The organism is Nonomuraea sp. NPDC049758 (genome assembly GCF_040674635.1).
In the GTDB taxonomy this organism is placed as follows: domain Bacteria; phylum Actinomycetota; class Actinomycetes; order Streptosporangiales; family Streptosporangiaceae; genus Nonomuraea.
Window position 1 is genome coordinate 470739 of sequence record NZ_JBFAMZ010000003.1, and the last position, 113921, is coordinate 584659.

Annotated in this window: 98 protein-coding genes (1 of these 98 only partly in view); 57 read left to right on the plus strand and 41 right to left on the minus strand. The window is 72.0% G+C overall.

The annotated features are described in order from the left end of the window. Positions 1-519 precede the first annotated feature (519 nt). The 3 genes from aceE (at position 520) to AB0J46_RS10330 (ending at position 5760) form a co-directional block, all read left to right on the plus strand. Positions 520-3318 carry a pyruvate dehydrogenase (acetyl-transferring), homodimeric type gene (gene aceE, locus AB0J46_RS10320; RefSeq protein ID WP_364329113.1) on the plus strand — a complete coding sequence of 933 codons (2799 nt, stop codon included), beginning with the start codon at positions 520-522 and terminating at the stop codon, positions 3316-3318. A 185-nt stretch (positions 3319-3503) separates the two neighbouring features. Beyond that, entirely contained in the window at positions 3504-5003 is a 1500-nt protein-coding gene (locus tag AB0J46_RS10325; protein WP_364329116.1) for an alpha/beta fold hydrolase, read from the plus strand. A 10-nt stretch (positions 5004-5013) separates the two neighbouring features. Continuing rightward, positions 5014-5760 carry a maleylpyruvate isomerase family mycothiol-dependent enzyme gene (locus AB0J46_RS10330; protein WP_364329119.1) on the plus strand — a complete coding sequence of 249 codons (747 nt, stop codon included), beginning with the start codon at positions 5014-5016 and terminating at the stop codon, positions 5758-5760. A 194-nt stretch (positions 5761-5954) separates the two neighbouring features. On the opposite strand, the gene AB0J46_RS10335 is transcribed toward AB0J46_RS10330, so the two are convergent. From AB0J46_RS10335 to AB0J46_RS10345, 3 genes are all read right to left on the minus strand, one after another. Continuing rightward, on the minus strand, positions 5955-6317 hold the full coding sequence (locus tag AB0J46_RS10335) for a VOC family protein (protein WP_364329122.1): 363 nt from the start codon (positions 6315-6317) through the stop codon (positions 5955-5957). 73 nt (positions 6318-6390) lie between these two features. Beyond that, positions 6391-7119: a YafY family protein gene (locus AB0J46_RS10340; RefSeq protein WP_352357678.1), complete on the minus strand. Its 729-nt coding sequence runs from the start codon at positions 7117-7119 to the stop codon at positions 6391-6393. 86 nt (positions 7120-7205) lie between these two features. After that, on the minus strand, positions 7206-8228 hold the full coding sequence (locus AB0J46_RS10345) for a PHP domain-containing protein (protein ID WP_364329125.1): 1023 nt from the start codon (positions 8226-8228) through the stop codon (positions 7206-7208). Between the two features lie 90 nt (positions 8229-8318). Between AB0J46_RS10345 and AB0J46_RS10350 the strand changes: the two genes are divergently transcribed. From AB0J46_RS10350 to AB0J46_RS10390, 9 genes are all read left to right on the plus strand, one after another. Beyond that, positions 8319-8717, plus strand: coding sequence for a hypothetical protein (locus tag AB0J46_RS10350; RefSeq protein ID WP_364329128.1), 399 nt, complete (start codon positions 8319-8321; stop codon positions 8715-8717). 1 nt (position 8718) lies between these two features. After that, complete coding sequence (locus tag AB0J46_RS10355) at positions 8719-9864, plus strand: glutathionylspermidine synthase family protein (RefSeq protein WP_364329131.1); 1146 nt, start codon at positions 8719-8721, stop codon at positions 9862-9864. A 24-nt stretch (positions 9865-9888) separates the two neighbouring features. After that, a complete protein-coding gene (locus tag AB0J46_RS10360) occupies positions 9889-10320 on the plus strand; it encodes a DUF350 domain-containing protein (RefSeq protein ID WP_364329134.1) in 432 nt (143 codons plus the stop codon). Positions 10321-10415: 95 nt separating this feature from the next. Further along, a complete protein-coding gene (locus tag AB0J46_RS10365; RefSeq protein ID WP_352358034.1) occupies positions 10416-11540 on the plus strand; it encodes a helix-turn-helix domain-containing protein in 1125 nt (374 codons plus the stop codon). A gap of 103 nt (positions 11541-11643) precedes the next feature. Continuing rightward, the gene (locus AB0J46_RS10370; RefSeq protein ID WP_364329137.1) at positions 11644-12540 is read left to right on the plus strand and encodes an ACP S-malonyltransferase; all 897 of its coding nucleotides are present in this window, start codon (positions 11644-11646) and stop codon (positions 12538-12540) included. Then, entirely contained in the window at positions 12537-13490 is a 954-nt protein-coding gene (locus AB0J46_RS10375) for a beta-ketoacyl-ACP synthase III (RefSeq protein WP_364329140.1), read from the plus strand. The genes AB0J46_RS10370 and AB0J46_RS10375 overlap by 4 nt, the downstream gene beginning before the upstream one ends. An 81-nt stretch (positions 13491-13571) precedes the next feature. Next, positions 13572-13811, plus strand: a complete 240-nt coding sequence (locus AB0J46_RS10380) for an acyl carrier protein (RefSeq protein WP_125639869.1) — start codon at positions 13572-13574, stop codon at positions 13809-13811. A 36-nt stretch (positions 13812-13847) separates the two neighbouring features. Continuing rightward, positions 13848-15080 carry a beta-ketoacyl-ACP synthase II gene (gene fabF, locus AB0J46_RS10385; RefSeq protein ID WP_358284293.1) on the plus strand — a complete coding sequence of 411 codons (1233 nt, stop codon included), beginning with the start codon at positions 13848-13850 and terminating at the stop codon, positions 15078-15080. Then, a complete protein-coding gene (locus AB0J46_RS10390) occupies positions 15080-16504 on the plus strand; it encodes a carboxyl transferase domain-containing protein (RefSeq protein WP_364329144.1) in 1425 nt (474 codons plus the stop codon). The genes fabF and AB0J46_RS10390 overlap by 1 nt, the downstream gene beginning before the upstream one ends. 139 nt (positions 16505-16643) lie before the next feature. Here the strand turns inward: AB0J46_RS10390 and AB0J46_RS10395 are convergent, their stop codons facing one another. Then, on the minus strand, positions 16644-17138 hold the full coding sequence (locus AB0J46_RS10395) for a DUF3145 domain-containing protein (RefSeq protein WP_352323642.1): 495 nt from the start codon (positions 17136-17138) through the stop codon (positions 16644-16646). Positions 17139-17313: 175 nt separating this feature from the next. Between AB0J46_RS10395 and AB0J46_RS10400 the strand changes: the two genes are divergently transcribed. The 4 genes from AB0J46_RS10400 to AB0J46_RS10415 all read left to right on the plus strand — a co-directional run bounded on the left by AB0J46_RS10400 (position 17314) and on the right by AB0J46_RS10415 (position 22025). Further along, the gene (locus tag AB0J46_RS10400; protein ID WP_364329147.1) at positions 17314-18327 is read left to right on the plus strand and encodes a S8 family serine peptidase; all 1014 of its coding nucleotides are present in this window, start codon (positions 17314-17316) and stop codon (positions 18325-18327) included. 72 nt (positions 18328-18399) lie between these two features. Next, positions 18400-18960 carry a sigma-70 family RNA polymerase sigma factor gene (locus AB0J46_RS10405; protein WP_352357697.1) on the plus strand — a complete coding sequence of 187 codons (561 nt, stop codon included), beginning with the start codon at positions 18400-18402 and terminating at the stop codon, positions 18958-18960. Continuing rightward, positions 18957-19418, plus strand: coding sequence for a hypothetical protein (locus tag AB0J46_RS10410; protein ID WP_352323638.1), 462 nt, complete (start codon positions 18957-18959; stop codon positions 19416-19418). Before AB0J46_RS10405 ends, AB0J46_RS10410 begins: the two co-directional genes overlap by 4 nt. A gap of 54 nt (positions 19419-19472) precedes the next feature. After that, on the plus strand, positions 19473-22025 hold the full coding sequence (locus tag AB0J46_RS10415; protein WP_364329151.1) for a CHAT domain-containing tetratricopeptide repeat protein: 2553 nt from the start codon (positions 19473-19475) through the stop codon (positions 22023-22025). Positions 22026-22038: 13 nt separating this feature from the next. Here AB0J46_RS10415 and AB0J46_RS10420 read toward each other — a convergent pair whose 3' ends face one another. The 4 genes from AB0J46_RS10420 to AB0J46_RS10435 form a co-directional block, all read right to left on the minus strand. Then, on the minus strand, positions 22039-22851 hold the full coding sequence (locus AB0J46_RS10420) for a sulfurtransferase (RefSeq protein ID WP_364329154.1): 813 nt from the start codon (positions 22849-22851) through the stop codon (positions 22039-22041). After that, the gene (locus tag AB0J46_RS10425; protein WP_364329157.1) at positions 22848-23960 is read right to left on the minus strand and encodes a nucleotide pyrophosphatase/phosphodiesterase family protein; all 1113 of its coding nucleotides are present in this window, start codon (positions 23958-23960) and stop codon (positions 22848-22850) included. Before AB0J46_RS10425 ends, AB0J46_RS10420 begins: the two co-directional genes overlap by 4 nt. A 92-nt stretch (positions 23961-24052) precedes the next feature. Next, entirely contained in the window at positions 24053-24643 is a 591-nt protein-coding gene (locus AB0J46_RS10430) for a DUF5998 family protein (RefSeq protein WP_352323634.1), read from the minus strand. Positions 24644-24739: 96 nt separating this feature from the next. Then, positions 24740-27409: a GNAT family N-acetyltransferase gene (locus tag AB0J46_RS10435; protein WP_358284279.1), complete on the minus strand. Its 2670-nt coding sequence runs from the start codon at positions 27407-27409 to the stop codon at positions 24740-24742. Positions 27410-27576: 167 nt separating this feature from the next. Here AB0J46_RS10435 and AB0J46_RS10440 point away from each other — a divergent pair, with 167 nt between their 5' ends. Beyond that, positions 27577-28470: a sugar kinase gene (locus AB0J46_RS10440; RefSeq protein WP_352323632.1), complete on the plus strand. Its 894-nt coding sequence runs from the start codon at positions 27577-27579 to the stop codon at positions 28468-28470. A 51-nt stretch (positions 28471-28521) separates the two neighbouring features. On the opposite strand, the gene AB0J46_RS10445 is transcribed toward AB0J46_RS10440, so the two are convergent. After that, positions 28522-30609, minus strand: a complete 2088-nt coding sequence (locus tag AB0J46_RS10445) for a RecQ family ATP-dependent DNA helicase (RefSeq protein ID WP_364329161.1) — start codon at positions 30607-30609, stop codon at positions 28522-28524. A 79-nt stretch (positions 30610-30688) separates the two neighbouring features. Here AB0J46_RS10445 and AB0J46_RS10450 point away from each other — a divergent pair, with 79 nt between their 5' ends. Further along, complete coding sequence (locus AB0J46_RS10450; protein WP_364329164.1) at positions 30689-30865, plus strand: hypothetical protein; 177 nt, start codon at positions 30689-30691, stop codon at positions 30863-30865. Here the strand turns inward: AB0J46_RS10450 and AB0J46_RS10455 are convergent. After that, on the minus strand, positions 30819-31655 hold the full coding sequence (locus AB0J46_RS10455) for a TauD/TfdA family dioxygenase (RefSeq protein WP_364329167.1): 837 nt from the start codon (positions 31653-31655) through the stop codon (positions 30819-30821). The genes AB0J46_RS10450 and AB0J46_RS10455 overlap by 47 nt on opposite strands. 123 nt (positions 31656-31778) lie before the next feature. On the opposite strand from AB0J46_RS10455, the gene AB0J46_RS10460 reads away from it, so the two are divergent. After that, positions 31779-34280: a DNA topoisomerase IV subunit A gene (locus AB0J46_RS10460; protein ID WP_364329170.1), complete on the plus strand. Its 2502-nt coding sequence runs from the start codon at positions 31779-31781 to the stop codon at positions 34278-34280. A 71-nt stretch (positions 34281-34351) separates the two neighbouring features. On the opposite strand, the gene AB0J46_RS10465 is transcribed toward AB0J46_RS10460, so the two are convergent. Then, entirely contained in the window at positions 34352-34726 is a 375-nt protein-coding gene (locus tag AB0J46_RS10465; protein ID WP_364329173.1) for a VOC family protein, read from the minus strand. A 51-nt stretch (positions 34727-34777) separates the two neighbouring features. Here AB0J46_RS10465 and AB0J46_RS10470 point away from each other — a divergent pair, with 51 nt between their 5' ends. After that, positions 34778-35344, plus strand: a complete 567-nt coding sequence (locus AB0J46_RS10470) for a thioredoxin family protein (RefSeq protein WP_364329176.1) — start codon at positions 34778-34780, stop codon at positions 35342-35344. Between the two features lie 39 nt (positions 35345-35383). Here the strand turns inward: AB0J46_RS10470 and AB0J46_RS10475 are convergent, their stop codons facing one another. Further along, positions 35384-35704, minus strand: coding sequence for a hypothetical protein (locus AB0J46_RS10475; RefSeq protein ID WP_352357718.1), 321 nt, complete (start codon positions 35702-35704; stop codon positions 35384-35386). A gap of 139 nt (positions 35705-35843) precedes the next feature. Here AB0J46_RS10475 and AB0J46_RS10480 point away from each other — a divergent pair, with 139 nt between their 5' ends. After that, positions 35844-36338, plus strand: coding sequence for a carbonic anhydrase (locus tag AB0J46_RS10480; RefSeq protein ID WP_364329179.1), 495 nt, complete (start codon positions 35844-35846; stop codon positions 36336-36338). Here AB0J46_RS10480 and AB0J46_RS10485 read toward each other — a convergent pair. The 3 genes from AB0J46_RS10485 to AB0J46_RS10495 all read right to left on the minus strand — a co-directional run bounded on the left by AB0J46_RS10485 (position 36319) and on the right by AB0J46_RS10495 (position 42406). After that, complete coding sequence (locus AB0J46_RS10485) at positions 36319-37335, minus strand: cytochrome d ubiquinol oxidase subunit II (RefSeq protein WP_364329182.1); 1017 nt, start codon at positions 37333-37335, stop codon at positions 36319-36321. The two genes, AB0J46_RS10480 and AB0J46_RS10485, sit on opposite strands and share 20 nt — an antisense overlap. Before the next feature lie 2 nt (positions 37336-37337). Beyond that, on the minus strand, positions 37338-38693 hold the full coding sequence (locus AB0J46_RS10490; RefSeq protein ID WP_364329185.1) for a cytochrome ubiquinol oxidase subunit I: 1356 nt from the start codon (positions 38691-38693) through the stop codon (positions 37338-37340). 1646 nt (positions 38694-40339) lie between these two features. Next, positions 40340-42406, minus strand: a complete 2067-nt coding sequence (locus tag AB0J46_RS10495) for a DNA topoisomerase IV subunit B (RefSeq protein ID WP_352327648.1) — start codon at positions 42404-42406, stop codon at positions 40340-40342. Between the two features lie 247 nt (positions 42407-42653). Here AB0J46_RS10495 and AB0J46_RS10500 point away from each other — a divergent pair, with 247 nt between their 5' ends. Continuing rightward, positions 42654-42884 (plus strand): hypothetical protein, encoded by a 231-nt coding sequence (locus AB0J46_RS10500; RefSeq protein WP_125639804.1) that lies wholly within the window; start codon positions 42654-42656, stop codon positions 42882-42884. 512 nt (positions 42885-43396) lie between these two features. Here AB0J46_RS10500 and AB0J46_RS10505 read toward each other — a convergent pair. Continuing rightward, positions 43397-44098, minus strand: coding sequence for a GNAT family N-acetyltransferase (locus AB0J46_RS10505; RefSeq protein ID WP_364329188.1), 702 nt, complete (start codon positions 44096-44098; stop codon positions 43397-43399). Positions 44099-44158: 60 nt separating this feature from the next. Here AB0J46_RS10505 and AB0J46_RS10510 point away from each other — a divergent pair, with 60 nt between their 5' ends. After that, on the plus strand, positions 44159-44905 hold the full coding sequence (locus AB0J46_RS10510) for a peroxide stress protein YaaA (protein ID WP_364329191.1): 747 nt from the start codon (positions 44159-44161) through the stop codon (positions 44903-44905). A 65-nt stretch (positions 44906-44970) separates the two neighbouring features. On the opposite strand, the gene AB0J46_RS10515 is transcribed toward AB0J46_RS10510, so the two are convergent. From AB0J46_RS10515 to AB0J46_RS10525, 3 genes are all read right to left on the minus strand, one after another. Next, entirely contained in the window at positions 44971-46632 is a 1662-nt protein-coding gene (locus AB0J46_RS10515) for an RNA polymerase sigma factor (RefSeq protein ID WP_358285936.1), read from the minus strand. A 242-nt stretch (positions 46633-46874) separates the two neighbouring features. Further along, positions 46875-48965 (minus strand): SpoIIE family protein phosphatase, encoded by a 2091-nt coding sequence (locus AB0J46_RS10520; protein ID WP_364329194.1) that lies wholly within the window; start codon positions 48963-48965, stop codon positions 46875-46877. A gap of 206 nt (positions 48966-49171) precedes the next feature. Next, a complete protein-coding gene (locus AB0J46_RS10525; RefSeq protein ID WP_352329753.1) occupies positions 49172-49741 on the minus strand; it encodes an HhH-GPD-type base excision DNA repair protein in 570 nt (189 codons plus the stop codon). Between the two features lie 141 nt (positions 49742-49882). Between AB0J46_RS10525 and AB0J46_RS10530 the strand changes: the two genes are divergently transcribed. The 6 genes from AB0J46_RS10530 to AB0J46_RS10555 all read left to right on the plus strand — a co-directional run bounded on the left by AB0J46_RS10530 (position 49883) and on the right by AB0J46_RS10555 (position 54740). After that, positions 49883-50107 (plus strand): hypothetical protein, encoded by a 225-nt coding sequence (locus AB0J46_RS10530; RefSeq protein WP_364329197.1) that lies wholly within the window; start codon positions 49883-49885, stop codon positions 50105-50107. 141 nt (positions 50108-50248) lie between these two features. Further along, positions 50249-51739, plus strand: a complete 1491-nt coding sequence (locus tag AB0J46_RS10535; protein ID WP_364329613.1) for a hypothetical protein — start codon at positions 50249-50251, stop codon at positions 51737-51739. A gap of 10 nt (positions 51740-51749) precedes the next feature. After that, positions 51750-52520, plus strand: coding sequence for a thioesterase family protein (locus tag AB0J46_RS10540; protein WP_364329200.1), 771 nt, complete (start codon positions 51750-51752; stop codon positions 52518-52520). Positions 52521-52540: 20 nt separating this feature from the next. Further along, on the plus strand, positions 52541-53296 hold the full coding sequence (locus tag AB0J46_RS10545) for a 5-oxoprolinase subunit PxpA (RefSeq protein ID WP_364329203.1): 756 nt from the start codon (positions 52541-52543) through the stop codon (positions 53294-53296). Further along, positions 53293-53910, plus strand: a complete 618-nt coding sequence (locus AB0J46_RS10550) for an allophanate hydrolase subunit 1 (RefSeq protein WP_364329206.1) — start codon at positions 53293-53295, stop codon at positions 53908-53910. The genes AB0J46_RS10545 and AB0J46_RS10550 overlap by 4 nt, the downstream gene beginning before the upstream one ends. Beyond that, a complete protein-coding gene (locus tag AB0J46_RS10555) occupies positions 53907-54740 on the plus strand; it encodes a biotin-dependent carboxyltransferase family protein (RefSeq protein WP_364329209.1) in 834 nt (277 codons plus the stop codon). Before AB0J46_RS10550 ends, AB0J46_RS10555 begins: the two co-directional genes overlap by 4 nt. Here the strand turns inward: AB0J46_RS10555 and AB0J46_RS10560 are convergent. Then, entirely contained in the window at positions 54718-55209 is a 492-nt protein-coding gene (locus AB0J46_RS10560) for a PhzF family phenazine biosynthesis protein (protein ID WP_364329212.1), read from the minus strand. The genes AB0J46_RS10555 and AB0J46_RS10560 overlap by 23 nt on opposite strands. A gap of 5 nt (positions 55210-55214) precedes the next feature. Beyond that, entirely contained in the window at positions 55215-55532 is a 318-nt protein-coding gene (locus tag AB0J46_RS10565; RefSeq protein WP_364329215.1) for a PhzF family phenazine biosynthesis isomerase, read from the minus strand. Positions 55533-55591: 59 nt separating this feature from the next. On the opposite strand from AB0J46_RS10565, the gene sthA reads away from it, so the two are divergent. Further along, entirely contained in the window at positions 55592-56995 is a 1404-nt protein-coding gene (gene sthA, locus AB0J46_RS10570) for a Si-specific NAD(P)(+) transhydrogenase (RefSeq protein ID WP_358284239.1), read from the plus strand. 38 nt (positions 56996-57033) lie between these two features. After that, positions 57034-57972, plus strand: coding sequence for a DMT family transporter (locus AB0J46_RS10575; RefSeq protein ID WP_364329219.1), 939 nt, complete (start codon positions 57034-57036; stop codon positions 57970-57972). Here AB0J46_RS10575 and AB0J46_RS10580 read toward each other — a convergent pair. Together AB0J46_RS10580 and AB0J46_RS10585 are read right to left on the minus strand one after the other, a co-directional pair. Further along, a complete protein-coding gene (locus tag AB0J46_RS10580) occupies positions 57958-58698 on the minus strand; it encodes a DoxX family membrane protein (protein WP_364329222.1) in 741 nt (246 codons plus the stop codon). The genes AB0J46_RS10575 and AB0J46_RS10580 overlap by 15 nt on opposite strands. 35 nt (positions 58699-58733) lie before the next feature. Beyond that, positions 58734-60263, minus strand: coding sequence for an MFS transporter (locus AB0J46_RS10585; RefSeq protein ID WP_358284233.1), 1530 nt, complete (start codon positions 60261-60263; stop codon positions 58734-58736). A gap of 255 nt (positions 60264-60518) precedes the next feature. Between AB0J46_RS10585 and AB0J46_RS10590 the strand changes: the two genes are divergently transcribed. The 7 genes from AB0J46_RS10590 to AB0J46_RS10620 all read left to right on the plus strand — a co-directional run bounded on the left by AB0J46_RS10590 (position 60519) and on the right by AB0J46_RS10620 (position 71281). Continuing rightward, on the plus strand, positions 60519-62249 hold the full coding sequence (locus AB0J46_RS10590) for a hypothetical protein (protein WP_364329226.1): 1731 nt from the start codon (positions 60519-60521) through the stop codon (positions 62247-62249). Positions 62250-62264: 15 nt separating this feature from the next. After that, positions 62265-63161, plus strand: coding sequence for a haloalkane dehalogenase (locus tag AB0J46_RS10595; RefSeq protein WP_364329229.1), 897 nt, complete (start codon positions 62265-62267; stop codon positions 63159-63161). A 64-nt stretch (positions 63162-63225) separates the two neighbouring features. Continuing rightward, positions 63226-65574, plus strand: a complete 2349-nt coding sequence (locus tag AB0J46_RS10600) for an AAA family ATPase (RefSeq protein ID WP_364329232.1) — start codon at positions 63226-63228, stop codon at positions 65572-65574. An 83-nt stretch (positions 65575-65657) separates the two neighbouring features. Beyond that, positions 65658-66641 carry an ABC transporter permease gene (locus AB0J46_RS10605; RefSeq protein ID WP_364329235.1) on the plus strand — a complete coding sequence of 328 codons (984 nt, stop codon included), beginning with the start codon at positions 65658-65660 and terminating at the stop codon, positions 66639-66641. Continuing rightward, positions 66641-67540 carry an ABC transporter permease gene (locus AB0J46_RS10610; protein ID WP_364329238.1) on the plus strand — a complete coding sequence of 300 codons (900 nt, stop codon included), beginning with the start codon at positions 66641-66643 and terminating at the stop codon, positions 67538-67540. The genes AB0J46_RS10605 and AB0J46_RS10610 overlap by 1 nt, the downstream gene beginning before the upstream one ends. Next, positions 67537-69567, plus strand: coding sequence for an ABC transporter ATP-binding protein (locus tag AB0J46_RS10615; protein WP_364329241.1), 2031 nt, complete (start codon positions 67537-67539; stop codon positions 69565-69567). Before AB0J46_RS10610 ends, AB0J46_RS10615 begins: the two co-directional genes overlap by 4 nt. Positions 69568-69586: 19 nt before the next feature. Continuing rightward, positions 69587-71281: an ABC transporter family substrate-binding protein gene (locus AB0J46_RS10620; RefSeq protein ID WP_364329244.1), complete on the plus strand. Its 1695-nt coding sequence runs from the start codon at positions 69587-69589 to the stop codon at positions 71279-71281. A 7-nt stretch (positions 71282-71288) separates the two neighbouring features. On the opposite strand, the gene AB0J46_RS10625 is transcribed toward AB0J46_RS10620, so the two are convergent. Further along, complete coding sequence (locus tag AB0J46_RS10625; RefSeq protein ID WP_364329247.1) at positions 71289-71921, minus strand: LysE family translocator; 633 nt, start codon at positions 71919-71921, stop codon at positions 71289-71291. Positions 71922-71992: 71 nt separating this feature from the next. Between AB0J46_RS10625 and AB0J46_RS10630 the strand changes: the two genes are divergently transcribed. Then, positions 71993-73090, plus strand: coding sequence for a winged helix DNA-binding domain-containing protein (locus tag AB0J46_RS10630; RefSeq protein WP_364329250.1), 1098 nt, complete (start codon positions 71993-71995; stop codon positions 73088-73090). Positions 73091-73100: 10 nt separating this feature from the next. Here AB0J46_RS10630 and AB0J46_RS10635 read toward each other — a convergent pair whose 3' ends face one another. After that, the gene (locus AB0J46_RS10635) at positions 73101-73352 is read right to left on the minus strand and encodes a hypothetical protein (protein ID WP_352326656.1); all 252 of its coding nucleotides are present in this window, start codon (positions 73350-73352) and stop codon (positions 73101-73103) included. 79 nt (positions 73353-73431) lie between these two features. Next, positions 73432-74538: an MFS transporter gene (locus AB0J46_RS10640; RefSeq protein ID WP_364329253.1), complete on the minus strand. Its 1107-nt coding sequence runs from the start codon at positions 74536-74538 to the stop codon at positions 73432-73434. 79 nt (positions 74539-74617) lie between these two features. On the opposite strand from AB0J46_RS10640, the gene AB0J46_RS10645 reads away from it, so the two are divergent. The 3 genes from AB0J46_RS10645 to AB0J46_RS10655 all read left to right on the plus strand — a co-directional run bounded on the left by AB0J46_RS10645 (position 74618) and on the right by AB0J46_RS10655 (position 76089). Further along, on the plus strand, positions 74618-75067 hold the full coding sequence (locus AB0J46_RS10645; RefSeq protein ID WP_364329256.1) for a hypothetical protein: 450 nt from the start codon (positions 74618-74620) through the stop codon (positions 75065-75067). Between the two features lie 91 nt (positions 75068-75158). Then, positions 75159-75605, plus strand: a complete 447-nt coding sequence (locus AB0J46_RS10650; RefSeq protein WP_364329259.1) for a carboxymuconolactone decarboxylase family protein — start codon at positions 75159-75161, stop codon at positions 75603-75605. 310 nt (positions 75606-75915) lie between these two features. Further along, positions 75916-76089 (plus strand): hypothetical protein, encoded by a 174-nt coding sequence (locus AB0J46_RS10655; protein ID WP_352357779.1) that lies wholly within the window; start codon positions 75916-75918, stop codon positions 76087-76089. Between the two features lie 65 nt (positions 76090-76154). Here AB0J46_RS10655 and AB0J46_RS10660 read toward each other — a convergent pair whose 3' ends face one another. Beyond that, positions 76155-76775, minus strand: a complete 621-nt coding sequence (locus AB0J46_RS10660) for a pyridoxamine 5'-phosphate oxidase family protein (RefSeq protein WP_364329263.1) — start codon at positions 76773-76775, stop codon at positions 76155-76157. Between the two features lie 34 nt (positions 76776-76809). Continuing rightward, positions 76810-77328, minus strand: a complete 519-nt coding sequence (locus AB0J46_RS10665) for a helix-turn-helix domain-containing protein (protein WP_364329266.1) — start codon at positions 77326-77328, stop codon at positions 76810-76812. A gap of 46 nt (positions 77329-77374) precedes the next feature. On the opposite strand from AB0J46_RS10665, the gene AB0J46_RS10670 reads away from it, so the two are divergent. Beyond that, a complete protein-coding gene (locus tag AB0J46_RS10670) occupies positions 77375-78718 on the plus strand; it encodes an MFS transporter (protein WP_364329269.1) in 1344 nt (447 codons plus the stop codon). Positions 78719-78742: 24 nt separating this feature from the next. Here the strand turns inward: AB0J46_RS10670 and AB0J46_RS10675 are convergent, their stop codons facing one another. Together AB0J46_RS10675 and AB0J46_RS10680 are read right to left on the minus strand one after the other, a co-directional pair. Further along, entirely contained in the window at positions 78743-79828 is a 1086-nt protein-coding gene (locus AB0J46_RS10675) for a PrsW family intramembrane metalloprotease (RefSeq protein ID WP_364329272.1), read from the minus strand. A gap of 75 nt (positions 79829-79903) precedes the next feature. After that, complete coding sequence (locus AB0J46_RS10680) at positions 79904-81109, minus strand: amidohydrolase (RefSeq protein WP_364329275.1); 1206 nt, start codon at positions 81107-81109, stop codon at positions 79904-79906. Between the two features lie 117 nt (positions 81110-81226). Between AB0J46_RS10680 and AB0J46_RS10685 the strand changes: the two genes are divergently transcribed. The 3 genes from AB0J46_RS10685 to AB0J46_RS10695 are packed head-to-tail and all read left to right on the plus strand — an operon-like array spanning position 81227 to position 82625. Next, positions 81227-81691, plus strand: coding sequence for a hypothetical protein (locus tag AB0J46_RS10685; RefSeq protein WP_364329278.1), 465 nt, complete (start codon positions 81227-81229; stop codon positions 81689-81691). Positions 81692-81720: 29 nt separating this feature from the next. Then, a complete protein-coding gene (locus AB0J46_RS10690; RefSeq protein WP_364329281.1) occupies positions 81721-82119 on the plus strand; it encodes an ester cyclase in 399 nt (132 codons plus the stop codon). Between the two features lie 53 nt (positions 82120-82172). Next, complete coding sequence (locus AB0J46_RS10695) at positions 82173-82625, plus strand: pyridoxamine 5'-phosphate oxidase family protein (protein WP_364329284.1); 453 nt, start codon at positions 82173-82175, stop codon at positions 82623-82625. Here AB0J46_RS10695 and AB0J46_RS10700 read toward each other — a convergent pair. Then, positions 82573-83976 carry an MFS transporter gene (locus tag AB0J46_RS10700; RefSeq protein ID WP_364329287.1) on the minus strand — a complete coding sequence of 468 codons (1404 nt, stop codon included), beginning with the start codon at positions 83974-83976 and terminating at the stop codon, positions 82573-82575. The two genes, AB0J46_RS10695 and AB0J46_RS10700, sit on opposite strands and share 53 nt — an antisense overlap. Before the next feature lie 99 nt (positions 83977-84075). Here AB0J46_RS10700 and AB0J46_RS10705 point away from each other — a divergent pair, with 99 nt between their 5' ends. Both AB0J46_RS10705 and AB0J46_RS10710 read left to right on the plus strand, forming a co-directional pair. Then, the gene (locus AB0J46_RS10705) at positions 84076-86637 is read left to right on the plus strand and encodes a glycosyl hydrolase family 18 protein (protein WP_364329290.1); all 2562 of its coding nucleotides are present in this window, start codon (positions 84076-84078) and stop codon (positions 86635-86637) included. Positions 86638-86809: 172 nt separating this feature from the next. Further along, entirely contained in the window at positions 86810-87637 is an 828-nt protein-coding gene (locus AB0J46_RS10710) for a glycerophosphodiester phosphodiesterase family protein (protein ID WP_364329293.1), read from the plus strand. Positions 87638-87724: 87 nt separating this feature from the next. Here the strand turns inward: AB0J46_RS10710 and AB0J46_RS10715 are convergent, their stop codons facing one another. The 3 genes from AB0J46_RS10715 to AB0J46_RS10725 all read right to left on the minus strand — a co-directional run bounded on the left by AB0J46_RS10715 (position 87725) and on the right by AB0J46_RS10725 (position 92448). Next, positions 87725-90547, minus strand: coding sequence for a vitamin B12-dependent ribonucleotide reductase (locus tag AB0J46_RS10715; protein ID WP_364329296.1), 2823 nt, complete (start codon positions 90545-90547; stop codon positions 87725-87727). Beyond that, on the minus strand, positions 90544-90999 hold the full coding sequence (gene nrdR / locus AB0J46_RS10720; RefSeq protein WP_103955744.1) for a transcriptional regulator NrdR: 456 nt from the start codon (positions 90997-90999) through the stop codon (positions 90544-90546). Before nrdR ends, AB0J46_RS10715 begins: the two co-directional genes overlap by 4 nt. A 990-nt stretch (positions 91000-91989) precedes the next feature. Further along, positions 91990-92448, minus strand: a complete 459-nt coding sequence (locus AB0J46_RS10725) for a hypothetical protein (protein ID WP_364329299.1) — start codon at positions 92446-92448, stop codon at positions 91990-91992. 1984 nt (positions 92449-94432) lie between these two features. On the opposite strand from AB0J46_RS10725, the gene lexA reads away from it, so the two are divergent. Both lexA and AB0J46_RS10735 read left to right on the plus strand, forming a co-directional pair. Then, positions 94433-95140 carry a transcriptional repressor LexA gene (lexA, locus tag AB0J46_RS10730; RefSeq protein ID WP_352357808.1) on the plus strand — a complete coding sequence of 236 codons (708 nt, stop codon included), beginning with the start codon at positions 94433-94435 and terminating at the stop codon, positions 95138-95140. 334 nt (positions 95141-95474) lie between these two features. Beyond that, complete coding sequence (locus AB0J46_RS10735; RefSeq protein ID WP_364329303.1) at positions 95475-96602, plus strand: aminotransferase class I/II-fold pyridoxal phosphate-dependent enzyme; 1128 nt, start codon at positions 95475-95477, stop codon at positions 96600-96602. Positions 96603-96714: 112 nt separating this feature from the next. Here the strand turns inward: AB0J46_RS10735 and AB0J46_RS10740 are convergent, their stop codons facing one another. After that, a complete protein-coding gene (locus tag AB0J46_RS10740) occupies positions 96715-99861 on the minus strand; it encodes a PDZ domain-containing protein (protein ID WP_364329306.1) in 3147 nt (1048 codons plus the stop codon). 156 nt (positions 99862-100017) lie between these two features. Here AB0J46_RS10740 and AB0J46_RS10745 point away from each other — a divergent pair, with 156 nt between their 5' ends. Both AB0J46_RS10745 and AB0J46_RS10750 read left to right on the plus strand, forming a co-directional pair. Continuing rightward, positions 100018-100440, plus strand: coding sequence for a hypothetical protein (locus AB0J46_RS10745; RefSeq protein WP_364329309.1), 423 nt, complete (start codon positions 100018-100020; stop codon positions 100438-100440). 49 nt (positions 100441-100489) lie between these two features. Then, the gene (locus AB0J46_RS10750) at positions 100490-101458 is read left to right on the plus strand and encodes a TIGR03557 family F420-dependent LLM class oxidoreductase (protein WP_364329312.1); all 969 of its coding nucleotides are present in this window, start codon (positions 100490-100492) and stop codon (positions 101456-101458) included. 4 nt (positions 101459-101462) lie between these two features. Here AB0J46_RS10750 and leuS read toward each other — a convergent pair whose 3' ends face one another. Then, positions 101463-103910 carry a leucine--tRNA ligase gene (gene leuS / locus AB0J46_RS10755; protein ID WP_364329315.1) on the minus strand — a complete coding sequence of 816 codons (2448 nt, stop codon included), beginning with the start codon at positions 103908-103910 and terminating at the stop codon, positions 101463-101465. Positions 103911-104449: 539 nt separating this feature from the next. Between leuS and AB0J46_RS10760 the strand changes: the two genes are divergently transcribed. Next, the gene (locus AB0J46_RS10760; protein WP_364329318.1) at positions 104450-106123 is read left to right on the plus strand and encodes a hypothetical protein; all 1674 of its coding nucleotides are present in this window, start codon (positions 104450-104452) and stop codon (positions 106121-106123) included. Positions 106124-106147: 24 nt separating this feature from the next. Here the strand turns inward: AB0J46_RS10760 and AB0J46_RS10765 are convergent, their stop codons facing one another. Then, positions 106148-107389: a cytochrome P450 gene (locus AB0J46_RS10765; protein ID WP_364329321.1), complete on the minus strand. Its 1242-nt coding sequence runs from the start codon at positions 107387-107389 to the stop codon at positions 106148-106150. 229 nt (positions 107390-107618) lie between these two features. Here AB0J46_RS10765 and AB0J46_RS10770 point away from each other — a divergent pair, with 229 nt between their 5' ends. Continuing rightward, positions 107619-108827: an RNA methyltransferase gene (locus AB0J46_RS10770; protein WP_364329324.1), complete on the plus strand. Its 1209-nt coding sequence runs from the start codon at positions 107619-107621 to the stop codon at positions 108825-108827. Between the two features lie 87 nt (positions 108828-108914). On the opposite strand, the gene AB0J46_RS10775 is transcribed toward AB0J46_RS10770, so the two are convergent. Further along, positions 108915-109754: an alpha/beta hydrolase gene (locus tag AB0J46_RS10775; RefSeq protein ID WP_364329327.1), complete on the minus strand. Its 840-nt coding sequence runs from the start codon at positions 109752-109754 to the stop codon at positions 108915-108917. A gap of 86 nt (positions 109755-109840) precedes the next feature. On the opposite strand from AB0J46_RS10775, the gene AB0J46_RS10780 reads away from it, so the two are divergent. Both AB0J46_RS10780 and AB0J46_RS10785 read left to right on the plus strand, forming a co-directional pair. After that, the gene (locus AB0J46_RS10780; RefSeq protein WP_364329330.1) at positions 109841-110092 is read left to right on the plus strand and encodes an MFS transporter; all 252 of its coding nucleotides are present in this window, start codon (positions 109841-109843) and stop codon (positions 110090-110092) included. Between the two features lie 354 nt (positions 110093-110446). After that, positions 110447-110716, plus strand: a complete 270-nt coding sequence (locus tag AB0J46_RS10785) for a hypothetical protein (protein WP_364329333.1) — start codon at positions 110447-110449, stop codon at positions 110714-110716. On the opposite strand, the gene AB0J46_RS10790 is transcribed toward AB0J46_RS10785, so the two are convergent. Further along, entirely contained in the window at positions 110658-111062 is a 405-nt protein-coding gene (locus AB0J46_RS10790) for an ester cyclase (RefSeq protein WP_364329336.1), read from the minus strand. The two genes, AB0J46_RS10785 and AB0J46_RS10790, sit on opposite strands and share 59 nt — an antisense overlap. 49 nt (positions 111063-111111) lie before the next feature. On the opposite strand from AB0J46_RS10790, the gene AB0J46_RS10795 reads away from it, so the two are divergent. Continuing rightward, positions 111112-111723 carry a TetR/AcrR family transcriptional regulator C-terminal domain-containing protein gene (locus AB0J46_RS10795; protein ID WP_364329339.1) on the plus strand — a complete coding sequence of 204 codons (612 nt, stop codon included), beginning with the start codon at positions 111112-111114 and terminating at the stop codon, positions 111721-111723. A 158-nt stretch (positions 111724-111881) separates the two neighbouring features. Here the strand turns inward: AB0J46_RS10795 and AB0J46_RS10800 are convergent, their stop codons facing one another. Next, on the minus strand, positions 111882-113135 hold the full coding sequence (locus tag AB0J46_RS10800) for a cytochrome P450 (RefSeq protein ID WP_364329341.1): 1254 nt from the start codon (positions 113133-113135) through the stop codon (positions 111882-111884). Positions 113136-113189: 54 nt separating this feature from the next. Beyond that, a protein-coding gene (locus tag AB0J46_RS10805) for a GMC family oxidoreductase N-terminal domain-containing protein (protein WP_364329345.1) crosses the window boundary here: on the minus strand, positions 113190-113921 show its final stretch. Its footprint extends 813 nt past the window's final position; 732 of the gene's 1545 nt are visible here — the last part of the coding sequence; its start codon lies beyond the right edge, outside the window; the stop codon is at positions 113190-113192.

Here is a 113921-nt window from a genome sequence, read left to right on the forward strand (position 1 = left end):
GGGCCCGGCTTCGCGACGGCCCGACGCCCCCTGAGTTGCCAGGAGGCCACCCTCCGCGTTCTCCAACGGGATACACCCGAGACAGGCCGCACACCCCGAGGCCCGCCTAAGACCGCCGCCCGCCCGCGATGGCGATGGCCCCGCGAGGCGGGTCCGAAGCGCGTACAGAAGCAAGGAGAAGAGGTGTACGCCTCGGCCCTCCCGGCGGACGCCGCCCCGCCCGCCCCCACCGCAAAGACGGTGGCTAGACTCGCGCGGCGCAACGCGGCCGCCCCCTCCGGGTGAGGACCGCCCGGTTCGGGGGAGGGTTGAGGGCGGAGGCCGACCCACCGGGCCAGCCCCCTAGGATTGGGGGGAAATTTCGTCCGTTTTCTAGTCTTGTTAAATTGCTCCACCGATGTAACCTTTGGTGGCGATTCGTCCTACCATCGGTGGTCTAGGCCACCAACATGGCCCTGCCAGCAGGGACGCTCTGGTTACCCGTCAGTAGAGATGCGTTTTCTACGACTAGCGACCAGGATGGAAGGCGACCCAGACCAGACTTCAGTCATTCTCGGAAGGCGAGACCCAGTGGCTTCCGGACGCCAGCGATTCTCGATCATCAGCGACGGCCTACCCAGCCAACTGCCTGATGTCGACCCCAGTGAGACCAACGAGTGGCTCGAGTCTCTCGACAATGTCGTCAAGACCGAAGGCCGCACCAGAGCCCGCTACCTCATGCTCCGCATGCTGGAACGGGCCCGCGAGCACCAGGTCGGCGTGCCGGGCCTGCGCAGCACCGACTACATCAACACGATCCCGCCGGAGCGCGAGCCCTGGTTCCCGGGCGACGAGCACGTCGAGCGGCGCATCCGCGCCTACATCCGGTGGAACGCCGCGGTCATGGTGTCGCGGGCCAACGCCCGCACGAACGTGGGCGGCCACATCGCCACCTACGCCTCGGCGGCCTCGCTCTACGAGGTGGGCTTCAATCACTTCTTCCGCGGCAAGGACCACGGCGAGTCGGGCGACCAGGTGTTCTTCCAGGGCCACGCCGCGCCGGGCATCTACGCCCGCGCCTTCCTGGAGGGCCGCCTCAACGAGGCCCAGCTCGACGCGTTCCGGCAGGAGCTGTCGCACGGCTTCCGGGGCCTGCCCTCCTACCCGCACCCGCGGCTCATGCCCGACTTCTGGGAGTTCCCGACGGTCTCCATGGGCCTCGGCCCGATCGGCGCGATCTACCAGGCGCGGTTCAACCGCTACCTGCTCAACCGCGAGCTCAAGGACACCTCGCGCAGCCACGTGTGGGCCTTCCTCGGCGACGGCGAGATGGACGAGCCCGAGTCGCTCGGCGCGATCGGCCTGGCCGCCCGCGAGGAGCTGGACAACCTCACGTTCGTCATCAACTGCAACCTGCAGCGGCTCGACGGCCCGGTACGCGGCAACGGCAAGATCATCCAGGAGCTGGAGTCGTACTTCCGCGGCGCCGGCTGGAACGTGATCAAGGTCGTGTGGGGCCGCGACTGGGACCCGCTGCTCGCGGCCGACGTCGACGGCGTGCTGGTCAACCAGATGAACACGACGCCCGACGGCCAGTTCCAGACCTACTCGGTCGAGACCGGCGGCTACATCCGCGACCACTTCTTCGGCGGCGACCCGCGCCTGCGCAAGATGGTCGAGCACCTGTCCGACGACGACATCCGCAAGCTGTCGCGCGGCGGCCACGACTACCGCAAGGTCTACGCGGCCTTCAAGGCGGCCCGTGAGCACGTCGGCCAGCCGACGGTGATCCTCGCCCAGACCATCAAGGGCTGGACGCTGGGCAAGGACTTCGAGGCGCGCAACGCCACCCACCAGATGAAGAAGCTCACCAAGGCCGAGCTGAAGGAGTTCCGCGACCGGCTCTACCTGCCGATCCCGGACTCGGCCCTGGAGGGCGAGCTGCCCCCGTACTTCCACCCGGGCGAGAACGACCCCGAGATCCAGTACATGAAGGAGCGCCGCGCGGCGCTCGGCGGTGTGCTGCCCAAGCGGGTCATGCGCGCCAAGCCGGTCAAGCTGCCCGGCGACGACGTCTACAGCCAGTTCCGCAAGGGCTCGGGCAAGCAGCAGGTCGCCACGACCATGGCGTTCGTTCGCCTGCTGAAGGACCTCATGCGCGACAAGGAGATCGGCCACCGGTTCGTGCCGATCATCCCCGACGAGGCCCGCACGTTCGGTCTCGACGCCATGTTCCCGACGGCCAAGATCTACTCGCCCCACGGGCAGACGTACGAGGCGGTCGACAGGGAGCTGCTGCTGTCGTACAAGGAGGCCGTGCAGGGGCAGATCCTGCACGAGGGCATCAGCGAGTCGGGCTCGATGGCCTCGACCATCGCGGCCGGCACCTCCTACGCCACGCACGGCGAGCACATGATCCCGGTCTACATCTTCTACTCGATGTTCGGGTGGCAGCGCACCGGCGACCAGATGTGGCAGATGGGCGACCAGATGGGCCGCGGCTTCCTGCTCGGCGCCACCGCCGGCCGCACCACGCTCAACGGCGAGGGCCTGCAGCACGAAGACGGCCACACGCCGCTCATCGCCTCGACGAACCCGGCCGCGGTCTCCTACGACCCGTCCTGGGCCTTCGAGGTCGCCCACATCGTCAAGGACGGCCTGCGCCGCATGTACGGCGAGCAGCCCGAGGACGTCTTCTACTACCTGACCGTCTACAACGAGCCCTACCTGCAGCCCGCGCAGCCGGCCGACCTCGACGTCGAGGGCCTGCTCAAGGGCCTGTACAGGTTCGCCGAGGGCCCGCAGACGCAGGGGCCGAAGGCCAACATCCTGGCCTCGGGCGTGGCGGGTCCGTGGGCCATGGAGGCCCAGCGCCTGCTGGCCGAGGAGTGGGGCGTGTCCGCCGACGTGTGGTCGGCGACGTCGTGGTCGGAGCTGCGGCGCGACGCGCTGGCGTGCGAGGAGCACAACCTGCTCAACCCCGACGCCGAGCAGCGCGTCCCGTACGTGACGCAGGCGCTCTCGCAGGCCGGCGGCCCGTTCGTGGGCGTCAGCGACTACATGAAGGCGGTCCAGGACCAGATCGCGCAGTGGGTGCCGGGTGACTGGTCCTCGCTGGGCACCGACGGGTTCGGCCTGTCCGACACCCGCTCGGCGCTGCGTCGCCACTTCCACGTGGACGCCGCCTCGATCACGCTGGCCGTGCTCACCCGGCTGGTCAAGCGGGGCGAGCTCGACGGCGAGGTGCTGCGCGAGGCCATCGCCCGCTACCACCTGAAGAACGGCGTCACCGAAGCCGGCGGCGCGGAGAGCAACGACACCCAGTCGATGGGCGTCTGAGTCATCCGGAAGGCGCGCTCCCGCGAACTGTTTCTCGCGGGAGCGCCGTCATGTCCGGGCCTCCGCTCCGTCCGACGGATGAGGCGGCACGTCCAGGAGGGGTACGTGCCGCCTCACCCAGGTTCGACGCGAGGTCCCGTATCGTGGGCACTACTTCCCCCGAAGACACGAAGGGGAATGTTCGTATGCGACGCGTCCTAGCCGCCGCCCTGCTCGTAACGGCCGCGGGCTGCGCGAGTGCACCCGCAGAGCCCGCCACCGACGGGCCCGCCGCCGACACCGACAAGATCGCGTGGGGGCCGTGCACCGACATCAAGCGCCCGGACGGCGAGCCACCGGCACAGCAGGACGCCTCGGTGCGCTGCGGGAAGCTGGCGGTGCCCCTCGACTACTCCCGCCCCGACGGCGACAAGCTGGAGCTGGCGCTCATCAAGCTGTCGGCCACCGATCCCAAGAAGCGGCTCGGCTCGATGGTGTTCAACTTCGGCGGGCCGGGCGCCTCCGGCGTGGACACCCTCGACCAGGCCGCCAAGGTGCTCACCACTCTGCGCGCCCACTACGACCTGGTCAGCTTCGACCCGCGCGGCGTCGAGCGCAGCGCGGGCGTGCGCTGCGGCGACAGCGCGCAGATGGACCGGTTCGTCTCCCTGGACACGCTGCCCACCAACGCGCAGACCCGCCAGGAGAGCCAGGACGCCAACAAGGAGTTCGCCCAGCTCTGCCAGCAGCACTCCGGCAAGGTCCTCCCCTACGTCGGCACCGTCAACGCCGCCCGTGACATGGACCGCATCCGCGCCGCCGTCGGCGACCCCAAGCTCAACTACGTCGGCATGTCGTACGGCACCCAGCTCGGCGCCGTCTACGCCACCCAGTTCCCCAAGAACGTGGGCCGGATGCTGCTCGACGCGCCGCTCGACCCGACGGTCACCTTCGAGCAGCGCACGCTGACCCAGACCCGCGGCTTCCAGCAGGCGTACGAGAGCTTCCTGCGCAGCTGCGTCAAGGGCGGCTGCGAGGTCGGCAAGGACGTGACCGCCGCGAACGCCAACGTCGAGAACCTGATGAACCAGCTCACCACCAAGCCGCTGAAGGTGGACGGCCGCCAGCTCACCCAGGGCCTGGCCTCCACCGGCGTGGCCGCCGCCCTGTACTCCGAGCTGACCTGGCCGTTCCTGGAGAAGGCGCTCGGCGAGGCGCTGAAGGGCCACGGCGAGGCGCTGATGTACCTGGCCGACTCCTACACCGGACGCTCGGAGGACGGCACCTACTCCACGCAGATGACCAGCTTCCCGGCCATCACCTGCGTGGACACCGCCGAGCGGCCCAGCGAGGCCGAGCTGCGGCGCACCGAGGCGGCGGCGCTGCGGATCTCGCCGCTGTTCGGCAGCGAGGGCTCGGGCGGGCTGTGCCGGGTGTGGCCGGCCATGGGCAGCAACGAGGCGCGGCACGTCAACGCCACCGGGTCGGCGCCGATCCTGGTCGTGGGCGGCAAGGGCGACCCCGCCACGCCGTACCAGTGGGCGCCGCGGCTGACGGCCCAGCTCAGGACCGCGCGGCTGGTGACGTACGAGGGCGAGGGGCACGGGGCGTACCTGTCGGGCAGCAAGTGCGTGCAGGGGCTGGTGGACGCGTACCTGGTGGAGGGCAAGCTGCCCGCCAAGGGCGCGACCTGCCCGGCGGCCTAGTGTGTGACGGGTGACCGACAACGACACCTTCATCGCCCGGATCGAGGGCGAAGCCGCGCGGCTGGCGGCGCTGGCGACCGATCTGTCCGTCCCGGTGCCGACATGCCCGGGATGGACGATCGGCGATCTCGTCACGCATGTCGGCCGGACCCACCGCTGGGCGGCGTACGTGCTGCGCGACCGGGTCCAGGAGCGCGTCTGGTCGCGTGAGGTGCCCAGCGGCCTGGCCGAGGGCGCGCACGGCGACGCCGCCTGGCTCATGGAGGGCGCCGCCGCCCTCCTGGACGTGCTGCGCACCACCGACCCGGACCTCGCGGTGTGGACGTGGGGCCCGGACCGGCGGGCCGGATGGTGGGCGCCCAGGATGCTCTTCGAGCTGGTGATCCACCGGGCCGACGCCGAGCTCGCACTCGGCCTCGACCCGGAGATCCCGGCGGCGACCGCCGTGGACGGCATCGAGGAGTTCCTGCACAACCTGCCGTACGCGACCTGGGTGACCGGGTCGCTGGCCGGGCTCGGCGCGGAAGGGGCCACGATCCACCTCCACGCGAGCGACCTCGACGGCGAGTGGACCATCACGCAGGGCCCCGACGGGGCGGTCAGCTGCGCACGCGGCCACACCAAGGGCGACGCCGCCGTACGCGGCCCGGCGAGCGAGCTGCTCCTGCTGCTCTACGGTCGGCGGCCCCCGCGGTCGCCGGCCGTCTTCGGCGACCACGACCTGCTGACCCGCTGGCTGGCGACCGCCGCCTTCTGACGCGAGCCCCTGCCGGGGGAAGGGGCCCTGGACGCGCCGCCGCTCGGCGATCGGCGGCGTGTCCAGGGCGGGTGAACCGCTTCCAGGCGGGACGTCCCGCGTCGCGCGCCCCGGTTCGGCGGGGAAGGTGCTTCCCCGGGGGCGCGATCGCGGCGAGGTCCCGCGAGCTCCGGCGGCGTCCGCCGCCGGAGGGCTCACCTGCGGTGGAAGACTCCGAACAGGCTCCCCGAGACGTCACGCAGATAGGCGAAGTCGGTGCCCGCGCCGTCGTCGATCACCTTCATCTCGACCTTGCCGCCGAGCGCCTCGCTCTTGGCGCACGCGGCCTCGACGTCGGCGACCTGCACGTGGAAGACCGCGTGGGCGGGGAAGTCGCCCTTGTTGTTGAACAGCCCGCCGCCGGGCCGCTCGCCGCCCGGGTAGCCGATCATGCGGTAGTCGAGCGGGCCGTCGTCGTCGCGGCCGAACGACCAGCCGAACAGCTCGCCGTAGAACCGTTCGGCGCCTTCGGGGTCGTCGGTCGCGATCTCGAACCAGGTCACCGTGTTGTCCATCATCGTCTCCTCGTCTTTCGAACAAGACAACGATGTATCGCTATGGCGACAACCCTATGTCGGTGTTTTCGCATGATTAATCGAGCATGGTTCCGCGGACCACCATCTCCGGCACGTCGGGGGCGAACCCTTCGAGCGGCCGCTCGGGGCAGCGCTCGACGGTGACGACGGCCGCGGCGATACGGTCGAGCCGGAAGACGCGGACGTCCTCCCGCAACCGGCACCACGCCACGAGGTACCAGAAGCCGCCGCGCCCGCCCAGGAACACCCCCGGCTCGACGTCGCGCGAGGTGAGCGCGCCCTTGGCGTCGGCGTAGTCGAGCCTGAGCACGCGGCGCCGCAGCAGCGCCTCCTCGATGGCCCTGGAGATGCCCTCGGCGCCGAGCGGCCGGCTCGGCGAGCCGGGCTCGGGCGGCTCGCTGACGAGCTGCACCCGCCGCGCCAGCTCCCTGGCCAGATCGCCCTCGGGCCCCGGCATGGCCGAGACCACCTTGCGTAACGCGCTGCGGGCCTGGCGGCCGAACGGCTGGTCGCCGGCCTGGCTGAGGGCCACCGCGATGGCCACCGCCTCGGCCGGGGTGAAGTTGAGCGGGGGCAGCGACATCTTTTTGTCGAGGGCGTAGCCGCCCCTGCGACCGGGCTCGGCGTAGATCGGCACCCCGGACCCCTGCAACGCGGTGATGTCGCGCTCGATGGTCCGCACGCTGACCTCGAACCGCTCGGCGAGCTCGCGGGCGGAGCGGCAGCGTGGCGCGATGGCGCGCAGGTCCTCGACGAGCGCATAGAGCCGGTCGGTACGGTTCACAGCCGGAACGCTACGCGCCGCCACCGACAATCACCGGCCCCGCGCGGCCCCCGCGACAACGACCTGGCTCGGCCGCCACCCAGGGCTCACCCCGCCGTCCACTCCAGCAGCCGGTCCAGGGGCCAGGTGTTGACGATCCGTGCGGCCTCGATCCCGCACCGGGCCGCCCGCTCGCAGCCGAAGCGCTGCCAGTCGAGCTGCCCGGGCGCGTGCGCGTCGGAGTCGATCGAGAACACGCACCCCGTCTCGTACGCCAGCCGCATCAGCCGCTTGGGCGGGTCGAGCCGGTCGGGCCTGGAGTTGATCTCCACGGCGACCCCGAACCGCCGGCACGCCTCGAAGACCAGCTCGGCGTCGAACTCCGACTCCGGCCTCTTGACCCCGCGCTCGCCGCCCGCCCGCACGACCCGCCCCGTGCAGTGGCCGAGGACGTCGACCAGGGGGTTCGCGACGGCGGTGACCATGCGGCGGGTCATCTCCTCGCGGTCCATGCGCAGCTTGGAGTGGACGCTGGCCACGACCACGTCGAGCCGTGCGAGCAGCGCCGGGTCCTGGTCGAGCGAGCCGTCGAGGTGGACGTCGACCTCGATGCCGGTCAGGATCCGGAAGGGCGCCAGCCGCTCGTTGAGCCCGGCCACCACGTCGAGCTGCCGCTCCAGCCGCTCGGCCGACAGTCCCTTGGCCACGGTCAGGCGCGGCGAGTGGTCGGTCAGCGCCCAGTACTCGTGCCCGAGCCCCCTGGCGGCCTCGGCCATCTCCTCGATCGGCGAGCCGCCGTCGGACCAGTCGGAGTGGCTGTGCAGGTCGCCCTTCAGCGCCTCGCGCAGGGCCGCGGTCTCGGCGTCGAGCTCGACGCCCTCGGTGGCCCGCAACCTACGCAAATACGTCGGAACCTGACCGTCGAGCGCTTCGTTGATCACGAGGGCGGTGACCTTGCCGATGCCGGGGAGGTCGCCCAGCCCGCCGGCTCCGGCCAGCCGCGCGAGCTCGCCTTCCGGCAGGTCGTCCACGACCGCGGCCGCGCGGCGGAACGCGCGGACCCGATAGGTGGGCTCACCTGCGCGTTCGAGCAGGAAGGCGATCTCGCGCAGGGCCTGGACCGGTTCCATGAGTCATACATACCCGAGCGGACGACGACCGGCATTGAACAGGGGCGAAGCGCACCGATAGGCTGATTCGCCCAGGAAAGCAGGAACCACATGGCACAACCGCCGCGCATGCCGGCTCCCCCACCCCCGCGCAAGTCGTCCAAGGCCGTCCCACTGACCATTCTCGGGGTCCTGTCGGTGATGCTGGTGGGCTACTGCGCGGCGACCCAGGACGACGACGACGTCACCGCCGACTGCGTGGTGCAGCTGGAGGACGGCACGTACGAGGTCGTCGACGACGACTACTGCGACGACGACGGCGGCAGCGGCGGGTCCCACTACTACGCCGGTTCGCGCGGCGCGTACATGTGGTACTACGGCGGCCGCCGGGTCGGCAACCGCATGCAGGGCGGCACCACGTACCGGCCGTCCGACGTGAACATCTCCAGCCGCAGCGGCAAGTCGATCCAGCGCGGCGGCTTCGGCAACAGCTGGGGCGGCGGGAGCTGACGTGCGCCGCGAGCATGGCATCGCCCGTCCTGGCTGGGAGAAGACGATCGAGAGCCAGGGCCTGGCCTACCACCGGGTGGCCCACCCCGAGGGCCTGAGCAGGCCCTACTGGGACGAGTCGGTCCACTACGTCCTGTCCCTGGAGGAGGTGGAGTCGTTGGAGGAGCAGGTCGAGGAGCTGCACGGCATGTGCCTGCGGGCCGTCGAGCACGTCGTCTCGACCGGCCGCTACGCCGACTTCGCCGTCCCCGAGTGGGCCAGGGACGCCGTGGCCCGCTCCTGGGAGCGCCGCGACCCCCACCTGTACGGCCGCTTCGACCTGCGCTACGACGGCACCGGCCCGGCCCGGCTGCTGGAGTACAACGCCGACACGCCGACGTCGCTGGTGGAGTCGTCGGTGATCCAGTGGTTCTGGCTGCAGGACGTCCACCCCGGCGACGACCAGTGGAACTCCCTGCACGAGCGGCTCATCGAGCGCTGGCGCGAGCTGCCGCTGCCGCCCGGCCCCACGCACTTCGCCTTCACCAACGCCGACGAGACGGGCGAGGAGGCCATGACGGTCGCCTACCTGCAGGAGACCGCCGAGCAGGCGGGCCGGCGGACGGTCGCCGTCGCCATGGAGGACATCGGCTGGGACGAGCTCAACCGCCGTTTCGTCGACGCGGGGGAGGAGGTGATCCGCTCGGCGTTCAAGCTCTACCCCTGGGAGTGGATGCTCGCCGACGACTTCGGCCGGCACGCGGTGCGCCACTCCACCTGGATCGAGCCGCTGTGGAAGGCGCTGCTGTCGAACAAGGCGCTGCTCGCCGTGTTGTGGGAGCTCTACCCCGGCCATCCCAACCTGCTGCCCGCCTACCTCGACGGGCCGCGCGAGCTGACCTCCTACATCGCCAAGCCGCTGCTGGGCAGGGAGGGCGCCTCGATGCGCATCGTCACCCCCGACGGCACCCAGGAGACCCCGGGCCGTTACGGCCGGGAAGGCTACGTCTTCCAGGGGTTCGAGGCCCTGCCCGCGTTCGAGGGCCAGCGGCCGGTGCTCGGCGCCTGGATGGTCGCCGACGAGGCCGCCGGGCTCGGCATCAGGGAGACCACCGGCCTGATCACCGACGACACCTCCTCTTTCGTCCCTCATCGCATCGCGAACTGAAGCACCCCCGTGATTGGAAATGACGTGACCCTTCTCGAAGTCCTGGCCCGCGGCGCCGGCGCGATCGCCGCGTACGCGGCCGTCGGCGTGATCCTGTTGATCGTCGGCTTCTACGTGATCGACTGGGCCACGCCCGGCAAGCTGAGCGAGATCATCCGCAACCAGCGCAACGCGAACGCGACGCTGCTCACCACGTCCGCGCTGGCGGCGATCGGGCTCATCGTGGCCGCGTCCATCTGGTCCTCCGGCGGCCGGCTGATCGAAGGGCTCGCGGGCACGGCCGTGTTCGGGCTGGTCGGCATCGTGGTGCAGACGGTGGCGATGCTGGTGTTCGACAAGGTCGTCGGGATCTCCGTACGCGAGCTGGTGAAGGAGCCGGAGCTGCAGCCCGGCGCGCGCCTGCTGGCGGTCACCCACGTGGCGATCGGCCTGATCACGGCGGTTGCGGTCATCTGAAACACCACCGTTCCGGTCATCGGAACCGACCTGGCACTCTAGGAGGCGTGACAGACCGGACCCGGGAGGACACCACGCGAAGGCTCGAGCGCGCCATGGGCGCGCTCGGCACGGCGGCGATGGCCCGCATGGACGATCAGCTCCCCTGGTTCCGGGCGCTCAGCGCCGAGGACCGCTCGTGGGTGGGCCTGGTCGCCCAGGCCGGCATCGCCGCGTTCGTGGAGTGGTTCCAGCACGCCGGCGAGAACCGGCCGACGCCCAGCATCGAGTTCTTCGGCACGGCCCCGCGTGAGCTCAAGCGCTCGATCTCGCTCCAGCAGACGGTCGACATCGTCCGGATCGTGGTCGAGGTGGTCGAGGCCCAGACCGACGAGCTGGCCGCGCCGGGCGGCGAGGACCAGCTCCAGCAGGCCATGCTGCGCTACACCCGCGACGTGGCCTTCGCCGCCGCGCACGTCTACGCCCGCGAGGCCGAGGCCCGCGGCTCCTGGGACGCCAGGCTGGAGGCGCTGATCGTCGACGCGCTGGTGCGCGGCGAGGTCGACGACGGCCTCCACTCCTGGGCCGCCGCCCTCGGCTGGACCTCCTCCCCCGTCGTCGTGATCGCCGGGCACGCCCCCGACGACGACCCGCGCGCGGTCATCGACGGCCTGCGCGACAAGGGCCGCCGCATCGGCATGGACCTGCTGGCCGGCGTGCAGGCCGACCGGCTGATCGTGATCGTGGGCGGCGCCGACAGCGTCCACGACGCGGCCCGGCAGGTCGTGGCGCGCTTCGGCGTGGGCCCGATCGTCATCGGTCCGGAGGTGCCCGACCTGCACGCCGCCGCGCGGTCGGCGCGGGCCGCGCTGGCCGGGCTGAAGGCGTCCGCGGGCTGGCCGGACGCCCCCAGGCCGGTGCACGCCGAGGACCTGCTGGCCGAACGCGCCCTCGACGGCGACGCCGACGCCAGGGAGCAGCTCATCGAGAACGTCTACCTGCCGTTGGCCGGCACACCCCTGCTCGATACGCTGGCCACCTACCTCGAACAGGGCACCTCCCTGGAGGCGACGGCGCGGCTGCTGTTCGTGCACCCGAACACGGTCCGCTACCGTCTGAAGAAGATCACCGAGCTCACGGGCTACCAGCCCACCGAGGGCAGGTCGGCCTTCACGCTGCAGGTCGGTCTCATCCTGGGCCGGCTTTCCGAAGGCGCCGCGGCATGGCGGGCCCTAACGTAACATTCCCGAAATCTTCACTGTAGGGTTCCTACAAAGCACCCGGGACAAAGTTCGTACGGATCTCCATCCGCGTGTCGAAGTTCTACAGGGCATGGTGGTTTTTGTGCTTGTACTCGTCGCTCCGGGCCAAGGCGCCCAAACCCCAGGCTTCCTGACCCCCTGGCTTGAGTTGCCCGGTCTGGCCGACAGACTCGGCGCCTGGTCGGAGGTCGCCGGGATCGACCTGGTGGCCTACGGCACCACCGCCGACGCCGACGAGATCCGCGACACCGCCGTGGCCCAGCCGCTGCTGGTGGCCGCCGCGCTGGCCGCCGCCGAGGCGCTGGGGGCCTCCCCCGACGTGCTGGCCGGCCACAGCGTGGGCGAGTTCGCCGCGGCCGCGCTGGCCGGGGTGCTCACCTCCGAGCAGGCCCTGGGCCTGGTCCGCGAGCGCGCCCAGGCCATGGCCAAGGCCGCCGCCGTCACCGAGACCGGCATGACCGCCGTGCTCGGCGGCGTGGAGGCCGACGTGCTGGCCGCGATCGAGCGTCACGGGCTGACCCCGGCCAACATCAACGGCGCCGGCCAGATCGTGGCGGGCGGCACGCTGGAGCAGCTCGCCGCCTTCAAGGACGACGCGCCCGCCCGTGCCAGGCTCATCCCGCTCAAGGTGGCCGGCGCGTTCCACACCGGTCACATGGCCCCCGCCGTCGACGCCCTGCGCGAGGCGGCCTGGAACGTCGTGCCCGGCGACCCGCAGGTCACGCTGCTGTCCAACGCCGACGGCCGGCCCGCCGCCGGCGGCGCCGAGTTCGTCCAGCGGCTCATCTCGCAGATCAGCAGCCCCGTCCGCTGGGACCTGTGCATGGCGACGATGGCCGAGCTGGGCGTGACCAAGATGATCGAGCTGCTGCCCGGCGGCACGCTGACGGGGCTCGCCAAGCGCGGCCTGCGCGGCGTCGAGACCGTGGCGCTGAAGACACCCGACGACCTCGACGCGGCCAGGGAGCTGATCAAGTGAGGATCCCCGACATCGCCCCCGGCGCCCGGATTCTGGCCCTCGGCCATTACCAGCCGGACAACGTCGTCACCAACGACGACCTGGCCAAGACCATGGACACCAACGACGAGTGGATCCAGTCCCGCGTCGGGATCAAGGAGCGCCGGGTCGCCTCGGCCACCGAGTCCGTCGAGGACATGGCGGTCCAGGCCGGCGGCAAGGCGCTGGCCGCCAGCGGCCTGACCCCCGACGAGATCGACCTGGTGATCGTGGCCACCTGCACGCTGGAGACGCAGATCCCCAACGCCGCGGCCGTCGTGGCCCACCGGCTGGGCATCAAGTCCCCGGGCGCCTTCGACGTCAACGCCGCCTGCGCCGGCTTCTGCTACGCGCTGGCCACCGCCAGCGCCGCCGTCCGCGGCGGCGCGGCCAGGAATGTGCTGGTCGTCGGCTCGGAGAAGCTGTCGCACTGGGTCGACTGGACCGACCGGTCCACGGCCGTGATCTTCGCCGACGGCGCCGGCGCCGCGGTGGTCGGCCCGACCGACACGCCCGGCATCGGCCCGGTCGTCTGGGGCAGCGCCGGCGACAAGTCCGAGGCCATCTCCATCGCCGACCGGACGAAGTTCCTCTCCCAGGAGGGCCAGACGGTCTTCCGCTGGGCCACCGCGCTGCACCCGGTGGCCCTGGAGGCGTGCGCCCGCGCCGGGGTCGACCCCTCGGAGCTTGCGGCGTTCGTCCCCCACCAGGCCAACCTGCGCATCATCGAGGCCATCGCGCGCAAGCTCGGTGCCGACAAGGCCGTCATCGGCCGCGACATCGTCACCGCGGGCAACACGTCGGCGGCCTCCATCCCGCTCGCGCTCTCGCGGATGCTGGAGCGCGGCGAGGTCCGCTCAGGCGACCTCGCGCTCATCCTCGGCTTCGGCGCCGGTCTGACCTATGCGGGCCAAGTGATCGAGATTCCGTAGGATCCGGTACGGCTCCCGCCGTACCTCAGCTCGTACGGCGGACGCCGTACAGAAACCAGAAAATGAAGGAGAAGTAGCGACATGGCTGCCACCGAGCAGGAGATCCTCGCGGGCCTCGGCAAGATCATCAACGAGATCACCGGCATTCCGGCCGGCGAGGTGACCCCCGAGAAGAGCTTCGTCGACGACCTCGACATCGACTCCCTGTCCATGGTCGAGATCGCCGTGGCCGCTCAGGACGAGTTCGGCGTCGAGATCCCCGACGACCAGCTGAAGAACCTGAAGACGGTCAAGGACGTCCTCAACTTCATCCAGGCCTGACACCCAGCAGTTCTGACCAGTAAGGAGCGCGAAAACGTGAGTGCGAACCGGGTACGTGTCGTCGTCACCGGGCTCGGCGCGACGACGCCCGTCGGTGGAGACGTCACCTCGACCTGGACGGCGCTCCTCGCCGGTCAGTCGGGTGTGGAGACCCTCACCACGGAGTGGATCGACTCCGTCCCCGTGCGGTTCGCGGGGACGGCGGCGGTCGACCCCACCGAGGTGCTGCCCCGCCCCGAGTCCCGCCGTCTCGACCGCAGCGAGCAGTTCGCCCTGGTCGCCGCCAGGGAGGCCTGGCAGGACGCCGGCGCCCCCGAGGTGGCCCCCGAGCGGCTGGGCGTCGTGGTCTCCAGCGGCATCGGCGGCATCAGCACCACCCTGACCGCCTACGACACGTGGAAGGAGCGCGGCTGGAACCGGCTGTCGCCCTTCACCGTGCCGATGCTCATGCCCAACGGCCCGGCCGCCTGGATCGGCATCGACCTGGGCGCCCAGGCGGGCGTGCACGCCACCGTCTCCGCCTGCGCCTCCGGCGCCGAGGCGATCGGCTACGCCATGGACATGATCCGGCTCGGCCGCGCCGACGTGGTGGTCGCCGGCGGCACCGAGGCCGCCATCCACGGCCTCAACATCGCCGCCTTCGCCGCCGCGCGGGCGATGTCCACCCGCAACGACGACCCGCAGGGCGCCTCCCGGCCGTGGGACCGCGACCGTGACGGGTTCGTGCTCGGCGAGGGCGCCGGCATCGTGGTGCTGGAGTCCGAGGAGCACGCCAAGGCGCGCGGCGCGCGCATCTACGCCTACGCCTCCGGCGTCGGCTACTCGGCCGACGCCCACCACATCACCCAGCCCGAGCCCGAGGGCCGCGGCATCATCATGGCGATGACGCAGGCGCTGACCGACGCCGAGATCACCGGCCTCGACGTCAAGCACGTCAACGCGCACGCCACCTCCACCCCGGCGGGCGACGTCGGCGAGGTGCAGGCCGTGGCCAAGGCCATCGGCACCCACCCGCTGGTCACCTCGACCAAGTCCATGACCGGTCACCTGCTCGGCGGCGCCGGCGGCATCGAGTCCGTCTTCACGATCAAGGCGCTGCAGGAGCGGATCGTCCCGGCCACCATCAACCTCGACAACCTCGACGACGGCATCGAGGTCGACATCGTCCACGGCGCGAACCGCTCGCTGCCGCAGGGCGACATCGCCGCGGTCAACAACTCCTTCGGGTTCGGCGGGCACAACGTGACCGTCGTCTTCAAGGGGGCTTGATGACCGTACTGGACAGCCGGGTGGTGGGTGAAGGCTCCGGCCAGGAGCCCGCCGACCCCCGCGATCCAGTCGTCCGCCTGGCAGCGCTGCTCGACGAGGGCTCGCTGCGGCTCATCACCCCGCAGGACAACAGCGGCGTCCTGGCCGCCATGGGCAGGATCGAGGGCGTGCCCGTCGCCGCCTTCTGCAGCGACGCGCGCTTCCAGGGCGGCGCGATGGGCAGCGAGGGCTGCGAGCACATCGTGCACGCCTACGACGTGGCCGTCCGCGAGCGGGTGCCGGTCATCGGCATCTGGCACTCCGGCGGCGCCCGGCTCGCCGAAGGCGTCGAGTCGCTGCACGCCGTCGGCCGGGTGTTCGCGGCCATGACCAAGGCGTCGGGCGTCGTGCCGCAGATCTCGGTGGTCGTCGGCCCGGCGGCCGGCGGCGCCGCCTACGGCCCCGCGCTCACCGACCTGGTGATCCTGGCCGACACCGGCCGCATCTTCGTGACCGGCCCCGACGTCGTGCGCAGCGTCACCGGCGAGAACGTCGACAGCGAGGCGCTGGGCGGCCCCGAGCCGCACAGCAGGCGCAGCGGCGTCGTGCACGTCGTCACCAGGACCGAGGCCGAGGCCTACCTCCAGGCGCGCCGGCTCGCCACGCTGCTGGGCCACCAGGGCCGGGTGCGGCCCGGCGCGGTCGAGGAGGTCGACTTCTCCTCGCTGCTGCCGGAGTCCGCGCGCCGGGCCTACGACGTCAAGCCGCTGGTCAACGGCCTGCTCGACGAGGCCGGCGTCGAACTGCACGCCAAATGGGCGCCCAACGTCGTCACGTCCCTGGGCCGTCTCGGCGGCCGGACGGTCGGCGTCGTCGCCAACAACCCGTTGCGGCTGGGCGGCTGCCTCGACGCCACGTCCGCCGAGAAAGCCGCCCGCTTCGTACGTATGTGTGACGCCTTCGGAGTGCCGTTGGTTGTCCTCGTGGACGTACCCGGTTACCTGCCGGGCGTCGGCCAGGAGCACGACGGCGTGGTCCGGCGCGGCGCCAAGCTGCTGCACGCCTTCGCCGAGGCGTCGGTGCCCCGGGTCACCGTGGTCACGCGCAAGGCGTACGGCGGGGCGTACATCGCGATGAACTCGCGGGCGCTGGGCGCCACCAAGGTGTTCGCCTGGCCGACCACCCAGGTGGCGGTCATGGGAGCGGTGGCGGCGGTGCGCGTGCTCAAGCGGCGCGAGCTCGCCGCCGCGCCCGAGGAGGAGCGGCCGGCGCTGGAGCAGCGGCTCGCCGAGGAGCACGAGCAGCTCGCCGGCGGCCTGGCCCGCGCCCAGGAGCTGGGCGTCATCGACGAGGTGATCAAGCCCGCCGAGACGCGCGGCGCCATCGCCAAGGTGCTCGCCCAGGCCACCCCGGCCAGGGGCGCCCACGGCAACATCCCGCTGTAGAGACCAGTTCCACGCGAAAGGCCCCGCACCGCGACCCGGTGCGGGGCCTTTCCGTTGTTCGAGAAGCCGGACGGCTCCCGGGCATGACGTGCCTGCCGCGGGCCGCGCCCGGCAGGCGCTCGGCGGGAGGTGGGACGGGTCAGACGGCGGCGTGCAGCCAGCGGACGGGAGCGCCGTCGCCGGCGTACCTGAAGGGCTCCAGCTCTTCGTCCCACGGCCGGCCGAGCAGCTTGTCGAGCTCGTCCTCCAGCACGCACCGGCCCTGGGCGGCCATCATCATGGCGGCACGCAGGCGGTCTTCGGGGATCATGATGTCCCCGGCCGCGCCGATGACCGCCGTGAAGGCGCCGAGCGTCGGCGTGTAGGCGTGTCTGGAGCCGTCGACGCCGGGCGAGGGATCCTCGGTGATCTCGAATCTCAGGCGCTGCCAGCCCATGAGGGAAGAGGCGATGGCCGCCGCGATGCCGGCGCGGCCCTCCCACTCCGCCTGCGCGCGCACGACGTTCGGCGCGGCTGGTTGCGGTGTCCACGTCAGATCAACGGGCACGCCGAGGACACCCGCGACTGCCCATTCGATGTGAGGGCACAGCGCGGGCTGAGCCGAGTGGACGTAAAGCACGCCACGAGCAGACACCGGACCTCCCGTTTCGGTACGAGGTGCGCCTTCCCCAACGGCCTCGCCCCGGGATGATCACAAGTGACTAGGGGAAGACTACCGTCGGTCGCCATCGGACACCAGAGGGGGGCCATACCAAGTTGGTGCGGGCGTGTCACGTGACAGTTGTGGCGGGCGGGGAAACAACCGGCTCATGGACATGCAATCTGTCGGCGAGGCGTTCATCCGGCCAGGTCAGGTGCTGGTCGACCGGGGCGCGGTGTCGGCCGCCGCCCGCTGGACGCAGGCGGTCTCCGAGGCCGACGGGGTCACCGTCCTGCACCTGTCGGCCCGGGTGGACCCGTGCGAGATCACCGCCGAGCTTCGTGACCGGGGCTTCCGGGCCTCGCCCAACCACGTGCTCACCGGCCAGCCGCTGTTCTTCGGCGGACCGGCGTCCCGGCCGTTCCCCACGCCGCCCATATCCTTCAGGCCGGCCAGGTCGCGTTCGGACGTGGTCGTGGCCCTGCTCGACACCGGCGTGGCCAAGCACCCGTGGTGGTCGGGCAGCGACTGGTACGCCAGGCTCGGCCCGGAGAGCGCCGACGCGGCCCAGGGGGCGCAGGCCGGGCACGGCACGTTCGTCGCCGGCCTGCTGGCCCGCCGGGCACCGGGCGCCAGGCTGCGGGTCCGCCGGGTGCTCGACGGCGACGGCCTGGGCGACGAGGCGACCGTGGTGCGCACCCTCCACCGCATGCGCGAGGACCCGCCCCAGGTGCTCAACCTCTCCTTCGGCTGCCACTCCTTCGACGACCGGCCGCCGCCCCTGCTGGCCGACGCCATCGGCGCGCTGAAGGACACGGTGACGGTGGCCTGCGCCGGCAACACCGCCTCCGACCGGCCGTTCTGGCCCGCCGCCCTGCCGTGCGCGGTCGGCGTGGCGGCCCTCGACGCCGCCCAGGAGCGTCGCGCGCCCTTCTCCGGGTACGGCACCTGGGTCGACGCCTGCGCCCGCGGCGACTGGCTGACCAGCAGTTTCCTGGACACCGGCGAGTTCGGCGGCTACGCGGCCTGGAGCGGCACGTCGTTCGCCACCGCGCTGGTGTCGGGGGCCGTGGCCGACGCCGCCCGGCGCGAACCGGCCAAGGAAGCGGTCGAACGACTGCTCGACCCCCGGCAGTCCCGGCAAATTCCCGATCTGGGAGTTCTCGTACCCACGAGTCTGTAGAGTTTACGCTCAGTCCTCGGCCAATCACGGGGAGGCAGGATGACCTCCCCGTGCGGGACGAAAGGAGGCCGCATGAGCGACTTGCGCGATCCGGCGGAGCTGCTCCGCGACGCGGCCGACGGCGACCGATCCGCCTGGGACGAGATGGAGTCCCGGTTCGGCCCGCGCATGTGGGCGCTGGCCCGCTCGTGCGGGCTGGGCGAGGCCGACGCCGCCGACGCGGTCCAGGGCGCCTGGCTGCGGCTGCTCCAGCACATGCACGACATCCGCGACCCCTCGCGGGTGGGCGGCTGGCTGATGACCACCACCCGCCGCGAGGCGCTCCTGCTGCTCCGGAAGGAGCCGTCGGGCCTGCTGGTCGCCGATCCGGAGGGCAGGCCCACCTTCGGGGCCGTCGAGGAGCCCGATCCCGCGTCCGCCGTGCTGGAGGCCGACGGCAGGCGGCTGCTGTGGAAGTCGGTCTCCGCCCTGCAGGAACCCTGCCGCACTCTGCTGCAGCTGGTCGCGACCGATCTGGGAAACCAGCAGATGGCGATGCGGCTCGGGTTGCCCGTGGGCAGCGTGGGGCCGACCAGGGCCCGCTGCCTGGAGAAACTGCGCACTCTGCTCTCACTACAGGAGACAGCGCAATGATCAACGACGAGTACTTCCTGGCGGCGCTCCGGCTGGCCGCCGGCATGGATCCGATGCCCGGGCACGTGTCGGCCGCCGCGCGTGACATCTACGGGCTGCGCGTCCCCCAGGCGGTGACCGCCAACCCCGCCGACCACGGCGGTGGCCGCGCGGCGCGGTCCGGTGCGCCCGACCGCGACGACGGCTCGCATCTGGTGCGGTTCGTCACCGACGGTCTCACCTTCGACCTGGAGGTGACCGTGGGCGACGGACTGATCGACGTCGCCGGGCAGATCTTTCCCGATCCCGGGGAGGGCGCCGCCATCGACGTGCGTACCCCCCACCTGACGCTCACCCGGCAGGTCGCCCAGGACGGCCGGTTCGCCGCCACCGGGCTGCCGCCCGGGTGGCTGAGCATCGTGTGCCACCGTCCCGGTCATGCCCCCGTCCAGACCAGGTGGGTGCGCATCCGGCCGTGACGCCGCCGCCCACGCAGTACGCCCCCACCCCTCCTCCCCGCCGGTCAGCCCCCCATGAGCGTCACTTCTCCCCCACCAGGATCAGCACCCGACCACGGCCCGCTCGTCGAGGCGGCCGAGGCCGCCGTGCTGCGCGCGCACGTCGATCCCGAGCAGGCCCTTTACGCCGGCCGCACCGTCCTGGCCGCCGCCCGCCGCGCCGAGGCGCCCGAGGCCGAGGCGATCGCGCTGCGCGCCATGGCGCTGGCCGCCCGCGAGCTGGGCGACCTCCTCAGCGCCGAACACTGCCTGCGGCAGGCCATCGCCACTCCGGGCGCCCCGGCCGAGCGCCAGGCCCAGGCGCGGCTGTCGCTGGTCACCGTGCGCACCGAGCGCGGGCACCCGCTCCAGGCCCTGCGCGTGGCCGCCCTGGCCTGGGCCTACCTGTCGCCCCTCGACCGCGCCAAGCTCGACACGCAGCGCGCGGTCGCCCTGGCCCACCTGGGCCGCCACCAGGAGGCCATCGCCGCCTGCGACCGGTCGCTGCGGGCCCTCGTGGCCGCGCCCGGCACGGTCGACGACCGGCGCTTCCTGGCCGGCGGCCTGCTCAACCGCGGCCTGATCCACGCCTACCGCGGCGACTGGGACGCCGCCATGCGCGACATCGCGGCCTGCCTGCAGATCGCCCAGTACGCGGGCCTGCGCCACCTGGCCCGGCTGTCGGCCGCCAACCTGCCGTTCCTCGCCGTGCGGCGGGGGGACATCGCGGGCGCGTTCGAGCACTACCGGGAGGCCGAGGACACCCTGTTCGGCTTCCCCGAGCGGCTGGCCACGATGCGGGCCGACTTCGCCGGCGCGCTGCTGGCGGCGCACCTGCCCGGCGAGGCCAGGGCGATGCTGAGCCTGGCCGTGCCCGATCTGGAGTCCTCCGGCGCGCAGGTGGCGCTGGCCGAGGCGCGGCTGAAGCTGGCCCAGGTCGAGCTGCTCACCGGCGACCCCCACCGGGCCCGGCAGGTGGCCGAGCAGGCGGCTCGCGAGCTGGCCGAGCAGGAGCGGCTGTCGTGGCTGCCGCTGGCCGGCGAGGTCGTCCTGCGGGCCCGGCTGGCGGTCGGGCCGGTCACGTCCGAGCTGGTCGCCGATCTGATCAAGTGCGCCGACGAGCTGGAGGACGTCTCCTCGCACGTGGCCGCCGCCGCGGCGCTGCGGCTGAGCGCGGCCGAGGCGGCGCTGGCCGTCGACGACCATCCGGTGGCCTCGGCGCAGCTGCGCAGGCTCACCCGGCACGCCGAGCGCGCCGAGCGGTGGATGCCGGCCGGCACCCGCCTGACCTCACTGGCCCCCGAGCCGCAGACCACCCAGCTCGCGCAGATCCCGGCGACCGTCCGCCAGCACGCCCTGGCTCTGGAGGCGGCGCTGCGGGAGGACGTCACGGGGGCGCTGCGGGCGGTCCGCGACGGGCTGGCCGAGGTGAGCGGGCAGGTGGAGACGTTCGAGGATCCGGCGCTGCGGGCGCACGCGGCCCGGTCCGGTGAGCGGCTGGCCGCCTTCGGGCTGGGCCTGGCGGTGCGCGACGGGTACGCGGGCGAGGTGTTCGAGTGGGCCGAGCGGTGGCGTGCGGTCGCGGCGCCGGAACACGCGTGCGGCCTGGTGGAGATCGATCGGGTCCGGGCGGCGCTCGACGGCGCGGCGCTGGTGGAGTTCGTGGCCGAGGAGGAGACGCTGCTGGCGGTGCTGATCACCGCCGACCGGCTGGTCCTGCGGCGGCTGGGCGGCGTGCGGCAGGCGCGTGAGGCGATCATGCGGCTGCGCCACGCCCTGCGTCAGTGGGGTGCGGGGCTCGACGTGGCCGGTCCCGCGCAGGCGCTCACCGAGCTGACCGGCGCCGGCGCGGAGCTGGAGCGGCTGCTGCTGGGGCCGCTCGCGGCCGAGCTGGGCGACCGGCCGCTGGTGGTGGTGCCGGTGGGGCCGTTGCACACCCTGCCCTGGGGCGCGCTGCCGGGGCTGCGCGAGCGTCCCGTGAGCGTGGCGGCGAGCGCGGCGGCGTGGGTGGGCGCGCGGCGGCGGGCCCGCGTGCGGGAGGGAGCGCCGGTGGTGCTGGCGGCGGCCGGGCCCGAGCTGGCCCACGCGGAGGAGGAGGTGGCCCGCGTGCTGGCCTGCCATCCGGGCGCGCGGGCGGTGCCCGGCCGCCGGGACGCCGTGCTGGCGGCGCTCGGCGAGGCCGACGTCCTTCATCTGGCCGCGCACGGCGCCTTCCACGCCCGCAGCCCGCTGCTGTCCGGCATCACCCTCGGCGACGGGCAGCTCATGGCCTACGACCTGCTGGGCCTGCACCGCGCGCCGGAGCTGGTCGTGTTGTCGGCGTGCAACTCGGGCATGGCCCGTACACCGGCGGAGGGGGCGCCGCTGGGGCTGCCGGGCACGTTCCTGGCGCGCGGGAGCTCGTGCGTGGTGGCGGGGATGGTGCCCATCGGGGACGAGGCCGCGATGGCCATGATGGGCGCCTTCCACGAGCTGCTGGCCGACGGGCAGGCGCCGGACGCGGCTCTGGCCTGCGCGTCGGCCAAGACCGGCCTGCTGGGGTTCGTCTGTTTCGGGGCGGGCGACCGGCCGGTCCGTCCGGCCGGCTGACCGCGTTCCGGCGTCAGCCGGTGGCCACCGGGCGGGCGGGGTCGGCGACCCAGTTCGACCAGGAGCCGACGTAGAGGGCCGCGGGCACGCCGGCCAGCTCCAGGGCCAGCACCTCGTGGGCGGCGGTGACCCCCGACCCGCAGTAGGCGCCCACCGGGACGCCCTCGCGCACGCCCAGCCCGGCGAAGCGGTCGCGCAGGACGGCGGGGGCGAGGAACCTGCCGCCCGCGTCGACGTTTCCGGTCGTGGGGGCGCTCACCGCGCCGGGCACGTGTCCGGCCACCGGATCGACGGGCTCGACCTCGCCCCGGTACCGTTCGGCGGCGCGGGCGTCGAGCAGCACGCCCTCGGCGGCCACCGCGGCGGCCTCGTCGGCGGTCAGCGTCGGCATGCCGCCGGGCCTGGCGGTGAAGTCGCCCGGCGCGACCTCGGGCTCGTCCTTCGTGATCGGCAGGCCGGCCTCGGCCCAGGCCGCCAGGCCGCCGTCGAGCACGCGTACGGACCGGTGGCCGAAGTAGCGCAGGGCCCACCAGGCGCGGGCGGCGGTCGTGGAGCCGGCGTCGTCGTAGACCACGACCGGGCGCCCGTCGGACACGCCGAGCGCGCGCATGGCCCGCTGGAACTCGTCGGCGCCGGGCAGCGGGTGGCGGCCGGCGGGGCCGGGCGGCGCGGCGAGGTCGGCGTCGACGTCACAGAAGACGGCGCCCGCGAGGTGCCCCTCGCGATAGAGCTGCACGCCGGGCGGGCCGCCGAGCCGCCAGCGCACGTCGAGCACGGACACGTCGGGCAGCGCGGCGAGCTCGGCGGGCGTGATCAGCGCACTCATCGGGTGGATACCTCCAGCAGCGGGACGTTGAGCTCGGCGGCGGTCAGCGAGCCGTGGTAGCCGGTGAACAGCGCCTCGATCGGATGACGGGTGGGGGCGGTGAGGGCCAGACCGGCGCGGGGCACGGCGACGACGTCGCCGATGCGGCCCAGCCACGCCTCGCGCACCCGGGGCCCGAACCAGCCGGACTCGACCGCCTCCTGCCTGGACACTACCCAGGCGCGGTCGCCGAGCGTCGCGCGCCACGCCTCCAGGACGTGCCCGGCGGCTCCGGGCTCGGCGTAGACGTGCCTGGCCCGGGCCTCGCCGCCGAGCAGCGCCACGCCCTCGGTCAGCGCGGGCACGCGCTCGGCGTCGAGCTTCTCGGTGGCGTTGACCATGCCGTGGTCGGCGGTGACGTAGAGGGCCGAACCGGGCGGCAGTGACTCGGCCAGCCGCCGGGCCAGGCCGTCGACGACGGCCAGCTCGCCCAGCCACTCCTCGCCACCCCATCCGGACATGTGGCCGACGGCGTCGAGCTTGCCGTAGTAGGCGGTGACGTGGGCGCGGGGCGCGGCGCGCAGTACCTCGCCGACGCGGGCGACGATGTCGTCGACGCCGTCGGCGGGCACGTGGCGCACGCCGCGGTAGACGGCCCTGGTCAGGCCGGAGCCCTCGAACTCGGCGGGGGCGACGTAGACGGCGTCGACGCCCTGGGCCGCGGCTCGCTGGTAGACGGTGGGGGCGGGCTGCCACTCGTCGGGGTCCATCGTCCGGCCGCCGGGGAGGGTCCAGCGCAGGCAGTTGAACAGGTGGCCGGTGCCCGGGACGGCCAGCGTCAGGCCGACCATGCCGTGCTCGCCCGGGGTCAGACCGGTGCCGAGCGAGCACAGGCTGGTGACGGTGGTGGCGGGGAAACCGGCGGTGAGGGTGCGGGCGGGCAGGGCAGACAGGAAGGGGGCGGTCTCGGGATGGGCGCGGAGCAGCTCGGCCCCCAGGCCGTCGACCAGGAGCAGGCAGACGCGCGCCGCGGGGTCGAGGGCCAGCGGGTTGGGCTCGGTCAGGCCGAGGGCGGCCAGCAGCGAACCGGGGAGGTCCGCCAGCGACCCGGCGCCGTAGTCCGGCAGCATCCCCACATCCTAGTGGCCGGGGGTGGTCAGGCGGCGGCTCGGGCGGTGACCGGCGGTGGCGGAGCGATGCGCCGAACGGCGGGCCGTCGTGGTCAGGCGGCGGCTCGGGCGGTGGCCTCGGACAGGGCCTTGGCGAAGGCCAGCACGTGGGTGACCGCCTCGGGGCCGTCGGCCGCCTCGCTGACCCGCAGCGACAGGTCGTCGGCCGTGATCGCGCCGGTGTAGCCGTGGTCGGCGTCGCAGTTCTCGTCGCCGCAGGTGGCCGGCTCCAGGTCGACGTGGGAGATCGCGCCCCAGCCGATGGTGAGGGTGACCTCCGTGGGCGGGACGCCCGGCACGTAGGAGGCCGGGTCGGGCACCACGCGGGTGACGGCCACCGACTGCACGCGGCTCAGCCGGACCGCCTCGGTGGTCGTGGACGCGTGGGAGGCCGAGACGCCCTCGACCGCCGGGTGCTCGTCGGTGTGGCAGACCAGCAGCCTCGTCGTGGACAGCACCAGGACGGTGACGTGCCTGCGGACCTCCATCGCGGGATCGAAGGTGGCCTCGTGGTGGACCACGAACGCGGTCACGGCCTCCTTGCCCAGCGCGGATTCGACCGCATCGGTGACGAGGTCGGGGTAGTAGCCGCTGCGCTCGATCGCTTCACGCAGGCCCGCGGCTGAGACTCGGGTTTCCCTCATGCCTCCATCCTGCCAGGGCCGCGCAGTGCACTCACCCGCCAGACATAACGCTCTATGAACGTCTTTGTCTAGACATGAGCGACATTGTGCGCGCGGTCAGGAGAGCCTTCTCGGGCCGCCGTCCAGGCGTGGTCCGGCCGGGGTGCGCAGGGTGGCGCGGGCGCCCAGGATGAGCACCTCCGACTCGCCCACCAGCACCTGGTCGAGGTCGAGCCGGGCCACCTGCGGCAGGTCGTTGGCCAGGCGGCCCACGCGGACGAGCAGCTCCTCCAGGGCGGGGACGGCGACGGGCGGGTAGCCGTACTCGCCGAACAGCAGCGGGGCGGCGCGTACGGAGCGCACCAGGGCGGCGGCGTCCTCGCCGGTCAGCGGCGCCAGCCGGAAGCCCTGGTCGAGCAGCAGCCGGGCGGTCACCTCACCGAGCCCGAACGAGACCACCGGCCCGAACGCGCGGTCCTCGACGACCCCCACGACGGTGGGCACGGCCGGCTGCGGCGCCATGCGCTGCACGGCCAGCTCGACCCGCTCGCCGAGCTGGTCGGCGAACTCGGCGTAGGCGTGGCGCACCATCTCGGGACCGGTGAGCCCCAGGCGTACGGTGCCCGCGCGGCGCGAGGCCCCCGGGTCGGCCACCTTGAGCACCACGGGCCAGCCGAGCCGTTCGGCGGCGGCCACGGCCTCCTCCGGCGAGCGGACGACCTCGGCGGGCCACACGGTCAGCCCGTAGGACGACAGCAGCTCGGTGGCGTCGATCTCGACCGGCGGGCCGGGCTCGGCGAACCCGCCCGGCTCCTCCCCCGCCGGGGCCGGGGCTCCGGACAGCGCGGCCAGCACCAGCTCGCGGGCGCGGGCGGTGTCGAGGCCGTCGAGCTCGGGCGGCGGCACGGCCGGATGCGCCCGCCAGGTGGCGTACCGCACCACGTGGGCCAGGGCCCTGACCGCCTCCTCCGGAGCCGCGTACGACGGGATGGAGCCCCGAGCGGGCGTGCCGCCGGAGCCGCTGGGCACGCGCAGCGACGGATGCATGCCGAGATGCCCGCGGAACGTGGCCAGCACCGGCTTGGCGGACCCCTGCGAGACGCGCAGCAGCTCGGCCGCCACCTCGTCCGACTCGCCGGGGATCGGCGGCATGTAGATCACGACGGCCGCGTCGACCTCGTCGGCGGCCAGCTCGCCGGCGAGCGCCGCGCCGAACTCGGCTGGCCCGGCCGCGGCGCCCAGGTTGACCGGCGGGCGCGGTTCGAGGCCGGCCGCCAGGCAGGAGTCGGCGGCCAGCAGGCCGAGGGCGTCGGAGTTGGTCACGAGGGCGACCCTGGGCCCGGCGGGCAGCGGCTGGTAGGCCAGGAGCTGGCCCACGTCGAAGAGCTGGATGAGGTCGTCGACCCTGATCAGGCCGGCCTGGGCGAACAGGGAGCTGATCGCGGAGTCGGGCAGCCCGAGCTCCTCGGCCGAGTGGCCGGCCGGGGTGCCGCCGCTCTTGACCACCACGATCGGCTTGTTGCGCGCGATGCGCCTGGCCAGCCGGGTGAACTTGCGCGGGTTTCCCAGCGACTCCAGGTAGAGCAGGATGACCTCGGTCGCGGCGTCCTCCTCCCAGTACTGCAGGAGGTCGTTGCCCGAGACGTCGGCGCGGTTGCCGGCCGAGACGAACGACGAGATGCCCATGCCGCGCTGGGCCACGCGCTGGAGCAGCGCGGTGCCGAGCGCGCCCGACTGGCTGAAGAAGCCCACCCGGCCGCGGCCCGGCACGGTGGCGGCCAGCGTGGCGTTGAGCTTGACGGCCGGGTCGGTGTTGGCGATGCCCAGGCAGTTGGGGCCGACCACGCGCAGGCCGTAGGAGCGGGCGATGCGGGCCAGCTCGTCCTGCCGGGCGCGGCCGGACGCGCCGGTCTCGCCGAACCCGGAGGAGACCACGACCAGCCCGTGCACGCCCTTCTCGGCGCACTCCTTGACCACGTCGAGGACGCCCTCGGCGGGCACGGCCACGACCGCCAGGTCGACCTCGCCGTCGATCTCGGTCACGCTGGGATAGGCCCGCACGCCCGCGACGGCCCGCACCTGCCGGTGGACGGGGTAGACCGGGCCGGTGAAGTCGGCCGCCAGCAGGTTGCGCAGGACGGTCTGGCCGACGCCGCCGGGCTCGCGCGAGGCGCCGATGACCGCGACCGAGCCGGGGGCCAGCAGGCGCGCGATCGACCGCGACTCGGCCCGGTGCTCGCGCGAGGTCGTCACCTCGGCCGAGGTCTCGGTCGGGGTCAGGTCGAGCGTCATGCGGACGACGCCGTCGGCGAACTGGCTCTGCGCGGTGTAGCCGGCCTGCCGCAGGACGCCCATCATCTTCATGTTGGCGGGCAGCACGTCGGCGACGAACCGCTCGATGCCGCGCTCGCGGGCCGTGGCCGCCAGGTGCTCCAGCAGGACGGAGGCCACGCCCCTGCCCTGGTGGGCGTCCTCGACCAGGAAGGCGACCTCGGCCTCGCCCGGCTCGGTGCGGTCGTAGCGGATGACCGCGACCATCTCGGCGCCGATGGTGGCGATGAGGGCCACGCGGTTGACGTAGTCGACGTTGGTGAAGCGCTCGACGTCGCGGTCGGACAGCCGGGGCCGGGGGCCGAAGAACCGGAAATAGATCGACTCGGCCGACAGACGGGAGTAGAAAGCACGGAGACGGTCGGCGTCGGCGGGCCTGATGGGGCGTACGTGCGCGGTGCCCCCGTCGGCCAGGACGACGTCGGCCTCCCAGTGAGCCGGATACTGTGCCTCCACGCCACGAGCGTAAACCCGCATCCCACATGCCAAGACCGGCGGGCCTCTTGGGCAACGCTTGTGCATCGACTGCTGCCCGGTGTCCGGGGTCAGCCCCACGAACAGCCCGGAAGCTGTTAGTTTTGCCGTGGCCAGGGTCGTTCTGAAGGCAGCAAGGTGGTGGCATCATGACGCGGGTCGTCGTGGTGGGCGATCTCATGACCGACGCGGTCGCGCGCGCCCGTTACGCGCTCGCCAGGGCAAGTGACACGCCCGCGATCGTGACGATGCACGGTGGCGGCTCCGGCGCCAACATCGCCTCGTGGCTCGCCGTCGAGGGCGCGGAGGTGGCCTTCATCGGCCGCCGGGGCGCCGACATCACCGGCCGCAACCGCGACATGGAGCTGATGGGCTACGGCGTCGACGCCCGGCTCGTCATGGATCCCGAGCGGCCCACCGGCACCTGCGTGGTGCTCGTCACGCACAAGGGCGAGCGCACCATGCTCTCCGACCCGGGCGCCAACGCCGCCCTGTCCCCCGAGGACCTGCCGCGCGACCTGTTCGCCTCGGGCGCCCACCTGCACCTGTCGGGCTACACGCTGGTCAACGAGGGCTCGCGCGACGCCGGTCTGGCGGCGCTCGACATGGCGCGCCGCACGGGCATGTCGATCTCGGTCGACTGCGCCTCCTCGGCGCCGCTGGAGCGCACGGGCGCCGAGCCGTTCCTCGAATGGACCAACGGCGCGAAGCTGCTGTTCGCCAACATCGACCAGGCCAAGGTGCTGACCGGCCGCGACGACGCCGAGGCCGCCGCCAAGGTGCTCACCGCGTGGTTCCCGCAGGTCGTCATCAAGATGAACGCCGAGGGCGCGCTGTGGTTCAGCAACGGCCGCCCCGACCCGGTCCGGGTGGCCGCCGAGCCGGTCGACAAGATCGTCGACGGCACGGGCGCGGGTGACGCGTTCTCGGCCGGGTTCCTGCCGCCGTGGCTGGCCGGCAAGCCGCCGGCCGAGTCGCTGGCCGCCGGGTGCCGGCTCGCCGCCAAGGCCATCATGCACCTGGGCGCGCGGCCGCCGTTCTGACCCGCTCCCCGGCCGGGCCTCCCCTGCCCCGGCCGGGCCTCCTTCCGCCGGTCAGGACGTGGTGGCCAGCGCGAGCGGCAGCACCGCCGGCGCGCCCGCGTGCCGGATCAGCGCCGCCGCCAGGGTCATCGTCCAGCCCGTGTCCACGCGGTCGTCGATCAGCAGCACCGGGCCGCCGCACTGGGCGATCGCGGCGCCGAGTTCTTTCGGCATCGCCAGCGTGCCCCTGATCGCCTGGACGCGCTTGGCGCTGTTGAACTGCCGGCCGGGCGACCCCGCCCGGTAGCCCAGCTCACCCAGGTAGGTCAGCCGGCCCACCTGCGCCAGCCGTTCGGCGAAGCCGCGCACGAGCTGCGGGCGCGTCGCCGACGGCACGTTGACCACGGCCACCGGCCGCTCCTTCCAGTCCCACGCCGACAACACCTGGACGACGGCCTTGAACATGTCGTCGGCCATCGGCCCGTCGGCTCCGGCGAGCAGCTCGCGCAGCCGGTTGCCCCAGCCGATGTCGGTCAGCCGGCCGAGCGCGCGGCCCGGCTCGGCGCCGAGCTCGGGCTTGATCCTGCCGGACAGGTCGGCCAGGCCGGTGGGCCACTGCCGGCGCGCCTCGATCTCGACGCCGGGCCTGCTCAGGCGTTCGCGGGCGGTCTCGACGGCCTGGGCGGCGATCTCCGGCGAGCGGTGGCGGCCGGTGCAGTTGTCGCAGCGGCCGCAGGGCGTGGCGGTGTCGTCGTCGAGGTGCCTGCGCAGGTACTGCTCGCGGCACTCCTCGGTGGTCAGGTAGCGCAGCATGGCGTCCTGCTCGGCCTTGCGCTCGGCGGCGATGCGGGCATAGCGCTCGGCGTCGTAGGCCCAGGGCTCGCCGGTCGACTCCCAGCCGCCCTTGACCCGGCGCACGGCTCCGTCGACGTCGAGGACCTTGAGCATCATCTCCAGGCGGCTGCGGCTCAGGTCGACCGCGGTCTCCAGGGCCTGGGTGGACATCACGCCGCCCTGTTCGAGCGCCTGGAGCGTGGCGCGCACGACGGGCTCGGGCGGGAAGGCCAGGGAGGTGAAGTAGGCCCAGATCTCGCGGTCTTCCGTGCCGGGCAGCAGGATGACCTCGGCCCGTTCGACGCCGCGCCCGGCCCGGCCGACCTGCTGGTAGTAGGCGACGGGCGACTGCGGCGCGCCGACGTGCACGACGAAGCCCAGGTCGGGCTTGTCGAACCCCATGCCGAGCGCGCTCGTGGCGACCAGCGCCTTGATCTTGTTGTTGAGCAGCGCCTCCTCCGCGGCCAGCCGCTCGGCCGGATCGGTCTGGCCGGAGTAGGCGGCCACCTCGTGGCCCTGCTCGCGCAGGTAGCCGGCGATCTCGTGGGCGGCGGCGACGGTGAGCGTGTAGACGATGCCGGAGCCCGGCAGCTCGCGCAGGGTCTGGGCCAGCCAGGCCAGGCGCTGCTCGGCCGAGGGCAGCTTGACGACGCTCAGGTGGAGGCTCTCGCGCTCCAGCGGACCGCGCAGCACGAACGTGCCCTCGCCCATCTGCTCGGCGACGTCGCGGGTGACGCGGGCGTTGGCCGTGGCGGTGGTGGCCAGCACCGGGATGCCGGGCGGCAGCTCGTCGAACAGCGTGGCGAGCCGGCGGTAGTCGGGCCGGAAGTCGTGGCCCCAGTCGGAGATGCAGTGGGCCTCGTCGACGACCACGAGCCCGGCGCTCTCGGCCAGCTCGGGCAGCACGTTGTCGCGGAAGTCGGGGTTGTTGAGCCGCTCGGGGCTGACCAGCAGCACGTCGACCATGCCCTCGGCGACCTGGCCGTAGATCTCCTCCCACGCCTCGGGGTTGGCGGAGTTGATGGTGACGGCCCTGATGCCGGCGCGCTCGGCGGCGGCGATCTGGTTGCGCATGAGGGCGAGCAGCGGCGAGACGATGACCGTGGGGCCCTCGCCGAGCTCGCGCAGCAGGGCGGTGGCCACGAAGTAGACGGCGGACTTGCCCCAGCCGGTGCGCTGCACGACGAGGACCCTGCGCCGGTCGAGCACGAGCGCCTCGATGGCGGACCACTGGTCGTCTCGCAGCCGGGCGTGGTCGCCGGCCAGGGCCCGCAGCCGCTCCTCGGCCTCTTCGCGCAGCATCGCCGCGTCGGGGGCTTCAATCATGCCCCCCTTATTACCAGCTTCCACCGACGGAACAGGCCCACCGCGCGTCCCCGGCCCGGACGAAGGTGCGGGGTCCGCCGTGCGGAACCGGCCCGTGCGCCTCGCGCCGGCGATCGTGCTCGGGGTGGTGGACGTGCTCCTCGTGGTCGGGTGCACGCTCGCCGCCGTGGCGTACGTGCTGTTCTTCGCCCTGCCGGGCCGGGCCTCGCTCAAGCTGTGCGGCGCTCCACGTCCGCGTGCTCGGGGAAGGCGTTGATCGTGACGCGGTGCATGCGGCGGCGTTCGGTGTAGTCGGCGACCGCGTAGTGCTGGGTGGGGCGGTTGTCCCAGAAGGCCAGCGTGCCGGGACGCCAGTTCAGCCTGCACTGGTACTCCGGCGAGCGGATGTGGTCGATGAGCAGCGGCAGCAGGGCCTCGTTCTCCCGGTCGCTCAGCCCCACCAGGCGGGTGGTGGAGGCGCGGTTGACGAACAGGGCCTTGCGCCCGGTCTCGGCGTGCACGCGGACCACCGGGCGCTCGATCGGCGGCCATTTGGCCTGGATCTCGGCCAGGTCGAACGGGTGCCCCTTGGAGATCGCCTTCTTCATCGACATCGTGATGTCGTGCACGGCGGTCAGCTCGTCGCACAGCCGCTGGATCGACGGCGACAGCGTCTCGTAGGCCAGGTAGGTGTTGGCCCAGCAGGTGTCGCCGCCCACGCTCGGCAGCTGCACGCAGCGCAGCAGCGAGCCCATCGGCGGCGTGGGCTCGAAGGTGTTGTCGCTGTGCCATTCGTCCCCGCCCTCGCCCTTCGGGGAGGTCTGGTCGAGGATGTGGATCGGGCTGCCGGAGTCCTTCTTGAACGCCGGATGGTTGATCGTGCCGAAGTTGAGGGCGAACTGCAGGTGCTGCTCGTCGTCGATGTGCTGGTCGCGGAAGAACAGCACCAGGTGCCGCAGCCACCCCTCGCGCAGGATCGCGACGTCTTCCGGGGAGAGGGGTTTGCGCAGATCGACCCCGGTGACCTCGGCGCCGATGTGCTTGGTCACGGGATGGAACTCGATCATGGCGAAGCCTCCGGAGGCGGGTGGGCGGGGTCCTCGCCTCCGACGGTAAGACCCAAGCAATTGCTTGGTCAAGGCCGGGGCGGCGCGCCGACGAGTCGCGGGCACCCGAGTCTCTTCGGCACAATGTTCGACATGGCCCGACGTACGACTGCACCCCCGCCTGAGGACTTCGAGGAGCGGATCGTCGACATCGACGTCTCCTCCGAGATGCGCAAGAGCTATCTCGAGTACGCGTACTCGGTGATCTACCAGCGGGCTCTCCCCGACGCTCGCGACGGCCTCAAACCGGTGCAGCGGCGCATCCTCTACTCCATGAGCGAGATGGGCCTGCGTCCAGAGCGCGGCCACGTCAAGTCCTCGCGCGTCGTCGGCGACGTCATGGGCAAGCTCCACCCCCATGGCGACAGCGCCATCTACGACGCCCTCGTGCGCCTGGCGCAGCCGTTCTCGATGCGCCTGCCGCTGGTCGACGGCCACGGCAACTTCGGCTCCCCCGACGACCTGCCGGCCGCCATGCGGTACACCGAGGCCAGGCTGGCCCCGGCGGCGATGCTCATGGTGGAGTCGCTCGACGAGGACACCGTCAACTTCAAGCCCAACTACGACGGCCAGGAGACCGAGCCCACGGTCATGCCGTCGGCGTTCCCCAACCTGCTGGTCAACGGCACCACCGGCATCGCGGTCGGCATGGCGACCAACATGGCGCCGCACAACCTCGCCGAGGTCGTGGCCGCCGCCCGCCACCTGATCAAGAAGCCCGACGCCACGCTCGACGAGCTGATGAAGTTCGTGCCCGGCCCCGACCTGCCGACCGGCGGCTCGATCATCGGGCTGCAGGGCGTGCGCGACGCCTACGAGACCGGGCGCGGCACGTTCCGCATGCGGGCCAGGTGCGCGGTCGAGCAGATCACGCCGCGGCGCAAGGGCATCATCGTCACCGAGCTGCCCTACAACGTCGGCCCCGAGCGCGTGGTCACCAAGATCAAGGAGCTGGTGACCAGCAAGAAGCTCCAGGGCATCGCCGACCTGAAGGACCTCACCGACCGGCACAAGGGCCTGCGCCTGGTCATCGAGATCAAGAACGGCTTCATCCCCGAGGCCGTCCTGGAGGAGCTCTACCGGCTCACGCCGATGGAGGAGACCTTCGGCATCAACAACGTCGCCCTGGTCGACGGCGAGCCGCGCACGCTCGGCCTGCGCGAGCTGCTGCAGGTCTACGTCGACCACCGGCTGGAGGTCGTGCGGCGCAGGTCCGAGTACCGCCGGCGCAAGCGCGAGGAGCGCCTGCACCTGGTCGACGGCCTGATCATCGCACTGCTCAACATCGACGAGGTCATCCAGGTCATCCGTTCCTCCGACGACTCGGCGCAGGCCCGCGCCCGGTTGATGGAGGTCTTCGACCTGACCGAGATCCAGGCCGCCTACATCCTCGACACGCCGCTGCGCCGGCTGACCAGGTTCGACAAGCTGGAGCTCGACCAGGAGAAGCAGACGCTGAGCGAGGAGATCGCGGCGCTCACCGAGATCCTGTCCTCGGAGGCGAAGCTGCGGCAGGTGGTCTCCGGCGAGCTGGCCGAGGTCGCCAAGAAGTACGCCACGCCGCGCCGTACCGTGCTGCTGGAGGCGCCGGGCGTGGCCCGCACGCCGGTGGCCTCGCTCCAGGTGGCCGACGACCCGTGCTGGGCGCTGCTGTCCTCCACGGGGCTGCTGGCCCGCACCTCCGACGCGGCTCCGCTGGCGGGTGAGGGCGACCGCTCGGCGCACGACGTGCTGGTGTCGGTGGCCCGCACGTCCGTACGCGGCGAGGTGGGCGTGGTGACGTCGTTGGGCCGGTTGATCCGGGTCCAGGTCGTCGACCTGCCGACGCTGCCGCCCTCGGCCAATCCGCCGACGCTGTCGGGCGGCCATCCGGTCTCCGAGTTCGTCTCGCTGCAGCCCGACGAGAAGGTCGTGGGCCTCGGCTCGCTCGACCCCGACAGCCCCGGGCTGGCGCTCGGCACGGCCCAGGGCGTGGTCAAGCGGGTGGTGCCCGACTACCCGGCCAACCGCGACGACTTCGAAGTGATCACTCTCAAGGACGGCGACACCGTGGTGGGCGCCGCCGAGCTCGACTCCGAGGACCACGACCTGGTCTTCATCTCCTCCGACGCCCAGCTCCTGCGTTACCCGGCCTCGCTGGTGCGTCCCCAGGGGCGTCCGGCCGGCGGCATGGCCGGCATCCGGCTCGACGGCGGCGCCCGGGTGATCTGGTTCGGCGTGGTCGACCCCTCGCGTCCGGCGCAGGTGGTCACCGTGGCCGGGTCCTCGACGGCGCTGCCGGGCACGCAGGTCGGGGGCGGCAAGGTCTCCGACTACGCCGAGTTCCCGGCCAAGGGCCGGGCCACCGGCGGCGTGCGGGCCCAGCGGTTCCTGAAGGGCGAGGACGAGCTGCTGCTCGCCTGGGCCGGCCCCGCGCCCGCCAAGGCCGTCTCGGCGGTGGGCAAGCCGGTGCCGCTGCCGGAGGAGATCGGTCGCCGCGACGGCTCAGGCGTGCGGCTGACCCACACCATCGGCGCCGTCGGCGGCGCCCTTGCCGCGGGGCCGGAGGCGGACGCGCCGGCGCCCCCGGTGACCGAGGAGGAGTGATCCCCGGCCGGCGGAGGGCGGCCCCGGCCCCCCTCCGTCGGCCCGGGGAGACCTGAGCGGCGGGCGTCCGGTCAGTCGCGGCAGAGGCAGAACGTGTGACCGGCGGGGTCGAGGAAGACCCGGAAGCTGTCGTCCTCGCTCGGCTGCCGCTCGTGCTTGGTCGCGCCGATCTCCAGCACCTGACGCTCGGCCTTGTCCATGTCGGTGACGGTGACGTCGATGTGGAGCTGCTGCGGCCGGTCGCCCTCCGGCCAGGTCGGCGGCCGGTGGCCGGGCACGCGCTGGAAGGCCAGGCGCTTGGGCGAGCCGCCGTCCTCGACGACCACCCAGCTGTCGTCCTCGTACGTGACGGGCCAGCCGAGCAGGCGCGAGTAGAACTCGGCGAGCGACCGCGGCTCCGGGCAGTCGAGGACCGTCGTGCGGAACTCCGCGATGCCGGCCATCATTCACCTCCTGGACTTGTTTCGCCGGCGTCCCGGCCGACGAGAATGAAGGTCATGGCTGCCAATTCGTTCATGGTTTCCCTGGGCACTCCCGCGCCTGCCTTCGACCTCACCGCCATCGGCGGCGGCAGCGTCTCGCTCGCGGACCTCAAGGGCTCCCCCGCCACGCTCGTGGTCTTCCTGTCCAACCACTGCCCCTACGTACGGCACATCGAGACGGGCCTCGGCACGCTGGCCGCGGGCTACGGCTCCAGGCTGTCGGTGGTGGGCATCTGCAGCAACGACAGCGTGAACTACCCCGACGATGATCCCACACACCTGGCCGGACAGGCCCGGCGCGCGGGGTTCCCGTTCCCGTACCTGCTGGACGACACCCAGGACGTCGCCAAGGCCTACCGCGCGGCCTGCACCCCCGACTTCTTCCTCTACGACGGCGACCTGCGGCTCGTCTACCGGGGAGAGTTCGACGGGTCGCGCCCGGGCAACTCGGTCCCGGTGACCGGCTCCTCGCTGCGCGCGGCGGTCGACGCGCTGCTCGCGGGCGATCCCGTCCCGGCCGAGCAGCGCGCCTCGATCGGCTGCGGCATCAAATGGCGGCCGGGGAACGAGCCCACGACCTGACCGCAGCCTGAACGCGGCCTGAACGCGGCCTGAACGCGGTCAGGCGGAGGCGGCGGCCTCGATGGCGGCGGGCAGGGCGAGCAGGAGCTCGTGGGGCTCGCCGCCGGTCCAGGACCGGATCAGCCGGACGCCGGCCTCCCCCGGGTCGAACTCCTCGCAGCCGAGCGGCCCGTAGCAGCCGGCCTGGTCGAGCATGAGGATGATGGGGTCGTCCTCGGGCAGGCCGGCGGCGTACGCGGCGGTGTCGAGCAGGGCCAGCGCGCATCTGGCGTTGCGCCCGTCGTCGTTGGACTCCACACGGTCGAGGCGGCGCCGGGCCTGAGCGCGGAGATACGCGGCGAGCGATTCGGACCTACTCACGACTGACCTTCTTCGACGACGTACAGATGGTGACGACATCATCACGCAAGGTGAGTGATTTTCGTGGGACCTTCGGGAACTCGCGCCAGTCGCCACCCCGGAAAGCATCATCTTTGGGACGTAAGGGAAGATCTGAGGCATGACTGCGTTCGACGACCTGTATGCCGCCAACGCGAAGTACGCCAAGGACTTCGGCGACTCCGGGCTCACCGGCCGGGCAGCCCGCGGGCTTGCCGTGGTGACCTGCATGGACTCCCGCATCGACCCGCTGGGCCTGCTGGGCCTGCAGCCCGGCGACGCCAAGATCCTGCGCAACGCGGGTGCGCGGGTCACGGACGACGTGCTGCGCACGCTGGTCCTCGCCGTGTACCTGCTGGGCGTCGAGCGCGTCCTGGTCATGCCGCACACCGACTGCGGGATGACCAAGGTGACGGACGCCGACGTGCATAACCTGACCAGCGCCCGCGGGGTGGACACCCGCAGCCTGGAGTTCCACACCGTCCCCGACCAGGGCGAGGCGCTGCGCCACGACCTCACCCGCATCCGCACGACCCCGTTCCTGCCCGCCGACATGCCGGTCACGGGCGCGATCTACGACGTGCGCACGGGCCTGCTCACGCCGGTCGGCGACTGATCTCGCCGCGCTCGCGCTGGAAGGTGGCGTACAACCACCACAACGACGGGACCAGCAGGACCGCGCCGACGGCCAGCGAGCCCAGGCTGGCCCCCAGCACCGCGTCGGTGGCCGCGGCCTGGTCGAGGGTGAGGCCGGGGAGCAGCACGGGGTACTGCCCCACGCCCCAGCCCCACAGCAGCCCGGTCACGGCCAGCGCGGCGCTGAGGCGTACCGCCAGATAGGACCGCCGCCACAGCAGCACCAGCGAGGCCAGCCCGGCCAGCGCCGACAGCACCAGCAGCGGCAGGGCGCGGCCGGTGGTCAGCTCGGCGAACAGGGCGGGCGCGTCGGCGCGCAGCACGAGCAGGCTCACCGCCGCCAGCACGCCGACCACCGCCCCGCAGCCCAGCGCCCGCCGCCGGAACTCCTCGGCCAGGTCGTCCTGGCCGCCGCGCTGGGCGTCGCGGGTCAGGTAGACGGCGGCCAGGTACGCGGCCGTGCCGACGCCCAGCGCGCCGACCGCCATCGACGTGGGGTTGACCCAGCTCCCGACCAGGTCGCCCTTGGCGACACCGGGCGGCACCCGGCCGGAGGCGATGCCGCCCGCCGCGGCGCCGAGGAAGAACGGGGTCACCACCGAGGAGAAGGCGAAGGTGGCGCCGAACAGCCGTCGTTGCCAGAGCCGCGCGGAGACCTTGCGGAACGCGAACGCCGCGCCGCGCCCGATCACGCCCAGCGCCACCAGCGTGAGCGGGATGTAGAGGGTGGAGGCGACCGAGGCGAACACCGACGGCACGCCGGTCCAGGCCAGCACGATCACGAAGATCAACCAGACGTGGTTGGCCTCCCAGACCGGGCCGATGGAGTGCTCCACCAGGTCCCGCCGCCGCCGGCCGCGCTCGGCGCTGCCCGCCAGCAGGTCCCACACGCCGCCGCCGAAGTCGGCGCCCCCGAACAGGACGTACGCCGTCAGCCCGATCCACAGGACGGCCAGCATGATCTGCGGCAGCGGCATCGTCACACGACCTTGTAGCCGGTGACGTCGGGCTCCTGCGGCGCCAGCGGCACCGGCACGTCGCGGGACAGTCGGCGCATCACGTACACGGTGGCCACGGTCAACACCACGTAGACGGCCGTGACCAGCGCGAACCCGTACACCAGGCCCGGCGCGGGGTTGACCGCCTCCGCCGTGCGCATCACCCGGAACACGATCCACGGCTGGCGTCCGACCTCGGTGACCACCCAGCCGCTCTCCAGCGCCAGCACGGCGGCCACGCCCGACAGCGCGGCGGCGCGCAGGAACCACGGAGACTCCGGCAGGTCACGCCGCCGTTTCCAGGACAGCGCGAGGCAGGCCCCGAGCAGCAGCAGCCCGAAGCCCACCAGCACCATGATCTGGAACGCCCAGTGCACCATGTTGACCGGCGGCCGGTCGGCGAGCGGCACCTGCTCCAGGCCGGTGATCTCGGCGTGCGGGTTCCAGTGGGCCAGCAGGGACAGGCCGTAGGGGATCTCCAGGGCGTACTTCAGCTCGCCGTCCACCGCGATCCCGCCCAGGTGCAGCGGCACGCCCCGGCCCGTACGGAACACGCCCTCCATGGCGGCCAGCTTGACCGGCTGGTACTCGGCCACGAAGTGCGCGGCCCAGTCGCCGACGCCGATCTGCACGGGCGTGACGGCCGCCGCGACCGTGAGCGGCAGCAGCAGGCCGAGCCGGTGGTAGCGGTCGCGCCGGCCGCGCAGCATGGCGACCGCGTACACGCCGGCCATCAGGAACCCGGCCACCATGAACGCCGCCAGGATCATGTGCACGGTCTGGGGCGGCGTGGCCCGGTTGAACATCGCCGCCCATGGATCGACGGCCACGATCCGGCCGCCCTCGACCTCGTACCCGGTGGGCTGCTGCATCCAGGCGTTGGCGGCGACCACGAAGAACGCGCTGGCCACCCCCGCCAGCACGATCGGGATCCCGGTCAGCAGGTGCGGGACGGGACGCAGGCGGTCCCAGGCGTACAGGTAGATGCCGAGGAAGATGGCCTCGACGAAGAACGCGATGCCCTCCAGCGAGAACGGCAGGCCGATGACCTCGCCGTACACGCCCATCATGCCCGGCCACAGGAGGCCCATCTCGAACGACAGGATCGTCCCCGAGACCGCGCCGACCGCGAACAGCACCCCGAGCGCCCTGGCCCAGCGTCGTGCCAGCAGCCGGTAGTTGTTGTCCCCGGTGCGATGCCCGCGCCACTCGGCCAGCAGGGTGATGGCGGGCATGCCGACGCCGAGACAGGCGATGATGATGTGCCAGCCGAGGGACAACGCCATCTGCATGCGCGCCGCCCCCAGATCCACCGCCGCCCCCGCGGTCACCCCCATCGCCGTTCCTCTCCCCCCGCCCATCGGGGCCGTGAACTTCGTGGGGGATCTGGCAGGGCTCGTCCCAGGAGGTAACCCGCGAAACGGCCGCGTCCCGCCCGTACCCCGCCGACTCATGGATGACACTACGTAACGGACGCTTACCCTCTGCAAAAGGCGCGGATGTATGAAGCAGGACCGAAACCAACCAGGCGAACCCCACCCACCACAGGAGCCCACCAAGACCCCAGAACCGGTCCTGGTACCAGGGAATTGCGAGTCCCTTGAAGCAGCCACCCCCACCAGCAGGGCCCCATGCGCCATGAGCGCCCACGCCCCACGTGCAATCCCGATGCAGGGCACCAGGCCCAGGCTCCTACCTCGTTCCCCGACTCGCCGCCCTCCCCCTCACGCCTCCTCGGACCCTCACACCGGGCCCCACCGTGTATCCCGCCGTACACAACGCCAAGAGCCCGCCAAGCGCACCCACCAACGCCATCACAGGGCCCCAGGAGCCTCCAGAACGCCCTAGGAGCGCCCTGGCCCCAACCGTTGGCCTCAGAAGCCCTACCTGAGGCCCTGAGAGCCTTGGGGCCAGAACCGGTCCGGTGCGACGCCGGTCAACGAAGCTGGTGCACGGCCCTCGATGTCCCAAGCGCGACATGCTCCTACCAGCGGCCGCCGTGATGACCGGCTCCCACGCCCTGCGCGGGCACACCGAAGCGGCGCAGGTTCCGGTGACGACCCAAGCCGACACGCCGACAACCCGGGGCGATGCTCTAGGCGTAGCCATGAACGGGCCCGAGCGGCCCGCACCTGCTGCGCCTCTCTGCAGCGGACACAGAACCTAAGGCGCGCTGCGCTGCAAACGAGGCCCATCCCAGCCGGTCGAACCGTCGGTGGCGGGCGAGACCGAGTTGCCTGAGAAAGACCACGTGCGACAGAGAGCTCATCACCGCAAACGCCCCCTGAACGCCCTGTGACCGGCGTGCCGCCAGGGCGGGCCGTCTGGCGGCGGGAGCGACGGGCCCTTTGCGACCGGGGCAGAACCCTTCGAGACCTGGTCGCCGGGGATGCCAAGCAGCCCCTCGCCTTACCGAACGTGTAGCGCCCGCGCATTGGCCGGGAACTCCGCGCCGACCTCCGATGAGGACTTCCTCAAGCCAGCCCGCGCCATCCGCCGGCAACGCCGCACCCCTTTGGGCCAGAAACCCTGACGCCGGGGGTCGTCCCCAGGCCCTGAATGTCCCCCTGAGCCCGATGCCGGCTGCATTCGGCGTCCTCCTGAGCCCGGCGTCGCCCTGGCCCGATGACGCCCGAATCCGGCGTCCTCCCGTACCCAACATCGCCTGGCCCGATGACGCCGACATCACCTTGCCCAGGGGGCAAATTGAGGCGCGGCGACATGACATTCGGCGGTCCGCCGAAGCCCGGCCAGGGCGCAGCCCGATGACACGGGGCCCGTTTCACGGTCGGGGCCACATGGGAGGCCATTGCGGAAGCCCGGTATCGCGTTGCGGGCCGGTGGTGTCCTGTCAGCGAGGTTGCAGCACGGTAAGCGCCGCGGACATGGGCGCGGGGCCCTCTGAAATCCGGGCCCTTGCTTGAGCGCCGGTGTCGTCGTCACCCGGGGTCAGATACGTGACCCCGGGTGGACGTCTCCAGGCTCAGGCGTCGATGTGGTCGCGGTCGACCTCGGCCGCGCTGCTGACGATGAACTCCCGTCGCGGCGCCACGTCGCTCCCCATGAGCAGGCTGAAGATGGCCTCGGCCCCCTCGGCGTCCTCGATGCGCACCCGGCGCAGCACCCGGTGCCGCGGGTCCATCGTGGTCTCGGCGAGCTGGTCGGCGTCCATCTCCCCCAGGCCCTTGTACCGCTGCACCGGGTCCTTCCAGCGCTTGCCCCGCCGTTCCAGGTCGCGCAGGACCTTCTGCAGCTCGGCGTCGGAGTAGCAGTAGATGTACTTCTCCTTGCCGCGCCCGGGGTTGGTGAGCTCGATGCGGTGCAGCGGCGGCACGGCCGCGAACACCCGGCCGGCCTCCACCATCGGCCGCATGTAGCGGTGGAACAGGGTGAGCAGCAGGCAGCGGATGTGCGCGCCGTCGACGTCGGCGTCGGCCATGAGGATGACCTTGCCGTAGCGGGCCGCCTCGATGTCGAACGAACGCCCCGACCCGGCCCCCACCACCTGGATGATCGCGGCACACTCGGCGTTCTTGAGCATGTCGCTCACGGACGCCTTCTGCACGTTGAGGATCTTGCCGCGGATCGGCAGCAGCGCCTGGAACTCGGAGTCGCGGGCCAGCTTGGCCGTGCCGAGCGCGGAGTCGCCCTCGACGATGAACAGCTCGCTGCGGTCGACGGCGTCGCTGCGGCAGTCGACCAGCTTGGCGGGCAGCGCGGAGTTCTCCAGAGCGCTCTTGCGCCGCTGGTTGTCGCGGTGCTCGCGGGCCGCGATGCGGGCCTTGGCAGCGGCGACGATCTTCTCCAGCACGGCCCGCAGCGGCTGCTTGAACCCGCGCGGCGGGTTGGCGAACAGCTCCTTGAGCTCGCGCGAGACCACGTGGGAGACGATGCGGGTGGCCGCGGAGGTGCCGAGGACCTCCTTGGTCTGCCCCTCGAACTGCGGCTCGGGCACCCGGACGGTGACCACGCCGGTCAGCCCCTCGGAGATGTCCTCCTTGTTGACCGGGTCGTCGCCGCTCTTCAGCAGCCGGGTCTCGCGCAGCAGCTCGTTGATCGTGCGGACCAGGCCGCGCTCGAAACCGGTCAGGTGGGTGCCGCCCTTGGGCGTGGCGATCACGTTGACGAACGAGCGCACGGTCGACTCGTAACCCTTGCCCCACCGGACCGCCACGTCGACGGTGAGCTCGCGCTGCACCTCGGTGGGCGTCATGTGGCCCTGGTCGTCGAGGACCGGCACGGTCTCGTGGAAGTGGCCCACGCCCTGCAGCCGCAGCACCTCGCAGACGGGCTCGTCGCGGGCCAGGAACTCGGTGAACTCGGAGATGCCGCCGTCGAAGCGGAACTCCTCGCCGGTACGCTCCTCGCCCCTGCTGTCGAAGACCGCCAGGGTGAGGCCGGGCACCAGGAACGCGGTCTGCCGCAGGCGCACGTGGATCTCGTCGAGCGAGACCTCGGCGTCGGGCAGGAAGATCTGCTTGTCGGCCCAGAAGCGCACGCGGGTGCCCGTGACGTTCTTGGGCAGGTTGCCGCCGATCCGCAGCCCGGACTTCTTCTTGAACTTGGCCGTGGGCCCGTCGCCGTCGAAGACGCCGGGCACGCCGCGCCTGAAGCTGATCTCGTGGACCCGCCCGTCGAGGTCGACCTCGACGTCGAGCCGGGAGGACAGGGCGTTGACCACGGAGGCGCCCACGCCGTGGAGGCCGCCGGAGGCGCCGTAGGAGCCGCTGCCGAACTTGCCGCCGGCATGAAGCTTGGTGTAGACGAGCTCGACGCCGGCCAGGCCGGTCTTGGGGTGGATGTCAACGGGGATGCCGCGGCCGTTGTCCCGCACCTCGATGGAGCCGTCGGCGTAGAGCTCGACCTCGATGCGGTCGCAGTGGCCGGCCAGGGCCTCGTCGACCCCGTTGTCCACGATCTCCCAGAGGCAGTGCATGAGCCCGCGACTGTCGGTGGACCCGATGTACATGCCCGGCCGCTTGCGTACGGCCTCGAGGCCCTCAAGCACCGACAGGTGACGAGCTGTGTAACCCGCCTCCACTACCGTCACTCTTGCTCCCCTGGTCTAAGCATCGAACACGTGTGCGTAGCCTACCGTTCTTCCCTCAGGCGCGCGTACAAGCTTGCCATGGCGACACGTTTGCCGTTACCAACCGGCTGATCACCATTACTTTCGGACACATTCTGCTCTGGGCGTAGCGAGGCGGAGGTTGGGAACGTCCACGTCCGGTTAGATGTTGTCTCAAGTGACTGACGCCAGATCCTCGCTTCGGCGGGGGTGACCCGAAAGGCGATACGTGACTGGAGCTCTCGCCCCCGTTAAGCCGCTGACGGCCCTCGACCGCTGCGACCGCTGCGGCGCCCAGGCCTACATTCGCGCGACCCTGCCTGTTGGTGGGGAGCTGCTGTTCTGCGCCCACCATGGGCGTCAGCACGTCGCAGCGCTGCGCGAAAAGGGCGCCGACATCCTGGACGAGTCGGCTCGCCTCAGCGAAACCCCGTCAATGAACCCCAACGACGACCGCTGACGCGTTCGTTGTGATCACATAACCACATATTGCACGACCAGTTCGGCGATCCCGGCACACCACGCCGGGATCGCCGTTCTGCGTTCAGCCCCTGCCCAGACGGTGGTCCAGAGGCCCTCCAGCGGGGCTTCAGGTCACACGCACGTAGTGGTCCAGGCCGCGCACGGGCGGGGCTTGGTGCGCGAAGGCGGTGACTGGGTTGCGCGAAGGCGAAGGTCCAGGGCACACGCAGGCGGCAGCTCAGGCCGCACGCACGGTTAGTCCAGGCTGCGCACAAGCGACGCCTGGGTCGCACACAGGCGGTGTCCGGGACACGCACAGGCGGGGGCTCTGGACACATGTGCACGCGGGTCCAGGGCGCGTCCAGGCGAGGTTCAGGCCGTGCCTGCCGTGTGCCAGGCCCTCCGCACGGTGGTCAGAGGGCCGCACGGCGCTGGCGTCTCAATCCTCCGCACGCGGCGTGGTTCGGGCCGTACACGCGCCTTTGGTTCAGGCCGTTCGTACGGCTTGGGTCACGGTGTTCGCACACGGTAGTGGTAGCGGCCGACGGTCTGGAAACCCTCGCTGCGGTACAAAGCCTGAGCGCCGTGGTTGGGCTCGGTGGTGACCAGGTACGCGCTCTTCGCCCCGGCCTGCCTGGTCAGGGCGCGCAGCACCGTACGGGCCAGCCCGCGCCGCCGGGCCCCCGGCAACGTCGCCATGCAGAAGATCCCCGCCGTGTCCCCCTGCGGCACGACCCGGCCGACCGCGACCGGCACGCCGTGCTCCTCGACGGCCCCGTACCAGGCGGGCACGCCGGTGCAGATGCGGGCGGCATCCTCCAGGCCGGCGCCGTACCGGCCGTCCACGGACCACCAGGTCTCCAGCCATTCCGGCCACGGATGATCCTCGATCCGCACCGGGCCGCGCGGCTCGGCCGACGGCGATCCGGCCATGACGACCGTCGGATCGACCAGCTCGTACCCTCTGCGGGCCAGCTCGGCGTCCAGGCCGGGCCAGGTGCCGGGGCCGACGGAGAAGGCGCAGCTCTGTCCCCGCTCGCCGTAGAACGCCTCGGCGGCGCCGATCGCGGCGTCCAGGTCGGCGGGGGCGTTCAGGGCGAGCACCGAGTTCGCCCGTTTGGTCACGCCACCGGCGGAACGCAGCACCCAGCCGTCGTGGACACGCTGCTCGTAGGCCGGCCACGCCTGGTGCACCAGCAGGTCGACGTTCATCCGCGCAGCCTAGCCGACCAGGGCGAACACCCTCTGACCGGCCCGTTAGGGTGTGGGGTTGTGCTGATTCTGCTGCCGCCGTCCGAAGGAAAGGCCGCCGAGGGGAGCGGTCCGCCGCTCGGCGAGCTGTCCTTCCCCAAGCTCGACCGTGCCCGCAAGCGGGTCGTGACCGCGCTCATCCGGGCCTCCAAGCGCCGCGACGCCGCGCAGGTGCTCGGGCTGACGCCCGGTCTGGCGGGCGAGGCGGCCAAGAACACGGCGCTGAAGACCGCGCCCACCCTTCCCGCCGCCGACCTCTACACCGGCGTCCTGTACGACAACCTCGGCCTGAACACCCTGGACGACGCCGCCAGGGCCAGGGCGGAGGAGTCCGTGCTGATCTTCTCCGGCCTGTGGGGCGTGTTGCGCGTCTCCGACCGGGTGCCGCCGTACCGCCTGTCGATGGGCGTCAGCCTGCCACCGCTGGGCGGCCTGGCCGCCTACTGGCGCACCCACCTGGCCAAGGAGCTGGACCGGATGCCGGGGCTGGTGGTGGACCTGCGCTCGGCCACGTACGCGGGGGCCTGGCAGCCCGGCGACCGGTCGGTGTCGGTACGCGTCTTCCGCGACGGCAAGGTCGTCAGCCACATGGCCAAGGCCACCCGGGGCGAGATCGCCCGCGTCCTGCTCCAGCAGGAGGAGGCCCCCAGCACGCCCGGCGAGCTGGCCAAGACCCTCGGCAACCTGGGCTGGACGGTCGACCTCGCCGAGCCCGCGCGGTCGAACCGCCCCTGGCTGCTCGACGTGCACGTCACCGACCCGGCCTGACGCCCCCGGAAACGGCGATCGCCCCGCCCGGAGGGTTCCGGACGGGGCGATCGACGAGGTGGCTCCTAGTCCAGGTAGTCGCGCAGAACCTGGGACCGGGACGGGTGACGCAGCTTGGACATGGTCTTCGACTCGATCTGGCGGATGCGCTCACGGGTGACCCCGTAAACCTTGCCGATCTCGTCGAGCGTCTTCGGCTGCCCGTCGGTGAGGCCGAACCGCATGGACACGACACCCGCCTCCCGCTCCGACAGCGTGTCGAGAACGGAGTGCAGCTGCTCCTGCAGCAGCGTGAAGCTGACGGCGTCGGCCGGCACGATGGCCTCGGAGTCCTCGATGAGGTCACCGAACTCGCTGTCGCCCTCCTCACCCAGCGGGGTGTGGAGGGAGATGGGCTCGCGGCCGTACTTCTGGACCTCGACGACCTTCTCGGGCGTCATGTCCAGCTCGCGGGCCAGCTCTTCCGGCGTGGGCTCGCGGCCGAGATCCTGCAGCATCTGCCGCTGGACCCGGGCCAGCTTGTTGATCACTTCGACCATGTGGACCGGGATGCGGATGGTCCGCGCCTGGTCGGCCATGGCACGCGTGATCGCCTGCCGGATCCACCACGTGGCGTAGGTGGAGAACTTGTAGCCCTTGGTGTAGTCGAACTTCTCCACGGCCCTGATCAGACCGAGGTTGCCCTCCTGGATCAGGTCGAGGAACAGCATGCCGCGCCCGGTGTAGCGCTTGGCCAGCGAGACCACGAGCCGGAGGTTGGCCTCCAGCAGGTGGTTCTTGGCCCGGCGGCCGTCTTCGGCGATCCATTCGAGCTCGGCCCGGACGTCGACCGGCAGGCTGTCGGTCTCGCCGCCGCCGAGCTGCTCCTCGGCGAACAGACCGGCCTCGATGCGCTTGGCCAGCTCGACCTCCTGCTCAGCGTTGAGCAGGGGGACCTTGCCGATCTGCTTGAGGTAGTCCTTCACCGGGTCGGCGGTGGCGCCGGCGGCGGCCACCTGGGCGACCGGGGCGTCGTCGTCGTCGTCGGACAGGATGAGGACCTCGTCCTCGGTCTTGTCCGCGGTGGCGGCGGCGACGTCGGCGGCCTTGGGCTCGTCGTCGGAGTCGTCGTCGGAGTCGGAGTCACCCTCGGAGTCGGAGTCGTCCTCGGCCACGATGTCGTCGACCTCGATGTCCTCGAGGTCCTCGAGCTCCACGTCGCCGTCGAGCTCGAGATCGTCGTCGTCGGAGTCGGTCGCCTTGAGGCCCTCGGGTGCCTTCGGCTTGGTCTCGGCAGGCCCAGCGCTGACTTCTGGCTTGGCCTTCTTGGCGGCGGCCGGAGCCGCCTTCTTCGGAGCGGGAGCGGCCTTCTTGGCCGGAGCCGGCTTCTTGGCGGCCGGCTCGGCCTCAGCGGCGCCCACGACCGCGGTCACGGTCTCGGGCTGCTGCTCTTTGGCGGCCGCTGCCGTCTTGGTCTTGACGGGGGCAGCGGTGCGGCGCTTTGCTGGACCACGAGACTTCTTCGGCGCAGCCGAATCCGCGGCGGTCACCACCACGGTCACGCCCTCTTTGCTGAGGTTCCGCAAGAACGCGGCGGCGTGCGACATGGGGATGTCCGCCTCCTCGAAGGCCTGACGGACATCCTCAGACTCGAGGAAACCCTGCGAGCGCCCACGCTCGAGCAGTCGCTGAATGACGGGCTCGTTCAGCTCTTGTGGCTTCGAGCGAGTCGAACTTGCAGGCGACACGAACACCTCTCGAACGAACGCGTGGCGACAATGGACCCAGATGCCCGCTGGGGGCTGTTGCCTCTCTCGGAGATCGGTGAGGCCGTGCGAAGCGCGACGGACCTGACACAGCATTGTGGCACGACCCCGCACTCCATACGGCCACCTCCCGGCGGTTGTCCTCCACCCTAGGCCGACCAAGACAGTAGTGCGTACGTAAGCGGGGCACTGATACCCGAAAGCAACCGTTATGACTGTTTCATTCAGTCACTCTTCGTGGCCGGCGGGACGTGAATTGCGAGCGCGGTAACGTCATCATCCTGTTCATATCCAGACAACATCCGGTCAACCAGGAAGTCCAGCAACATGTGCGGACTGCTGACCACCTCAGGCGGCGCTTCGGTCACAACACTGCAAATCTCTGCGAGGCCGGCGTCAAGCCCTCGCTTCCTGTTCTCCACGAGACCGTCTGAGTAGAGCACCGCGGTGTGTCCCGGCGGCACCACGAACCGGAACTGCCGGCGGCTGGTCGGCCAGCCCAGCGGCGTGCCGGGCTCGGCGTCGCACAGGATCGCCGTGCCCTGGGGCGAGACCAGGACGGGGGGCGGGTGGCCGGCCATGGCCAGCGTGCCCTCGCCGGTGACCGGCTCGACGACCATGTAGGCCAGCGTGGTGACCTGCTCCTCCTCTTCCGTGGCCTCGAAGACCCGGTCGAGGCCCGTGAGCACGGCGGCGGGCGGCGGGTTGGTGAGCGCGAGCGCCCGCATCGCGTTGCGGATGCGGCCCATGCCCGCCGCGGCCTTGACGCCCTTGCCCATGACGTCGCCGACGACCGCCGCGACACGCCCGTCCTGCAGGACGAACGCGTCGTACCAGTCGCCGCCGACCTGGACGTGGCGGCTGCCCGAACGGAAGCGCTGGGCCAGCACCAGGCCCTTGACCACGGGCAGGCGGTCGGGCAGCAGGCTGCGCTGCAGCGTCTCGGCCGTGCGGTGCTCGCGCTCGAAGAGCGTGGCCCGCTCGACGGCCAGGGCGCACTGCCCGGCCAGCGCCTCCAGGAAGACGCCGTCCTCCTGGGAGATCTTCTGCGGGCGCGTGAACGAGAAGCGCAGCGCGCCGAGCGCCCGGCCGGCGGCCAGCAGCGGCAGGCCGACCCAGGCGCGCTCGTCGCCCTGGCTGATGAACCCGGCCAGCGCCTCCTCGTCGTCGCCGGCCTCCAGCAGCTGGGCCTTCAGCGACTCGGGCGACTCGGCGAAGACCGGACGGCGGCTGTTGACGGCCATCGTCATCACGTTGGAGTGGGACAGCGGGATCTCGTCGCCCGAGCCCTGGACCTCGGGGATGCCCTCGCCGTTGACCAGCTTGAGCGCGGCGCGGTCGGTGTCGAGCAGCGCCACGGCCGAGCGGTCGGCGGCCAGGGCGGTGCGGCCGACGTCGATGATGACCTGGACGACCTGCTCGACCGTCAGGGCCTCGGCGAGCTGGGCCGTGGCGCCCTGGAGCCGGGCGGTGCGCAGGGCGGCGGCGCCGAGCTGGTCGGTCAGCCTGCCGCGCATCTCCTCGGCCTCGCGCTGCGGGGTGACGTCGGTGTTGGCGCCGACCCACTCCACGACCCTGCCGTGCCTGATGATCGGCACCGCGCGCACCTCGAAGTGGCGGTAGCCGCTGGCCCGGGTGCGGACCCGGTAGTTCCACTCGAACATCGTGCGGCCGCGCAGCGCCTCGCGCCAGGCCTCCTCGGTCTGCGGGCGCTCCTCGGGGTGGACGACCTCCAGCCAGCCGTTGGCGAGGTACTCCTCCAGCCCCTGGCCGGTGATGGCGCGCCACTGGGGCGCGTCCTCGACGACGGCGCCCGTGGGCGAGGTGATCCAGACGAGCTGGGACTGCGCCTCCACCAGCGAGCGGTAACGCTCCTCGCTGCGGCGCAGCGCCTCCTCGGTCTGCCGGCTCTCGGTCACGTCGAGGCCGACCAGCGCGATGGCGCGCAGCTCGCCCGCCTCGTCGTGGACCGGCGAGAACGACAGCGACCAGTGGCGGGTGTCGCCCTCGGCGGACCGCACGCGCACGCGGCCCTCGGTGACCGGCGCGTCGCTCTCGATGACGGCCTGGACGGCGTGGGTGATGATCTGGCTCAGGTCGGCCGCCAGCACCTCGACCGGCAGGCGGCCCACCAGGCGCTCGGCGGGCACGCTGACGACGTCGCTGAACACGTCGTTGACCCGCTGGACGCGGCCATCGCCGTCGAAGAACGCGAAGGCGAACTCGGCCTCCGACAGCATGCCCTTGAACAGGGCGGAGTCTGAGATGTCCACATCCGACTCCCGGGGACGGGGAACGGAGGTCTCGGCGCTCATGGTCGGCACCTCCGTCGCGTGCCAGGGTCTCCCACGCGGCACATCTCCATAACTGTGTATCGGCGTAGCGCAGCTCCGGGCGACCGGATTCTGCAGTACATCATCGGCGATGGGCATGCGCCGACGGAAGCCCCCGCCGCCGCCCGGTCGCCATAAGGGTCAACGCATCCTGTCAAAGTCGCTCCACATTGCGCAGCAAGATCAGGTTACTCGCCCTTGGCCGCGCGCTTGGCCTCCTGCTTGGCGGCGCGCACCCGGCCCAGGCTGTCGGTGTCGACCACGTCGGCGACCGAACGGTATGACCCCTCCTCGCCGTAGAGTCCGGCTGCCTCACGCCAGCCTGACGGCTGGACCCCCAGCTGCTTGCCCAGCAATGCCAAAAAGATCTGGGCCTTCTGCTTGCCGTATCCCGGAAGGGCCTGCAGTCGTTTCAACAAGTCTTTCCCGTCGGCCGCGTCGCTCCAGATGAGCTCGGGCCGCCCGTCGTAGTGTTCGACGAGGTAGGCCGCGAGCTGCTGGACGCGGGCGGCCATCGACTTGGGGTATCGGTGCACGGCCGGCTTCTGCGCCAGGAGCGCGGCGAACGCCTCGGGGTCGCAGGCGGCGATCTCCTCGGCGGTCAGGTCGTGCCCCAGGCGCTCCGAGATGGTGTACGGCCCAGTGAACGCCCATTCCATGGGAATCTGCTGGTCGAGCAGCATGCCGACGAGCAGGGCGAGCGGGCTGCGGCCGAGGAGCTCGTCTGCCTCGTCCCGCTGGGCGAGCTGGATGCGCATGGAAACAGCTTTGCACGAGAAGCGAACACAGGCGCCTCAGAGCCTTGACACAAGGCCGAGAAAAGATGAAATGGGAGCGCAAGTCACCCTGCATACGTTCCTGGGGGTTTGCTCCCGGGTCTCCAGAGGAATCTCACATCTATGCTCGCTCTGGCCACACGCTTCCTCAGGGAGCCGGTCAGTCTCAGGCTGGCCGAAGAGTTCCTGACCGTACCCGTGGACACGATCGACCGGTGCGTGGCCGACGTGTGCGCGTGCGCCGAGCATCTCGGCGTCCATGCCACGCCGGAGGTCGTGGAGCGCATCGCGCGCGAGCATCTGCTCGCCATCGTGAACTCCGCCCCGCCGCCCCGAAGTCCCCGCTGATCGCGGCTCCACCGATAACATCGGGGTCACCAGGCCGAGTTCTCTTCACCGTTTGCGCCTGGAATACGAGAGAGTGAGGGCGTGCGCCGACACCGACGAGATCCCCGGGAGAGCAGCCCGCCCGACGACGTGTTCCAGGAGATGGTGCAGGCGGCCCGCGAGCTGCTCGCGGTGCGCAGCCCTCTCGACGCGGAGCTGATGGTCTCAGACATGATCGGGGCCTGGTGGGGCAGGCGGGTCAGGGGCGGTGACGTGGAGCAGGTCCTCGGGGAGGGCCTGGTCAACTACGCGGCCAAGGCCGGCACCCCGGCCTCCCTGACGCTGCTGGTGTGCCTGGCCTACCTGGGCACCGCCCGCCAGGGCGCCAAGGCCGAGGGCGCGGCGCTGGCGATGATGGAGTCGGGCGTGGCCAGGCCGGGCTGGGCCGACAAGGTCGGCGCGGTCAAGCCCACCGGCTGCTACGTCTCCCGCGACGCCTACGGCGACCAGGACACGGTGATCTGCACGTTCGCCTACCGCTGGAACGAGGCATCGGTGCCCAGCGACCGGCACGCGCTGGTCGTGGTCGTCGACCACAACATGAACGGCATGGCCCGCGACGCGTGGGTGTCCTCGCACGTCGACAAGCTGCTGGAGCAGGCCAGGGCCGAGGCGGCGGGCAACCCGATGCTGCTGTTCGAGGAGATCCAGCCCGAGCAGGCCAGGGCGCTCCTGGACTCGGCCATGAAGGCCACCAGAGAGCCCAAGACGCCGCCGCCGGTGAGCGAGAGCTACAGCGCCTACCACGCCTTCGCCCGCGCCCGGCTCAAGGCGCTGCCGCCGGGCCGCAAACGTCCGGCGCCGCTGCACATCGAGGCGCCCTACAGCCGCGAGCGGCGGGCCATGCTGGCCGCCGAGTTCCTGGCCTCCGACGCGGCCGAGCACCTGTCCGACCCGTCGGCGGCCTCGCGCTGCGCCGACCACATCATCGACTACGGCTGCGAGCGCGACTTCAACCGGCCGCTGCGGGTCAGCCCGACCAAGTGCGAGACGTTCCTGCTCGACTGGCTGCCGCGCAAGGTGATGCTGAGCGCGGCCGAGCAGGAGGCGATGCCGCACGTGCTGTCGGCGTGGGTGCGCTTCGCCGCGCGCCGCACCGGCCTGCCCGAGCAGGGGCTCAAGGCCACGCTCGACGCGGTGTGGGAGGCCACGGGCAAGTTCCCCGAGGCCTACCGCGACCCGACGTCGTTCGGGCTCGACCGGCCGCTGCTGGAGCGGCTGCTGCCAGACGGAGACCTGTCGGCGCTGGCCAGGCGGGTGTTCGCGTTCCCCTACCTGCAGGGCGTGCACAACGGCATCGACCTCGACCGGCTCAACCCGGCCGACGAGGCCGACCGGCGCACGTTACTGGAGATCGACCACGGCGGCGTCATCGACCAGGAGCACCTGGCCTGGCACGAGGAGATCGCGACCCGGCTGTGGGACGGCGACCCGCCCCAGCTGTGGGAGGCCGCCCAGCGCCTGCTCGACCTCGGCCACGACCGCCACGACGTGCTCCACGTGCTGATCGAGATCGCCGAGCGCATCGGCGGCGACCCCGACGAGCTGGCCGCCGCCCTCGACGACATCGCCGACATCCCCGACGAGATCTAGAGTCCGTCCCATGTCGATGTACCGCCGGCTGGCCATGGGCCGCTACCTCGCCTCCGAGCACACCCAGGGGCCGTGGGACCCCGGCTCCCAGCACATGGGCCCGGTGACCGCCCTGATGGTCCACGAGCTCGACCGCACCGCGCCGCTGCCCGGCCTGGCGCTGTCCAGGCTGGCGGTCGACGTCTTCGCCCCGGTGCCCGTGGCCGAGCTGGAGGTCGTCACCGACGTCGTCCGCGACGGCAAGCGGGTGCAGTGCCTGTCGGCGGCCGTGCTGTCCGGCGGGCGCGAGTACGCCAGGGCCACCGCGTGGCGCATCCGCGAGGCCGACACGCCCGCCACGCCGGCCGCCGGGCCGCCCGCGCCCGTGCCGCCGCCCTCGCCCGAGCACGCGGCGTCCTACCTGGTGTCGGGCTTCGGCTACGGCAGGGCGTTCGACTGGCGGTTCGCCCGCGGCGGCCCGATGCTGCCCGGCCCGGCCACGGTGTGGGGCAGGCTGACCGTGCCGCTGGTGGAGGACGAGGAGATCACCCCGTTCGAACGGCTGGCCGCGTTCGCCGACAGCGGCAACGGCGTGAGCCCGGCCGTCGACTTCGCCACCCACGTGTTCGTCAACGTCGACCTGACGATCTCGCTGTTCCGCACCCCGGTGGGCGAGTGGACCTGCATGGACGCGGCCACCGCGATCGGCCCCTCCGGCCGCGGCCTGACCCGCACCACCCTGTACGACGAGCGCGGCGAAGTCGGCACGGCGACTCAGACATTGTTCGTCGCGCCGAGGTAGCGCTGCGTCATGATGGTGGGATGGTGATCGACCTCAACGCCGACCTCGGTGAGGGTTTCGGCATCTGGCGGCTCGGCGACGACCTCGCGCTGCTCGACATCGTCACCAGCGCCAACGTCGCCTGCGGCTTCCACGCGGGCGACCCGGTGACGATCAGGCGCACGTGCGCCGCGGCCGTCGACCGCGGCGTGTCGATCGGCGCCCAGGTGTCCTACCGCGACCTGGCCCACTTCGGCCGCAGGGAGATGGAGGTCGAGCCCGAGGAGCTGTGCGCCGAGGTGCTCTACCAGCTCGCGGCCGTCGACGGCATCGCCAGGGCCATGGGCGGCCGGGTCTCCTACGTCAAGCCGCACGGCGCCCTGTACAACCGGGTCTGCCGCGACGAGGTGCAGGCGGCGGCGGTGATCGACGCCGTCGCCGACTACGACCCGTCGCTGCCGGTGCTGACGCTGCCGGTCTCGGTCGTGCACGAGGTGGCCGCGGCGGCGGGCGTCCCGACGGTGAGCGAGGCGTTCGCCGACCGGGCGTACACGGCGGCGGGCGCGCTGGTGCCGCGGCGCGAGGCGGGCGCGGTGATCCACGACGCGGCGGCGGTCACCGCGCGGGCCCGCCGGATGGCCCTGGAGGGCTCTGTGACGGCCGTCGACGGCAGTCCGGTGTCCGTCTCCGCCCGGTCGCTGTGCGTCCACGGAGACACCCCTGACGCCGTCGGGCTGGCCCGTGCCGTGCGCAACGACCTGCTGGCGGCCGGAGTGGTCCTGCAGGCGTTCGCGTGATCCGTCCGGCGGGAGAGCACGCGCTGCTCGTCGAGACCGGGTCGCTGGCGGCCTCCCATCGGCTCGACGCGGCGCTGCGGGCCGAGCGGCCCGAGGGGGTCGTGGAGGTCGTGCCGGGGCCGGAGACCGTGCTGGTGGTGGCGCCGGGCGCCGACCGGGAGCGGTTGCGGGCCAGGCTGGCGGCCATGACGGGGGCGGCGCGCGAGGCGGCGGCCGGTGCGGACGCACCGGCCGGGCCGGTGGTGACGATTCCCGTCGTCTATGACGGGGCCGATCTCGATTCCGTCGCGGCGCTGGCCGGGATCTCGGCCGAGGAGGTGGTCGCCCGGCACACCGGGCGCGAGCTGGTGGTCGGGTGGCTGGGGTTCGCCCCGGGGTTCGCCTATCTGACCGGGCTCGACCCCGTGCTGGAGCTGCCCCGGCTGGACACGCCGCGCACGTCGGTGCCGGCCGGCTCGGTGGCGGTCGCGGGGCCGTACTCGGCGGTCTACCCGACGGCCTCGCCCGGCGGGTGGCGGCTGCTGGGGCGCACGGCGACGCGGGTGTGGGACGTGACGGCCGAGCCGCCGTCGTTGTTCCGGCCGGGGATGCGCGTGCGGTTCGAGCGCGCATGATCGAGGTGATCGCGCCCGGCCCTTACGCGACCGTCCAGGATCTGGGGCGGCCCGGCCTGGCCCATCTGGGCGTCCCGCGCTCGGGGGCGGCCGACGCGCCGAGCCTGCGGCTGGCCAACCGGCTGGTGGGCAACCGCGAGGACGCGGCGGGCGTCGAGGTGACGTTCGGGCTGGCGCGGCTGCGGTTCCACGAGGGCGCGTGGGCGGCGCTGACCGGCGCGCCGGCGGAGGCGCGGATGGGGGTGCCGTTCTGGGTGCCGCCGGGGGGCGAGCTGCGGCTCGGGGCGCCGGAGTGGGGGTTGCGCACGTACGTGGCGGTGCGCGGCGGCATCGCGGTCGAGCCGGTGCTGGGCAGCCGGTCCACCGACTCGCTGTCGGGGCTCGGCCCCGAGCCGTTGCGGGCCGGGACGCTGCTGCCGGTGGGCGGGGCCGCCGCCGGGGAGATCTCGGTGGACCTGGCGCCGCCACCGGGGCCCGCGCCCGCCGTGCTGCGGGTGCTCGCCGGGCCGCGGGACGACTGGTTCGTCCCTGGAGCGCTTGAGGCGCTGTGCGGGGGGCCGTACGAGGTGAGCCAGGACAGCAACCGCGTCGGGGTGCGGCTGCGCGGGCCCGGGCTGACCCGGGCCAGGCAGGGCGAGCTGCCGAGCGAGGGCATGGTCACCGGCGCGGTGCAGGTGCCGCCGAGCGGGCAGCCGATCGTGTTCCTCGCCGACCACCCGCCCACGGGCGGCTACCCGGTGATCGCGGTGGTGCGGCAGGCCGACCTGCCGGTCGCCGCGCAGCTGCGGCCCGGCGACGAGGTGCGCTTCACAACGCGACCTGGCCGCTGACGCAGGTGACGACCGACCCGCCGACCCACACGTCGCGCTCGTCGGCGGTGATCCGCACGCGCCCGGCGCGGCCGAGCACGGTCCCCTGCCCCGCCGTGTACGGCGCCTTCGCCCGCCCCGTGCGCAGCAGGAACTGCGCCAGGGACGCGTGCAGGCTGCCGGTCACCGGATCCTCGACGTCGGGGGCGAACACGCGCACCTCGTAGGCGTACGGCGAGCCCTCCGGGCAGGGCCCCGCCACGCCGACCATGTGCTCGATCGCGCCCGGCCGCAGCTCCAGCACCTCCTCGGCGGCGGCGAGCAGCACGACCACCCAGCCGGGCCCGTTGTCGGCCCATTCGACGGCCAGCATGCGCTCGCGTCCGATGCGCAGGGTCTCGGCCAGCCGCTCGGCCAGCTCCTCCTCGACCGGCCCGGACCGCACCAGCTCGGGCGCGGCGAAGGCGAGCCCGTCCGCGGTCCTGCGCACCCGGATCAGCCCGGCGTCGCACTCCTGGACGATCTCCGCCGCGTCCCGCGGCCGGCGCCGCTCTCCAGCCAGGCGTGGCAGGTGCCGAGCGTGGGATGCCCGGCGAAGGGCAGCTCGCCGCCCCCGGTGAAGATCCGGACCCGGTAGTCGGCCCCGGGCACGGTCGGGGGCAGCACGAACGTCGTCTCGGACAGGTTCGTCCAGGCGGCGAAGCGCCGCATCTCCTCGGTGTCCAGCCCTTGGCCGTCGAGCACGACCGCGAGCGGGTTGCCGCGATAAGGGACGGAGGTGAACACGTCGACCTGACGGAATGCACGTTGCATACGCGCAGTCTGGCCGACGGGTCTTCCGCCGGTAACCCCGCGCGCTCACACTGGGCGATGTGGCGGACTACGACGTGCTGGTGCTCGGCTCCGGTCCCGGCGGGCAGAAGGCCGCCATCGCGGCGGCGAAGCTGGGCCGGCGCGTCGCCATGGTCGAGAAACGGAACATGATCGGCGGCGTCTGCATCAACACCGGCACGATCCCGTCCAAGACGCTGCGCGAGGCGGTCCTCTACCTCACCGGCCTCAACCAGCGGGAGCTGTACGGCGCCAGCTACCGCGTCAAGGACGAGATCACGGTCGCCGACCTCGGGATGCGCACCCAGCACGTGATCGGCCGCGAGATCCAGGTGATCCGCAGCCAGCTCGGCCGCAACCACGTCACGGTCCTGCCCGGCACCGGACGGTTCCTCGACCCGCACACCATCGGGATCAGCGGCGACGAGGAGCGCAAGGTCACCGCCGACCGGATCGTGATCGCCACCGGCACCTCCCCCGCCCGCCCGGACAGCGTGCAGTTCGACGAGCGCACGGTCATCGACTCCGACGCGATCCTGCACCTGGACCGGGTGCCCGAGACCATGGTCGTGGTCGGCGCCGGGGTCATCGGCATCGAGTACGCCTCCATGTTCGCCGCCCTCGGCACCAAGGTGACCGTGGTCGAACGGCGCGAGCGCATGCTGGAGTTCTGCGACCTGGAGATCGTCGAGGCGCTCAAGTACCACCTGCGCGACCTGGCGGTGACCTTCCGCTTCGGCGAGCACGTCGCCGCCGTCGAACGCCGCCCGCGTGGCGCGCTGACCCTGCTGGAGAGCGGCAAGCGCATCCCCGCCGACTGCGTCATGTACTCGGCCGGGCGCCAGGGCAGGACGGCCGAGCTGAACCTGGAGGCCGCCGGGCTGGCCGCCGACGACCGCGGCCGCATCCGGGTGGACGAGCACTACGCCACGGCCGTGCCGCACATCTACGCGGTCGGCGACGTGATCGGCTTCCCGGCGCTGGCCGCCACCTCGATGGAGCAGGGCCGGGTGGCCGCCCAGCACGCCTGCGGCGAACCCGTGGCGGAGCTGCGGGAGCTGCCGCCCATCGGCATCTACACGATCCCCGAGATCAGCTTCGTCGGGAGGTCGGAGGACGAGCTGACCCGCGACCGGATCCCGTTCGAGGTGGGCATCTCGCGCTACCGGGAGCTGGCCAGGGGGCAGATCATCGGCGACTCGTACGGGATGCTCAAGCTGCTGGTCTCCTCGGAGGACCGGCGGCTGCTCGGCGTGCACGTGTTCGGCACGGGGGCCACCGAGCTGGTGCACATCGGCCAGACCGTGATGGGCTGCGGCGGGACCGTCGACTACCTGGTCAACGCGGTGTTCAACTATCCGACGCTGGCGGAGTCGTACAAGGTGGCGGCGCTGGACGCGATGAACAAGATGCGGGTGGTGGCCCGGCTCACCGCCGACATGTAACTCCTCCCAATTGTCGGTTGTGACCGCTACGCTCCTCGATGGTTCATCTACAGGAGGCGTACGTGCGCAGCGAGGCCACGGGGAGGTGGCTGCCCGCGTTCCTGCTGCTGGCCGCCATCTGGGGCAACAGTTTCTTCTTCATCAAGATCGCCGTCGGCGCGCTGCACCCGCTGCAGGTGTCGTTCGGCCGCATGGCGGTCGGCGCGGCCACCCTGCTGGTCGCGCTCGCGGTGACCAGGCGGCCGCTCCCCCGCGACCCGCGGCTGTGGGGGCACTTCCAGATCGCCTCCGTCGTGCTCACCACGCTGCCCTTCACCCTGTTCGCCTACGGCGAGCAGTACGTCTCCTCCGTCGTCGCCGCGATCTGGAACGCCACCACGCCGCTGTGCACCCTGGCCTTCACGCTGGTGCTGCGCGCCGAGCGGGCGACCGCCGCGCGGGCGGCCGGGCTCGGGCTCGGGTTCGCCGGCGTCATGGTGGTGCTCGGGGTGTGGCAGCCCATGGCGGGCGGGCAGCTCGGCGGCAGCCTGGCCTGCTTCGGGGCGGCGCTGTGCTACGGGGTCGGCGGGGCGTACATGGGGCGCTTCATCACCGGGCGGCGATCCGAGCCGCCGGTGGTGCTGGCCGCGGGGCAGCTCCTGACCGGCGCGGTCCAGCTCGCGGTGATCACGCTGGTGGCGGGTGTGCCGCTGGTGGACACCGCGGCGCCCGCCGAGGTCTGGTGGAGCCTGCTGGGCCTCGGCGGCCTCGGCACGGGCGTGGCCTACCTGCTGCTGTACCGGGTCCAGGCCCTGGCGGGCGTGACGACGACCTCGACGGTGACGTACCTGCTGCCGGTGTTCGCGGTGGCCTCCGGCGTGCTGCTGCTCGACGAGACGATCACCTGGAACCAGCCGGTGGGCGCGCTGGTCATCCTGCTGGCCATCGCGCTCACCCAGGGCGCGCTGCGCGTGCCCGCGCGCTCAGCCGTCCGCTGAGGGACGGCGTCCGCGGGGCACGGGCTTCTTGCGGCCCGCCACCAGCGTGTCGCCGGGCACGGGGGCCGGCGCGGGCTCCTCGGTGGCCGGCGGGCCGGCGGGGCGCGTGCGGGGCCGGGGGTGCGGCATGGTGTCCGTCATGGGCGAGAGCGCGTCCCCGGCCTGCTGACCGGTCTCCTCGGGGACGGCGTCCTCGGCCGGTCTCGACTGGCGGGCGGGCGGGACGGCGTCCTCGGCGGGCTTCGACTGGCGGGCGGGCGCGTCGGCGTCGCGCAGGGAGGCGATGACCCGGTCGGCCTCGGCGTCGGCGGCGAACTCGTTGGCCGCCTCCGTCTCCCGCCTGCGGATCACCACCATGTGGTCGACCGACAGCCGTCCGGCGCCCACGACGGCGAGCAGGATGGCGGCCGCCCCGAGCAGGATCAGCTCGTTCATGCTGATGGGGTTGAGCGGCGGGGCCACCAGGAAGACGCCCAGCGCCTCGGCGAACAGGATCAGCCCGGTGACGGCCACCCCCAGCCCGGCGATCAGCAGCGCCCCGCCGATCAGCTCGGTGAGCATGGTGACCGTGGCCCACGCGCCAGGAGCGGGCGCGCCCTGCTGGAGGAACTTCGCGCCGGTGGCGGTGAGCCCGTCCTCCAGCTTGGTCCAGCCGTTGGCGAAGAAGATGCCGCCCACGCCGACGCGAGCGACTAAGGCGGCGACATCACGCAGGGCCTGTTTCACGATGTTTGTCTGCCCGGTCCGGGGCACGGCACACCTCAATCACGGCTGAGCAGCATGGCCACCGCGACGGCGGTCAGGCCGAGCAGGACGACGCTGACGACCACGGTCGTGTGCAGGGCGTTGACGAAGGCCCAGCGGGCGGCGTCGAGCAGCGCGTCGCCGGTGCTGCCGCCGATCTCGCGGGCGACGTGGGCGGCGCCGGCCAGCGACTGCCTGGCCTGGTCCATGCCGCCCGCCGACACGCCGGGCACGGCCGGCAGGGCGGGCGCGTAGGCGAGCGTGGTGATCGTGCCGAGCACGGCGACGCCGAGGCCCGCGCCCAGCTCGTACGCGGTCTCCTCGATGGCCGCGGCCCCGCCGGCCCGGGACTCGGGCACCGAGGACATGATCGTGTCGGAGGCGGCCAGCAGCGCCACCTGCACGCCGAACCCGATGCCCACGAAGCAGACCGCCAGCATCACCGGATGCCCCTCGACGCCCCAGCCCAGCGTGGGCGTCAGGGCCAGCGCGACGAGCCCGAGCCCGCCGCTCATCGTGGCCCGCATGCCGATTCTGGGCAGGATGTGGGCCGCCGCGAGCCCGCCGGTGACGGCCGACAGCACCAGCGGCAACATCCTGACCGCCGCGCGCACCGGGCTGTCGCCCAGCACGAGCTGCAGGTACTGGGCCAGCATGAGCTGGAGCCCGACCAGCGCGAACACGCCCAGCAGCACGCCGGCCACGCCGGTGGTGAACTCGCGCCGCCGGAACAGGGCCAGCTCCAGCAGCGGCGCTGGCAGGCGCGACTGGCGGCGGACGAACGCGACCAGCAGCCCCGCGCCGCCGAGGAAGACCAGCACCGAGGCCCAGAACGGCAGCAGGGTCCCCGACCCGGCCTCCTTCAGCCCGAAGGCCAGGGCGAGCAGGCCGAGCACCGACAACACGGCGCTCGTCGCGTCCCAAGGACGTTCCCTGCGCAGCGGCGACTCCGGCAGCAGCCGGACGGCCAGGGGCAGCAGCACCAGCAGGATCGGCACGTTGATCAGGAAGACCGCGCCCCACCAGAGGCCGACCAGCACGCCGCCGATCAGCGGGCCCACCGCCGCCCCGGCCGCGGCGACCGCGCTCCAGACGCCGAGCGCGACGGCCCGCTCGCGCCGGTCGGTGAACACCTGGCGGATCAGCGAGAGCGTGGCCGGCATGATCATGGCGCCGCCGACGCCGAGCAGCGCCCTGGCCAGGATCAGGGTCAGCGGCGTGGGCGCGAACGCCGCTCCCGCCGAGGCCACGCCGAACAGCACGAAACCGCCCAGGACCAGCCGCTTGCGGCCGTAGCGGTCGCCGAGCGTGCCGAACACGATGAGCAGCGGCGCGACGACGAGCGAGTAGCTGTCGATGATCCACAGCAGCTCGACGGAGGACGGTTCGAGCGCGGCCGTGAGCGCGGGCACCGCGATGTGCAGGACGGTGGCGTCGACCGTGATCAGCAGCAGGCTCAGGCAGAGCAGCACGAGGACGGCCCAGCGGTTGTCCCGTCGCGGGCGATCGGCACGCCGTACGAGGGGTGCGGCCTGGGTGACGGTCATGGGCCTCCTTGCAGGCCGATCCGGTCACCAGGGCCTGCACGTGCAGAACGGTCGAAAGCGGGGGAACTCACGGGGGGCGGTCTCGCGCCCTCTCCTGCCGCGGCTCTCCACTCCGGCTTGCGTGGCAGCTTAGGCCATGCCAGGCGCCCGGCATAGCGGTATGGGCCGATCCGCGAGGCCCCCAACCTCTCTAGTGAGATACAGCCATATGTCCGGATCTACCCAACCTCCATCCGTCACCCGATCATGGGAGCCGTGGGGAACGCTGGAAGTGCCGGTAAAGATGATATTTCCGATAAGTCCTCACGCGAGTGGTGCACCGAGGCTCTGACCAGGCTGAACGCGGGCCGTCCCGAATCGGCGCTGGAGGCCGCGCGCCGGGCGGCCGACCTCGACCCCGGCGACGAATGGGCCTGCCGCCTCATCAGCCTGGCCCACGAACGCCAGGGCCGCGACGCCGACGCCCTCCCCCCGGCCGAACGCGCGGTGGATCTCGCGCCCGGCTCCTGGTCGGCCCGCCTGCGCCTGGCCGCGATCTCCCGCCGGATCCCCGGCCGCTGGCCCGCGGCGGTCGCCGACGCCGTGCTGGCCGCGCGGTTCGCCCCCGAGGAGGCCGACCCCGAGGTCCTGCTCGGCGACCTGGCATTGCTGCGCGGCGACCATCCGCGGGCCGGGTGGGCCTACCGCGCCGCGCTCGCCACGGCTCCGGCCCATCCGCAGGCCCGCGTGAACCTGGCCCTGTGCCTGCTGCGCTGGGACCGTCCGCGCCCGCACCACGATCCCGCCTGGCCGATCGACCCGCGCCAGACGGGACGGGCCAGGCGGGCGCTGGAGGTGTGGGCGCGCCAGGCCCGGCTGCTGCTCGCCCTGGCCACGATCGCCGTCACGGCGGTCGCGCCGGCCCTCGACTCCGCGGGGTGGGCCCGGTGGTGCGGGTTCGCCGCGCTGGCCGCGCTGGTGCCGCTGACGGTCCGGCAGGCGCGGCGGGTGGGGGTCTGGGCGTACGTGCCGGCCATGGCCGGGCGCGATCCCTGGCTGGGCGCGGCCGTGGTGTCGGCCGGGTTGTCGGTGCCGGCGTTCGCGGGGTGGCTGCTGCTGGGCGCGGCGCATGCGGCGCCGTCCTGGCGGGATCCGGTCTGGGCGGGGCTGGCCGGGATCGTGGTGCTGATGTGGCCGGCGCTGACGGTCGTCCGGGTGCTGGCGGAGTCGTGGCGGGGGCGGCCGATGCCCGCGCTGGCCGAGCTGGCCCGCGTCACGGGCGAGCGCACGGCGGCCAGGAACGCCGGCGTGACGTTGTGGATCGTGCTCATCAGGACCTGGTCGGTGCTGGTGCCGCTGGTCGGCGGGGCGCTGGCGGTCGAGCCGCGGGCCGCGGTGGCGGCGGTGGCGGTGCCGTTCCCGATGGTGCGGGCCTGGCTGCGGGCCCGCCGCGGGGGCGACGGCTGGCTGCTGGCCGCGGGCGGTCTGGTGGCGCTCGCCGCCCTCGGCTGCGCCGCCGGCGGCGCGCTGGGGTCGGCCTGGGGCTGGCGGGCGGGGGTGGGCGCGCTCGGCGCGGCGATGACGGTGTTCGCGGCCCGCGCCCTGCGCGCGTGGTGGCGCGGCGCGCCGGGGCCCTGGCGGGCCTCGCTCGTCATGTGCGACCTGCCCATGGGCGGCGCGCCCTCGGTGGTCCTGACCTCGGAGGCGCGCCAGGCGTTCTCCTACGCCAGGAGCCTCGTCCTGGCCTACGGCGACCCCGCGGGCCCCCGGGTCGTGGGCGCGGCCGGGTCCGTCACCTCCTCCGGCGAGCTGCGGCTGATCGCCGGGCCCGAGGCGTGGGAGGGCGTGGCGGCCGACCCGCGCGTAGCGGTGTTCGCGGCCGACCCGTTGCAGCGGCGGTTCTGGGTGGAGGTGCGCGGCATCGCCCTGGCCGGTCCGGACGTGCTGCGCGTCACCCCCAAGCAGGTGCTCGTCGGCGAGTTCCCCGGCAGGCACCAGCGACGGTGAATAGAGTTTTGTTCTATGCGGACCCTGCGCACCCCCGAAGAGCGTTTCGCGAACCTGCCCGACTTCCCCTACGAGCCCCGCCACGCCGACCTGCCGGACGGCCCGCGCATGGCCTACGTCGAGGCCGGCCCCGAGGACGGCGAGCCGGTCGTCCTGCTGCACGGCGAGCCGAGCTGGTCCTTCCTCTACCGCCACGTCATGCGCGAGCTGGCCGCGGCCGGGCTGCGCGCGATCGCCCCCGACCTGATCGGCTTCGGCCGCTCGGACAAACCCGTGGACCCGGCCGACCACACCTACGCCCGGCACGTCGAGTGGACCCGCGCGCTGCTGTTCGACGCGCTCGCCCTGGACCGCGTCACCGTCGTCGGCCAGGACTGGGGCGGCCTGATCGGGCTGCGGATCGCCGCCGAGCACCCCGAGCGCGTGGCCAGGATCGTGGCCGCCAACACGGGGTTGCCCTCGGGTGACATTCCCATGCCCGACGTCTGGCACCGCTTCAGGGACACCGTGGCCAGTGCCCCCACGCTGGACATCGCCCGGCTGGTCCAGGCGGGCTGCCGGACGCGCCTCAGCGACGAGGTGCGGGCGGCCTACGACGCGCCGTTCCCGGACGAGTCGTACAAAGCGGGCCCGCGTGCCCTGCCCGGGCTCGTGCCGATCACGCCCGACGACCCCGCCGCGCCCGCCAACCGCGCTGCCTGGCAGATCCTCACCACGCTCGACCGCCCGTTCCTGGTGGCCTTCTCCGACGGCGACCCCATCACCGGCGGCATGGCGCCCATCATGCTCAAGGCCGTCGCGGGCACGGCCGGGCTGTCCCATCCGGTGATCGCCGGCGCCGGCCACTTCCTCCAGGAGGACGCCGGCACCGAACTCGGACGACGGATCGCCCTTTTCGTGACCTCCACCTAGCGTGTCAGGCCCGCCCAATCGTCGGTCGGGTGCGGTATAACCGGGGGCGGACCGGGGAGGCGTGATGCGTGAGTCCGACAGGGCCCAGGCCGCGGGGCGGGCCGCGGCGCGGGATCTGTTCGAGCAGGTGAGACTGCGTTATTTCCAGATTCCCCCCGCCGTGCGCCGGGTGCTCTACGCCGTCCTGCTCATCGTCGTCATGGGCGTGGGGGCGGCGCTCGGCTGGGATCTGCTGCAGACGTTCCCCCTCGTCCTGCTGGCGCTCGCCTTCGTGGCGCTGACCATGCGCTTCCCGCGGGCCGCCGCGACCGCGCTGGTCGTGGCCGGCTGGGTGGTGCTGGCGCTGCCATTGTTCTCCTGGCGCTTCCCCCCGGGCTCCATGGCGCTGCACGCGATGGTCGCGCTGGCCCTGCCCGTGGCCGCCGCCGCCCACCTCATCCGCTGGGTCACGCCGTGGGTGACCACGCTGGCCGCCCTCGTGCCGGCCGGGGTGCTGGCCTTCGGGCTCTCCTTCCTGTCGGCCGCCGTCGCGCTGTGGGGCGCCTGCCTGGCGGCCGTCGTCGTGCTGGTCCACCGGTTCCTCCAGGCGCGCCGGGCCAAGGCCGAGCTGTCCGCCGAGGAGCAGCAGGTGCGCGTGCGCGCCCGCGAGGGCCGGCCCGAGCCGCAGGCCGACAAGGCGGGCGCGCCGCCGCAGATCTCCGTCGAGGAGGCGCTGGCCGAGCTGGAGGGCATGATCGGGCTGGCGCCGGTCAAGGAGCAGGTCCGCTCGATCGCCGCCTCCATCGAGGCCACCCGGCTGCGGGCCGAGGCCGGCTACACCGCCGAACGCCCGACCAGGCACTTCGTCTTCGTCGGCCCGCCGGGCACCGGCAAGACCAGCGTGGCGCGCGCGCTGGCCAAGATCTTCTACGCGTTCGGCCTGCTGGAGACCCCCTACGTGGTCGAGGCGCAGCGGGCCGACCTGGTGGGCGAGTTCCTCGGCGCGACCGCGATCAAGACCAACGAGCTGGTCGACCGGGCGCTCGGCGGCGTGCTGTTCGTCGACGAGGCCTACAGCCTGGTCAACTCCTCCGACGGCCAGCCCGACAGGTTCGGCGCCGAGGCCGTCCAGACCCTGCTCAAACGGGCCGAGGACGACCGCGAGCGCCTGATCATCATCCTGGCCGGCTACGAGCAGGAGATGGCCGGCTTCCTGTCCAGCAACCCGGGCCTGGCCAGCAGGTTCGCCACCCGGGTGCGCTTCCCCAGCTACTCCGCCCCCGAGCTGGCCGAGATCACCGAGGTGCTCCAGCGGCGCAGGGGCGACACGATGGCCCCCGACGCCAGGCGCGCCCTGCTCGGCCTCTACGAAGACGTCCAGCGGCGCGGCCTGGTCGACGAGCTGGGCAACGCCCGCTTCGTGCGCAGCCTGGTCGAGGCCGCCGCGCAGGCCAGAGACGTGCGCGTGGTGGGCGCCGGCGGCACCCCGACCACCCACGACCTGGTGACCACCACCACGCCCGACGTGACCAAGGCGTTCGAGGAGCTGACCGCCCGCTTCCGCGGCTACGTGGCCACGCCCACGCTGGAGGAGGCGCTGGCCGACCTCGACGCGATGGCCGGCCTGGACCCGGTCAAGCGGCAGGTGCACGCCATCGCCGCCCAGCTCCAGGTGGCCCGCATGCGGCAGGAGCGCGGGCTGCCCACGCCGCCGCAGATGCGCCACTTCGTCTTCGCCGGGCCGCCCGGCACCGGCAAGACCACCGTCGCGCGGGTGCTCGGCCGCGTCTTCGCCGCGCTCGGCCTGCTGGCCAGGCCCGACGTCGTCGAGGCCCACCGGGCCGACCTGGTCGGCCAGCACCTCGGCGCGACCGCGATCAAGACCAACGAGCTGGTCGACCGGGCGCTCGGCGGCGTGCTGTTCATCGACGAGGCCTACAGCCTGGTCAACCCCGGCTACGCGGGCGGCGACGCCTTCGGCTCCGAGGCCGTCCAGACCCTGCTCAAACGGGCCGAGGACGACCGCGACCGGCTGGTCATCGTGCTGGCCGGCTACTCGCGCGAGATGGACTCCTTCCTGGCCACCAACCCGGGTCTGGCCAGCCGGTTCAACCAGCGCGTGGCCTTCCCCAGCTACTCGCCGCGCGAGCTGTCGCAGATCGCGGTGCTGCTGGCCGGCAAGGCCGGCGACACCTTCGACGAGCAGGCCCTGCGCGACCTCGACGAGGTGTTCGCCTGGGTGTGCGAGGAACGGCTGATCGACGGCCTGGGCAACGGCCGCTTCGCCCGCTCGTTGTTCGAACGGGCCGCGATGCGCCGCGACGTGCGCCTGGCCGCCCACGCGTCGGGCGGCGGGTCGGCCAGCGCCGCCGACCTCACGACGATCACCAGCGACGACGTGCGCACCGCCGTGGACGAACTTTCCGGACGTTAACCCCTCTTTGGCATTTCCCCGCGCCACGATGCTGCTGCGTGTAGCAGTATGACTACCTATCGTGCGCGTCCGGGAGGGGGACGATGGCGGGGTTCCTGGCCCGCAGGCTGCTCAACTACGTGGTGCTGGTCGGCGTGGCCGCGAGCCTGGCGTACCTGCTGGCCGCCGGGGCGCTCGACCCGCGTTCCAACTACGCCGACCGCACCCCGAAACCGCCGCCCGCCGTCGTCGACGCCCAGCTCACCGCGCTCAACCTCAACGACAAGACCCCGCTGCTGCAGCGCTACGCCACCTGGGCCTCGGGCGTGCTGCACGGCGACTTCGGCAAGACCGTCACCGGCTCGCCCGTGAACGAGGACCTTCGGCGGCGGATGGGGGTCACGTTCCGGCTGGTCATCCTGGGGCTGCTGTTCGGGAGCCTGCTGGGGGTGCTGGTGGGCGCTTACGCGGCGGTGCGGCAGTACGGCTGGTTCGACCGGCTCTCCGCGGGCCTGTCGTTCGTCGTGCTCGCGGTGCCGGTCGTGGTGCTGGCCAACATGCTGATCCTGGCCGGCGCCTGGGCCAACGACAACCTCTTCGGCCGCCAGGTGCTGCTGGTCAGCGGCGAGTACAGCGCCGGCCTGCAGACCGGGTTCTGGGGCTACGTGCTCGACCGGGTGCAACACCTGATCCTGCCGACGATCTCGCTGTCCGTCGGCCTGGTCGCGGTCTTCAGCCGTTACCAGCGCAACATGATGCTCGACGTGCTCGGCGCCGACTTCGTCCGTACGGCCAGGGCCAAGGGGCTGAGCAGGGGCCGGGCGCTGACCCGCCACGCCCTGCGCACCGCGCTGATCCCGGTGGCCACCTACTTCGCCTTCACGTTCGGCACCCTGCTGACCGGGGCCACCTTCACCGAGAAGATCTTCGGCTGGCACGGGCTGGGCGAGCAGCTGATCAACTCGATCTTCACCAACGACGTCAACACCGTGGCGGCGATCTCCTTCCTGGCCGCCGTGGCCGTGTTGTGCGCCGCGCTCGCCTCCGACCTGCTGCACGCCGCGCTCGACCCCAGGGTGCGGGCGTGATGACGCTCTCCGACGAGGAGCTGGCGGAGGAGCTGACCGGCGACCTGGGCCGGGCGCCGTCGCGGCTGCGGGTGGTGGCCGGGCGGTTCTTCCGCTCGCCGCAGGGGCTGATCGGGTTCGCGGTGCTGGCGCTGATGTTCCTGCTGGCGTTCGCCGGGCCGCTGTTCAGCCCGTGGTCCTACACCGACAAGGACTTCACGGCGTTCCTGCAGCCGCCCTCGCCGCAGCACTGGTTCGGAACGCTCCAGACGGGCGCCGACGTCTACGCGGTGACCCTGCGCGGCATGCAGAAGTCGCTGATCGTGGGCCTGCTGGCGGCGCTGGTGTCCACGGCGGTGGCGGCCGTGGTAGGCGCCTTCTCCGGCTATTTCCTGGGCTGGACCGACCGGGCGCTGAGCTGGGTGACCGACCTGCTGCTCGTGCTGCCCGCGTTCCTCATCCTGGCGATCATGTCGCCGCTGTTCGGGGCCGGGCAGTGGGTGCTGTTCGTGGTCATGCTGGCGCTGTTCCTGTGGATGGTGACCTCGAAGATCGTCCGGGGGATGACGATCTCGCTGAAGGAGCGCGAGTACATCCAGGCCGCCCGATTCATGGGGGTGCCGCCGGTGCGGATCATCTTCCGGCACGTGATCCCCAACCTGTCCTCGCTGCTCATCGTCGACGCCACGCTCAACGTCAGCGCGGCCATCCTGACCGAGACCTCGCTGTCGTACTTCGGGTTCGGCATCCAGCCGCCCGACGTGTCCTTCGGCACGCTGATCGCCGACGGCTCGCGCACGGCGGTCTACGCGCCCTGGACGTTCTGGTTCGTGGCCGGGCTGCTGGTGGTCACCGTGCTGGCGGTCAACCTCATGGGCGACGCGCTGCGCGACGCCTTCGACCCGGCGGCGCGGCGATGAGGCCGGCGGCGAACCCCGTCCTGGAGGTCAGCGACCTGCACGTGTCCTTCGGCGACGTGCGCGCGGTGCGCGGGGTCACCTACTCGGTGAGCCCGGGCGAGGTGCTGGGCATCGTGGGCGAGTCCGGGTCCGGCAAGTCGGTCACCTCGGCCGCGGTCATGGGCCTGCTGCCGCCGAGCGCCCGGGTCACCGGGTCGGTGCGGCTGCACGGCAAGGAGCTGATCGGCGCCTCCGAGCGGGAGCTGACCCGCTTCCGCGGCAAGACCGTGTCGATGGTGTTCCAGGACCCGCTGTCGGCGCTCACGCCCGTCTACCGGGTGGGCGACCAGATCGCCGAGGCCGTCCGCATCCACCAGCGGGTGAGCAAGGAGAACGCCGCGGTCAAGGCCGTCGAGCTGCTGGAGCTGGTCGGCATCCCGTCGCCGAGCGAGCGCGCGCTCGCCTTCCCGCACGAGTTCTCCGGCGGCATGCGGCAGCGCGTGATGATCGCGATGGCCATCGCCAACGACCCCGACGTGATCATCTGCGACGAGCCCACCACCGCGCTCGACGTGACCATCCAGGCGCAGGTGCTGGAGGTGCTGAAGAAGGCCCAGCGGAAGACCGGCGCGGCGATCATCATGATCACGCACGACCTCGGCGTGGTGGCCGGCTTCGCCGACCGGGTCCTGGTCATGTACGCCGGGCGCCCGGTCGAGGTGGGCGACGTCGACGACATCTACTACCGGATGCGCATGCCGTACACGGCGGGGTTGCTGGCCTCGATCCCGCGGGTCGACCGCGGTGGCCGTCAGCCGCTGCTGCCGATCGCCGGGAACCCGCCCTCCCCCGCCGCGCTGCCGCCGGGCTGCCCGTTCGCGCCGCGCTGCCCGCTGAAGATCCACGAGTGCGACGCGGCCGAGCCGCCGCTGTTCGAGGTGGCGACGGGCCATCGGGCGGCGTGCATCCGCTGGGAGATCGTCCGACCCCAGGGCCCCGGCCGTCACGCGGCGGGCGAGCCCGTGGCCCCCGCGGTCCGCGCCGAGCAGCCGGTGCTGGAGGTCGACGGCCTGGTCAAGGACTACCCGCTGCTCAAGGGGGCGCTGTTCAAGCGCAGGGTCGGCACGGTGCACGCGGTGGCGGGCGTCAGCTTCGACATCCGCCGCGGCGAGACGCTGGGCCTGGTCGGCGAGTCGGGCAGCGGCAAGACCACCACGCTCACCCAGATCCTGGAGCTGGTCCCGCCGCAGGAGGGGCGCGTGGTCGTGCTCGGCCGCGACACCGCCCGGCTGGACGGCGCCGGGCGCACCGCGATCCGGCGGGACATGCAGGTCGTCTTCCAGGACCCGATGGCCTCGCTCGACCCGCGCATGACGGTCTACGACATCCTGGCCGAGCCGCTGCGCACCCACGGCGAGCGCCGGCCGGGCCGGCGGGTGGGCGAGCTGCTCGCCCTGGTGGGCCTCGACCAGGCGCACGCCGCCCGCTACCCCCAGGACTTCTCCGGCGGCCAGCGCCAGCGCATCGGCATCGCCAGGGCGCTGGCGCTGGAGCCCAGGCTGCTGGTGCTGGACGAGCCGGTCTCCGCGCTCGACGTGTCGATCCAGGCGGGGATCATCAACCTGCTCGGCTCGCTGCGGTCCAGGCTCGGGCTGTCGTACCTGTTCGTCGCGCACGACCTGGCGGTGGTGCGGTACATCGCCGACCGGGTGGCGGTCATGTATTTGGGCAGGATCGCCGAGATCGGGCAGGTCGACGCGGTCTACGAGGCTCCGGCGCATCCGTACACGCAGGCTCTGCTGTCGGCGATCCCGCTGCCCGACCCGGCGCGTGAGCGCGTACGCGAGCGCATCCTGCTCGAAGGCGACCTGCCCAGCCCGGCCCACCCTCCGACCGGCTGCCGCTTCCGCACCCGCTGCCCGAAGTTCCGCTCGGTGCTCACCCACGACGAGCGCGCGCTCTGCGTGGACGTCGAGCCCGAGGTGCTGCCGGTGGGCGACGACCAGGGCGCGGCCTGCCATTACGCCGAGAGGCTCGACGTCGTCTAGATCAGGAGGAATGCGCTCGATGAAAGCTTCACGTCTTGTCGTGGCCGTCGCCGTGACCGGCTCGCTGTCGCTGGTGAGCTGCGGCGGCGGCGGCTCGGGGGGCGGCTCGGCGAGCGGCACGGAAGGCGCGCACAAGACCATCAAGGCCTTCGACATCAACCCGCAGCCGCGTGACAAGGTCAAGGACGGCGGCACGCTGCGCTGGGGCATCAACGAGTTCCCCAGCCAGTGGAACCGGAACCACGTCGACGGCAACCTGGCGGTGGCGGCCGTGATCAGCAACGCGTTGCTGCCCTCGCCGTTCGTCTCCGACGAGAAGGCGGAGATCACCGTCGATCCCGACTACGTGCTCGACGCCAAGGTCACCGACCAGAGCCCGAAGCAGGTGGTCACCTACACGCTCAACCCCAAGGCCAAGTGGTCGGACGGGCAGCCGATCACCTGGGCCGACTACCAGGCCCAGTGGCAGGCGCTCAACGGCCGCAACCCCGAGTTCCACATCGTCTCGGCCACCGGCTACCAGGACATCGAGAAGGTCGAGCGGGGCAAGGACGACCACGAGGTGAAGGTCACCTTCGCCAAGCCGTTCGGCGACTGGCAGTCGCTGTTCGGGCCGCTGCTGCCGGCCGCCACGAACCGGACGCCGCAGGCCTTCAACACCGCGTGGCTGAACAAGATCCCGGTGACCGCCGGGCCGTTCAAGTTCAAGGGCTTCGACCAGACGGCCAAGACGATCACGATCGTCCGCGACGACGCCTGGTGGGGCAACCGGGCCAAGCTCGACCAGATCATCTACCGGGCCTCGGAGCAGGACTCACTGATCGGCGCGTTCAGCAACGGGGAGCTCGACCTCATCGACGTCGGGCCGTCGGCGCCCGACTACGCGCGGGCCAGGGCCACGCAGGGCGCCCAGGTGCGCCAGGCCGCCGGGCCCGACTTCCGGCACTTCACCTTCAACGGGTCGAGCGAGCCGCTCAAAGACGTGAACGTGCGCCAGGCCATCCAGCTCGGCATCAACCGGCAGGCCATCGCGCAGTCCGACCTGCAGGGGCTCGACTGGCCGATCGCGCTGCTGAACAACCACTTCTTCATGAACACCCAGGAGGGCTACCTGGACAACGCCGGAAATCTCGGCGTCTACAACCCCGAACGCGCCAAGCAGCTGCTCGACGCGGCCGGCTGGAAGCTGAACGGGGCCGTCAGGCAGAAGAACGGGCAGCCGCTCGACCTGCGGTTCGTGGTGCCGTCCGGGGTGCAGCTCAGCAAGTCCGAGGGTGAGCTGGCCCAGAACATGCTTGCCCAGATCGGGGTGAAGCTCACCATCAAGGCGGTGCCGAGCGACGACTTCTTCACCAAGTACGTCATCCCCGGCAACTTCGACATCACGCCCTTCGCCTACATCGGGACGCCTTACCCGATTTCGAGCAGCTACGGGATCTACGCGAACTCGGCGAACGGCAAGACGTGGAACGCCAACTTCGGCCGTACCGGCTCGCCGGAGATCGACCAGGCCATGGACAGGGCGGCCCAGAACCTCGACCCGGCCGGCGCCCGCACCCAGACGAACGAGGCCGACGGGCTGATCTGGAAGCTGGTCAACGTCCTGCCGCTCTACCAGCGTCCGCAGAACGTGGCGGCCAAGCAGACGCTGGCCAACGTCGGCGCGCGCGGCTTCTACGACCTGCGCTACGAGGACATCGGCTTCACCGGCTGACCGGCGTTCAACGCTCCACGGCGAGCTTCACGCCGAGCCCGACGAAGATGCCGCCCGTCGCCGTGTTCACCCGGCGGCGGGCGACGGCGCTGCGGCGCAGCCATCCGCCGATGCGCCCGGCCAGCACGCCCACCGCGCCGTCCACGACGAACTCGAAGGCGATCAGGACGGCGCCGAGCACGGCGAACTGCAGCCACATCCGCCCCAGCCCCGGATCGACGAACTGCGGGAGGAAGGCGACGGTGAAGGTGACCATCTTGGGGTTGAGCAGGTTCGTCAGCAGGCCGCTCAGGTAGGCCCGGCGGCCGGACATCCCGGTGCCCGGCTCGGGCATGTCGCTCACCCCGCCCTTGCGGTCCCGCAACATCCGCACGCCCAGGTAGATCAGGTACGCGGCGCCGCCGATCCGTACGACGGTGAAGGCGACCGGCACGGCCGCGAAGAGCGCGGCCAGCCCCGCGGCGGCCACGGCGACGTGGATCGCCTCGCTGGTCGCCACCCCGGCCGTGGCCAGCAGCCCGGCCCTGGGGCCGCCCCGCATCCCGCAGCCCAGGACGAACAGCATGTCGGGGCCGGGCGTGATCATCGCCACGATGGTGGTGACCGCGAACAGCGCGAGAAGATGACCGTCGAGAGGCACACTTGATCCTCTCATGTCCCCCTTTTTCGCCCAATGTGCGGGATGTCGGTGGGAGGCGGTACAAGTGACGCATGACGATGGAGCTCACCTGGCCGCAGATCCTCTCCTGGCGGCTGCGCAGGCAGTTCGTGGCGGCGGCCGACGGGCCGGACGCGGTGTCGGTGGCCCGCCGGCTGTGCGGGGTGCAGGCGCAGGTCGCCTCCTCGGCCCAGCTCGCGGTGGCGGTCAGGAGCGCCCGGCCCGACCCCGGTGAGATCGACCGGGCCCTGTGGAGCGACCGGGCCCTGGTCAAGACCTGGCTCATGCGCGGCACCCTCCACCTCGTGCCCGCCGACGAGCTGGCCGGCCTGTGCGCGGCGCTGAGCACGCTGCGCTTCTGGGAGAAGGGCTCCTGGCAGCGCGGGCACGGCGTGACCGCCGCCGAGATCGAGGCCGTCATCGAGGCCGTCCCCGAGGCGCTGAAGGGAGCGCCGCTGACCCGCGAGGAGCTGGTCGACGCGATCGTGGCGCTGACCGGCGACGCCCATCTCCGCGAGGCTCTGACGTCCGGCTGGGGGGCGCTGCTCAAGCCGCTGAGCCGTCTGGGCGAGCTGTGCTACGGGCCGCCCCGCGAGGGCAAGGTGACCTTCACCGCGCCGCGGTCGTGGGTGCCGGGCTGGCCGGGGGAGCTGCCCGGCCAGGAGGAGGCGGGCGTGCGGGTGCTGCGGGCGTTCCTGGGGGCCCACGGGCCGGCCACGCCGGAGATGTTCGACGCCTGGCTGTTCGGCGGCGTGGCCAGGAAGGCTGTGCTCAAGGCGTGGGTCAAGGGGCTGGCCCCGGAGCTGGTGGAGGTCAGGGCCGACGACGGCACGACCCTGTACGCGCTGGCCGAGCACGCCGACGAGCTGGCCGCCACCCGGCCCTCGCAGGAGGTCCACCTGCTGCCGGGCTTCGACCAGTTCATCCTGGGGGCGCCGCGGACGCTCGCCCCGCTCGTCCCGCCGCCGCTCAAGCCCAAGGTCAGCCGCCAGGCGGGCTGGATCTCGCCCGTCGTGGTGCACGAGGGCCGGGTGGCCGGCGTGTGGGAGGCGAAGAACGGCGTCATCGCCCTCGACCTGGCCGCGCCGGTGCCTCAGGACGCGCTCGACCGCGCCCTGAGCCGCATGCGGTCGCTGCTGGGCCCGGCCTGACGCCGTCCGGTCAGGCGGACGAGCTCGCCATCACCCGATCGACGATGCCCTTGTTGCCCTCCTCGCGGGCGCAGTGGGCGCAGCAGTACCAGTGCTCGCCCGACTGGACGCCGTGCCCGATGACCTTGGTGCCGCAGTGCTCGCAGATCGGCGCCATGGCCTCGATCGCGCACTGGAAGCAGTCGAAGGTGTGCACGGCTCCCTGCGCGTGCACCTCGAAGGCCATGTCGTAGTCGTTGCCGCAGTTGTCGCAGACGGCCATGGTGATCCCCTCTTCACGTCCGAATCACCTGGGGCAATACCCCGAACCGTGGTGCGCTTTCCCCAACGAAACGCCATATTCAGGCCGAGTCACCCTCGATGATGACGAAACGTACGAGCAACGGCAGCCCCAGGAGGCCGAGCGCGGCGAGCGCGACGGGCAGCCCGAACGGTCCGGTCAGCCCCGCCACCAGCAGCGGGCTGACGACGAACCCGGCGTAGGAGACCATCGAGACGCCCCACACCAGCGTCCCGGTCGGGTCGTCGGCGGCCGAGCGGCTGAGCAGCGCGGGCACCAGGGGCCCGAGCGCCAGCCCGGTCAGGGCGAAGCCCGCCATCGACAGCGGCACGCCGTCACCGAGGCCGGCCAGGCCGATCCCGGCCGCGCCGCCCACCCCGGCGACCAGGTACAGCGCGCGCAGGGGCACCGGAGGCAGGGTCTGCGCGGCGATCCGGCCGGCCGTGAGCGCGGCCATGTAGACCGAGGGGGCCAGGCTCGCCATGAGGGGCGTGGCGGCCCGGTGCTCCTCCAGCAGGAGCACCGACCACTGCTCGACGGCGTTCTCGATCACCAGCACGCATCCGGCCAGCGTCCCGAGCAGCAACGCGACGCCCCACATCCGGCGCCCCGCGTGGTGGTCGCCGGAGGGGGCGGCCCGGCCGCCGCCCACGGGCAGGGCGGGCAGCGACAGGGACGTCGCCGCCACCAGCACCGCGATCACCAGCAGCACGGTCCGGACGTCCAGGCCGAGCGATCGGGCCAGGCCGGTGAGCGGGGCGGCCACGATGACCGTGAGCGGGAAGGCCGCGTGCACCGCCTGGAAGAGCCGCCGGCCGCTCTCGCGCTCGACGCGTCCCGTGGTCAGGTTGAGCGCCACGTCCAGCGCCCCGCTGGCCGCGCCGAGCAGCAGCAGCCCGGCCACGAGCGGCCAGTACGCGGTGACCGCGGCCAGGCCCGCCACGGCCAGCCCGAACAAGACGGTCGTCGCCATGAGGGCGTGGCGCTCGCGCCCGCGGGCCAGCCGGCCGGTCAGCGCCATCGCGGGCAGGGCCCCGACGGGCACCGCGCCCAGCGCCGTGCCGAGCTGCGCCGCCGAGACGCCGAGCTCCTGCTTCACGGCAGGCAGCAGAGCCGCCCAGGACCCCCAGAACACCGCCCAGACGGCGGACACCGCGATGAGCGGCATTCACCAACCCCCTTGAATTGCGGTCAAGTCTCGGTAAAGATCGACGACGTCCTTAATATCCCCCGCCGAAGGGAATATCGTGCTGACGCGAACGGTCATCGCGGCCGGACTGGTCGCCGCCGGTCTCGCCGCCACCCCCTCCGCCGCCTCCGCGGCCACCGCCCCCGAGACGCCCGAGCGCGTCTGCGGCGCGGGCTACCACCGGGTGCAGGACGGCCACCGCGCGATGAAGACGCGCGACGGGAAGGTGCTCGGTCACGTCTACCTCATGTACGACAAGCGCGCCGGAAAGAACTGCGTGGCGGCGATCAAGACCGCCTTCCGCGGCACCCCTACGGTCACCGGCGCCTCCATCGAGGTCCGCGGCGGCGGCCGCAGCGAGGACGTGCAGCGTTACCGCTTCTACGCCGAGACCGGCCACATCGACGGTAGCTGGAAGTGCGTGAAGTACGCGGGCTGGACGCGCACCCCGGACAACCGTGTCGAGGCGTGGGGCGGCCGCGCTTCGTGGGGCAACTGCCGGGGCTGAGCACGAATCCGGTCCTCCCCGCCCGGAGCTGTCACACCGCGCCGGGCCGTCTCGTCCTGTGTCATGAAGTGACGACACAGGGAGGATCACCATGACCCAGCGCATCGACATCGCCAAGCTCGCCCCTGAGGCGTACCGGGGGTTCCTGGCGGTGGAGGCGTACATGCACGGCAGCGACCTGCCCGCGGCCACGATCGAGCTGGTCAAGCTGCGGGCCAGCCAGATCAACGGCTGCGGCTACTGCGTGCACATGCACAGCAGGGACATGAAGAAGGCCGGGGAGAGCGACGAGCGGCTGTGGTCGGTCGCCGCCTGGCGGGAGGCCACGGTCTTCACCCCGGCCGAGCGGGCGGCGCTGGCGCTGACCGAGGAGGCGACCCGCCTGGCCGACCGCGGCGAGGCCGTGCCGGACGAGGTGTGGCAGCAGGCGGCCGAGCACTATGACGACAAGCAGCTCGCCGCCCTCGTCGTCTCCATCGCGATGATCAACGCCTGGAACCGGATCGGCGTGACCGCCCGCCTGGTTCCGGGGACGTGACGCGGGCGCACCCGCACGCGAGGCCGTAGAAATGCGTTGAGCGGTCCCGGGAGCCCCGGTTAGGTTGGCGCGCAAGGCGGGTGGCGGCACCCGCCGAGCCGCCGTCAGCCGGCGGCGGCCCGGAAGGGGGAAGACCGTGAAACGTGTCAGAGTCCCGAAATCGACGGCCATCAGGCGTCCGCATCCGTCGGCCGAACCCGATCTGCGCACCCCGTCAGGGCGAAAGTTGCCCTATTAGCTACCCTTTACAGCGAACTTACGGCTGTATCGGTAGATAACAGAGGTAACAGAAACATCACGGGGGGCTCACATGAAGAGGCTTGCGGTGGTGCCGCCGCACATCGCCAGGCACAAGATCCGCGACATCCGGGCGGCGGTCCGCCGCCGAAGGACCGAGGCCACCGACCCCAAGGTGGTCGACCTGCGGGCCTACAGCGGCCGGAACGTGATCCGCTTCCCCGGCGGACCGACGCCGGCCGCCTGAACCGCACGGATTCACCGCACCGCTGAGGTCCGACACGACCGGCTCCCCCCGCCGGCCGTCCGGTCTCAGCCGTAGAGTTTCTTGGCGTAGCCCTCGCCGTAGTACGACTCCAGCTGCTCCAGCGTCTCCTCGACCACCTGCACCTCCTTGATCAGAGTGGCGTGCGAGGGCAGGACGGACGGGTTCCAGGAGCCGGGCGCCCAGAGCTGCGAGCGCAGGAACGCCTTGGCGCAGTGGAAGAAGATCTGCTCGATCTCCACCACCAGGGCCAGCCGCGGCCGGTGACCCTTGACGACCATCTCGTCGAAGAACGGCGCCTCGCGCACGAGCCGGGCGCGGCCGTTCACGCGCAGGGTCTCGTTGCGGCCGGGGATCAGGAAGATCAGGCCCACGTGCGGGTTCTTCAGCACGTTGAGGAACCCGTCGGCCCGGCGGTTGCCCGGCCGGTCGGGAATGGCGATCGTGGTGTCGTCGATGACGTGGACGAACCCGGCCGGGTCGCCCTTGGGCGAGACGTCGCAGTTGCCCTCGGCGTCGGACGTGGCGATCAGGCAGAACGGGGAGGCCGCCAGCCAGTCGCGATCACGCGCATGCAGCCGGACCCGCTCCTTGGTCACGGCCCTCGGCATCACCTCGCCCAGCAGTTCCCGCAACTCCTCCTCGGACCCGATCTCCGCCCAGCTCATCTGATCTCCTTTCGAGGGGTACCGCCCGATTTTGTCAGGAGATCGGAGCAAGCATCCTGCGGGGTGCCCTGAGCAGCACACTGACCGGATCATCCCGGCTGTCCGTCAGGCCGGGGCCGGGACGCACCTCGATGTCCTCCAGCCCGACGGCCGTGCCGCACGACGGGCACCGGGACACGGGGTCGAGTCGGCCGCCGCAGGTGGCGTGGTGGAACAGGCGGCGCGGGCCGTCCCCGCCGAGGTTGCGCTCGCCCCACTGGGACAGGGCCAGCATGGGGACCCACAACTCGCGGCCCGTGGCGGTCAGGACGTACTCGTCGCGGGGCGGGTTGTCCTGGTAGCGGCTCCTGGCCAGCACGCCGGCCTCGACCAGCGCCCCGAGCCGCTGGGACAGGACCGCTCTCGGGATGTCGAGGTGGGCGAGGAAGTCGCCGTAGCGGCGTACGCCGTACATGGCGTCGCGGACGACCAGCAGCGTCCACCGTTCGCCGATCACTTCCAGGGCCCTGGCCAGCGAGCAGTCCTGGCCTTCGTAGTTCTTGCCGAGCGCCATGGGACCCATGTTAGTTCATTCACCGAACCGTGATACGTTGCGCCGCATGAGTTCAGTGACCGAACTGACCCGGGTCCGGCCGGGCACACTGGCCGTGGCGTCCTCGGCGCCCCTGCTCGTGCTGACGAACTACACGGTGCCGATGGTGACGTTGCCGCAGACGGCCGCGTCCCTGGGCGCCGGGCCGACGGGGCCGGTGTGGATGCTGGGCGGCATCTCGCTCGGGCTGTCGGCGCTGCTGCTGGTCTCCGGCGGGCTGGCCGACGACCACGGGCGCAGGCGGGTGCTGGTGTGGGGGTCGGCCGTGCTGGCCGCCGCCGGGGTGGCGGCCGCGCTGAGCACGTCGGTGCCGGTGTTCGTGCTGGCCAGGCTGGCGCAGGGCGGGGCGAGTGCGGCGATGCTGGCCGCCAGCCTGGGCATCGTCGGCCACGCCTTCCCCTCGGGCGCCGCGCGGGTGCGGGCCACCGGGCTGTACGGCGCCATGATCGGGCTGGGCACCGCGCTCGGCCCGCTGGCCTCCGGCGTGCTGGCCACGGCGGTGAGCTGGCGGGCGGTCTACTGGGTGTTGTCGGCCGCCGCGCTCGCCCTGGCGGTGACCTCGGCGCGGCTGCTGGACGAGTCGCGCTCCCCCGCGCCGCGCCGGTTCGACGTGCCCGGCGTGGTGCTGCTCAGCCTGGGCGTGGGAGCGCTGGTCGCGGGGGTCACCGAAGGGCGTGCCGGGTGGGGGCACCCGGTGGTGATCGGGGCGTTCGCGCTGGCGGCGGTGCTGGTGGCGGCGTTCGTGTCGGTGGAGCGCCGGCGTCCGGAGCCGCTGCTCGACCTGGAGCTGTTCGGACGGCCGGTGTTCCTGGTCGCCACCGGCGGCGCGCTGGTCGTCGGGGCGGCGGTGGTGGGCCTGCTCAGCTACCTGCCGACCGTGCTCCAGACCGCGCACGCGCTGACGCCGCTGCAGACCGGCCTGCTGTTCTGCCTCTGGTCGGGCACGTCGTTCGCGGTGTCGCTGGCGTCCCGGCTGGTACGCCTGCGCACCGCCGCCCGGCTGGCCCTCGGCCTCGGCCTGACCGCGCTCGGGTTCGCCGGCCTGCTGGGCGTGGGCGGCTCGCTGGACCTGCCGCTGGTCATCGCCGGGCTGGTGGTGAGCGGCGCCGGATCCGGACTGATCAACTCCTCGATCACCCACCTGGCGATCGAGAGCGTACCGGCCCACCGGGTCAGCATGGGGTCGGGCGCCAACAACACCGCCCGCTACGTCGGCTCCTCCCTGGGCGCGGCCGGCGTGGCCGCGGTCGTCGGCGCGTTCGGCGTGGACCGGGGGGCGACGGTCGCGGTGGCGGCCTGCATCGTGCTGGCGGCGCTGACGGCCCTGGCCGCCGTGCTCACCCGCCCCTGAGCCCGCCCCTGAGCCCGGTCCCGGCTACCAGCGGCGGGCGTGGGCCATCGAGGTGAGCAGGGCGTCGCGTTCCATGGCGAACCTGGCCGGGTCCATGCCCTGCCGTTCGGCCCGCAGGTGCAGCACGGTCAGCTCGGTCGCCGCCTGCTGGTAGTCGCTCATCGCGCGGCCGAGCCCGGCGCCCCTGGCCCACCTGCGGGCCGCCTTGCGGGCCTTGAGCGTGCTGAGCATCTTCAGGTCCGCCGCCGTGACCAGGCCGGTCTGGCCGTAGCCGGGCAGGTAGACGCCCATCTTCGAGACGAGCTGGCGGCGTTCGACGACGGTGACCACGATGAGCAGGACCAGCGCCACCATGATCACCAGGTACGCCGTGCCCAGCCAGGCCAGCGACTGGGTGGAGGCGGCGCCGTTCCACAGCCCGTGCAGGACGACCGCGCCCAGGTAGCCGAGCGGGATCGCGGCGAACCTGGCGGGCGTGCGGCGGGTGAGCGCGTAGGCGACGCCGAGCCCGATCATCGAGGTGTAGATGGGGTGGCCGAGCGGGTCGATCAGCCCTCTGAGCACGAACAGCCGGACCGCGGCGCCGGTGCCGTCCTGGCCGAACGCGATCAGGTAGTAGCCGATGTTCTCCACGGCGGCGAAGCCGAGCCCCGCCATGGAGGCGTAGACGATGCCGTCGGTCAGGCCGTCGATCTCCTGCTTCCTGCGCAGGAGCAGCAGCAGCGCCGACCCCTTCAGCGCCTCCTCGATCACCGGGGCCAGGAACACGGTGCCGACGTCGTTGACGAGCTGGGCGCCGTACCCGGCCCGCAGGAACAGCGCCTGTCCGGCCAGCGTCAGCCCGACGCCGAGCACGATCGCCAGGCCCGCGCCCCACGCGAAGGCGAAGGCCAGGTGCAGCTTCGGCTCCGGCTCCAGCCGGTCGAGCGAGAGCACCGCGGCCAGCAGCACCGGCAGCGGCGCGAGCCCGAGCACCGCCGACAGGCCGAACCCGACCGGCCCGCCCTTGTGCAGCATGAGACCGAGGACGATCAGCGCGAGGACGCCTGAGACGACCAGTCCGATCAGGAGCGCCTTGCTGGGTCTCCTGGCGGGATGCGGAGCTGTCATGGGGGGCGCCTTTCTCCGACTCAGTGCACCTACTATGAGCGTTCCCGGCCGTCGCGCACTTGACAGTCGCCTACATCACCGTGACTCGCGGTAATAGGGATCGGCCACGACGGATTCCCCGTCCACGTAGGAGTACACCTCACGCCCGGCGATGAACACCCTCAGCGCCCGGCTCATCACGTCGAGCGGGTCGCCCGACCAGATCACCACGTCGCCGTCGAGGCCGGGACGCAGCGAGCCCACCCGGTCGTCGAGGCCCATGATGCGGGCCGGGTTGACGGTGATCGAGCGCAGCGCGGTGTCCCGGTCGAGCCCTTCCTTGACGGCGAGGGTGGCCTGGTGGACGAGGAAGTGGATGGGCACCACCGGATGATCGGTGGTGATCGCCAGCTCGACCCCGGCCCGCGCGAGGATGCCCGGGTTGCGCAGGGCGCGCTGCCGCAGCTCGACCTTCGACCGGCTGGTGAACAGCGGGCCGATGATGACCGGCACGTTCCGCTCGGCCAGCGTGTCGGCCAGCAGGTGGCCCTCGGTGCCGTGGTTGAGGATCAGCCGGTGGCCGAACTCGTCGGCCAGGCGCAGCGCGGTGGCGATGTCGTCGGCGCGGTGCGCGTGCTGGCACCACGGCAGCTCGCCGTCGAGCACGCGGACCAGGATCTCCAGCGTGCCGTCGCGGTCGAACGGCTTGTCCTCGCGCTCGGCCGCGGCCTTCCTCGCCTTGTAGTCCTGCGCCTTCATGAGGGCGTCGCGGATCACCGCGGCCACGCCCTGCCGGGTGGAGGGCAGCTTCTTCTGGTCGCCGTAGACGCGCTTGGGGTTCTCCCCCAGCGCGCTCTTGACGCTCACCGGCTCCCTGACCAGCATCTCGTCGACCGACCTGCCCCAGCACTTGACCGCGACCGTCTGGCCGCCGATCGGGTTGCCGGAGCCCGGCTTGATCACGACCGTGGTGACGCCGCCGGACAGCGCGTCGGCGAAGCCCTGGTCGGCCGGGTTGATGGCGTCGAGGGCGCGCAGCCGGGCCCCGTTGGGGTCGGTCATCTCGTTGGTGTCGTTGCCCGCCCAGCCCTCGGCCTCCTCGTACACGCCGAGATGGCCGTGCGCCTCGACGAAACCGGGCAGCACCCAGCCGCCGCCCGCGTCCACGACGGTGGCGGAGTCGGGGATGGTCACGTCCCGCCCCACGGCGACGATCTTCCCGTCGCCGACCAGGACGGTGCCGCCCTCGATGGGATCTCCGTCAACCGGCATGACATATCCGTTGATGATGGCGAGAGTCATAGCGGCAACTTACCGTTGCCATGCTTTCCCCCGTAAAGCCTGGACCGATAACCAGATTTCGGGCATGCTTGTCGAGATCTTCAGTCAAGGCCAATCGAAAGGGACGTACTGGTGCGCATGCCCGCAAAGGCAATCCTTCTGACGGCGGCGATCGGTCTCAGCGGCGTTCTCGCGACCCCGGCGAACGCCACGGCCGCGAGCACCCCGCAGGGCGTCTGCGGATCGGGCTTCGGGCTCGTCTCCGGCGGCGCGAAGCCCGTCAAGACCCAGGGCGGCAAGCGCTACGGCACCGTCTACCTCCTGTACAACCGCGGCACCGGCCAGAACTGCGTGGTCACCATCAAGTCCAGCTTCATCGGCTCGAAGACGCAGATGAGCGCCAGGCTCACCGTCATGCCCAAGCCGCGCAAGGACGAGAAGCAGGACCCGATCGTGCGCATGGACGCCGGCAAGTTCGGGCAGTACGCCGGGCCGGTCAAGTACTGGGCCAAGAGCGCCTGCGTGAAGTTCTGGGGCACGATCCAGGGGACCGACGGGTCCATCGCCGGCGGCGGCCGTACCAGCTGGGGCAACTGCGGCTAGGAGCCTCCCGCGCGGGTAGTCGTGCCGCCATGCTGACCGAACTGTACGAGCGCTGGCTGCTCGAACTGTGGAACGGCGACTTCCCCCTAGCGCACGACCTGGTGACCCCCGAGTTCGTCGGCCACTGGCCCGGCGCGGACGTGCACGGCCCCGACGGGCTGATCGAGGCGATCCGGCAGGGCCACGAACCGTTCGACGACGTCCGGGTCACGCTCGACGTGGGCCCGGCCGTCGACGGCGACCTGATCGCCGCCCGGTGGACGTTCACCGGCGCCTACCGGGGCGGCCTGCCCGGCGCGAGCGCCCCGCCGGGCACCCCCGTCTCCTTCTCCGGGCACGACCTCCTGCGTGCCACGGACGGACGATTCTCCGAATACTGGGTGATCTCCGACGTCCAGTCGTTCTCCCGGCAACTCGGGATAGGCTGACATATTCGCATCACGACGGGGGTCGAAGGATGTCACAGGAGGCAATGGGGGCGATGGGCGCACAGCCGCTGGAGCTGCCCGAGGAGGACCTGTCGGCGCTGCTCGCCGGCCAGCGCTTCGGCGCGCTCGCCACCCACGGCGGCGGCGGCCGTCCGCAGTTGTCCACGGTGGTCTACACCTGGGACCCGCCGCGGCGGGTGGTGCGGATCTCGACCGTCGCCGACCGGCTGACGGTGCGCCGCCTGCACCAGGACCCCCGCTGCGCGCTCTACGTCGCCAGCGACGACTTCGGCTGCTACGCCGTCGCCGAGGGCGAGGCCGAGCTGTCCCCCGTGAGCGACCGGCCGGGTGACGAGGTGGGCCTGGAACTGCTGGCCATGCAGCCGTCCTTCGGTGACGCCGCGGGCGAGCTGGCGTTCCTGCACCGGATGGTCGCCGACCGCCGGCTGGTGGTCAGGATCCAGGCGAGACGGCTCTACGGGGCCCTGCTGCCGACGCCGTCCTGATCGCGCGCCGCCGGTTGTAGGCCACCATCGCCACCACCAGCAGGATCAGCGCCAGGTCGATGGCCGCCGACCAGCGCATGGCCCGCGCGTGGTGGCCGCCCTCGGCGACCGCGAAGTAGACCGCCCCGATCACCGCCACGCCGCCCGCGCCGGCGAACTGCTGCGCCGTGCTGAGCACGCCCGACCCGATGCCGGCCTGGTGCGGCGCGACCTCCACCAGCGCCGCGCCGATGAGCCGCGGCAGGACCAGGCCGTTGCCCGAGCCCACGAGCATGAGCGCGGCCATGACGTACGGCAGCCCGCGCCCGGCCCCGGCCACCAGCAGCGCCAGCCCCAGGGCGGTGACCAGGCCGCCGATCATGACGACGACCAGCCCGTACCGGCCGACCAGGCGGGTGCCGAGCAGCGAGGTCACGGTGAACAGCACGCCCATCGGCGCGAAGGCCAGGCCCGCCTGGAACGCGGTGAGCCCGAGCCCGCTCTGCAGCAGCAGCGTCAGCGTGAACATGAACGAGGCGAAGTACGCCATGAACGCGACGATCGCCCCGACGCCCGCCAGGTAGGAATGGACCTTGAGCAGGCCGAGGTCGAGCACCGGCTGCCCGCCCCGGGCGGCCAGCGTCCGCTGCCACCACCAGGTCAGCGCGAACACCGGCGCGCTCGCCGCCATGGCGGCCCACGTCCAGGCGGGCCAGCCCAGGCTGTTGCCGAGGCCGAGCGGCACCAGCAGCAGCGCCAGCCCGGCGGCCAGCCCCGCCGCGCCCGGCAGGTCGAACGCGACGGGCTTGTGCGGGTCGGCCTCGGGCAGCAGCCACCGGGCCAGCGGCACGACGACCAGACCGACCGGCAGGTTGATCAGGAAGATCACCCGCCAGCCGAGGCCGAACACGTCGGCGGTGAGCAGCAGGCCGCCGAGCACCTGGCCGGCGATGGAGCCGAGGCCGCCGGCGGCGCCGTACCAGCCGAGGGCGCGGCCGCGGCGCTCCGGCGGGTAGACGGCCGAGATCATGGCCAGCACCTGGGGCACCATGACGGCGCCGGCCAGGCCCTGGAGCAGCCGGGCGGCGACCAGCCAGGCGGCGCCGGGCGCGAGGCCGCACAACACCGAGGCGACGGTGAACCCGGCCACGCCGAGGACGAACAGCCGCCGGTAGCCGTGGCGGTCGCCGAGCCGGCCGCCGGTGATCATGCCGGCCGCGTACGTGAAGGCGTACCCGGCCACGATCAGCTCAAGGGCGGCCGGACCGGCGCTCAGGTCGTGCTCGATGGCCGGCGCGGCCACGTTGACCACGAAGAAGTCGAACTGGGCCATGAACCACGCCGACAGCAGGACCGGCAGCACCCCTCGCATCTTGTCAGGCTAGATCAGACAGGCTCTTGCAAGTTGAGTGGGAGGGGCTTACGATCCGCGTAATTGTTAGGAAACTTTCTTTAAAGAAAGGTCCTTGACGTGCGCCGATTAGTCACCCCCCTGATCGCCGTTCTCGTGATCATCGGCATGTGCACCCTTCCCGCACAGGCCGCGAGCCGCCTCATCGCCACGTTCTCCCTCTCCGGGAACACCGGCACCTTCCTGGTGAGCAACCCGGGCACGACCGCCGTCAGCGGCTGGTCGATCGTCTTCGAGCTGCCGTCCGGGGTCACCGCGAGCAACCCCCAGAACGCCACCATCCGCCAGAACGGCACCAAGGTGACGCTCACCCCCGCTTTCTACATCAACACCGTGCAGGCGGGGAAGAACACCGAACCCTACAGCCCCAAGGTGACGCTGAGCTCGGCCGTCCAGCCGACGAGCTGCCTGATCAACGGCGCCAACTGCGACGGCACCGGCGGTGACCCGCCCGCCAAGCCGCCGGTCAGCGCCACGTACGACGTCAACGGCACCTCGGCCAAGTTCATCGTCGCCAACAACAGCACCACCGCGCTGAACGGCTGGTCGATCGTGTTCGAGCTGCCGGCGGGCGTCACCGCGAGCAACGCCCAGAACGGCTCACTCACCCAGAGCGGGCGGACCGTCACCCTGACCCCCGTCCACTACAACACCACCGTGAACGCGGGCGCGACCACCGAGCCCTACAGCCCGAGCTTCACCGTGAGCACGGCCAACGCCGAGCCGACGAGCTGCCGGATCAACGACGTCAACTGCGACGGCACCCCCGACGCGCCGCCGGGCGCCCCCGGGAACCTGCGCTCGCCGGTCAAGACCACCAAGACCGTCTCACTCGCCTGGGACGCCGCCACCCAGGGCAGCCTGCCCATCGTCGGGTACGAGATCTACAACGGCTCCGCCCTGGCCGCCTCGGTCACCGAGACCTCCGGCACGGTCTCGGGCCTGACGCCGAACACCGAGTACACGTTCACCGTCAAGGCCAAGGACCGCAAGGGCACCCTGTCGGCCGCCTCCGCGCCGCTGAAGGTGACCACCCGCAACCCGGCCGACGACGCGCAGGCGCCGTCGGTGCCGTCGGGACTGCGCAGCACGGCCAAGACCTCCAGCAGCGTCACGCTGGCCTGGACGGCCTCCACCGACAACACCGGCGTGGCCAACTACGACGTCTTCGCCGGCTCGACCCTGGCCACGACCGTCACGGGCACGACTGCGGTCGTCTCCGGCCTGTCCCCCTCGACCGAGTACTCCTTCACGGTCAAGGCCCGCGACCTGTACGACAACCTCTCGGCCGCCTCCACCCCGGTGAAGGTGACGACGTCGGACATCGTCGAGACCGGGTACGCCCGCGTCGGCTACTTCGTCCAGTGGGGCATCTACGGCCGCCAGTACTTCGTCCGCAACCTGGACACCACCGGGGCCGCGGCGAAGCTGACCCACATCAACTACGCCTTCGCCAACATCGACCCCAAGAACCTGACCTGCCTGCAGGGCGTCACCAAGGGCACCACGTCCGACCCCCAGGACCCGAACCAGGGCGACGGCGCCGGTGACGCCGAGGCCGACTACGGCAGGCCGTTCAGCTCCGCCCAGTCGGTCGACGGGGTCGCCGACACCGGCTGGGAGAAGCTGCAGGGCAACTTCAACCAGCTCAAGAAGCTCAAGGCGAAGTACCCGAACCTCAAGGTGCTGATCTCGCTCGGCGGCTGGACGTACTCCAAGTACTTCTCCGACGTGGCGGCGACCGACGCCTCCCGCAAGAAGTTCGTGTCCTCCTGCATCGACACCTACATCAAGGGCAACCTGCCCGACTACAACGGCAAGGGCGGTCCGGGCACGGCCGCGGGCATCTTCGACGGCATCGACCTCGACTGGGAGTGGCCGGGCGCCGAGGGGCACGCGGGCAACCACATCGGCCAGAACGACAAGGCCAACAACACGCTGCTGATCGCCGAGTTCCGCCGCCAGCTCGACGCGCTGACGACGACGACCGGCAAGCGGTACCAGCTCACGGCGTTCACCCCGGCCGACCCGGCCAAGATCGCCGCCGGCTGGGACCTGCCCGAGGTCGCCAAGTCGCTGGACATCTTCAACATCCAGGGCTACGACTTCCACGGCGCGGGCAGCGACAACTCCTGGGAGCCGAACCGCACCGGCCACCAGGGCAACCTGTACCTCGACGCGGACAGCCCGTACAACCCGGACTTCAGCGTCGAGAAGGCCGTGGACGTCTACCTCCAGGCCGGCGTCAACCCGCGCAAGCTGACCATCGGCCTGGCCTACTACGGCCGCGGCTGGCAGCAGGTGACCGACGGCGGCAAGGCGGGCGAGTGGCAGGACGCGCACGGCGCGGCTCCCGGCCAGTTCCAGGAGGAGGCGGGCACGCGCGGCTACAGCAACCTGCTCGCCATGGTGCCCGGCTGCACGATCCGCCACGACGAGGTCGCCGTCGCCACCTACTGCTACACCGGCAACAACGGGCAGTGGTGGACGTTCGACGACGCCTGGTCGATCGGCAAGAAGACGGCCTGGCTGAAGAGCAAGGGCCTGCTGGGCGCGATGATCTGGGAGATGTCCGGCGATCCGGGCGTCCTCACCACCGCGCTGGACGCCGGCCTGAAGTAACCCGGGTTCGGTGACAGCTGAGGGCGGGCCGCCGCGGGTGGCCCGCCCTCAGGCATGTCCGCGTGTCGAAGCCTCATCGGATGGGCACCGCTGCGTTACTCTGCCCTCAACTCACGGTCATCCTTGCTGGTCATGGTCGGGGTTGTCGGTCTCTCCCCCACCGAGGAGATCCATGTTGCGGCGACTCGCCCTGTTCCTGCCCCTCGCCCTCCTCCCCCTGGCCTCTCCGCCCCCCGCCGCCGCTGTCGACGCGGTGGTCAACGTCGCCCATCGGGGCGCTTCGGCGTACGCGCCGGAGAACACCGTCGCAGCCTTCCAGCTCGCCGCCCGCCAGGGGGCCGACCTGTTCGAGCTGGACGTCCAGGAGACCAAGGACCACGAGCTGGTCCTCATGCACGACACCACCCTCGCCCGCACCACCGACGCCGAGCGCGCTCTGCCCGGCCTGGCGCCCTGGCGGGTGCGCGACCTCACGCTCGCGCAGATCCGCAGGCTGGACGCGGGCTCCTGGTTCGACCGGGAGTACACCGGCGAGCGGGTGCCGACCCTGCAGGAGGCGCTGCGCGCGACGGCCGGGTCCCGCGCCGGCATGCTGCTGGAGGTCAAGGAGCCAAAGCTCTACCCGGGCATCGAGGCCCGCATCGTCCGCGCGCTGCGCGCCGAGCCCTCCTGGCTCGCACCGGGGCGGCTGGTGGTTCAGTCGTTCGACTGGGACTCGATGCGCGCCTTCCACCGGCTGCTGCCCGACGTGCCGATCGGGCTGCTCGGCACGCCGAGCACCGCCGCGCTGCCCGGCCTGGCCAGGTTCGCCGACCACGTCAACCCGCCGTACGCCGCACTCACCCCTTCGTACGTCAAGCTGGCCCACGAGCACGGCATGAAAGTCTTCGCCTGGACGGTCGACAGCCCCGACATCATGCAACGCCTGCTGACGTACCAGGTGGACGGCATCATCACCGACAAACCCGACGTCCTGCGCGACCTGCTGACCGGAGCCTGATTCCCGCAACGCCTGACCGGAGCCTGACCCCCGGAACGCCGATGAGGGGGCCCGTTCCCGGGCCCCCTCATCTCAGTTCAGCGTGGATCAGCTGCAGCCGCTGGTCGAGCCGCAGCCCTCGCATACGTAGCAGCTTCCGGCCGGCCGCATCTTGGTGCCGCAGGTCATGCAGAGCGGCGCGTCGGCGGTGAAGCGCTGGTGGCTCTCCAGCGTCAGCTCCCGGACCGGCTCCTCCTTCGGCTCCACCTTCGGCTTCTCGATGGGCGCCGACTGGGCCAGCGCCTCCCGGTCGACCGCCTCCGCCAGCGCCGCCGGGTCCTCGCCGCGCTGCTGCGCGGCGCGCTCGGCCGCCGAGAAGATGCCGAGCGCCGCCCGCTCGTCGTAGGGCAGGTGGTCGAGGGCCAGGCGGCGGAAGATGTAGTCCATCACCGACGTGGCCATCCGGATGTCCGGGTCGTCCGTCATGCCCGCCGGCTCGAACCGCATGTTCACGAACTTGCTCATGTACGTCTCCAGCGGCACCCCGTACTGGAGGCCGATGGAGATCGCCACCGAGAAGGCGTCCATGACGCCCGCCAGCGTCGAGCCCTGCTTGGACATCTTGAGGAAGACCTCGCCGAGCCCGTCGTCCGGGTAGGACGAAGCGGTCATGTAGCCCTTGGCGCCGCCCACGGTGAAGCGGGTGGTCATGCTGGGACGCTGGTTGGGCATGCGCCGCCGGGTCGGCCGGTTGACCTCGATGACCTTGACCTCGGGCTCGGCGGCCTCGACGGCCTTCGGCTCGTCCTTCTTGGCGCCGTTGCCGGCCGACAGCGGCTGGCCGACCTTGCAGTTGTCGCGGTAGACGGCCAGCGCCTTCAGGCCGAGCTTCCAGCCCTCCAGGTAGACCTGCTCGATGTCGTCGATCGTGGCCGACTCCGGCAGGTTGACCGTCTTGGAGATCGCGCCGGACAGGAACGGCTGGGTCGCCGCCATCATCCGCACGTGGCCCATCGGCGCGATGGCCCGCTCGCCCATCGCGCAGTCGAACACCTCGTAGTGCTCCTTGCGCAGGCCGGGGGCGTCGACGACGTGGCTGTGCTCGCCGATGTACTCGACGATGGCCTCGATCTGCTCCTGCTGGTAGCCGAGCTGCTTGAGCGCCCGCGGAATCGTCTGGTTGACGATCTGCATCGAGCCGCCGCCGACCAGCTTCTTGAACTTGACCAGCGCGAGGTCGGGCTCGATGCCGGTGGTGTCGCAGTCCATCATCAGGCCGATGGTGCCGGTGGGGGCGAGCAGGCTGGCCTGGGCGTTGCGGTAGCCGTTCTTCTCGCCGACCTTCAGGCACTCCGACCACTGGCGCGACGCCTCGGCGTGGATCTTCGCGTCCATGGTGCCGACCGTGCGCAGGTTGTCGTTGGCGGCGGCGTGCTTGCGCATGACCCGCTTGTGCGGCTCGGCGTTGCGGGCGTAACCGTCGTACGCGCCCACCACCCCGGCCAGCTCGGCGCTGCGCCGGTAGGACACACCGGTCATCAGCGACGTGATCGCCCCGGCCACCGCGCGGCCGCCGTCGGAGTCGTAGGCGTGGCCCGTGGCCATGAGCAGCGCGCCCAGGTTGGCGTAGCCGATGCCCAGCTGGCGGTAGGCCCGCGTGGTCTCGCCGATCTTCTCGGTCGGGAAGTCGGCGAAGGTGATCGAGATGTCCATCGCGGTGATGATCAGCTCGGTCAGCTTGACGAAGTCGGCGACGTTGAAGGTGTTGTCGTCCTTCAGGAACTTCAGCAGGTTGATGCTGGCCAGGTTGCACGAGGAGTTGTCCAGGTGCACGTACTCCGAGCACGGGTTGCTGGCGGTGATCCGGCCGGTCTCCGGCGTGGTGTGCCAGTCGTTGATCGTGTCGTCGTACTGCACGCCCGGGTCGGCGCACTCCCAGGCGGCCTTGGCCATCTTGCGGAACAGGTCCTTGGCGTCGACCTTCTCGATGACCTCGCCGGTCAGGCGGGCACGCAGGCCGAACTGGTCGCCCTTCTCCACCGCGCGCATGAACTCGTCGGAGACGCGCACCGAGTTGTTGGCGTTCTGGTACTGGACGGAGACGATGTCCTTGCCGCCCAGGTCCATGTCGAAACCGGCGTCACGCAGCGCGCGGACCTTGTCCTCCTCGCGCGCCTTGGTCTCGATGAACTCCTCGATGTCGGGGTGGTCGACGTCGAGCACGACCATCTTGGCCGCCCGGCGCGTCGCGCCGCCCGACTTGATCGTGCCCGCGGAGGCGTCCGCGCCGCGCATGAAGCTGACCGGCCCGCTGGCCGTGCCGCCGCTGGAGAGCAGTTCCTTGGACGAACGGATGCGGGACAGGTTGACGCCCGACCCCGAACCGCCCTTGAAGATCACGCCCTCTTCCTTGTACCACTCCAGGATCGACTCCATCTGGTCGTCCACGGAGAGGATGAAACAGGCGCTGACCTGCTGCGGCGAGGCGGTGCCCACGTTGAACCAGACCGGCGAGTTGAACGCGAAGACCTGGTGGACCAGCGCGTGCTTGAGCTCGTGGTCGAAGATCTCGGCGTCCTCGTCGCTGGCGAAATAGCCGTGCTCGACGCCCGTGCGGGTGTAGACGCCGACCACCCGGTCGACGAGCTGCTTCAGGCTCCACTCGCGCTGCGGCGTGCCGACGGCGCCGCGGAAGTACTTGGTCGTCACGATGTTGGCCGCGTTCACCGACCAGAACTCGGGGAACTCGACACCCCGCTGCTCGAAGTTGATCGAGCCGTCGCGCCAGTTCGTCATCACGACGTCACGGCGCTCCCACTGGACCTCGTCATACGGGTGCACGCCGGGCTTCGTGAAGATCCGCTTCATCCTCAGCCCCTTACGCGGCCGCTTACCCCCGCGCGCCACTGAACCGCTGGCCGTGTCCGTCATGACTCCCCCTTCTCCGCCTTCAACTGTGAGATCTCGGCCTCGAAGTCCGCCAGGCTCTCGAAACCGCGATAAACCGATGCGAATCGCAGGTAGGCCACCTCGTCCAGCTCCCGGAGCGGGCCGAGGATCGCCAGGCCCACCTCGTTCGACGGCAGCTCGGCCGCGCCCTTGGCCCGGATGGCCTCCTCTACCCGCTGCCCGAGCTGCGCCAGCGAGTCCTCGCTGACCGGCCTGCCCTGACAGGCCCGCCGCACGCCCGCGACGACCTTGTCCCGCGAGAACGGCTCCGTCACCCCGCTACGCTTGCTCACCATCAGCAGGACGGTCTCCTGCGTGGTGAACCTGCGCCCGCACTCGGGACAGGTGCGCCGGCGCCTGATGGCCGCGCCGTCGTCCGTGGACCGGCTGTCGATGACCCTGGTGTCAGGGTGGCGACAGAACGGACAGTGCACGGTTTCGCCTCCTCGACCCGCCCGGCCCACCACACGCGTAAAACCCTCGCCGCGGTACGCTCGCGCACGCCCCACGGCTCGCCATGGTGCGGTCACGGAAACACAAGGTGTGGTGAACCGACATCGGTGTAACTACTAGATGTTGTGGTCCAACCGTAGAAGCGCGCGACCATGAACGCAAGTTGAGCAACACCGTGGAGCTGAAGTCGCTGATCAGCCCCTCAGTCACACGGGCCCCGGGCGTGTCGCCCCGGCCGGCCCCTCGCGCGCCTCACCCGACCGGACCCCTCGCACCCGACGGCGACCAGCCCAAACAGGCCCCACAAAGGTACCGGAGCGCACAGCCTCCCCCCACCTCCCACCACCCCCGAAGCCCCCTCCCCTACCCCCACAAAACACCCCGGAACCCCCCAGCCCTTCGCTTGCCTCCCCGCCCCTTCGCTTGCCTCCCCGCCCCTTCGCTTGCCTCCCCGCCCCTTCGCTTGCCTCCTCGCCCCTTTCGCTTGCCTCCTCGCCCCTTTCGCTTGCCCCCCGCCCCTCCCCACGACCTGGCCGACTCACCGGGTCCCTGCTCGCCCACTTCCTTACGCGCCCCACCCCCGAAGCCCCACCCACGCCCTCGGGTCCCGCTTCCTGCGCCCAAGGCGTTGGGGAGCACGGAACGGCCCTCTGTTCAGCGGCTCCTGCCCCCCCCTTGAGCCCGCGCGGGGTGTGCCGCCTTCAAGGCCCCCGTCGGGCCCGCTTCCCTGCCCCCTAAGCCCCGCCCCTGAGCGAGGCATGCGGCAGCAGTGGAAGGCCAGCTCCTTGAAGACGACCATCCAGCCGTCAGGGCCAACGCTGCGGCTCGCGGCCACCGCGCGATCTTCGGTTGTCTTCACAAGCTCCGAATGATCACGCGGTGGCCGTCTCCATGCGACCCCAACGCCTCAAGCTCACCAAGCGTCCCTGGAGTACTGGATGGTCACCCCACGGGGTGGCGGACAGAGCGCGTCACGGGCACTTCGCGCGCATCGTGGGGCTCCAGCCGTTGTGGACGACGTACTTGCTTCCCGCGTAGTAGCTGACCTGGCCCTGCAGGCGGTAGGTGAAGGTGTCCCCCCGCTTGCAGCCCTTGTACAACGTCTTCTTGCCGGCCCCGTACCAGGAGGCGCTGGAGATGTTCTGCCAGCCCCACCAGCGCTTGCGCTGCAGCATGATCTTGACGCGCTGGTTGCTGGAGCAGCCGATCGCCCAGCCGGTCGCGGCCACGTGTCCCTTGCGCATCTCCGGACGGTACACACGCACCTCACGGCAGGACATCGTCGCCGAGCCGGCCGCCGCGGCGGCCGCGGTGACGGCGGTGAGGGAGGTCTGGGCGCCGGTCTGGACGGAGGCCTGCGCGGGGGTGCCCGCGGTCAGAGCCGCGGCGGCGACCGCCGCACCGACGACCATCGTGTTGAACGTTCGCATCGAGGTCTCCTTGGTGCTCGTCGTACTGGACACCGCGAAGGTAGCCAGGCCGATGTTGAGAACCTGTGGAGTGCCTGTTGAGCGAACGATCGGCAAGGTGTATGCCAGTGACACATCGCGATCACGGCTGAGATCCGCGCTGGTAGTGCCAGTGTCGGACGGTTGCCTGATGACGCCAGCATGCGCCCGTTCCCGTGGGACCCCGTTTGTGCCTGCTTGCCGGGGCCAGGGCCCATCAGCCTGCGCCCATCCCTGACACCCTCAGGGCCAGTCCCTCGGAGCTTTACCCCTGCGCCCCACGGCCGGCGATCTCCCGCAGGGTGTTCCCTCAGCCGACCTCCGCCCGCGGCTACCCCGCCCGGCCGGGCACCCCCGCACTCACGGCCGTGCGGCCAGGCACCCCCACGCCCACAGCGGAAGCGCCGGGCACCCCGGCCCCCACAGCCGCATGTCCGGCCGCTCGCGTCCCGAGCCAGAACCCGCCCAGGGACAGCAACACCATCACCACCACCAGCAACACGATCCGCCCCCGGCGGGTCAGCCGCACCGGAGGAGCCGGAGCCTTGACGCCAGCTCCCGCAGGAACCATCCCGGCACCCCGCCCCCGCCGCCGCAACGTACGACGATTCCGCACAAACCCTGCACCGTCACCGGCCGGAGCACTTTCCGCCCCCACAACACGTCCCAACATCTCCCGCCCCCCGCGAGCCTCACCGTCACCAGAACCCCCGTTCCTCCGCGCCCCCCGGCGCCGCGAGCCCCCCGGCCCGCTCACCACCTGCCCCCGATCCCGGCCCTTGGCCTCCCCGGAGCGCCGCCCCCGCGCCAAGAACCGCTCCGCCGTCCGCCCCGAGCGCCGCCCCTGCCTGTCCGACCGCTCGGCCGACTGCTCTGAGCGCCGCCCTTGCTCGCCCAGCCGCTGCACCAGCCGTCCCGAGCGCCACCCCTGCGTGCTCGACCGCTCGGCGGCCTCCTTCCGGCGCCGCCCCTCTGCTTCGGGTTGCTCGGTCGAGTCGCCCGAGCCCCGCCTTCGCGTCTCGGGCCGGACCGCAGGTTCACCAGAGCGCCGCCGACGAAGCTCTGGTCGGCCCGTGGCCTCCCCTGGGCGCCGCCGTTCCCAGGGGCGGTCCGCCCGGGCCTCCGCCCGGCGCTCCCGCTCCCCTTCCGGCACGATCGCCGAGCTCCGGCCCGCCGGTCGCGCCGCACGCCCCCCCTGACCTCGGCTTCCTGACACCTCGGCCTCGCCGCGCCTGCCCGACCCCTCCGCCAGACCTCGGCCTCGCCGCCCCTCCGTCTCGCCTTCTGGACGTCGTCCGCTCGCTCCAGGCGGCCGTCGGCGCCAGGGGCCGGGCTCGGGTGGGCGGGCGCGGGGTTTTGTCACGTCCGTGCCGGGGGTCCCCTGCCTACCTTCGGGACGGCGGCCAGTCAGCGTGTCGTCGGCGAGGGGCTGTCCAGCGCCCTCCTGAGACAGCGTCCCGTCGGCGTCCGTGTCCGTGTCGGGACGCGGGGAGGGGACCAGCCACAGCCGGGGGCGGCCCGAGCCGTGGACGGCTCCCCCTGAGCCGCCTGCGCCGCGCCGCCGGGTGTTCGAATCGGAAGCCGGTCGTTTTCCCGGATGTTCGTGGCGGCCGGAGCCGGTATGCGGGTCGTCTCCCCGTCGGTCCGCGCCCCGGGTGGCGTCGGCGATGAGGGTGAGCCGGTTGGCGTCTTCGCTGGTCGTGTCGGTGCTCGGGGTCGTTCGCACGATTGACCTCCCGCCGTCTGGCCCGAGGAAACGGCCAAAATAAGATCAGCAAATCGAACACGGTGTCGATCGAACTCCCGTACGATGTTGTACACCACGCTGGCGACAATTTCGAGGAAGACTCGAACAATTGTTTGAAGATGATCTTCAACAGCGATACGGTCGCTGTGTGCGACATCAAGACCACGGACCGGGAGGTTCGCCGGTGAGGCGGGCCGCCGCCAGGCGAGGAGGAAGAGCATGAGCGAGCGGGAAGACGCTAACGGGGTCACAGACCTCGCGGTGCGCCGACGCGACTCCCTGGGCCTGACGCCCAGGCAGCGCAAGATCCTCGAAGTGATCCGCGATTCGGTGCAGCAGCGCGGCTACCCGCCCTCGATGCGCGAGATCGGCGAGGCCGTGCAGCTGACGAGCACGTCCAGCGTGTCGCACCAGTTGACCGCCCTGCAGCGCAAGGGATACCTGCGCCGCGACCCGCACCGGCCGCGCGCCCTGGAGGTGCGCCTGCCCGGCGAGCCCGTGCTGTGGGTCGACCCCGACGCCACCGACGACGAGGCTCCGGTGAGCCGGCCGACCGCCGCCTACGTCCCGCTCGTGGGCCGCATCGCCGCCGGTGGCCCGATCCTGGCCGAGGAGAGCGTGGAGGACGTCTTCGCCCTTCCCAAGCAGCTCGTCGGCGAGGGCACGCTCTTCCTGCTCCAGGTGGCCGGCGACTCGATGATCGAGGCCGCCATCGCCGACGGCGACTGGGTGGTCGTCCGCCAGCAGCCGGTCGCCGAGAGCGGTGACATCGTGGCCGCCATGATCGAGGGCGAGGCCACGGTCAAGACATTCAAGCGCAAGGACGGGCACGTGTGGCTGGTGCCTCACAACTCGAACTACGAGCCCATCCCCGGTGACGAGGCCAGCGTGCTGGGCAAGGTGGTGGCCGTCCTCCGCCGCCTCTAGTCCTTCCGCCGGCCGGCCGCCCCTTCTGAGGCTGCGGCCGCCGTTCGATTTCTCGCGATCCGGCCTCCCTCGCACGGGGGCTGCGATCGTGGCCGCCATGTGGCGATTCCTCGCAAGTCGCACGCACCGAACGCCGCCCTCCAACGTCGAGGCCCTTCCACCCCGGCCTCGCGTGGGGGGCGGCGTCGCATCACCCGCTCGCTTTCTCCCGGGACGTTCCTTCGGGCCCCGGAACACAACGCGCCCAGCCCCGCGCAGCCGCCCACGCCCCAGACGGCAGGCACCGGTATCAGGCCCCCCATACCGCCACACCGCAGACTCCTAGACTGTGCCCGTGACCGACACGAATGCCCCAAAAGAGACCCCCGCCTCCAAAGAGATTAAAGACCTCAAAGAGACGCATGACGGTCTCAAATGGGCAATCACCGCCCCCGGTGTCATCCCCGCCTGGATCGCCGACATGGACCTGTCCACCGCCCCCGAGGTGATCGAGGCCCTGACCCGCCGCGCCGCCGGCGACCTCGGCTACCCGACCTGGCTGGACAAGCCGCAGGCCGGCCCCCTGGCCGAGGCGTTCGCCGAGCGCATGGCCGCCCGCCACGGCTGGACGGCCGACCCCTCGCACGTCCACACGTTCAGCGACATCAACCAGGCCCTCCAGGTGCTGCTGCACCTCTGGACCAAGCCGGGGGACGGCGTCGCGCTGCACACCCCCGCCTACCACCCGTTCCTGACGACCCTCGACGTCATGGACCGTCCGCTCGTCCCCATCCAGCTCGAACCGGACGGCGACGCGTGGCGGTTCGAGGTGCCCGACCTGTCCGGCTGCCGGGTGCTGCTGCTGGTCAACCCGCAGAACCCGACGGGCCGCGTGTTCACCCGCGCCGAGCTGGAAGGGCTGGCCGAGCACGCCGAGCGTCACGACCTGCTGGTGCTGGCCGACGAGATCCACGCCGACCTCACCTACGAGCCCCACCGGCACATCCCCTTCGCGACGATCCTCCCCGAGCGCACGGTCACCCTCACCTCGGCCACGAAGGCGTTCAACCTGGGCGGCATCCGCTGCTCGGTCGCCCACGTCGGGCACGCCGGGGTGCGCGCGGCCCTGGCGGCGCAGCCGCCGTTCCTCTTCGGGTCGACGCACCTGTTCGGGGTGGAGGCCACGGTCGCGGCCTGGCGGCACGGCGACGCCTGGCTGGACCGGACCCGGGCGCTGCTCGACCGCAACCGCCGGCTCATCGCCGATCGGCTGCCGGACCGGTTCGGCTACCGGATTCCCCAGGCCACCTACCTGGCCTGGCTGCACACCGGGCAGCCAGGCATGGCCGAGGTCATCGAGCGGGAGGCCCGGGTGCGGCTCAACGACGGCGCGTCGTTCGGGCCCGGCGGCGCGGACTACGTACGGCTGAACTTCGCGACGACCGAACCGGTGCTCTCGGAGATCCTCACCAGGCTGAGCTGAGGAGAGGCCCGGCGCTCTTCGGGACCACCGGGCTGAGCAGACGGCCGAACCGGTGCTCTCCGAGATCCCGCCAGGCCGAGGGGCGGCCCCGACGGGCCGCCCCTCGGAACGGTCAGCTCAGCGGCGGCAGGTCCGGCGCGGTGGCGGCCGGACGCTCCTCCAGCGCGGCGAGCGCCAGCTCGACCGCCTTCGCCAGCTGCGGGTCGCGGCCCGCCACCCGGTCCTGCGGCGTGATCACGACCTCGACGTCGGGATCGACGCCGTAGTTCTCCACGCCCCAGCCCGGCCCCTCCAGCCAGAACGCGTACCGCGGCTGGGTCACCACGGTCCCGTCCACCAGGGAGTAGCGCGAGTCGATGCCGATGACGCCGCCCCAGGTCCTGGTGCCGACCAGCGGGCCGAGGGCGCGGTTCTTGATCCCGGCGCTGACGATGTCGCCGTCGGACCCGGCGAACTCGTCGGCGACGGCCACGATGGGCCCGCGGGGTGAGTCCTCGGGGTAGCGCATCGGTTCGTAGCCGCGGGCCCGCGCCCAGCCGGTGACCTTGCGCGACAACTTCTCCAGCACCAGCTCGGACAGGTGCCCGCCGCCGTTCTCGCGCACGTCCACGACCAGCCCGTCGAAGGCCATCTCGGTACGCAGGTCGCGGTGGAACTGCGCCCACCCCGAGGCCACCATGTCCGGGACGTGCAGGTAACCGAGCCGCCCACCGGACGACTCGCGGACGAAGGCCCGCCGGCTCTCCACCCAGTCGTGGTAGCGCAGCTGGCTGTCGTCGGCGAGCGGGGTGACGACGACCCGGCGCGTCGAGCCGCCGGCCGCGGGCCGCACGGTCAGCTCCACGGGCTGGTCGGCGGTGCCGGACAGCAGCGCGAGCGGGCCGCGTACCGGATCGACCGGACGCCCGCCCACCGCCACGATCGCGTCGCCGGGACGGATCGCGACGCCGGGCGCGAGCAGGGGCGAGCGGGCCGCGTGGTCGGAGGTCTCGCCCGGCAGGATGCGCTCGACCCGCCAGATCCCGTCCTCGTCCTTGGCCAGGTCGGCGCCGAGCAGGCCCTGGCGGCGGCGCGGGTCGTTGACGCCGTCGTGGCCCCTGGCGTAGGCGTGCGAGGTGCCGAGCTCGCCCTGCACCTCCCACAGCAGGTCGATCAGCTCGGAGTGGCAGCCGAGGCGGCCGACCAGCGGCTCGTACCGGTCGAGCGTGGCCTGCCAGTCGTGGCCGCCCATGTCCTCGCGCCAGAAGTGGTCGCGCATGAGCCGGCCGGCCTCGCGGTAGCCCTGGAGCCATTCGGCGACCGGGTCGATCTGGACGGTGATGCGGTCGAGGTCGATGGTGACGACCTCGTCGCCCTCGGTGGCCGCCCGCGTCTGCAGGCCGTTCTTGCCGTTGGTGACGAGCCTGGTGCCGTCGCCGCTGACCTCGAAGGCCCGCACCTCCTTGCCGAGTTCGGCCTTGGCGCGCTTCTTGAGGTCGTAGCGTTCGAGCACGGTCTCGTTCACCGGCTCGGTGCCGTCGCCGAGCTGGCCCGTCAGGGGGTGGCGGAGCCAGAGCAGCGCGTCCTTGGCGGTCCTGAGGTTGCCGTAGCGGCCCGCCGGCACGGGTACGGGCACCACGCGGGAGGCCAGCGCCTCCGGGTCCACCTCGGTACGCGGCGGCGCGTCGTCCTTCTTGTCGTCCTTGCCGGGCTTGTCGTCCTCCCCGTTGAACCCCCGTCCCTGCAACGACGGGTCGAACGGCGACGGCGTGGCGGCCTGCAGCGGCACGATGTACGGCCGGCAGCCCGCCGGGAACGACAGGTCGAACACGTGCGCGTCGTACACCGGGTCGAACGTGCGCACCGACAGGAAGGCCAGGTGCTTGCCGTCCTTGGTGAACACCGGGTTGTAGTCGGCGAAGCGCAGCGGCGTCACGTCGATCACCGACGTGCCGTCCACGCGGCCCATCTTGATCTGCGACAGCGGCTCGTGGTCGGGGTGCACCCAGGCCAGCCAGCCGGAGTCCGGTGAGAAGGTGACCCCGCTGATGTCGCCCTGGGTGGTGCGGTCGAGCTCCCGCAGGTCGCCCGACTCCAGGTCCACGACCAGCAGCCGCCCGTCGTGCGTGGCCACGGCCGCGTGCTTGCCGTCGGGGGCGGCGGTCAGTTCGAGCACCCTGCCGAGCTGCCCGCCGGCCAGGCTCCTGATCTCGCCGCCGGGGGTGCCGATCTCCAGGCCGTCCTCGCCGCCGGCGTCGGAGACCCACACGGCCCGGCCGTCGGCGCCGAGGGCGCGCGGCAGGCGTACCCGCACGCCGGGTTCCACCCGGAGCGCGCCCGCAGGGCCGTCGCGGTGGGTCACCCAGTGCGCGGTGCCGCGGATCTCGACCGCGCTGGCCCGCCCGGTCGTGTCCGGGGAGAAGGCGCCGACGCGCGTGGGCGCGGGGCGGCGTGCCCGTCCCGGCCGCGGGCCGCCGAGCTTGACCTCCAGCTTGTACGGCTCGGCGTCCAGGCTCTCCAGCAGCCACAGGTCCCCCGCGTGGCTGTAGATCACCCGCTCGCCGTCGCTCGTGGCGTGACGGGCGTAGAACTCGTCGTGGCTGGTGTGCCGGCGCACGTCGGACCCGTCGGGAAGGGCCGAGTAGAGGTTCCCCACGCCGTCCGCGTCGGACAGGTAGACGATCCGGTCGCCGACCCAGTTCACCGCCCAGTGCTGGGCGGGGCTGTCGGCGAACAGCCGGACGAACTCCCCGTCGCCGTCGGCGTCCACCCAGATCTTGGCCGCCGTGCCGCCCCGGTAGCGCTTCCACTGGGACGGCTCGCGCCAGACCGGCGACACCGTGACCACCTTCGCGCCGCTGACAGCCGCCTCGCCGACCCAGCCGTACGGCAGCCGCTCGGCCGGCCCTCCGTCGAGCGGGACGGCGTACGCCCACAGCCGGGTACGCGACGCCTCCCCGGTGGAGCTGACCGCGAGCACGGATCCGTCCGCGGTCCAGCCGCGGACGCCGGTCATGGCGTTGCCCCAGTGCGTCAGCCGGGTGCCTTCTGCGCCGTCGAGCTCGGCCGCGAACACCTCGGGGGCGCCCTCCTTGCCGCTGGTCCACGCGATGCGCGAGCCGTCGGGCGAGAACCGCGGGGTGGAGACCGGCACGCGGTCGGCGGTGAAGCGCCAGGCCCGGCCGCCGGCGACGGGGGCGAGCCAGACATCGTCGTCGGCGACGAAGGTGACCAGGTCACCGGACAGATGTGGGTATCTCAGGTATGCGCCATATGTCACAGCTAGACACTAATGCGAGACACCAAACCAGCTAAAGATTTTCTCTCAGAGCAGCGGTCCACCGTCCGCGAACAGCCAAGACAGTCCGATGTCCCGGATGTGCGGGGAACGGCAGGGAAGGAGCCAATCGCCACAAATCACACGCTGTGAGGAATCATGCGATTTTTCGTCCGCCCGCACCAGATCCCGGGCCGCCTGGCCGCCGCCGCCATCATCCTCAACTCCGGGATCGGCAAGACCAAGGCCGACGAGCAGACGGCGGCCGGCCTGCACGGCATGGCCGCGGGCACGTACCCGTTCCTGCGCGGCCAGGACCCGGTGGCCTTCACCCGGCTGCTGTCGAAGGGCGAGCTCGCCCTCGGGGCCGCGCTCGTCCTGCCGTTCGTGCCGTCGTTGCTGGCCGGCGCGGGGCTGACCGCGTTCGCGGCGGGCCTGCTCGGGCTCTACCTCAGGACGCCGGGCATGCGCGAGGAGGGCAGCCTGCGCCCGACCCAGCAGGGCATCGGCCTGTCCAAGGACCTCTGGCTGCTGGCCATCGGCCTCGGGCTGGTGATCGAGGAGCTGCGCGGTGACGATTGATCTCCGGACGCCCGACCCTAATCCGGACAAACCTGGGTAGCCCGACCATATGGTACAAATCGGCTACACCTTGATGTCCGAGCAGACCCCCGCCCGCGAACTGGTGGACTACGCCGCCACCGCCGAGCGCGTCGGCTTCGACTACGCGGTGATCTCCGACCACTACTTCCCGTGGATCGAGGAGATGGGCCACTCGCCGTACTGCTGGTCGGTGCTGGGCGCGGCGGCGCAGGTGACCGAGCGCCTGCCGCTCATGACGTACGTGACCTGCCCCATCATGCGGTACCACCCGGCCGTGGTGGCGCAGAAGGCCGCCACGATGGGGGTGCTGAGCGAGGGCAGGTTCACCCTGGGCCTGGGCGCCGGCGAGAACCTCAACGAGCACGTCGTCGGCGAGGGCTGGCCGCCGGTGGACACCAGGCACCGGATGTTCGCCGAGGCCGTGCAGATCATCAAGGAGCTGTTCAGCGGCGAGTACGTCACCTACCAGGGCGAGTTCTTCGACGTCGACTCCGCCAAGCTCTACGACCTGCCGGACGAGCAGGTGCCGATCGGCATCGCCGCCTCCGGCGGCCGGTCGGCCGAGCTCGCCGCGGAGCTGGGCGACGTGCTGGTCATCAACGACCCGATGCCCGAGGTGGTACAGCAGTTCCACGCCGCGGGCGGCCAGGGCAAGCCGGTCTACGGCCAGCTCCCCATCGCCTACGACACCGACCCCGAGGCCGCCAGGGAGCGGGCCCACCGGCTGTGGCGCTGGTCGGGCGTCGGCGGCTGGAAGGTCATGGCCGAGCTGCCCGGCCCGGTGAACTTCGCCGCCGCGGCCGGCTCGGTGCGCCCCGAGGACGTCGCCGAGAGCGTGCCCTGCGGCGACGACCTGGACGCGGTCGTGCAGGGCGTCAAGAAGTTCGCCGACGCCGGGTACACGCACGTGGCGCTCGTGCAGATCGGGCACGACCAGCAGGAGCCGTTCTTCGACTGGGCGGAGAAGGAGCTCCTGCCGGCCCTGCGCCGGATCTAGCCGCCTACGGGACGATGTTGACCAGCTTGGGCGCGCGCACGATCACCTTGCGCGGCGTGCCCTGGAGGTAGCCGGCCACCTTGTCGGAGGCCAGGGCCAGCGCCCGCAGCTCGTCCTCGGAGATGTCGGGGGCGACCTCCAGCCGGTCGCGCACCTTGCCCGCCACCTGCACCACGCACGTGACCGACTCCTGCACCAGCAGCGCGGGGTCGGCGACGGGCCAGCCGGCGAAGGCGACCGGACCGGTGCGGCCCAGGCGCTCCCAGCCCTCCTCGGCGACGTAGGGCGCCACCAGCGACAGCATGACGGCCAGCGACTCGGCGGCCTCGCGCACCGCCGGGTCGCCCGCGCCGGGACCGGAGTCGATGGCCTTGCGGGCGGCCGAGGTCAGCTCCATCATGCGGGCCACCGCGACGTTGAATCGCTGCGACTCGACCAGCTTGGTGACCTCGTCGATCGTGCGGTGGGTGACCTTGCGCAGCTCGGCGTCGCCGCCCTCGAACGACACGCCGGGCTCGGCGGTCGCCTCCGACATCACGCGCAGCACGCGGGCCAGGAACTTCTGCGAGGCGGCCGGCGAGACGTCGGCCCAGTCGATGTCGTCCTCCGGCGGACCGGCGAAGATCATCGTCAGGCGGACGGCGTCGACGCCGTACGCGTCGATCTGCTGGCCCAGGTCGATGCCGTTGCCCAGGGACTTCGACATCGCCTTGCCGCCGTTGATCACCTGCCCCTGGTTCAGCATGCGCAGGAACGGCTCGGTGAAGCTCACCATGCCCATGTCGTGCAGGACCTTGGTGAAGAAGCGCGAGTACAGCAGGTGGAGGACGGCGTGCTCGATGCCGCCGACGTACTGGTCGATCGGGCCCCACTTGCGCACCTGCTCGGGGTCGAACGCCCCGTCGGTGTAACCGGGCGAGGTATAACGCAGGAAGTACCAGGACGAGTCGACGAACGTGTCCATCGTGTCGGTGTCGCGCTTGGCCGGACCGCCGCACTTGGGGCACTCGACGTTGACCCACTCGGTGGCGCTGGCCAGCGGGGAGACGCCCTTGGGCGCCAGCGCCTCGCCGCGCAGGTCGGGCAGCGTGACGGGCAGCTGGTCGTCGGGGACGGGCACCTCGCCGCAGTCGGCGCAGTGGATGATCGGGATCGGCGTGCCCCAGAAGCGCTGACGGGACAGCAGCCAGTCGCGCAGCCGGAAGTTGACCGCGCCGGTGCCCCGGCCCTCGGCCTCCAGGATCTCGATGATCTTGGCGATGGCCTCGACCTTGGTCAGCCCGTCGAGGGGGCCGGAGTTGACCAGCGTGCCCTCGCCGGGCGTGGCCTCGCCGGTCTCGCCGGGGTCGGCCAGGCCGGTGTGGACGACGACCTTGACCGGCAGCTCGAACTTCCTGGCGAAGTCGAGGTCGCGCTGGTCGTGGGCGGGCACAGCCATGATCGCGCCGTGGCCGTAGTCGGACAGCACGTAGTCGGCCGCCCAGACCGGGATGCGCTCGCCGCTGACCGGGTTGACCGCGTGGCGGCCCAGGAAGACGCCGGTCTTCTCCTTGTCGGTGGACAGGCGCTCGATGTCGCTCAGCTTGGCGACCTCGGCGCGGTAGGCCTCGAAGGCCGGGCGCTGCTCGTCGGTGACGATCTCGTCGGCCAGCGCGGCGTCGACCGCGACCACGAAGAACGTGGCGCCGTACAGGGTGTCGGGGCGCGTGGTGTAGACGTGGACCGGCTCGTCGCGGCCCTCGATCTCGAACAGCACGTCGGCGCCCTCGGAGCGGCCGATCCAGTTGCGCTGCATGGTCAGCAGGCGCTCGGGCCAGCCGTCGAGCTGCTCCATGTCGTCCAGCAGGCGCTGGGCGTAGTCAGTGATCTTGAAGTACCACTGCGTCAGCTCGCGGCGGATGACATCGGCGCCGCAGCGCTCGCACTTGCCCGCCACGACCTGCTCGTTGGCCAGCACCGTCTGGTCGTTGGGGCACCAGTTGACCAGGCCGCCCTTGCGGTAGGCCAGGCCGCGCTCGAAGAAGCGGTTGAACAGCCACTGGTTCCAGCGGTAGTACTCGGGGTCGCTGGTGTGCAGGCGGCGCGACCAGTCGAAGGAGATGCCGTAGCGCCGGAAGGAGTGGGCCTGCGTCTCGATGTTGGCGTAGGTCCACTCGGCGGGGTGGGCGTTGCGCTTGATCGCGGCGTTCTCGGCGGGCAGGCCGAAGGAGTCCCAGCCGATCGGGTGCAGGACGTTGTAGCCCTGCTGCATCCAGTAGCGCGCGACGACGTCGCCGATGGCGAACACCTCGCCGTGGCCCATGTGGAGGTCGCCCGACGGGTAGGGGAACATGTCGAGCATGTAGCGCCGCTCCCGGGGGTCGGCCGCGTCCTCGCTCGCCCGGTAGGGCTCCTGTTCCTCCCATCGCTGCTGCCACTTGGCCTGCAGCGCCTGCGGGTCGTACTCACTCACGGCTACTGTCCTTCTGGCTTGAGACTCGGACCCATAAGAAAACCCCTCGTGCACGACGAGGGGTAGCCGCGACGGCGAGACCTCTCAGGGCCGTCGCGGCCCGCTAAGAAGCAGGGTCGCGGAACGCATGTGTCAAGCCTAGCGCACGTCTTCGACGGAATGCAGATACTCCGGCGACCGGCGCAGGCACAATAGACCCTTCAGGTCCAGCGAGACCTGATGGTGATGTATCCGTTGTGACCTCATATGTCCCTTTAGAATACTGTCGTCGCGTGGCGTACCCAGCTGAGCCAGATCGACCGGAGGGCGACCTGCCGCTGCAGGATCCGCCAACCGATCCGCACGGCTTCGCTCGTTTCGCTGCGAAACCAGCCGTATCTCCTGGAAAATCCCATGAGATCATGCCTGGTACGTCAAATCCGGATATAGCGGCACATCCGGACACAACCTCGGGAGGGCCGGCAGCAATGGCAACGGAGAATTCCGCGAGCTCCGGAGCGTCGCACCTGCCACCGTCCTGGCCGGAGGTCCGCAACGACGTGCCTTCCTCCTGGCCGTCCGGCGGGCAGGAGTCCTCCGGCGTGCCGATGTCGTGGCCGGAGGCCGCCCCGGCCCAGCCGTCCTGGCCCGAGGCCCCGCAGGCGCCCTCCTGGCCCGAGCCGCCGCGCCCCGACGCCTCCTGGCCCGACGTCCCGCGCAACGACTCACCACGCAACGACTCAGCGCGGAACGACCTGCCTCGCAACGACTCCCGCGCGCAGCAGCGGGGCGGCGACGCGTCGTGGCCGGAGCCGGCGCGGCCGTCCTGGCCCGACCCGCCCCGGCAGGAGCAGGGCTGGCCCGAGGCCCCCCGCCAGGAGGTCCCCGTCTCCTGGCCGGAGCAGCAGCAGCCGGCCCAGCCGCAGGACCCGGTGCCCGCCTGGTCCCAGCCGCCGACGCCGTCCCCCGGCGCGTGGTCCAACCTGTCCACGCCGGCGCCCTGGCCCAACAGCCCCGCCCCCGCCCCCGCCCCCGCCCCCGGCCCGTCGGCTTCCGCCGCCGACCCGCTGGACCGCACGGTCACGCTGGGCCGCACGCCCGGCCCGCTCGACGCCCCCGTCCAGCCCGCGCCGTCGCCGCTCGACGGGCCCGGCGGACCCGGCGGGCCTGGCGGGCCGTCCGCCGGCCCGGCCGACGAGCACACCGTCATGTACGGCGGCCGGCAGGCCGACACCATGGTGGGCGACCCCGCGATGCCCCCTGGCCCGCTCGCCGCGGCCCACGTCGGCGCGCCCCCGGCCGGACCGGGCATGCCCGGCGACGGCCACCCCGACCAGCCGCGCCCCGGCTCGAACCTGAACCGCGACCCCTCCGACCCCGACCGCCGGTTCGTGACGGCCGGTCAGATCAGCGGCTCGCGCACCCCGCCCCCCGACCGCCAGCAGGAGCTCTGGAACAACGTCTTCGGCGACGAGTACCAGGGCGGCGACCACGACTCCCTGGACGACGAGCCGGGCAAGCCCATCTGGATCTACGCGCTCGGCGGCTCGGTGGTGATCGCCCTGATCGCGGCGCTGCTGTGGGCCTTCCTCGCGGGCCCGCTGGCCGGCGAGGACACCCCGGAAGGCAAGACCGCCTCCTCCCCCGCAGCCTCGGCCGGCCCCACGAAGGCGGGCACGGGCAAGCGCTCCACCACGATCCCGGCCCTGCCCAAGTACCCGGGCAAGGCGTCCCCGGTGACCGGCCGGGTCGAGGACGCGGCGGCCGGGGTCTCCCTGCCCCGGCTGGGCGGCAGCTGGCAGCTCGACCAGCGGGCCACGGTCAAGTCCACGTTCGGCTACGACACCCGCCAGTACACGGAGGTCGCGCCCGACAAGTACGCCCAGGTCATGTCGGGCCCGCTGCCGGCGAACCTGTCCTCCCTGTACCAGGAGGACGACCTGGAGCCGGTCATCCGGCGCATGGTGCTGCAGGCCCGCAAGGACTTCTACCCCGACGGCAACAAGGTCAGGAAGATCGCGCAGCAGCCGATCAAGGTGGGCGCCTCCACCGGCCGGCTCATCGCGTACGCCATGACCGCCGGCACGGAGAAGGCCACGATCGTCACGATGGCGGTCAACACCGGCGGCAGCGTGCCCGCCATCGTGTTCGTGTCGATCCCGGACGAGGGCAAGCAGCTCCTGCCGGACATCCGTACCGTGATGAACCAGCTCAAGCTGAGCGCGCAGTCCTGAGGGCCGGGCGCCGCGGCGCCCGGCTCAGAACGTGCACTCCATGTGCTTGATCCCGTTGATGAACGACGAGTGCAGGCGGTCGGGCCTGCCGCCCTCGATCTGCGGCACCCGGCGCAGCAGCTCGCGGAACATCACCGTGATCTCCCGCCGGGCCAGGTGGGCGCCGAGGCAGAAGTGCGGCCCCGGCCCGCCGAAGCCGACGTGCGGGTTGGGGTGGCGGGTGATGTCGAAGCGGTACGGGTCGGCGAACACCCGCTCGTCCCGGTTCGCCGCCCAGTAGAACAGCACCACCTTCTCGCCGGCGCGGTAGAGGTGGCCGTTCATCTCGTGGTCGCGGGTGACCTTGCGGCGCATGAAGTTCACCGGCGAGGCCAGCCGGACGATCTCCTCCACGGCCCCGGGGGCGCGACCCTCGACGTCCTCCAGCCACAGGGCGCGCTGGTCGGGGTTCTCGGTGAGCAGGCGCAGGCCGTGGGAGATGGCGTTCCTGGTCGTCTCGTTGCCCGCGACCACCAGCAGGATGAAGAACGACCCCAGCTCCTGCATCGTCAGCCGCTCGCCGTCGATGTTGGCGTTGACCAGCGAGGACGTCAGGTCGTTGGTGGGGTTGGCGGCGCGGTGGGCGGCGAGGTCCTGGACGAGCTGCTGCAGCTCCATCCCGGCGGTGAGCAGCCGGGTGGCGAGCTGGTCGAGGTCGCCGCCGGTGTACTCGGGGTCGAAGCCGCCGAGGATGATGTTCGAGCGGTCGAAGACGAACCGGTAGTCGCGCTCGGGGATGCCCATCATGTCGCAGATGATCTTCAGCGGAAGGCGCGCGGCCACGTCGGTGACGAAGTCGCCGCCGGGACCGGCGGCCACCAGGTCGTCCACGATGCGCACGGCGGCGGCCTCGACGTCCGACTCGAACTGTTTGATCATCTTGGGGGTGAACGCCCGGGAGACGATCCTGCGCAGCCGGGCGTGCCGGGGGTCGTCCATGTTGATCATGGAGCCGAAGTACTCGGCGAACTCGGCGGGCATGTCGGGGATGTTCGTCGCGCCGCCGTCGCCGGAGCAGAAGACCTCGGGATTGCGGCTCGCCTCCAGGATGTCGGCGTGCCTGGCCAGCGCGTAGTAGCCGGGCCCCTTGGGCGCGACGGCCATCTCCATCTCCTCGAAGAAGGCCGGCGTCTCGCGGGCGCGCAACCGGTCGAACGCCGCCTCGCGCTCGCCCATGGGCCTGGCCCAGAAGTTCCGGTCCGAAAGGTCGAAGTCCAGGACGGTCATAGGGCCATCATTCGGAAAGCGACCACTTACGTCAATGGGTTCGACGTACACCGTACGTGGCTGCTGGAAAAACCGGTGGCTCGTGCGGTCGGGGCTTTTGTAGGGTGCCGCGCATGACGTTCTTCTTCCTCCTCGGCTAGCGATCCGCCGGCGGGCCGTGGGCTGACCCACCGCCGGTGATGCGGGGCGGCCTGCCGCCGTCCCGGGTCGCTACGTGGGAGAAGAACAGTTGCTCACCTTGGCGGTGGCCAGGGCGGTGCGTGGCACCGAACCCCTGGTCGCGGCGGAGATTCGGCGTGCCCGTCTCGGGGTCGTCGTCGGCGTCCGCCATCGGGAGGTGTGGTTCGAGGTCCGGCCCGGCGCCGGGCTCCTGGGATTGCGCACCGCGGACGACGTACTGCTGGCCGCGGCCGTGGTGGACGGGGTCGGCCACGGCCGCTCCGCGCTCGCCCGGCTGGCGCGGGCGGCCCGCGGGATCGACCTCGGCCCGCCCGGCGGCCCCGACGTCGAGGTCTCGGCCTCGTTCGTGGGACGCCGCAACTACACCAGGCACGAGATCGAGGACGCCGTCGGGACCGAGCTGGCCCGGTCGTGGCGGCTGCGCTACCACTCCCGGCGGGACGGCGGCCGACCACCTGCGGGGGCGACGGCGTGGCGGGTGACGATCGAGGGCGACCAGGCGGTCATCGCGCGGCGGGCCGGTGACCGGCCGCTGCACCGCAGGCCGTACAAGACGGCCTCGATCCCGGGCACGCTGCACCCGCCGCTGGCCGCCGCGATGGCCCAGCTCGCCGGGCTGGGCGCGGAGGGCTTCGGCGGCGTCGTGCTCGACCCCTGCTGCGGAGCGGGCACCACCCTCATCGAGGCCCACGCACTCACGCTCCCGCCGCACACCGGACCCGCCGGGCTTGCCGGGCCTGCCGAGTTCTCCGGACCCTCCCGACCCTCCGGGCTCCCCAGCCTCCCCGGACTACCCGCGCTCCCGGGGTGCTCCGGGTTCTCCGGGGGTGTCGGGTTCGTCGGGTTCGACCGCGACCCGGTCGCCGCCGCGGCGGCCGCCGCGAACGCTCGGGCCGCCCTTCCGCCGGACGGTCCTCGCCCGTTCCGCTGGGGGCTCGCCGACGCCGGACGGCTCCCCGTGGCGGACGGAAGCGTGCGGCGGGTGCTGGTGAACCCGCCCTGGGGACGTCAGGTGCCGCCGCGCGGCCTGCTCGGGCCCGGCCTGGACCCGTTGTGGCGGGAGGTGCGGCGGGTGCTGGAACCCGGCGGCCTGGCCGTTGCGCTGCTCCACGACGATCCCGGCGCCGGCGGGACACCGGGCGCCGCCCCGCGCGGGTTCAGGATCGAGCAGGCACTCCCGGTGAGCCTGTCAGGACGCCACCCGGTGATCACCGTACTCGGCAGGCGGGCCCGAGCCGGACGAGGTGCCACCCGGTGATCGCCGAGGTCAGGAGGCGAGCCGGTCCCCACCCGGTGAGCGCCGCGGCTACAAAGAGAGCCGGTCGGCTCCCGGTGAGCGCCGAGGTCAGGAGGCGGGGTCGAGCCAGTCGAGGATGAGGCGGTTGACCTCCGCGGGCCGTTCCAGGTGCAGGAAGTGGCCCGCGTCCGCCACCAGCTCGACCCGCGACCCCGGCGGCAGGCTGCCGGCCGCGTCCTTGGCCATCTCCACGCCCATGCACCCGTCGCGCTCGCCGTGCAGGTACAGGACCGGGCCCGCGGTGGCGGGGTCGACGTCCGGGTAGCGCCCCGAGGGGGGCGTGGTGCCGAGCGCGGCGCGGTAGTACCCGATGGCCGCCGCCATGTTGGCGGGCTCGCCCAGGCTGCGCCGGACGAACGCCAGGTCCTCGGCCGGGTCGTGGCCGGGCGACCAGTCCCGCCACAACCGGTCGAGGAAGGCCGGGTCGGCGACGGCCGGCTCGGCCAGCACGGTCTGGAACAGGAAGATGTAGAACGACCGCTTGAGCTGCTCGTACGCCAGCAGCCCGAGAAGCTGCGCGCCCGGCGGCGGCACCGCGAGCGCGACCGCCCGGCGGAAACGCCCGGCCAGGGCGTAGGCGGGGAAGGCCCCCCAGTCGTGTCCGATGATCACCGCGTTCTCGTCGCCGCCGAGCTCCTCGTGCAGCGCCCGCACGTCGGCGACCAGGGCCGCCTCCTCGTACGCGCCGTCGGCCGGGATCTCGGTGGGCGCGTAGCCGCGGCTGAACGGCGCGACGGCGCGGTAGCCGCGTCCGGCCAGCTCGGGCATCAGGTGCCGCCAGGTGTGCGCGGTGTCGGGGAACCCGTGCAGGCACAGCGCCAGCGGCCCCTCCCCCACGGTCAGATACGCGAACTCCACACCGTTGGCATGGATCGTTCTGATCTCCATGACTGCGAAACCTAGCATTCACCTCCTTCCGGGAGCACCACTGCACAAGGGGCCCTTCATCGTGAGGAGCAGGGCATGCGGCGCGGATGGGTTCTCGCCCTCGCCTCACTGACCGTCGTGCTCGTGGCGGTGGACCTGACCGCCGTGACGATCACGCCGCCCTGGGGGCGAGCCTGGCCGAGGTGCAGTGGGTGGTGGACGCGTACGCGCTGGCGCCGGCCGCCGTCCTGCTGCCCGCCGGGGTGCTGGCCGACAGGTACGGCCGCCGCCGGATGCTGACCGTGGGCGTGACGGTCTTCACGGTGGCCTCGCTGGCGCCGTCTCCGGCCTGGCGATGACGCTGGGCCCGGTGGTGGGCGGCGTGCTGACGGCGACGTTCGGCTGGCCGGCCATCTTCCTGATCAACCTGCCGATCGGCGTGTTCGTGGTGGTGGCGCTGCGGCAGCGGGTGCCGGAGTCGCGCGGCCGGGGTCACCTGGCCCCGCTGGGCGTCGCGCTGGTCGCCGCGGCGCTGTTCGCCATCATCCCGGCGCTCATCCACGACGTGCCGCTGCTGCTGGTGGCCGGGCTGGCGCTGCTGGCGGCGTTCGTCTACGCCGAGCGGCGGACGGCGACCCCGATGATCGACTTCGGGGTGTTCCGGAACGGGGTGTTCGCGGTCGGCTCGGCCACGACGCTGTGGCGCGGGCAACGTGGTGGCCAACCAGGTCGGCCTGACCGCGCCGATGGATCAGGTGGGCATGGCCACCGGGACGGTGAACACGCTCAAGCAGGTCGGCACGGCGGTGGGCGTGGCGGTGCTGGCGGCGCCGTACCGGTCGGGCGTGTCCACGATGTTGCCGGTGGCGGCCGGGCTGGCGCTGGCGGGCGCGCGGCTGCCGCTGGCCCTGGCGGGCAGGCGGGTCAGTCGGTCTCCGGCCAGTCCCAGCCCAGCTGGAGGAACAGGCCCAGCCGGTCGCTGACCGCGCGGATCTCGCTGATCCGCCCCTCGCGCAGGGTGACCAGGAAGATCGCCTCGACCTCGAAGCTGCGCCCGGTGGGCGTGGGCATGCGCGGGTGGGTGCCGGAGTGCGTGCCGGTCATGCGGATCCGGGCGACCAGTTTGTCCGCCTCGGCGACGACCTCCTCGACCTCGATGTGGAACGGGTCGAACGCGTCGAGCTGCATCCGGATGCCCTCGAAAGCGGCGCCGGGCTCGTCCGGCTCACCAAAAATGATCTTGTTGTGGTCGACGACGTCGGGGGCCAGGTAGTCGCCCAGGTCGTCGAGGCGGCGTTCGTTGACGGCGGCGAAGAAGTCGGCGATCACGGTCGCCCCTCTCTCTCTTACGGTGTAAGACGGCAGTATCTTACGGTGTATGAGAGACCGGATGTCAAGGGAGCGGGTGCTGGAGGCGGCCCTCGAACTCCTCGACCGCGAGGGCGCGGCCGGGCTGTCCATGCGCAAGCTGGGCAAGGAGCTGGGCGTGGAGGCGATGACGCTCTACTACTACGTGCCGAACAAGGACGCGGTCCTCGACGGGCTGGTCGAGCTGGTGCTCTCCCGCGTCACGATCGAGCCCTCCGGCGACTGGCGGGGGTGGATGCGGGCGTTCGCCGAGTCGATCAGGGCCGAGCTGCTGCGGCATCCCGCGCTCATGCCGGTGGTCGCGATCCGGCCGGTGGCCACGCCGGGAGCCCTGGGCATGGTCGAAGGCGCCGCCGCCGCGCTGACCCGGGCGGGTTTCACGGCCAAGGAGGCGCTGCACGTCATCAACGCGGTGTCGACGTTCGTGATCGGGCACACGCTGGCCGAGGCGGGCCCGGACAGCCCGCGGCAGCCCGACCTGGACCTGGCCGATCATCCGGTGCTGGCACGGGCGGTCGCCGACGGCCTCGGCACGCCCGAGGACCACCGGGAGCGCTTCGAGCTGGCCGTGGCGGCCCTGCTCAGCGGATTCGCGCCGCGAACCCCCGAAGGAGGAAGCTGAGGTCGTCGGCCCCCCGGAGCTCCGGGCAGGCGCCGGTGGCCATCACCTCGCGAATCCAGGGGCCGACCGCCCTGCCCCGACAGTCCGGTACGGCGCAGCGCATCCTGCTCGACGGGTTCGCGGCCTGGCCCGCGCGGACGACGGCCTGGCCGAGGCGGTCAGAACGTGTACGGCAGGCGCTTGATGCCGTTGATGAAGTTCGACAGCAGGAAGTCGGGCTCGCCGACCGTCCTGATGCCGGGCAGGCGGGTGAACAGCTCGCGGAACATCACGCTCATCTCCCTGCGTGCGAGGTGGGCGCCCAGGCAGTAGTGGGGCCCCGGGCCGCCGAAGCCGACGTGCGGGTTGGGGTCGCGGGTGATGTCGAAGACGTCCGGGTCGGTGAAGACGGACTCGTCGCGGTTGGCCGAGTTGTAGAAGAGCAGCACCTTGTCGCCCTTCTTGTACGGCACGCCGTTCATCTCGTGGTCCCGGGTCAGCGTGCGGCGGAACTGGATCACCGGGGTCGCGTAGCGCACGATCTCGTCGCACGCCCGGCCGACGCGCGCGTCGAAGTCGGCCAGCAGCAGCTCCCGCTGGCCGGGATGGTCGGTGAACAGCTTCAGCCCGTAGGCGATGGCGTTGCGGGTGGTCTCGCTGCCGGCCACCACCAGCAGGATGAAGAACGACCCCAGCTCCTGCGGGCTGAGCCGCTCCTCGCCGCCCACGAGCAGGCTGACCAGGTCGCCGGTCGGGCGTTTGCGGCGCTCGTCGCCGAGGCGGGCGGCCATCCGGTTCAGCGAGTAGCCGGCGCGCAGCAGCTTGGCCAGGCCGCGGGCGACGTTGACGCGGCTGAAGTTCGGGTCGATGCCGGTGTACTCGGGGTCGGCGTTGCCGAGGATGACGTTGGTCCGCCGCAACACCAGGTCATGAAATTTCGGCGGAATCCCCATCATGTCGCAGATGACCCGTACGGGGAGCCGGGCGGCGACCTGCGCCACGAAGTCGCCCGGCCCCTGCTCGATCGCCTCGTCCACGATCTCGGCGGCGGCCCTGGCCAGGTCCTCCTCCATCTTCGACAGGATGCGCGGGGTGAAGGCCCTGGAGACGATCCTGCGCAGACGGGCGTGGCGCGGATCGTCCATGTTGATCATCGAGCCGAAGTAGACGCTGAGCCAGCGCGGCATGTCCGGGATGCTGTTGGAGCACGGCTCGCTGCTGAAGACGGCCGCGTTCCTGCTGGCCTCGGTGACGTCGGCGTGGCGGACGAGGGCGTGGTAGCCGGGCCCGCCGCCGATGAACGGCACGGTCTGCTCCGGCACGAAGAGGGGCCGTTCGAGCCGGCGCAGGCGGCGGAAGGTCTCCAAGCGGTCCGCCTGCGGCAGTCCCCAGAACGGTATCTGCGAGATGTCCAGATCCGCGGAGAGCGTCATACCGTACAAGCCTTGGGCAAGTGCTCACTTACGTCAAGGTCCGCCGCATCGCGGCTACCGGTTTCCCAGGATCAACTCCGAGCCCTTCTCGCCGATCATGATCGCCGGGGCGTGCGTGTGGCCGCGGTTGAGCGTCGGCATGACGGACACGTCCACCACCCTGAGCCCTTCGAGACCGCGCACCCGGAGCGACGGGTCCACGACCGACCCCTCGTCGGTGCCCATCCGGCAGGTGCCGACGGGGTGGTAGAGGGTCTCGCCGCGTTCGCGCACCCACCGGGCCAGCTCCTCGTCGCTCTCCGGCCCCCAGTACGGCGCCATCGGGCCGCCCGCGTACCGCTTCATCGCGCTCGTCGCGAACACCTGCTTGGCCGTCTTCAGCCCGGCGACCAGGCGCTTGACGTCGGCCTCCGCGCTCAGATATCCGGGGTCGATCAGCACGTCGCGGCCGCTCAGCCCGACCCTGCCGCGGCTCTGCGGCTGCAGCAGCACGACGCCGACGGTCAGGCCGTGGCCGGTCGGCGGGGTGAGCCCGTGGTCGACGAACGGGCCGGGGGCGAAGACGAGCTCGATGTCGGGGGCGGGCTCCTCGGCCGACGTCCGTACGAAGGCGACCGCCTCGCCGACGTTCGTGGTCAGCATGCCAGAGCGCAGCACGATGTAGCGCAGCAGGTTCACCAGGGACTCGGCCTTGGTCAGCGTCACCGGCTCCTTGCACTCGACGTACACGCCGGAGGCGAGGTGGTCCTGGAGGTTCTTGCCGACCTCGGGCAGCTCGCGCACGAC

What these genes read in the sequence shown, in the direction of transcription:
- AB0J46_RS10405 (WP_352357697.1), top strand. Translation starts at nt 18,400, where the DNA reads ATGAGCGACTTGCGCGATCCGGCGGAGCTGCTCCGCGACGCGGCCGAC.
- AB0J46_RS10415 (WP_364329151.1), top strand. Translation starts at nt 19,473, where the DNA reads ATGAGCGTCACTTCTCCCCCACCAGGATCAGCACCCGACCACGGCCCG.
- AB0J46_RS10485 (WP_364329182.1), bottom strand. Translation starts at nt 37,335, where the DNA reads ATGCCGCTGCCGCAGATCATGCTGGCCGTCCTGTGGATCGGGCTGACG.
- AB0J46_RS10410 (WP_352323638.1), top strand. Translation starts at nt 18,957, where the DNA reads ATGATCAACGACGAGTACTTCCTGGCGGCGCTCCGGCTGGCCGCCGGC.
- AB0J46_RS10650 (WP_364329259.1), top strand. Translation starts at nt 75,159, where the DNA reads ATGACCCAGCGCATCGACATCGCCAAGCTCGCCCCTGAGGCGTACCGG.
- AB0J46_RS10480 (WP_364329179.1), top strand. Translation starts at nt 35,844, where the DNA reads ATGACTGCGTTCGACGACCTGTATGCCGCCAACGCGAAGTACGCCAAG.
- AB0J46_RS10430 (WP_352323634.1), bottom strand. Translation starts at nt 24,643, where the DNA reads ATGAGGGAAACCCGAGTCTCAGCCGCGGGCCTGCGTGAAGCGATCGAG.
- AB0J46_RS10725 (WP_364329299.1), bottom strand. Translation starts at nt 92,448, where the DNA reads ATGCGAACGTTCAACACGATGGTCGTCGGTGCGGCGGTCGCCGCCGCG.
- AB0J46_RS10470 (WP_364329176.1), top strand. Translation starts at nt 34,778, where the DNA reads ATGGCTGCCAATTCGTTCATGGTTTCCCTGGGCACTCCCGCGCCTGCC.
- AB0J46_RS10605 (WP_364329235.1), top strand. Translation starts at nt 65,658, where the DNA reads ATGGCGGGGTTCCTGGCCCGCAGGCTGCTCAACTACGTGGTGCTGGTC.
- AB0J46_RS10615 (WP_364329241.1), top strand. Translation starts at nt 67,537, where the DNA reads ATGAGGCCGGCGGCGAACCCCGTCCTGGAGGTCAGCGACCTGCACGTG.
- AB0J46_RS10800 (WP_364329341.1), bottom strand. Translation starts at nt 113,135, where the DNA reads ATGACGCTCTCCGCGGATCTGGACATCTCGCAGATACCGTTCTGGGGA.
- AB0J46_RS10695 (WP_364329284.1), top strand. Translation starts at nt 82,173, where the DNA reads ATGGGCGCACAGCCGCTGGAGCTGCCCGAGGAGGACCTGTCGGCGCTG.
- AB0J46_RS10575 (WP_364329219.1), top strand. Translation starts at nt 57,034, where the DNA reads ATGGTTCATCTACAGGAGGCGTACGTGCGCAGCGAGGCCACGGGGAGG.
- AB0J46_RS10425 (WP_364329157.1), bottom strand. Translation starts at nt 23,960, where the DNA reads ATGCTGCCGGACTACGGCGCCGGGTCGCTGGCGGACCTCCCCGGTTCG.
- AB0J46_RS10545 (WP_364329203.1), top strand. Translation starts at nt 52,541, where the DNA reads ATGGTGATCGACCTCAACGCCGACCTCGGTGAGGGTTTCGGCATCTGG.
- AB0J46_RS10325 (WP_364329116.1), top strand. Translation starts at nt 3,504, where the DNA reads ATGCGACGCGTCCTAGCCGCCGCCCTGCTCGTAACGGCCGCGGGCTGC.
- AB0J46_RS10600 (WP_364329232.1), top strand. Translation starts at nt 63,226, where the DNA reads ATGCGTGAGTCCGACAGGGCCCAGGCCGCGGGGCGGGCCGCGGCGCGG.
- AB0J46_RS10675 (WP_364329272.1), bottom strand. Translation starts at nt 79,828, where the DNA reads ATGACAGCTCCGCATCCCGCCAGGAGACCCAGCAAGGCGCTCCTGATC.
- AB0J46_RS10490 (WP_364329185.1), bottom strand. Translation starts at nt 38,693, where the DNA reads ATGGGGGTGACCGCGGGGGCGGCGGTGGATCTGGGGGCGGCGCGCATG.
- AB0J46_RS10620 (WP_364329244.1), top strand. Translation starts at nt 69,587, where the DNA reads ATGAAAGCTTCACGTCTTGTCGTGGCCGTCGCCGTGACCGGCTCGCTG.
- AB0J46_RS10520 (WP_364329194.1), bottom strand. Translation starts at nt 48,965, where the DNA reads ATGAGCGCCGAGACCTCCGTTCCCCGTCCCCGGGAGTCGGATGTGGAC.
- AB0J46_RS10690 (WP_364329281.1), top strand. Translation starts at nt 81,721, where the DNA reads ATGCTGACCGAACTGTACGAGCGCTGGCTGCTCGAACTGTGGAACGGC.
- AB0J46_RS10390 (WP_364329144.1), top strand. Translation starts at nt 15,080, where the DNA reads ATGACCGTACTGGACAGCCGGGTGGTGGGTGAAGGCTCCGGCCAGGAG.
- AB0J46_RS10640 (WP_364329253.1), bottom strand. Translation starts at nt 74,538, where the DNA reads ATGCCGCTCATCGCGGTGTCCGCCGTCTGGGCGGTGTTCTGGGGGTCC.
- AB0J46_RS10445 (WP_364329161.1), bottom strand. Translation starts at nt 30,609, where the DNA reads ATGATTGAAGCCCCCGACGCGGCGATGCTGCGCGAAGAGGCCGAGGAG.
- AB0J46_RS10555 (WP_364329209.1), top strand. Translation starts at nt 53,907, where the DNA reads ATGATCGAGGTGATCGCGCCCGGCCCTTACGCGACCGTCCAGGATCTG.
- AB0J46_RS10710 (WP_364329293.1), top strand. Translation starts at nt 86,810, where the DNA reads ATGTTGCGGCGACTCGCCCTGTTCCTGCCCCTCGCCCTCCTCCCCCTG.
- aceE (WP_364329113.1), top strand. Translation starts at nt 520, where the DNA reads ATGGAAGGCGACCCAGACCAGACTTCAGTCATTCTCGGAAGGCGAGAC.
- AB0J46_RS10595 (WP_364329229.1), top strand. Translation starts at nt 62,265, where the DNA reads ATGCGGACCCTGCGCACCCCCGAAGAGCGTTTCGCGAACCTGCCCGAC.
- AB0J46_RS10670 (WP_364329269.1), top strand. Translation starts at nt 77,375, where the DNA reads ATGAGTTCAGTGACCGAACTGACCCGGGTCCGGCCGGGCACACTGGCC.
- AB0J46_RS10630 (WP_364329250.1), top strand. Translation starts at nt 71,993, where the DNA reads ATGACGATGGAGCTCACCTGGCCGCAGATCCTCTCCTGGCGGCTGCGC.
- AB0J46_RS10455 (WP_364329167.1), bottom strand. Translation starts at nt 31,655, where the DNA reads ATGATCGAGTTCCATCCCGTGACCAAGCACATCGGCGCCGAGGTCACC.
- AB0J46_RS10565 (WP_364329215.1), bottom strand. Translation starts at nt 55,532, where the DNA reads ATGCAACGTGCATTCCGTCAGGTCGACGTGTTCACCTCCGTCCCTTAT.
- AB0J46_RS10420 (WP_364329154.1), bottom strand. Translation starts at nt 22,851, where the DNA reads ATGAGTGCGCTGATCACGCCCGCCGAGCTCGCCGCGCTGCCCGACGTG.
- AB0J46_RS10775 (WP_364329327.1), bottom strand. Translation starts at nt 109,754, where the DNA reads ATGGAGATCAGAACGATCCATGCCAACGGTGTGGAGTTCGCGTATCTG.
- AB0J46_RS10750 (WP_364329312.1), top strand. Translation starts at nt 100,490, where the DNA reads ATGGTACAAATCGGCTACACCTTGATGTCCGAGCAGACCCCCGCCCGC.
- lexA (WP_352357808.1), top strand. Translation starts at nt 94,433, where the DNA reads ATGAGCGAGCGGGAAGACGCTAACGGGGTCACAGACCTCGCGGTGCGC.
- AB0J46_RS10540 (WP_364329200.1), top strand. Translation starts at nt 51,750, where the DNA reads ATGTCGATGTACCGCCGGCTGGCCATGGGCCGCTACCTCGCCTCCGAG.
- AB0J46_RS10610 (WP_364329238.1), top strand. Translation starts at nt 66,641, where the DNA reads ATGACGCTCTCCGACGAGGAGCTGGCGGAGGAGCTGACCGGCGACCTG.
- AB0J46_RS10585 (WP_358284233.1), bottom strand. Translation starts at nt 60,263, where the DNA reads ATGACCGTCACCCAGGCCGCACCCCTCGTACGGCGTGCCGATCGCCCG.
- AB0J46_RS10525 (WP_352329753.1), bottom strand. Translation starts at nt 49,741, where the DNA reads ATGCGCATCCAGCTCGCCCAGCGGGACGAGGCAGACGAGCTCCTCGGC.
- AB0J46_RS10685 (WP_364329278.1), top strand. Translation starts at nt 81,227, where the DNA reads ATGCCCGCAAAGGCAATCCTTCTGACGGCGGCGATCGGTCTCAGCGGC.
- AB0J46_RS10400 (WP_364329147.1), top strand. Translation starts at nt 17,314, where the DNA reads ATGGACATGCAATCTGTCGGCGAGGCGTTCATCCGGCCAGGTCAGGTG.
- AB0J46_RS10345 (WP_364329125.1), bottom strand. Translation starts at nt 8,228, where the DNA reads ATGGAACCGGTCCAGGCCCTGCGCGAGATCGCCTTCCTGCTCGAACGC.
- AB0J46_RS10745 (WP_364329309.1), top strand. Translation starts at nt 100,018, where the DNA reads ATGCGATTTTTCGTCCGCCCGCACCAGATCCCGGGCCGCCTGGCCGCC.
- AB0J46_RS10365 (WP_352358034.1), top strand. Translation starts at nt 10,416, where the DNA reads ATGGGCGCGCTCGGCACGGCGGCGATGGCCCGCATGGACGATCAGCTC.
- AB0J46_RS10465 (WP_364329173.1), bottom strand. Translation starts at nt 34,726, where the DNA reads ATGATGGCCGGCATCGCGGAGTTCCGCACGACGGTCCTCGACTGCCCG.
- AB0J46_RS10535 (WP_364329613.1), top strand. Translation starts at nt 50,249, where the DNA reads ATGGTGCAGGCGGCCCGCGAGCTGCTCGCGGTGCGCAGCCCTCTCGAC.
- AB0J46_RS10440 (WP_352323632.1), top strand. Translation starts at nt 27,577, where the DNA reads ATGACGCGGGTCGTCGTGGTGGGCGATCTCATGACCGACGCGGTCGCG.
- AB0J46_RS10655 (WP_352357779.1), top strand. Translation starts at nt 75,916, where the DNA reads ATGAAGAGGCTTGCGGTGGTGCCGCCGCACATCGCCAGGCACAAGATC.
- AB0J46_RS10530 (WP_364329197.1), top strand. Translation starts at nt 49,883, where the DNA reads ATGCTCGCTCTGGCCACACGCTTCCTCAGGGAGCCGGTCAGTCTCAGG.
- AB0J46_RS10680 (WP_364329275.1), bottom strand. Translation starts at nt 81,109, where the DNA reads ATGACTCTCGCCATCATCAACGGATATGTCATGCCGGTTGACGGAGAT.
- AB0J46_RS10700 (WP_364329287.1), bottom strand. Translation starts at nt 83,976, where the DNA reads ATGCGAGGGGTGCTGCCGGTCCTGCTGTCGGCGTGGTTCATGGCCCAG.
- AB0J46_RS10460 (WP_364329170.1), top strand. Translation starts at nt 31,779, where the DNA reads ATGTTCGACATGGCCCGACGTACGACTGCACCCCCGCCTGAGGACTTC.
- AB0J46_RS10635 (WP_352326656.1), bottom strand. Translation starts at nt 73,352, where the DNA reads ATGGCCGTCTGCGACAACTGCGGCAACGACTACGACATGGCCTTCGAG.
- AB0J46_RS10765 (WP_364329321.1), bottom strand. Translation starts at nt 107,389, where the DNA reads ATGACCGTCCTGGACTTCGACCTTTCGGACCGGAACTTCTGGGCCAGG.
- AB0J46_RS10665 (WP_364329266.1), bottom strand. Translation starts at nt 77,328, where the DNA reads ATGGCGCTCGGCAAGAACTACGAAGGCCAGGACTGCTCGCTGGCCAGG.
- AB0J46_RS10335 (WP_364329122.1), bottom strand. Translation starts at nt 6,317, where the DNA reads ATGATGGACAACACGGTGACCTGGTTCGAGATCGCGACCGACGACCCC.
- AB0J46_RS10350 (WP_364329128.1), top strand. Translation starts at nt 8,319, where the DNA reads ATGGCACAACCGCCGCGCATGCCGGCTCCCCCACCCCCGCGCAAGTCG.
- AB0J46_RS10780 (WP_364329330.1), top strand. Translation starts at nt 109,841, where the DNA reads ATGGGTTCTCGCCCTCGCCTCACTGACCGTCGTGCTCGTGGCGGTGGA.
- AB0J46_RS10505 (WP_364329188.1), bottom strand. Translation starts at nt 44,098, where the DNA reads ATGAACGTCGACCTGCTGGTGCACCAGGCGTGGCCGGCCTACGAGCAG.
- AB0J46_RS10660 (WP_364329263.1), bottom strand. Translation starts at nt 76,775, where the DNA reads ATGAGCTGGGCGGAGATCGGGTCCGAGGAGGAGTTGCGGGAACTGCTG.
- AB0J46_RS10715 (WP_364329296.1), bottom strand. Translation starts at nt 90,547, where the DNA reads ATGACGGACACGGCCAGCGGTTCAGTGGCGCGCGGGGGTAAGCGGCCG.
- AB0J46_RS10380 (WP_125639869.1), top strand. Translation starts at nt 13,572, where the DNA reads ATGGCTGCCACCGAGCAGGAGATCCTCGCGGGCCTCGGCAAGATCATC.
- AB0J46_RS10795 (WP_364329339.1), top strand. Translation starts at nt 111,112, where the DNA reads ATGAGAGACCGGATGTCAAGGGAGCGGGTGCTGGAGGCGGCCCTCGAA.